The 115,343-nt window shown below is 38.7% G+C and carries 91 protein-coding genes and 1 tRNA gene (1 of these 92 running past the window's edge); 36 read left to right on the top strand and 56 right to left on the bottom strand.

All coding sequences use genetic code 11. The annotated features are described in order from the left end of the window. Window positions 1-3,031: the 5' portion of a SusC/RagA family TonB-linked outer membrane protein gene (locus tag GO621_RS15120; protein WP_157568518.1), read on the bottom strand. 92 nt of this gene lie to the left of the window's left edge; 3,031 of the gene's 3,123 nt are visible here — the first part of the coding sequence; its start codon is at window positions 3,029-3,031; the stop codon falls past the left edge of the window. 253 nt (window positions 3,032-3,284) lie between these two features. Between GO621_RS15120 and GO621_RS15115 the strand changes: the two genes are divergently transcribed. Further along, the gene (locus GO621_RS15115) at window positions 3,285-4,007 is read left to right on the top strand and encodes a DeoR/GlpR family DNA-binding transcription regulator (protein ID WP_232335669.1); all 723 of its coding nucleotides are present in this window, start codon (window positions 3,285-3,287) and stop codon (window positions 4,005-4,007) included. Between the two features lies 1 nt (window position 4,008). Here GO621_RS15115 and GO621_RS15110 read toward each other — a convergent pair whose 3' ends face one another. Next, window positions 4,009-5,193: an anhydro-N-acetylmuramic acid kinase gene (locus GO621_RS15110; RefSeq protein ID WP_157568514.1), complete on the bottom strand. Its 1,185-nt coding sequence runs from the start codon at window positions 5,191-5,193 to the stop codon at window positions 4,009-4,011. A 109-nt stretch (window positions 5,194-5,302) separates the two neighbouring features. Here GO621_RS15110 and GO621_RS15105 point away from each other — a divergent pair, with 109 nt between their 5' ends. Both GO621_RS15105 and GO621_RS15100 read left to right on the top strand, forming a co-directional pair. Further along, window positions 5,303-6,439 carry an acyltransferase family protein gene (locus tag GO621_RS15105; RefSeq protein WP_157568512.1) on the top strand — a complete coding sequence of 379 codons (1,137 nt, stop codon included), beginning with the start codon at window positions 5,303-5,305 and terminating at the stop codon, window positions 6,437-6,439. 15 nt (window positions 6,440-6,454) lie between these two features. Continuing rightward, on the top strand, window positions 6,455-6,937 hold the full coding sequence (locus tag GO621_RS15100) for a DUF2059 domain-containing protein (protein ID WP_157568510.1): 483 nt from the start codon (window positions 6,455-6,457) through the stop codon (window positions 6,935-6,937). 363 nt (window positions 6,938-7,300) lie between these two features. On the opposite strand, the gene GO621_RS15095 is transcribed toward GO621_RS15100, so the two are convergent. The 3 genes from GO621_RS15095 to GO621_RS15085 are packed head-to-tail and all read right to left on the bottom strand — an operon-like array spanning window position 7,301 to window position 8,562. Beyond that, window positions 7,301-7,513, bottom strand: coding sequence for a hypothetical protein (locus GO621_RS15095; protein WP_157568508.1), 213 nt, complete (start codon window positions 7,511-7,513; stop codon window positions 7,301-7,303). A gap of 1 nt (window position 7,514) precedes the next feature. Next, a complete protein-coding gene (locus GO621_RS15090) occupies window positions 7,515-8,099 on the bottom strand; it encodes a hypothetical protein (protein ID WP_157568506.1) in 585 nt (194 codons plus the stop codon). After that, complete coding sequence (locus tag GO621_RS15085) at window positions 8,083-8,562, bottom strand: RNA polymerase sigma factor (protein WP_157568504.1); 480 nt, start codon at window positions 8,560-8,562, stop codon at window positions 8,083-8,085. Before GO621_RS15085 ends, GO621_RS15090 begins: the two co-directional genes overlap by 17 nt. A gap of 161 nt (window positions 8,563-8,723) precedes the next feature. Here GO621_RS15085 and GO621_RS15080 point away from each other — a divergent pair, with 161 nt between their 5' ends. From GO621_RS15080 to GO621_RS15045, 8 genes are all read left to right on the top strand, one after another. After that, on the top strand, window positions 8,724-9,293 hold the full coding sequence (locus GO621_RS15080; RefSeq protein WP_157568502.1) for a BON domain-containing protein: 570 nt from the start codon (window positions 8,724-8,726) through the stop codon (window positions 9,291-9,293). Between the two features lie 61 nt (window positions 9,294-9,354). Continuing rightward, window positions 9,355-9,957 carry a hypothetical protein gene (locus GO621_RS15075; protein ID WP_198170269.1) on the top strand — a complete coding sequence of 201 codons (603 nt, stop codon included), beginning with the start codon at window positions 9,355-9,357 and terminating at the stop codon, window positions 9,955-9,957. Window positions 9,958-10,054: 97 nt separating this feature from the next. Next, entirely contained in the window at window positions 10,055-12,538 is a 2,484-nt protein-coding gene (locus tag GO621_RS15070) for a ligase-associated DNA damage response DEXH box helicase (protein ID WP_157568500.1), read from the top strand. Between the two features lie 89 nt (window positions 12,539-12,627). Further along, window positions 12,628-14,652 (top strand): M13 family metallopeptidase, encoded by a 2,025-nt coding sequence (locus GO621_RS15065; RefSeq protein ID WP_157568498.1) that lies wholly within the window; start codon window positions 12,628-12,630, stop codon window positions 14,650-14,652. A 401-nt stretch (window positions 14,653-15,053) separates the two neighbouring features. Beyond that, a complete protein-coding gene (locus tag GO621_RS15060; protein ID WP_157568497.1) occupies window positions 15,054-16,310 on the top strand; it encodes a cation:proton antiporter in 1,257 nt (418 codons plus the stop codon). Further along, entirely contained in the window at window positions 16,303-17,652 is a 1,350-nt protein-coding gene (locus tag GO621_RS15055) for a TIGR00341 family protein (RefSeq protein WP_157568495.1), read from the top strand. The genes GO621_RS15060 and GO621_RS15055 overlap by 8 nt, the downstream gene beginning before the upstream one ends. 241 nt (window positions 17,653-17,893) lie before the next feature. Then, complete coding sequence (locus GO621_RS15050; RefSeq protein WP_198170268.1) at window positions 17,894-18,313, top strand: hypothetical protein; 420 nt, start codon at window positions 17,894-17,896, stop codon at window positions 18,311-18,313. A 54-nt stretch (window positions 18,314-18,367) separates the two neighbouring features. Then, window positions 18,368-19,273, top strand: a complete 906-nt coding sequence (locus GO621_RS15045) for a mechanosensitive ion channel family protein (protein ID WP_157568493.1) — start codon at window positions 18,368-18,370, stop codon at window positions 19,271-19,273. A gap of 71 nt (window positions 19,274-19,344) precedes the next feature. Here the strand turns inward: GO621_RS15045 and GO621_RS15040 are convergent, their stop codons facing one another. Continuing rightward, the gene (locus GO621_RS15040; protein WP_157568491.1) at window positions 19,345-20,280 is read right to left on the bottom strand and encodes an SPFH domain-containing protein; all 936 of its coding nucleotides are present in this window, start codon (window positions 20,278-20,280) and stop codon (window positions 19,345-19,347) included. A 104-nt stretch (window positions 20,281-20,384) separates the two neighbouring features. Here GO621_RS15040 and GO621_RS18915 point away from each other — a divergent pair, with 104 nt between their 5' ends. Continuing rightward, window positions 20,385-20,561, top strand: a complete 177-nt coding sequence (locus GO621_RS18915) for a hypothetical protein (RefSeq protein ID WP_198170267.1) — start codon at window positions 20,385-20,387, stop codon at window positions 20,559-20,561. Between the two features lie 37 nt (window positions 20,562-20,598). Here the strand turns inward: GO621_RS18915 and GO621_RS15035 are convergent, their stop codons facing one another. After that, a complete protein-coding gene (locus GO621_RS15035; RefSeq protein WP_157568489.1) occupies window positions 20,599-21,159 on the bottom strand; it encodes a C40 family peptidase in 561 nt (186 codons plus the stop codon). A 223-nt stretch (window positions 21,160-21,382) separates the two neighbouring features. Between GO621_RS15035 and pdhA the strand changes: the two genes are divergently transcribed. Together pdhA and GO621_RS15025 are read left to right on the top strand one after the other, a co-directional pair. Next, a complete protein-coding gene (pdhA, locus tag GO621_RS15030; RefSeq protein WP_157568487.1) occupies window positions 21,383-22,378 on the top strand; it encodes a pyruvate dehydrogenase (acetyl-transferring) E1 component subunit alpha in 996 nt (331 codons plus the stop codon). 59 nt (window positions 22,379-22,437) lie between these two features. Beyond that, entirely contained in the window at window positions 22,438-24,111 is a 1,674-nt protein-coding gene (locus tag GO621_RS15025) for a dihydrolipoamide acetyltransferase family protein (RefSeq protein ID WP_157568485.1), read from the top strand. A gap of 154 nt (window positions 24,112-24,265) precedes the next feature. Here GO621_RS15025 and GO621_RS15020 read toward each other — a convergent pair whose 3' ends face one another. From GO621_RS15020 to GO621_RS14985, 8 genes are all read right to left on the bottom strand, one after another. Then, window positions 24,266-25,027, bottom strand: a complete 762-nt coding sequence (locus tag GO621_RS15020; protein WP_157568483.1) for a DUF4197 domain-containing protein — start codon at window positions 25,025-25,027, stop codon at window positions 24,266-24,268. 140 nt (window positions 25,028-25,167) lie between these two features. Then, window positions 25,168-26,175, bottom strand: a complete 1,008-nt coding sequence (locus GO621_RS15015) for an inorganic phosphate transporter (RefSeq protein WP_157568481.1) — start codon at window positions 26,173-26,175, stop codon at window positions 25,168-25,170. Between the two features lie 3 nt (window positions 26,176-26,178). Then, window positions 26,179-26,829: a DUF47 domain-containing protein gene (locus GO621_RS15010; protein ID WP_157568479.1), complete on the bottom strand. Its 651-nt coding sequence runs from the start codon at window positions 26,827-26,829 to the stop codon at window positions 26,179-26,181. Between the two features lie 46 nt (window positions 26,830-26,875). Continuing rightward, window positions 26,876-27,934, bottom strand: coding sequence for a sensor histidine kinase (locus GO621_RS15005; RefSeq protein ID WP_157568477.1), 1,059 nt, complete (start codon window positions 27,932-27,934; stop codon window positions 26,876-26,878). A gap of 9 nt (window positions 27,935-27,943) precedes the next feature. Then, the gene (locus GO621_RS15000) at window positions 27,944-28,639 is read right to left on the bottom strand and encodes a methyltransferase domain-containing protein (RefSeq protein ID WP_157568475.1); all 696 of its coding nucleotides are present in this window, start codon (window positions 28,637-28,639) and stop codon (window positions 27,944-27,946) included. A gap of 162 nt (window positions 28,640-28,801) precedes the next feature. Then, complete coding sequence (locus GO621_RS14995) at window positions 28,802-29,926, bottom strand: NAD(P)/FAD-dependent oxidoreductase (RefSeq protein ID WP_157568473.1); 1,125 nt, start codon at window positions 29,924-29,926, stop codon at window positions 28,802-28,804. Next, complete coding sequence (locus GO621_RS14990; protein ID WP_157568471.1) at window positions 29,923-31,038, bottom strand: type III polyketide synthase; 1,116 nt, start codon at window positions 31,036-31,038, stop codon at window positions 29,923-29,925. The genes GO621_RS14995 and GO621_RS14990 overlap by 4 nt, the downstream gene beginning before the upstream one ends. A 23-nt stretch (window positions 31,039-31,061) precedes the next feature. After that, window positions 31,062-31,592 (bottom strand): YceI family protein, encoded by a 531-nt coding sequence (locus GO621_RS14985; RefSeq protein WP_157568469.1) that lies wholly within the window; start codon window positions 31,590-31,592, stop codon window positions 31,062-31,064. 73 nt (window positions 31,593-31,665) lie between these two features. On the opposite strand from GO621_RS14985, the gene GO621_RS14980 reads away from it, so the two are divergent. Continuing rightward, window positions 31,666-32,535 carry a UbiA family prenyltransferase gene (locus tag GO621_RS14980; RefSeq protein WP_157568467.1) on the top strand — a complete coding sequence of 290 codons (870 nt, stop codon included), beginning with the start codon at window positions 31,666-31,668 and terminating at the stop codon, window positions 32,533-32,535. Here the strand turns inward: GO621_RS14980 and GO621_RS14975 are convergent. Together GO621_RS14975 and GO621_RS14970 are read right to left on the bottom strand one after the other, a co-directional pair. After that, entirely contained in the window at window positions 32,532-33,845 is a 1,314-nt protein-coding gene (locus tag GO621_RS14975) for a carbohydrate porin (RefSeq protein WP_157568465.1), read from the bottom strand. The genes GO621_RS14980 and GO621_RS14975 overlap by 4 nt on opposite strands. Window positions 33,846-33,881: 36 nt before the next feature. Next, on the bottom strand, window positions 33,882-34,559 hold the full coding sequence (locus tag GO621_RS14970; protein ID WP_157568463.1) for an HD domain-containing protein: 678 nt from the start codon (window positions 34,557-34,559) through the stop codon (window positions 33,882-33,884). 52 nt (window positions 34,560-34,611) lie between these two features. Here GO621_RS14970 and GO621_RS14965 point away from each other — a divergent pair, with 52 nt between their 5' ends. Further along, entirely contained in the window at window positions 34,612-34,860 is a 249-nt protein-coding gene (locus tag GO621_RS14965; RefSeq protein WP_157568461.1) for an AbrB/MazE/SpoVT family DNA-binding domain-containing protein, read from the top strand. 265 nt (window positions 34,861-35,125) lie between these two features. Here the strand turns inward: GO621_RS14965 and GO621_RS14960 are convergent, their stop codons facing one another. Both GO621_RS14960 and GO621_RS14955 read right to left on the bottom strand, forming a co-directional pair. After that, window positions 35,126-35,761: an Abi-alpha family protein gene (locus GO621_RS14960; RefSeq protein ID WP_157568459.1), complete on the bottom strand. Its 636-nt coding sequence runs from the start codon at window positions 35,759-35,761 to the stop codon at window positions 35,126-35,128. A 143-nt stretch (window positions 35,762-35,904) separates the two neighbouring features. Beyond that, window positions 35,905-37,095 (bottom strand): THUMP domain-containing class I SAM-dependent RNA methyltransferase, encoded by a 1,191-nt coding sequence (locus GO621_RS14955; protein ID WP_157568457.1) that lies wholly within the window; start codon window positions 37,093-37,095, stop codon window positions 35,905-35,907. A gap of 76 nt (window positions 37,096-37,171) precedes the next feature. On the opposite strand from GO621_RS14955, the gene GO621_RS14950 reads away from it, so the two are divergent. The 5 genes from GO621_RS14950 to GO621_RS14930 all read left to right on the top strand — a co-directional run bounded on the left by GO621_RS14950 (window position 37,172) and on the right by GO621_RS14930 (window position 41,345). Further along, window positions 37,172-37,546: a DUF3127 domain-containing protein gene (locus GO621_RS14950; RefSeq protein ID WP_157568455.1), complete on the top strand. Its 375-nt coding sequence runs from the start codon at window positions 37,172-37,174 to the stop codon at window positions 37,544-37,546. Window positions 37,547-37,908: 362 nt separating this feature from the next. Beyond that, window positions 37,909-39,747 (top strand): sensor histidine kinase, encoded by a 1,839-nt coding sequence (locus tag GO621_RS14945; protein WP_157568453.1) that lies wholly within the window; start codon window positions 37,909-37,911, stop codon window positions 39,745-39,747. Window positions 39,748-39,824: 77 nt separating this feature from the next. After that, window positions 39,825-40,520 carry a response regulator transcription factor gene (locus GO621_RS14940; protein ID WP_157568451.1) on the top strand — a complete coding sequence of 232 codons (696 nt, stop codon included), beginning with the start codon at window positions 39,825-39,827 and terminating at the stop codon, window positions 40,518-40,520. Window positions 40,521-40,534: 14 nt separating this feature from the next. Next, window positions 40,535-40,942: a ribosomal maturation YjgA family protein gene (locus tag GO621_RS14935; protein ID WP_157568449.1), complete on the top strand. Its 408-nt coding sequence runs from the start codon at window positions 40,535-40,537 to the stop codon at window positions 40,940-40,942. Between the two features lie 166 nt (window positions 40,943-41,108). Beyond that, entirely contained in the window at window positions 41,109-41,345 is a 237-nt protein-coding gene (locus GO621_RS14930) for a hypothetical protein (protein ID WP_157568447.1), read from the top strand. A 72-nt stretch (window positions 41,346-41,417) separates the two neighbouring features. On the opposite strand, the gene GO621_RS14925 is transcribed toward GO621_RS14930, so the two are convergent. The 4 genes from GO621_RS14925 to GO621_RS14910 all read right to left on the bottom strand — a co-directional run bounded on the left by GO621_RS14925 (window position 41,418) and on the right by GO621_RS14910 (window position 47,806). Then, on the bottom strand, window positions 41,418-42,401 hold the full coding sequence (locus GO621_RS14925; RefSeq protein WP_157568445.1) for a pyruvate dehydrogenase complex E1 component subunit beta: 984 nt from the start codon (window positions 42,399-42,401) through the stop codon (window positions 41,418-41,420). A 130-nt stretch (window positions 42,402-42,531) separates the two neighbouring features. Then, window positions 42,532-44,253 carry a glycoside hydrolase family 3 protein gene (locus tag GO621_RS14920; RefSeq protein ID WP_157568444.1) on the bottom strand — a complete coding sequence of 574 codons (1,722 nt, stop codon included), beginning with the start codon at window positions 44,251-44,253 and terminating at the stop codon, window positions 42,532-42,534. Continuing rightward, entirely contained in the window at window positions 44,246-44,458 is a 213-nt protein-coding gene (locus tag GO621_RS14915) for a type II toxin-antitoxin system HicB family antitoxin (protein ID WP_157568442.1), read from the bottom strand. Before GO621_RS14915 ends, GO621_RS14920 begins: the two co-directional genes overlap by 8 nt. A 477-nt stretch (window positions 44,459-44,935) precedes the next feature. After that, complete coding sequence (locus GO621_RS14910; RefSeq protein ID WP_157568440.1) at window positions 44,936-47,806, bottom strand: PD-(D/E)XK nuclease family protein; 2,871 nt, start codon at window positions 47,804-47,806, stop codon at window positions 44,936-44,938. Between the two features lie 42 nt (window positions 47,807-47,848). On the opposite strand from GO621_RS14910, the gene GO621_RS19235 reads away from it, so the two are divergent. Further along, on the top strand, window positions 47,849-47,977 hold the full coding sequence (locus tag GO621_RS19235) for a hypothetical protein (RefSeq protein WP_262884996.1): 129 nt from the start codon (window positions 47,849-47,851) through the stop codon (window positions 47,975-47,977). Window positions 47,978-48,134: 157 nt separating this feature from the next. Further along, a complete protein-coding gene (locus GO621_RS14905; RefSeq protein ID WP_157568438.1) occupies window positions 48,135-48,398 on the top strand; it encodes a hypothetical protein in 264 nt (87 codons plus the stop codon). 9 nt (window positions 48,399-48,407) lie between these two features. On the opposite strand, the gene GO621_RS19320 is transcribed toward GO621_RS14905, so the two are convergent. Further along, window positions 48,408-51,710, bottom strand: a complete 3,303-nt coding sequence (locus GO621_RS19320; protein WP_317163455.1) for a UvrD-helicase domain-containing protein — start codon at window positions 51,708-51,710, stop codon at window positions 48,408-48,410. A gap of 162 nt (window positions 51,711-51,872) precedes the next feature. On the opposite strand from GO621_RS19320, the gene GO621_RS14895 reads away from it, so the two are divergent. The 3 genes from GO621_RS14895 (at window position 51,873) to GO621_RS14885 (ending at window position 54,217) form a co-directional block, all read left to right on the top strand. Beyond that, window positions 51,873-52,106, top strand: a complete 234-nt coding sequence (locus tag GO621_RS14895; RefSeq protein ID WP_157568436.1) for a hypothetical protein — start codon at window positions 51,873-51,875, stop codon at window positions 52,104-52,106. 10 nt (window positions 52,107-52,116) lie between these two features. Next, window positions 52,117-53,271, top strand: a complete 1,155-nt coding sequence (locus GO621_RS14890) for a baeRF7 domain-containing protein (protein ID WP_157568434.1) — start codon at window positions 52,117-52,119, stop codon at window positions 53,269-53,271. A gap of 118 nt (window positions 53,272-53,389) precedes the next feature. Beyond that, window positions 53,390-54,217, top strand: coding sequence for a 5'-nucleotidase, lipoprotein e(P4) family (locus tag GO621_RS14885; RefSeq protein ID WP_157568432.1), 828 nt, complete (start codon window positions 53,390-53,392; stop codon window positions 54,215-54,217). Window position 54,218: 1 nt separating this feature from the next. On the opposite strand, the gene GO621_RS14880 is transcribed toward GO621_RS14885, so the two are convergent. The 3 genes from GO621_RS14880 to GO621_RS14870 all read right to left on the bottom strand — a co-directional run bounded on the left by GO621_RS14880 (window position 54,219) and on the right by GO621_RS14870 (window position 61,081). Further along, window positions 54,219-55,325 (bottom strand): Gfo/Idh/MocA family oxidoreductase, encoded by a 1,107-nt coding sequence (locus GO621_RS14880; RefSeq protein ID WP_157568430.1) that lies wholly within the window; start codon window positions 55,323-55,325, stop codon window positions 54,219-54,221. A 719-nt stretch (window positions 55,326-56,044) separates the two neighbouring features. Then, window positions 56,045-58,444 carry a glycoside hydrolase family 3 C-terminal domain-containing protein gene (locus GO621_RS14875; RefSeq protein WP_157568428.1) on the bottom strand — a complete coding sequence of 800 codons (2,400 nt, stop codon included), beginning with the start codon at window positions 58,442-58,444 and terminating at the stop codon, window positions 56,045-56,047. Window positions 58,445-58,666: 222 nt separating this feature from the next. Continuing rightward, window positions 58,667-61,081 (bottom strand): glycoside hydrolase family 3 N-terminal domain-containing protein, encoded by a 2,415-nt coding sequence (locus tag GO621_RS14870; protein ID WP_157568426.1) that lies wholly within the window; start codon window positions 61,079-61,081, stop codon window positions 58,667-58,669. 634 nt (window positions 61,082-61,715) lie between these two features. Between GO621_RS14870 and GO621_RS14865 the strand changes: the two genes are divergently transcribed. Next, window positions 61,716-63,638: a 7TM diverse intracellular signaling domain-containing protein gene (locus GO621_RS14865; RefSeq protein ID WP_157568424.1), complete on the top strand. Its 1,923-nt coding sequence runs from the start codon at window positions 61,716-61,718 to the stop codon at window positions 63,636-63,638. 51 nt (window positions 63,639-63,689) lie between these two features. Here GO621_RS14865 and GO621_RS14860 read toward each other — a convergent pair whose 3' ends face one another. From GO621_RS14860 to GO621_RS14760, 21 genes are all read right to left on the bottom strand, one after another. Further along, window positions 63,690-65,447 carry a cellulase family glycosylhydrolase gene (locus GO621_RS14860; RefSeq protein WP_232335668.1) on the bottom strand — a complete coding sequence of 586 codons (1,758 nt, stop codon included), beginning with the start codon at window positions 65,445-65,447 and terminating at the stop codon, window positions 63,690-63,692. Between the two features lie 215 nt (window positions 65,448-65,662). Further along, entirely contained in the window at window positions 65,663-67,063 is a 1,401-nt protein-coding gene (locus GO621_RS14855; RefSeq protein ID WP_157568422.1) for a glycoside hydrolase family 30 protein, read from the bottom strand. Between the two features lie 6 nt (window positions 67,064-67,069). Beyond that, window positions 67,070-68,515, bottom strand: a complete 1,446-nt coding sequence (locus GO621_RS14850) for a glycoside hydrolase family 30 protein (protein ID WP_157568420.1) — start codon at window positions 68,513-68,515, stop codon at window positions 67,070-67,072. 7 nt (window positions 68,516-68,522) lie between these two features. Then, complete coding sequence (locus tag GO621_RS14845; RefSeq protein WP_157568418.1) at window positions 68,523-69,989, bottom strand: glycoside hydrolase family 30 protein; 1,467 nt, start codon at window positions 69,987-69,989, stop codon at window positions 68,523-68,525. A 4-nt stretch (window positions 69,990-69,993) separates the two neighbouring features. After that, complete coding sequence (locus GO621_RS14840) at window positions 69,994-71,178, bottom strand: multiheme c-type cytochrome (protein ID WP_157568417.1); 1,185 nt, start codon at window positions 71,176-71,178, stop codon at window positions 69,994-69,996. 432 nt (window positions 71,179-71,610) lie between these two features. Further along, window positions 71,611-73,152: a RagB/SusD family nutrient uptake outer membrane protein gene (locus GO621_RS14835; RefSeq protein WP_157568415.1), complete on the bottom strand. Its 1,542-nt coding sequence runs from the start codon at window positions 73,150-73,152 to the stop codon at window positions 71,611-71,613. 15 nt (window positions 73,153-73,167) lie between these two features. Then, window positions 73,168-76,224: a SusC/RagA family TonB-linked outer membrane protein gene (locus GO621_RS14830; RefSeq protein ID WP_198170266.1), complete on the bottom strand. Its 3,057-nt coding sequence runs from the start codon at window positions 76,222-76,224 to the stop codon at window positions 73,168-73,170. A 686-nt stretch (window positions 76,225-76,910) separates the two neighbouring features. Next, window positions 76,911-77,885: an L-histidine N(alpha)-methyltransferase gene (locus GO621_RS14825; protein WP_157568411.1), complete on the bottom strand. Its 975-nt coding sequence runs from the start codon at window positions 77,883-77,885 to the stop codon at window positions 76,911-76,913. Between the two features lie 31 nt (window positions 77,886-77,916). Beyond that, window positions 77,917-79,065, bottom strand: coding sequence for an ergothioneine biosynthesis protein EgtB (egtB, locus tag GO621_RS14820; RefSeq protein ID WP_157568409.1), 1,149 nt, complete (start codon window positions 79,063-79,065; stop codon window positions 77,917-77,919). A gap of 2 nt (window positions 79,066-79,067) precedes the next feature. After that, window positions 79,068-80,636: an ABC transporter permease/substrate-binding protein gene (locus tag GO621_RS14815; protein ID WP_157568407.1), complete on the bottom strand. Its 1,569-nt coding sequence runs from the start codon at window positions 80,634-80,636 to the stop codon at window positions 79,068-79,070. Then, window positions 80,633-81,589 carry an ABC transporter ATP-binding protein gene (locus GO621_RS14810; RefSeq protein WP_157568405.1) on the bottom strand — a complete coding sequence of 319 codons (957 nt, stop codon included), beginning with the start codon at window positions 81,587-81,589 and terminating at the stop codon, window positions 80,633-80,635. Before GO621_RS14810 ends, GO621_RS14815 begins: the two co-directional genes overlap by 4 nt. A 9-nt stretch (window positions 81,590-81,598) precedes the next feature. After that, window positions 81,599-82,984, bottom strand: coding sequence for a mercuric reductase (locus GO621_RS14805; RefSeq protein ID WP_157568403.1), 1,386 nt, complete (start codon window positions 82,982-82,984; stop codon window positions 81,599-81,601). A 12-nt stretch (window positions 82,985-82,996) separates the two neighbouring features. Then, window positions 82,997-83,278, bottom strand: coding sequence for a DUF427 domain-containing protein (locus GO621_RS14800; RefSeq protein WP_157568401.1), 282 nt, complete (start codon window positions 83,276-83,278; stop codon window positions 82,997-82,999). Window positions 83,279-83,441: 163 nt separating this feature from the next. Then, entirely contained in the window at window positions 83,442-86,390 is a 2,949-nt protein-coding gene (locus tag GO621_RS14795; RefSeq protein ID WP_198170265.1) for a TonB-dependent receptor, read from the bottom strand. A gap of 470 nt (window positions 86,391-86,860) precedes the next feature. Next, the gene (locus tag GO621_RS14790; protein WP_157568397.1) at window positions 86,861-87,214 is read right to left on the bottom strand and encodes a YtxH domain-containing protein; all 354 of its coding nucleotides are present in this window, start codon (window positions 87,212-87,214) and stop codon (window positions 86,861-86,863) included. Window positions 87,215-87,331: 117 nt separating this feature from the next. Continuing rightward, window positions 87,332-89,032, bottom strand: a complete 1,701-nt coding sequence (locus GO621_RS14785) for a protein-disulfide reductase DsbD family protein (RefSeq protein ID WP_157568395.1) — start codon at window positions 89,030-89,032, stop codon at window positions 87,332-87,334. Window positions 89,033-89,231: 199 nt separating this feature from the next. Beyond that, window positions 89,232-90,008, bottom strand: a complete 777-nt coding sequence (locus GO621_RS14780) for a succinate dehydrogenase/fumarate reductase iron-sulfur subunit (RefSeq protein ID WP_157568393.1) — start codon at window positions 90,006-90,008, stop codon at window positions 89,232-89,234. Between the two features lie 142 nt (window positions 90,009-90,150). Then, a complete protein-coding gene (locus GO621_RS14775) occupies window positions 90,151-92,088 on the bottom strand; it encodes a fumarate reductase/succinate dehydrogenase flavoprotein subunit (protein ID WP_157568391.1) in 1,938 nt (645 codons plus the stop codon). A 58-nt stretch (window positions 92,089-92,146) separates the two neighbouring features. Continuing rightward, window positions 92,147-92,953 (bottom strand): succinate dehydrogenase cytochrome b subunit, encoded by an 807-nt coding sequence (locus GO621_RS14770; RefSeq protein ID WP_157568389.1) that lies wholly within the window; start codon window positions 92,951-92,953, stop codon window positions 92,147-92,149. Between the two features lie 143 nt (window positions 92,954-93,096). Next, entirely contained in the window at window positions 93,097-93,774 is a 678-nt protein-coding gene (pdeM, locus tag GO621_RS14765) for a ligase-associated DNA damage response endonuclease PdeM (RefSeq protein ID WP_232335667.1), read from the bottom strand. Between the two features lie 61 nt (window positions 93,775-93,835). Beyond that, the gene (locus GO621_RS14760) at window positions 93,836-95,395 is read right to left on the bottom strand and encodes a trypsin-like peptidase domain-containing protein (protein WP_157568387.1); all 1,560 of its coding nucleotides are present in this window, start codon (window positions 95,393-95,395) and stop codon (window positions 93,836-93,838) included. A 196-nt stretch (window positions 95,396-95,591) separates the two neighbouring features. On the opposite strand from GO621_RS14760, the gene dapF reads away from it, so the two are divergent. After that, the gene (gene dapF / locus GO621_RS14755; protein ID WP_317163454.1) at window positions 95,592-96,377 is read left to right on the top strand and encodes a diaminopimelate epimerase; all 786 of its coding nucleotides are present in this window, start codon (window positions 95,592-95,594) and stop codon (window positions 96,375-96,377) included. A gap of 169 nt (window positions 96,378-96,546) precedes the next feature. Further along, complete coding sequence (locus GO621_RS14750; RefSeq protein ID WP_157568381.1) at window positions 96,547-99,438, top strand: DEAD/DEAH box helicase; 2,892 nt, start codon at window positions 96,547-96,549, stop codon at window positions 99,436-99,438. A gap of 14 nt (window positions 99,439-99,452) precedes the next feature. On the opposite strand, the gene GO621_RS14745 is transcribed toward GO621_RS14750, so the two are convergent. The 3 genes from GO621_RS14745 to GO621_RS14735 are packed head-to-tail and all read right to left on the bottom strand — an operon-like array spanning window position 99,453 to window position 101,758. Further along, window positions 99,453-100,193: an MlaD family protein gene (locus GO621_RS14745; RefSeq protein WP_157568378.1), complete on the bottom strand. Its 741-nt coding sequence runs from the start codon at window positions 100,191-100,193 to the stop codon at window positions 99,453-99,455. Window positions 100,194-100,199: 6 nt separating this feature from the next. Then, window positions 100,200-100,982, bottom strand: coding sequence for an ABC transporter ATP-binding protein (locus tag GO621_RS14740; protein ID WP_157568376.1), 783 nt, complete (start codon window positions 100,980-100,982; stop codon window positions 100,200-100,202). Further along, on the bottom strand, window positions 100,982-101,758 hold the full coding sequence (locus tag GO621_RS14735) for an MlaE family ABC transporter permease (RefSeq protein WP_157568374.1): 777 nt from the start codon (window positions 101,756-101,758) through the stop codon (window positions 100,982-100,984). The genes GO621_RS14740 and GO621_RS14735 overlap by 1 nt, the downstream gene beginning before the upstream one ends. 177 nt (window positions 101,759-101,935) lie before the next feature. On the opposite strand from GO621_RS14735, the gene GO621_RS14730 reads away from it, so the two are divergent. The 4 genes from GO621_RS14730 (at window position 101,936) to GO621_RS14715 (ending at window position 108,121) form a co-directional block, all read left to right on the top strand. Beyond that, on the top strand, window positions 101,936-102,592 hold the full coding sequence (locus tag GO621_RS14730) for an NAD(P)H-binding protein (protein ID WP_157568372.1): 657 nt from the start codon (window positions 101,936-101,938) through the stop codon (window positions 102,590-102,592). Then, the gene (locus GO621_RS14725; protein ID WP_317163452.1) at window positions 102,589-104,451 is read left to right on the top strand and encodes an ABC-F family ATP-binding cassette domain-containing protein; all 1,863 of its coding nucleotides are present in this window, start codon (window positions 102,589-102,591) and stop codon (window positions 104,449-104,451) included. The genes GO621_RS14730 and GO621_RS14725 overlap by 4 nt, the downstream gene beginning before the upstream one ends. Window positions 104,452-104,494: 43 nt before the next feature. Continuing rightward, the gene (mnmG, locus tag GO621_RS14720) at window positions 104,495-106,357 is read left to right on the top strand and encodes a tRNA uridine-5-carboxymethylaminomethyl(34) synthesis enzyme MnmG (RefSeq protein ID WP_157568370.1); all 1,863 of its coding nucleotides are present in this window, start codon (window positions 104,495-104,497) and stop codon (window positions 106,355-106,357) included. Between the two features lie 141 nt (window positions 106,358-106,498). Continuing rightward, window positions 106,499-108,121 carry an Ig-like domain-containing protein gene (locus GO621_RS14715; protein WP_198170263.1) on the top strand — a complete coding sequence of 541 codons (1,623 nt, stop codon included), beginning with the start codon at window positions 106,499-106,501 and terminating at the stop codon, window positions 108,119-108,121. On the opposite strand, the gene GO621_RS14710 is transcribed toward GO621_RS14715, so the two are convergent. Next, entirely contained in the window at window positions 108,108-108,626 is a 519-nt protein-coding gene (locus tag GO621_RS14710) for a gamma carbonic anhydrase family protein (protein ID WP_157568366.1), read from the bottom strand. The two genes, GO621_RS14715 and GO621_RS14710, sit on opposite strands and share 14 nt — an antisense overlap. 32 nt (window positions 108,627-108,658) lie before the next feature. Here GO621_RS14710 and GO621_RS14705 point away from each other — a divergent pair. Then, a tRNA-Gly gene (locus GO621_RS14705) sits at window positions 108,659-108,734 on the top strand. Between the two features lie 13 nt (window positions 108,735-108,747). Here the strand turns inward: GO621_RS14705 and GO621_RS14700 are convergent. Next, window positions 108,748-109,074: a hypothetical protein gene (locus GO621_RS14700; RefSeq protein ID WP_157568364.1), complete on the bottom strand. Its 327-nt coding sequence runs from the start codon at window positions 109,072-109,074 to the stop codon at window positions 108,748-108,750. 73 nt (window positions 109,075-109,147) lie between these two features. Beyond that, window positions 109,148-110,740 (bottom strand): L-aspartate oxidase, encoded by a 1,593-nt coding sequence (nadB, locus tag GO621_RS14695; RefSeq protein WP_157568362.1) that lies wholly within the window; start codon window positions 110,738-110,740, stop codon window positions 109,148-109,150. A gap of 407 nt (window positions 110,741-111,147) precedes the next feature. Between nadB and nadA the strand changes: the two genes are divergently transcribed. Together nadA and thiL are read left to right on the top strand one after the other, a co-directional pair. Continuing rightward, window positions 111,148-112,140 carry a quinolinate synthase NadA gene (gene nadA / locus GO621_RS14690; protein ID WP_157568360.1) on the top strand — a complete coding sequence of 331 codons (993 nt, stop codon included), beginning with the start codon at window positions 111,148-111,150 and terminating at the stop codon, window positions 112,138-112,140. A gap of 196 nt (window positions 112,141-112,336) precedes the next feature. Continuing rightward, complete coding sequence (thiL, locus tag GO621_RS14685) at window positions 112,337-113,377, top strand: thiamine-phosphate kinase (RefSeq protein WP_157568358.1); 1,041 nt, start codon at window positions 112,337-112,339, stop codon at window positions 113,375-113,377. 39 nt (window positions 113,378-113,416) lie between these two features. Here the strand turns inward: thiL and rmuC are convergent, their stop codons facing one another. Continuing rightward, entirely contained in the window at window positions 113,417-114,796 is a 1,380-nt protein-coding gene (rmuC, locus tag GO621_RS14680; RefSeq protein WP_157568356.1) for a DNA recombination protein RmuC, read from the bottom strand. 172 nt (window positions 114,797-114,968) lie between these two features. Then, the coding region (locus tag GO621_RS18910) for a hypothetical protein (RefSeq protein WP_198170262.1) at window positions 114,969-115,343 on the bottom strand (375 nt) is incomplete at its 5' end.

Below are 115,343 nucleotides of genomic sequence, written 5' to 3'. Positions count from 1 at the left end.
AGTTAGTACCATTAACTTCCGGATCTGCGCCTGTATAATTTGTAATCATGAAAAGGTCTGTAGCTGTTACATATACACCTAATGATTTAAACACTTTTTGACGGGCCAATATTGATTGCGGTAAGGTATAACTTAGTGTAATATCTCTTAAACGTACGGTGTAAATGTTGTGTTCAATAAAATCAGACTCTATAGCATTGCTGTAATAGGTACTTTGATAATATGGTGTAATTTTTATAGTGTTAACTGTTGGGTTTGCAGAGTTTTCATTTCCGTCTTTCAACACACCGGGCACAACTATCGGCGTTAACCTGTCAACCGTACGTGCACTTAAGCCGTAACGGGTAAGAAATAATTCGTTACCATTAAATACATCCCCGCCGTAACGGTAGTCCACCAGGAAGGTTAACGCAAATGCTTTATAAGTGAAGGTATTGCCCATACTTACGTTAAATTTGGGTTGGCGATCTCCTGTTGTAACAAAAGTACCATTTGAAATAGGCAAGCCACTGGTTGGATCAACCAAAATTTGACCCTTATTATTACGCAAATAGGTATATGAAGCAATGTTTGATAAACTGCTGCCTGGGAAAATACTGGCACGGGCATTTGCATATAACCAAGTATCAGAGTTATAGTATTCAGGCAAATTACCAAGGTTAATTACTTTACCCCTGTTCATAAAGAAGTTTACAAAAGGCTTCCAGCTAAAATTTTTGTTTGAATAAACAGTTCCGTTTAACGATACTTCAATACCTTTATTTTGTATTTCACCTCCGTTAACTAACTCCAATATATAACCTGATCCGTAGCTGATACGAGGATCAAAAATCTGGTTGGTTGCGCGGTATTTATAAAGGTTAATTTCTGCCCCTAAACGGCCTTTAAAGAATTGAAGCTCTGTACCCAGTTCCATCTGGTAATCTTTTTCAGGTTTTAGCAAAGGGTTATTTCCGGTAACGTCATAAGCATAGCCTCCGCCTGTAGTGGATTGCTGTATCACACTCGATTTAATCCTGTAGGGTTGATAAGGATCTTTACCAACTCCTGCATAGGAAAACCTAAGCTTACCAAATGATAATACGTCGCTACCTTTTAGCCCTGGCAGTTCACTAAAGTTAAAGCCAACGCCACCTGAAGGATAAAAGTAGGAGTCTTTAGTTGTACCTGCTAAACGGGAAGAATAATCATTACGGCCGGTAGCATTTAAAGTAAGCAATTCTTTCCAAACAATACTTAAACGGGCAATTTCACCAATACGGCGTGTTTCAAAATAATTAACTGTAGCACGCTGTGTGGTTGGGGTAGTGTTGTTAATGGTATTAAAATCAGGCTGTAAAAATCTTTCGCCGTATTGTCCGTTAATGATATCCTTACTGTCATAAACTTCTGCACCTAAGGCAAGTGTAGTTCTGAAATCGCCAAAATTATGTTTTAAAGTAGCGAAAAAAGAGCCGTTTAACAGCAGGTTGTTATCATCATAGTTATCGATAATACCACCAGACGAAATACCATTTGTTGACGCAAGCGTGTTTGATATAGCATTTTGATAGGATGAACTGTACTGGCTTAACAAGTTATTGCCTTGTGTAGTATAATAATCTATTCCTATCAGGCCTCTTAAATTTAACCATTTTAAAGGATCGTAAGATAGATCCACATTTCCTACTACACGGTTTGTTTGATCACGGCTGATATTATGATGGGCATCCCAAAAAGGGTTGTCAAAGTCGATAGCTGCATCTGTAACAATGTTTTTTAAACTTGCGGGCAACAAAGTTCTGCGGCTGCCATCAGGATTTTCATAAACCCTTACGTCATCATTTGTTGGCCAGGATAAGGCATCAATATAAGTACCTGAGTTACCTTTATTTAATTTGCGGTTATCAATATTAAAATAATTAAAGCTTGCACTGCTGGTTAATTTTGGCGTAAGCTTAGCTTGTCCTGCAAACCTTAAAGAAAATTTATCATTGTAAGCAACAGGTAAAACACCGCCAGTATGACGATATTCCGTAGATACACGATAACTGGCGTCTTCATTTCCTCCTGCTAATGAAAAATCATGCAATTGTGTATAACCTGTTTGAAAAGTATTTTTAAGATTATTATAGGTTGGGGTTCCAGGAGCATAAGCAGGACCGAAAGCATTTCTTACGGTTGGATCCAGGTAACCATTAGTGCCGGGGCCAAACGTTGTTTGAATTTTTGGAAAACGATATTCGTTAGCAAAACTAAAGTTGTTATTGTAAGTTATGGCAGCATTTCCACTCTTGCCTTTTTTAGTGGTAATTACGATAGCACCGCCTGCGGCATCAGAACCGTAAACGGCAGAAGCATCTGCACCTTTCAATACGGTAACGCTTTCTATATCGTCAGGATTGATATCTGCAATACGGTTCGTAAAGTCTTCGCGCCGGTTATCTCCGTTTGATGCCAATGCACTCTGACTGGTTGCATCATTATTTACCCTGATACCATCAACTACATAAAGCGGCGAATTGTTACCGCCTATAGAAGTAATTCCTCTTAACACAACGGTAGCGGATGCTCCTGGCAAACCGCTGGTGCTGGTAACTGTAGCGCCGGCAATACGGCCTTGCAATGCGTTTACGAAATTTTCGCGCTGGGTTTGTTCAATTTCTCCACCAGATATGGTTTGTGTAGAAGAGGTTAAATCCCGCTTTTCCTGTCTAACGCCGAAACCAGTAACTACCACTTCATTTAGTGTTTTGGTATCCTGGCTCAATTGCACATTAATTGAAGGGGCAGCGCCTACTACCCTTTCCTGCGTGGTAGTACCTATAAAAGAAAATACGAGCGTTTGCCCGGTATTAGCTCTTATCGAGTATGTACCTTGTTGATCTGTTTGTGTGCCGGTTGAAGTCCCCTTGATTTTTACAGAAACTCCCGGTAGCGACAACCCATCTTCTGCAGCTACAACTTTTCCTGTAATGGTCCTTAATTGCGCCATAGCTTGCCAGGAGCAACAAAAAAACACCAGAAAAATAAATAGTAATTTTCTTTTCATATATGATTAATTAATTGTTGTGCAACATGCAATAAGGGTCAATATGGCTATCAAACCTGCTTAAACAGGCATCATAATAATACATACAGAAAGATCTTAAACCCTTGAGCTAAAGGTATTGAAAAAATATTTTAATATATGCAAAAATTTGTAGGTTTAATTTTTATTTCGTGCATAAAAACGCATTTCTGATACTTTAACCCTTAATATGCAACCGGATACGCAGCAGCTCTTAAAAAAAGAACGGCATAAAATGATCTTGAAACAGATCAACCTGCACAATAAAGTGCTTTCTTCGGATTTAGCAACGTTGCTTACTGTTTCTGAAGATACCATCCGCCGCGATTTGAACGAACTTGCCAAATCCGGCATAATTTTAAAAGTGCATGGCGGCGCTTTGTCCAAATCTTTTCATTCGCCTTTTCAGCAAAATGAGGTTTATGCAATCGATGCCAAAAAAGAGGTGGCAAAAAAAGCATTAAAGCTGTTAAAAAATGATATGGTTATTTTAACCGGCGGCGGCACAACCATGCTCGAACTTGCCCGAATGGTCCCTGAAAAACTTCAGGCAACCGTTTTTACAGTAAGCCCGCTGGTTGCTTTACAATTGGCAGACCATCCGTTTATCGATGTTTTTTTAATAGGCGGCCAGCTTTCCAAAGGTTCGCAAATCAGCATTGGCGCAACGGTTATCAGCTATCTTTCCGAGATTAAGTTTGATCTGTGTTTATTAGGAACAAACGGAATTGCGCCGCAGGAAGGCATTACAGATTCTGACTGGGAAATTGTGCAGGTAAAAAAAGCAATGGTCCGTTCCTCAAAAAGCCTGGCTGTTTTGTGTATTGCCGAAAAACTAAACTCTGTTCAGCGAATGAAAATTTGCGAACTGAACCAGATCACTCATTTAATTACCGAGCTTGATCCGGCAGATGAAAAACTAAAACCATATCAACAGCAAAACTTATTGTTGTATTGATTTAACGCGGAAAAGAAAACTTTCCCATTAAAACAGCCGGATTTTGATTAATTACGATAGGTTCTCCGGCAACCGCTTCATTGGCCAGCAAAGCAAAAAGTACCGCTTCTTTGGCATCGGCAGATAAACCAAGCGCAGCAGAATTTTGAATGCTGCTTTTAGGCAGTAATTTTTGAAGCAGTTGTATTAACAATGGGTTTCGGGCGCCGCCGCCGCTTACAAATACTTTTAAGTTATTTACAGGAAAGTTTTGAAGGATACCATCTGCAATAATTTGTGCGGTAAAAACAGTAAGCGTAGCAACTAAATCAGCCGGATTAATTTGATTTGTGCTTGTTTTTTGCAGAGCCTTTTCCACAAATTCCAGATTAAATAATTCCGGTCCGGTTGATTTTGGCAAAGCTGCCCCAAAAAACGGATGTGCTTTTAAAGCTGATAATAATTCTTCATTCACTTCCCCTGAAAGCGCAATTTTTGCATCTTCATCAAAAGGCAAATCAAAATATTGGCGGCAAGCAGCATCAATTAAGGTATTTCCGGGGCCAACATCTGTAGAAATTATCCTGCTAAAAGAAGCATCGGCAGGCAAAAAAGTAAAGTTGGCAATGCCGCCCAAATTTAACAAAAGCCGGTTCTCGCCTTTTTTACTTCCTAAAATCACATCGCCATACAAAGCTAAGGGCGCGCCTTCCCCTCCGGCTGCTATATGTTTTTGCCGAAAATCACTCAACGTAATTATTCCGGTTTTTACAGCGACATGATCGCCGTCGCCAATTTGCAAAGTTGCATTCGAATATTCGTTTTGCTGATGCTGATGTTTGGGCGCGTGATAAATGGTTTGCCCGTGGCTGGCAACCAGATCAACCGATGCTGTTTTTACCTGCCATTTTTTTAGGCATTGCAAAACCAGTTCGCCATGAAGGTTGCCGATGTAAGCATTAAGCAAAATTAGTTTTTCCAGGTCAACTGTTTTTTTTGAAAAAACCTGCCGGATCTCTTCCTTAAAAAAATCATTGTACGCAATCGTTTCAAATTGCAACAGCTTAAACCGGGTTTGCATTCCGCTTCCAAAAAATCGGCACAAAGCCACATCCAGCCCGTCCAGCGAAGTGCCCGACATCAAACCCAAAATCATTTTCTCTTTCTTTTGGGCAATTGCAAAAAGTTGCTGTAAATTGCTGTTCAATTTTAGCTGATTTAAGTTTAGGGAACAGGTGATTTGCTGATTGCTAAAGTAATTTATCCGGCTGTAAATTTATTCTCCATTCCAATTTTTTATCGATAAAAGAAGCATTATGCAAAATCCTGCAATAAAAACACCCAAACCCCGATTGCTTTCGCTCGATGTTTTCCGTGGAATAACCGTTGCCGCCATGACTTTGGTAAACAATCCGGGAAGTTGGGCGCACATTTATCCGCCGTTAGAACATGCTGACTGGAACGGCTGCACGCCAACCGATCTGGTTTTTCCGTTCTTTTTATTTATTGTTGGCGTTTCTATTGTTTACTCGATGGAAAGCCGGAAGCAAGATCAGGCGCAGCATAAAAAATTGCTGATAAATGTTATCCGGCGCGGCGTAATTTTATTTGTGCTGGGCTTGATCCTCAATCTTTTTCCAACATTCCAATTTCAAACTGTTCGTGTTCCGGGCGTACTGCAACGCATCGCAATTGTTTATTTAATTACCGGATTGCTTTATCTCCATCAAAATAAAAAAAGGTTGTTGATTATTTTCTGGCTGATTTTGATCGTTTATTTTCTGGTCATGACTTTTGTTCCCGTTCCCGGCGTGGGTTATGCAAACCTCAATCCCGAAACCAATCTCGGTGCCTGGATTGACCGCAGCATTTTAACAGAAGCACATTTATGGAAATCATCCAAAACATGGGACCCGGAAGGAATTTTAACCGATATTCCTGCTGTGGCAACCTGTATTTTTGGTGTTTTGATCGGCACATTTTTAAGGCGAAAAGATCAAAACAACGCACAAAAAGTTTCCTGGCTTTTTTCGGTTGGCGTTCTGGCAACCATCGCCGGTTTAATTGTTGATCTTTTTTTCCCGATAAACAAAGCATTGTGGACCAGCTCTTACGTTTTATATTGCGGCGGACTGGCAACAATTGGTTTAACGTTATTGTACTGGCTAACTGATGTGCAAGGCTACCGTCGTTTTACCAAGTTTTTTGTTGTTTTTGGTGTGAACCCAATCACCGTTTTTTTCCTGTCGGGAATTATACCGCGGATCATGAGCCGCATAATAGTAATGCTGCACGGAAAACCAGTAGATTCTAAAACTTATTTAATGGAAACTTTTTATACACCTTACTTTACACCTATCAATGCTTCTCTTGCCGGAGCTTTAACTTATGTATTAATTTGGTTTGTGGTTTTGTGGCTGATGTACCGGAAAAACATTATTATTAAGGTTTAATTTAAAGCATTCAATATGAACCACTTTTACTCCAAATTTTGTTTTTCTTTAACTGCTTTTTGTTTTCTGATCAGCTTCAATTTAAAAGCACAAGATACTACTTATACGCCTGCACGGCTGAAAGCAGCACAGGAAATGCTAAATGCAACAGACCAAAAATCAAGGTTCCAAACCTCAATGAACACTTCAATTAAATTGCAAGAGTTAAAACTTCCGGAAGATAAAAGAGCTGGTTTTGAAGAAGTGATGCACCAGTTTTTAAATAAGTATTTAACATGGGATATAATTAGTGAGAAAATGTGTAAATTATATGCAGCAGAATTTACAACAGAAGAATTACAGCAATTAGCCGCTTTTTATAAAACACCGGTTGGTAAAAAGTTTGGTTCAAAACAGACCGAAATATTTTTTAAAGCCGAGCAAATTGGGCAACAAATAGCTTTGGCACATAAAGACGAATTAAAAACAATGTTCGAGGCTGCTTATAGTAAAAAATAATTTCAGAAAAACTGTAATAAAACAACAGTTTTTGGCTGGGGCAGATTTCCAAAAGTTATCAATACCGGCAAGATCCGGAAGATGTGTTAAATCACGTTAAAAACCTCAATCAAATTAATGTTCAAAGCATAAAAACAACAGCTAACCCATATTTAAGCGGTAATAATTTGATCCGGTTTATTTTGCTGCCGGAGAAGAAATAAGATTTTATAGCAAATGGTTGATGGTTTATTGCCCATAGTTTATCCATCAAAAAGAATGAGTATGTGTAATGCTTCTTTTATCACCTAAAAAAAACAGTGATAAAAGAAGCATTTTATTTTAAGTCAGTGTTTACCGCAAAATTCCGACAGGAAAAGCAGGTTAATCATTAGATGCTAAACACTTCATATTTTTCTTGCTTTGCTGTATTTTAATGATCGCAAAAGTTTCAACAGCTAAACCTAAACCATTTAGAAATCCTTTTAAAAAATCCGGCAGCAGGAAGTAACGGCCGATTAATGGCGTAAGGGCAGTCATTAACAAACCGATAATTAAGCATACAAGAGCCGATTTTGGAATAGTGTTACGTTTCATATTATTTAAGTTGATTGGAAATTTTTTCTAACCGCTGCCGGGTGGCATTTAATTTTTCTGTGCCTTTTTTAAAAGAGCGCGGACGGACAATAAACCACATAATAAGCAGATAAACCAGGATTGCGGCATAAGTGCTAATGAACCAAAAGAGATGCTGATAGGTAAGCTCATAAAGGTACAATAGCAAGCCAACCGAACAAAGCAACATGATGATAACCATTGTTTTTTTATAATAAAAAATCTGGTTCTGGCGGGTCTGCTCTATAAAAGCCAGGAAGTCCAGGTTACTGTAGTCATCAAGCTGATAAAAGCGTTTAAGAGATTTGATATTGGTAGCGGCCAGTAAAACACTGGAGGTAGCTATTAATCCTCCGCCAAGATAGGTAACAAGCAATTTGAATGGAACAATAAACAATACCACAATCATCAGTACGGAAATAAGACAGGATACCACAATAGTTAGCCATTTATTTCGCAGCTTTTGGTTGCGAAATTTTTTGATTATCTGTTCCATCTCCACAGAAGTTGGCAAACTATCCGTTTTCGCACTATGCCAAATGGCTTTCAAATCATTTAAATTGTCCATTTGCTTTAAATTTTTGAGCCAGTTTTTCCTTTATCCTGTAAATCTTCACCCGTACATTTCCATTGCTCAATCCTACAACTTCGGCAATTTCAGCTTGTGGCAAACCTTCCAGTTCCAATGAAATAATAACGCGCTCCGTTTCCTCCAGTTCGGCAATACACTTATATAAAAAGCTTAGCTTTTCTTCCGGCGATTCATCAAATGTATCAGCCAAATTAGATGGCAGCTCGGCAGCAGGCATACGTTTGGCAACCTTTACTGCACGCAAACAATTATTTGTTGCTATCCTGAAAATCCATGTGCTGATATGCGATTGGTTGCGAAAGCCGGACAAGTTTTTCCAAACCGATACAAAAGTATCCTGCACCAGATCCTTGGCTTGATCAGCATCATTTGTATAGCCTAAACACACACGAAAAATTTGCGGCGCATAACGGTTATAGATATCCTCAAAATCTGTCATATTGACAAGGCTGGTTCAAGCTGTTATTTTATTTGTACCGGGTTAGATACAGCACTTCATTAAATGTTACATTGATTGAATTAGTTCAACCCAGTTCTTGATAAAATTCTTAAACAACATCTCCTTGTTTTTGCTTCTAACTAAAGTACATCAGTAATAATATGAAACACAAAGTTTATTTACTTAGCCATAAAAATTCTTCTGAAAAAGTTTGTTTAACATCAACCCAAAATAACTTTTTCAGGATTGGAAAACAGAAAGCCACTTTAAACTACCTTACCATTTTTCTTTTGCTGCTGATCATTCTGTGCAGCAGTTGCAGCAAAGCACATCGGGATAAAGAAATTAAAGCAGATTTAACTACAAAAGCTAAAAACGAATTGAATTTTGCAGGTGTAAATTATATGGTTGAGGACGGCGTTGTAACGTTAACCGGAAAGTGTAGTTCCGAAAAATCAAAAAATGAAGTAGAACAAGACGTAAAAGGAATTAATATTGTAAAAGGGATCATCAATAAAATTGTGGTTGCACCTGTTACGCTTACTTCAGATTTTCCACTTAAACAAGCTGCAGACAGTGTATTAAAAAACTATCCGGGCGCAGAAGCAGATGTAAGCGGAAACACAATTGTACTGGAAGGCAAAGCAGCACAAAAGGATGTGGATAAAATCCTTCCGGCGCTAAACAAATTACATCCAAATAAAATTGATAACCGGCTGAAGTTAGAATAAACTTGTAATTATCCTTAAAACATTATTGCTAAATTAGAATATTTTAGGCAAAAGCTTCATCATGAATACAGAACTCTTACCTGTTTACCAGCGAAATCTATACAGGTTTTTTTCTTTAATGCTTTTATCTTCAAAGCTTAGAAAAGCAAATCCAATGCTAAAAGAAGCAAATAAAAATATGGATATTTCGGGTGATGACGTTCAAAATTTATTAAAAAGCTTCGCAAATTATAATCTTAAATATCTGTTAATTGGCGGAATGGCAGGTGCTTTTTATGGCCATACCAGAACTACCGTGGATATGGATATCTGGATTAAAAATACGCCAGAAAACAGAGAAGCCTTAATCCAATCGCTTAAAGAAAACTTAGTTGAAGGTGCACAATATTTACTAAATACACAATTTGTTTTTGGTTATACCAGCGTTCCTTTTGGCAATAATGGTTTTTTGTTGGATTTAGGCGAGCAGACAAAAGCCTTTTCTCAACATGATTTTGATACTTGCTATACAAATGCAATTACTGGCAACCTGGATGGTATTCCTGTTAAAGTGCTTTTTTTAGCAGATTTAATCCGGGAGAAAAAAGCAACTGCAAGGCCAAAAGATTTAGGAGATTTAGTTGAACTGGAAAAAATTCAGCAGGAATTATTTCCAAATCAATAAGCATGCTTCTTTTAACACACATTTTTTCAGCCTCAATCTTTAATAAAGCTGCTTTTTGCATTCCAACCAAAGCCTTTTAACTTTGTTAACTATTTAGATGTTAACAAAAGGGCAGCAGGTAATCCGCGCATGGTACAAAACAAAAAAATGGAAGCAGTTTCAATTTCAGCAGGAAATGGAAGCGGCTTATCTGGCTGGCCATTCCGGTTTGCTAAACGCACCAACAGGCAGCGGTAAAACTTTTGCTTTATTTCTTCCTTTTTTGGCTGATTACATCAACGCCAATGCAAAAGATTATCAAACCCAAAAAAACAACGGACTTTTATTGTTGTGGATTACACCGCTTAGAGCATTAACTAATGACATTCGAAAAGCGATGCAAGCGGTTTGTGATGATTTAGGTTTGCCCTGGACAATTGGCACACGGACTGGAGATACATCAACAGCAGAACGAAATGCATTGCGTAAAAAACTGCCTGAAGTTTTACTAACCACGCCAGAAAGTTTGCATTTAATGCTGGCGCAAAAAGAATATCCCAAAACACTGCAACATTTACAAGTAGTTGTGGTGGATGAATGGCACGAATTGTTAGGCACTAAAAGAGGCGTTCAGGTAGAATTGGGATTATCAAGATTAAAAGGTTTGAAACAGTTGCCAGTTTTGGAAACCGAAAATAATCGACTTAAAATCTGGGGAATCTCTGCAACTATCGGTAACTTGGAACAAGCAGCAGAAGTTTTGCTTGGAGTAGATTTCCCGAAGGAAAACGTTCGTCTTATTCGTTCTGATATTGAGAAAAAGATTTCAATTGAATCTGTCATTCCGCCTCAAATAGAAAAATATTCCTGGAGCGGACATCTTGGCGTAAAACTGCTGCCTCAGGTAATTGAAATTGTTGAAAAAAGCAATACGACTTTGCTGTTTTGCAACACCCGCGCACATGCAGAAATCTGGTATCATGCTATTTTAGATAAGTATCCGGAATACGCAGGAATTATGGCAATGCATCATGGTTCACTTGATAACGATCTGCGGAAATGGGTAGAACAGGCCTTGCACGATGAAATGCTGAAGCTGGTTGTTTGTACTTCGAGTTTGGATTTAGGTGTTGATTTTCGTCCCGTTGATACCGTTATTCAAATTGGCAGCCCAAAAGGTGTAGCCCGTTTTATGCAACGCGCCGGACGAAGCGGCCATCATCCCGGCGCTGTTTCTAAAGCTTATTTCGTTCCAACGCATTCACTTGAGTTGATGGAAAGTGCGGCTTTAAAAGAAGCCATGCTGGCGGGAATTTACGAGAGCCGTGACCCGGTTTTATTGGCTTTCGATGTGCTGATGCAATATTTAGTTACGCTTGCTGTTTCTGATGGTTTCCATGCCGATGAAGTTTTTAGGCAGGTAAAAACAGCATACGCTTATGCAGATTTAAGCAGGGAAGAATTTGGAAGTTTGTTAGATTTTATTGTTTACGGAGGAAAAACGCTTTCGCAGTACGATGAATTTTTAAAAGTCGAACTGGAAAACGGCTTGTACAAAGTAAACAACCGGCGCGTGGCCATGCGTCATCGGATGAGCATGGGAACGATCACGAGCGAAGTGAGTTTACGTGTAAAATGGTTAAGCGGAGGAAGTTTAGGTACGATTGAAGAAAACTTTATCTCCAAAATAAAGCCCGGCGATAACTTCTGGTTTGCAGGCAGAAGCCTGGAGCTGATTAAGGTGAAAGACATGACGGCTTTCGTTAAAAAATCTGCTGTACAAAAAGGAATTATCCCAAGCTGGATGGGTGCGCGGATGCAGCTTTCGACCCAATATTCGATGATGATCCGCAAAAAGCTGGATGAAGTAGCGCACGGCGTAGAAAAAGATGTAGAAATTAAAGCCCTAAAACCTTTATTTGATCTGCAAGCCAAAGATTCACTTTTGCCGCAAAGCCACCAGTTTTTGATTGAAGAACTGGAATCCAGAGAAGGCCACCATTTGTTTTTTTATCCTTTTGAAGGCCGGCAGGTGCATGAAGGGATGGCTTCGCTTCTCGCCTATCGGCTGGCTTTAATTAAAAGTGCAACCTTTTCCATCGCCATGAATGATTATGGTTTTGAATTGCTGACCGATGATTTTATACCGATAAAAGAAGCATTGGATGCCGATCTGTTTTCTCAAAAAAACTTATTGGATGACATTCAAAAAAGTTTAAATGCTACCGAAATGGCCAAACGCCGTTTCCGTGATATTGCGCATATTGGTGGTTTGGTTTTTACCGGTTATCCTGGCCAGCCGATTAAAAATAAACATTTGCAGGCTTCCACTTCGCTTTTGTTTGATGTTTTTAGCGAGTATGAACCCGATAATTTACTGTTGCAGCAAGCTTATAATGAAGCTTTGGCTTATCAGTTAGAAGAATTTAGGTTGAGGGCAGCACTGCAAAGAATCTCTACACAGGAAATCATCATCAAAAAAATCAAACGGCCAACGCCTTTTGCTTTCCCGATTTTGGTTGACCGTTTACGCGAGAAAATGACAATGGAATCTTTGGAAGAACGCGTGGCGAAGATGACGGTTATGTATGAAAAAGGGTAGGTAAAAGAAGCATCGTGCTTTTGTACCGCAACTATTAATTTTCTCGTTTTTCAGGTAATAATTGCTGATATTAGTTCAAAAATCTTAGCATGAACAAAACCGGAATTCTCTGCATTGCAGTCCTTGCTTTCTTCGCTTCCTGCAAACAAAAAGAACAAGATCAGCAATCTTTTCTCGATCCAAGTGCACGTGACACCAGCGTGCGGCCGCAGGACAATTTTTTTATGTATGCAAACGGAACTTGGTTTAAAAAAACGGTTATTCCGGCATCAGAATCTGGCTGGGGTTCTTTTTATACTTTGGGCGATGAAAATCAACAGAAATTAAAAAAACTATTGGAAAATGTATCTTCTAAAGAACATGAAAAAGGTTCGCTCGAACAAAAAGTAGGCGATTTATATGCCTCGGGAATGGACACCGTTGCAATAGAAAAAGCCGGTGCTGCACCAATACAGCCGATGCTGGCAAAGCTAAATGCTGTAAAAGATTATAAACAATTAATTGATTTTGTTACCACAGATTACCGAAACGGCGCAGGTTATTTATTTGATATGGGCGTTTACCCCGATGATAAAAACAGTAGTAAAAACATGCCTAATTTTTACCAGAGCGGAACCGGCTTGCCCGAAAAAGATTATTACTTCCGTACGGATTCGGCTTCCAAAAAAATCCGTGAAGCTTATGTAAGCTACATTCAAAAGATGCTGCAGCTCACCGGTTCCGATCCGGCTTCAGCACAGAAACAAGCTGGCCAGATTTTGGAACTGGAAACAACGATTGCAAAAGCACACCGCTCTCCTGTTGAACTTCGCGATCCTAACAAAAATTACAACAAGTACACGGTTAAGCAATTGCAAATGATGATGCCTGATTTGGGCTGGCCGACTATTTTGAACAATATGGAGCTTAAAACAGATACTGTTTTAATGAGCCAGCCCGGATATTATCAGGCTTTGGATAAACTGATTAAATCGCAACCGTTGGATGTTTGGAAAGAGAAAATCCGGTTTGCTATTGCAGATCATTATGGCCGTTATTTAAGCTCTCCTTTTCGCGATGCACGTTTTGATTTTTATGGAAAAGTATTAAGCGGAAGCAAAAAGCAGCAGCCTCGCTGGAAAATTGTTTCCCGACAAGTGGACAACGGTTTAGGAGAGTTATTAGGGCAACTTTTCGTGAAAGATTATTTTAAACCGAAAGACAAGGAACGGATGCAGGAACTGGTGAATAACTTGCAAACGGTATATCGCTCTCGGATTGAAAAATTAGATTGGATGAGCCCGGCAACTAAAGAAAAGGCTTTGGCTAAACTTACTGCTTTCACCAAAAAAATCGGTTATCCAGACCACTGGAAAAAGTATGATGATGTAACCATCGACCGTAATAATTTTTTTGCCAGTGCAGTTAGTACCGAAAAACATGCGTACAAGGAAGCAATTGATAAATTAGGCAAACCCGTCGACCGTACAATCTGGGGAATGACGCCGCCAACAGTAAATGCTTATTATAATCCTGGTTTTAACGAAATTGTGTTTCCGGCAGGAATTTTACAACCTCCTTTTTTCTTTCCTGATGCTGATGATGCCGTAAATTATGGTTCAATTGGTGCCGTCATTGGGCACGAAATGACACACGGTTTCGACGATCAGGGAAGGCAATACGATAATGTTGGCAACCTAAAGGACTGGTGGACGAAAGAAGATGCTGCGAAATTTAGCAAAAAAGTACAGGTGATGATCAACGAATACAATGGTTACACTGTACTGAATAACTTGCATGTAAACGGACAATTAACACAAGGAGAAAATTTGGCTGATATTGGCGGTTTAGCCATTGCTTATCAGGCATTTAAAAGAACGAAACAAGGACAAGACACGGTTAAAATTGATGGTTTAACACCAGATCAACGTTTCTTTTTAGCTTTTGCACAAGTTTGGAGACTTAAAGACCGGGATGAAATGATGCGTACCAGAATAACGACAGATCCACACTCGCCGGAAATGTATCGAACCAACGGCCCGCTTTCTAACATGCCTGCTTTTTATAAAGCTTTTAATGTGAAGCCAGGAGACAAAATGTACCGACCGGATAGTTTACGGGTTAAGGTTTGGTAAGATTTTTAGGTGATAAAAGAAGCATGGCTGCCGAAAATTCGGCAGCCATTTTTTATGTATTTGATTTTGTTCTACTGCAAATCTATATTTCACTTAAAACATCCGATAAAAGAAGCATCATGCTTTCTTCTGCTCCACATTTAACAAATTCATACTCATAAGTTCCCGCATCGTACATTTTTTGCCATCGGTAGAACATCTAAGAAAGTCATGCTGCTTTTAAGTTTGCGAGGGAGTGTTTGATGGATTCCCTTCAGATTATCATAAATATTGATTTTTGACAAATCACAATGCATAATGAAAAAGTATATGTAAAAGAAGCATCCTGCTTTTAAAATTTGATTCAGCAAAGGAATGAATCCCGCCAAAGTAAGTACCTTGCATACGTTTCGATCCAACGTATGAGTACAAGCAGTATATTAAGTATCACCATCATCCTGACAGCAATTTTTGCTTACATCAACCATCGTATAATTAAATGGCCGCCAACTATTGGAATTATGATCCTATCGCTGATCAGTTCTATCGTGCTGGTCGCACTTGGAAATTTGGGCTTTGTTTTTCATCAAAAAGCTGTAGAATTAGTTTCTGCCATCGATTTTCAGGATGTGCTGATGAACTTTATGCTCAGCTTCCTGCTTTTTGCAGGTGCCGTACATATAAATGCGCGGAAATTAAAAAAGGAACGTTTGCACGTTTTGGTACTTTCCACATTAGGTATCCTGATTTCTACTTCGCTGGTGGGCGGCTTGGTCTGGCTTCTGTTTGGTTTGTTTCATCTGGTTGTTCCTTTTATCTACTGTTTGATTTTTGGCGCATTAATTTCGCCAACAGATCCGATTGCGGTTTTAGCAATTTTAAAGGAAGCCAAAATTCCTTCTACACTGGAACTGAAAATCTCCGGCGAATCTTTATTTAATGACGGTGTAGCGGTGGTAATTTTTATGACGCTGGTTGATGTAGCACATTCCGGCACGGCTGATATATCCGTTATTTCTGTCGGAAAATTGTTTTTACAGGAAGCTGCCGGCGGAATGCTTTTTGGAGCGATATTGGGCTATTTGGGTTATTACGCGCTGCGCTCTATTAATGATTATAAGGTAGAAGTGCTGATTACACTCGCTATTTGTATGGGTGGTTATTTTGTAGCTGGCCATCTACATGTTTCTGGTCCGCTGGCGATGGTTGTAGCCGGGATAATTACCGGGAACAAAGTAAAAGATGAGGTTTTGTCGGATACAAGCCGTGATTATTTAGGAAAATTTTGGGAACTAATTGATGAAATCCTTAACGCTGTACTGTTTTTACTGATTGGTTTGGAAATGCTGGTGATCAAAATTAATCTTACACTCTGCATCATCGGTTTAATCTGTATTTTAATTGTGTTACTGGCCCGGTTGATTTCTGTTTATATTCCGGTAAGGCTACTTCGGCGTAAAATCATTTTTGAAAAACACACAGTGCTGATGTTGACCTGGGGAGGTTTACGCGGTGGATTATCGGTAGCCTTAGCCTTATCTTTAGGTACAAAGATGTATCGTGACGGTTTTGTGCTGATTACTTATATCATTGTATTGTTTTCTATTTTGGTACAAGGGTTAACCATTGGCCCGCTCGCAAAAAAGCTTCAAACTACTAATTTACCAGCCGATGAATAAAGTGTTACAATCCATAAAAGAATTTTTAGCCGATCATTTTAACCTCAAAGATGATCAAGCTGATGAATCTGTAATTATTGATTCCATCCGTAAAAATATCGAATTTAAAGGTGTTAATCTTTGGACTTTAATTTTTGCGATTTTTATTGCTTCCATCGGCTTAAATGTAAACTCCACTGCCGTTATTATCGGTGCAATGCTTATTTCGCCTATTATGGGGCCAATTATGGGTGTTGGTTTGGGCATCGGCATAAATGATTTGGAACTGGTAAAAAAAGGGGCCAGAAGCCTCCTGTTAGCTACTTTAATAGGCATTATTACTTCTGCTATTTATTTCAGCATTACGCCGCTACATGAAGCACAATCTGAATTGCTTGCCAGGACATCGCCTTCCGTATGGGATGTTTTTATCGCCTTGTTTGGCGGTTTGGCTGGCATGGTTGCTGCTTCCCGCAAAGAAAAAACAAACGTAATCCCTGGCGTAGCTATTGCAACTGCTTTGATTCCGCCTTTGTGTACCGCTGGTTATGGCCTGGCTATTGGTAACTGGTATTATGTTTTGGGCGCTTTGTATCTTTATTTTATTAACAGTGTATTTATTGCAATTGCAACTTACCTAATATCGAGGTATTTAAAGATTACCAAAAAGCAGTTTGAAGATATAAAAGTTGAAAAACGCGTAACTTATTACATGATTATTATTGTAATAATCACTTTTTTACCGAGTATTTTTTTGGCCTACAAAATTGTCAACAAAAACATTTTTGAAAGCAATGCGCAAAAATTTATTGAAGAACAATTTGTGTTTCCAAATACGCAAGTGGTAACCAAATCTTTTGTATATAATAATCCTGATAAATCAATTAATGTTTTATTATTTGGGGAACAACTTTCAAAAAATAAAATAGCTTCCTTAAACAAGGATCTAACAAAATACAATTTAAAAGATACAAAGCTAAGCATCGTCCAAGGATTAAATGCCAGAAAACAGATAGACCTGAACCAGATTAAAACCAGCATTTTGCAGGAAGTTTATGCTAAAGAAGCCAATGGAGATACAACGCACCAAATAAATAAAAAAGTGGCTGTTCCGCCTGCGTCCGAAAAAATCCTTTCGCCCGATTCTGCTGTTTTAAAAGAATTGAAAGTGCTTTATCCTAACATACAAAACTTCGGTGTAGGCAAAATGATTATTCATCATATAAACAAATCTGCTACCGATACGGTAGAAATGGCAATAGCCGGTTTCAAACCGAAGTTTAGCCCGAAAAAAACGCACAAATTACAATCGTTGCTAAGGGCTCGGTATCAATCTGATAACCTAAAATTGGTAGTGCAATAATTGAAAAGCTTTTCTGTATTTATTCCGGATGAAAATGTAGATGCTTCTTTTATCAGCCTAAATTACTTGCCATTAATGTTAATTTAAACTGAAGTTTTATAGCGATAAAAGAAGCATTGCGTTTTTTGAAAACAAGCGTTTTCCTTATCCAAAAACAAATTGTTTTTTGTGTGGTATTATAAATGATAAATTGTTAACTACAAATCATACTATTTAGCCGTTAACTTTAATTTTTTAAGAAATGAATTTCCTTTCCAACCGCGTAACCCGCTTATCGTTTACTATTTTAGCTGTTTTATTTTTATTTTCGGCCAGTTCTTGCTCTACCAAACTAAAATTTGCAACATCCAACGTAGTCCCGGCAGCACAAGGCTCTGTAAAAATTGGCAGGGATGACAATGGCAATTACGAGCTTGACCTTAATATATTGCACCTTACAGAACCTTCCCGGCTTTCTCCATCAAAAGAACTTTATGTAGTATGGATGGAAACTAAAAATAACGGAACCAAAAATATCGGCCAGTTAAAAAGCGCAAGTGGCTTCTTTTCAAGCACTTTAAAAGCTTCTTTTCATACGGTAACATCTTTTGAACCAAAAGGGTTTTTCTTACCGCAGAAAACAATGCCAACATCCAAAGTCCCGGATCTCAAGTGGTTTTGACTACCAATTCAAGATGATAGTGCAGATATATTTTTCGGAAAAAATTTTGCATTTATGGATTTAGATAAAGCCTATCAGCTCATATCGCACAAAATCATTACCTGGATTAACAATTTTGTGCGCTTGTTGCCAAACATCCTCGTATCAGCATTATTAATGGTTGTTGGTATTTACGCTGCTAAATTGATCAAAAAAATAGCATCGAGCCTGATCCAAAAAGTTTCTGATAACAGTGCGCTAAATAACCTTTTTACTGCTGTTATTTACATTTTTGTTATTGCCGTTACCATTTTTACGGTTCTTAGCATTTTAAAGCTTGATACTGCTGTTACTTCTATTTTAGCCGGTGCCGGAATTATTGGCCTGGCTTTGGCTTTTGCTTTTCAGGACATTGCCTCTAATTTTATTTCCGGGATATTTATTTCGTTTCGGCGGCCATTACGTGTTGGGCACATCGTGAAAGTGAAAGATTACATGGGAAAAGTTGAAGAAATTAATCTTCGTGATACCATTCTGCGTACTTTCCAGGGCCAACTGGTTATCATTCCGAATAAAGATGTGTTTCAAAATCCGATAGAAAATTTCTCCTTATTAGGAAAAAGAAGGCTTGATTTAATTATTGGTGTTTCTTACGGAGAAAACCTGGAGCAAGTAAAACAGGTAACATTAGAAACATTAAAAGGAATGGAACATTTATCTGCGGAAGACGAAATTACAATGTTTTATCAGGAATTTGGAGGAAGTACCATTAATTTTATGCTGAGGCTTTGGATAAATTCTCCCGAGCAAGCTACTTATCTAAATGTAGGAAGCGAAGCCATTATTAGGCTCAAAAAAGCATATGATAAAAACAGCATCATGCTGCCTTTCCCAACAACAACATTAGATTTTGGGGTGAAAGGTGGTGTACCGCTAACAGATATTCCCATTCATATAGCAGGTCAAGAATCAAAAATATAAAACGCTTTTGTAGTTATAACCGAACCTAAATTAAGAAAAACGATTATTAAAAATAGTTGCTAAAAGAAGCATCAAGCCTTCTTCTGATCCATATTCAGCAAATTCATACTCATCAGTTCTTGCATAGTCCGTTTCATGGAATCGGTAGAACCATCCAAAAAGATAACGTTTCCTTTGGAATATTCCGCGAAATTTTTGATAGCTTCCGTCCACATGGTAAACAAAATTACGGAAGTATCCATGTTTGCATCATTCATTTCCTTTGCAGCTACAGACATTCCTTTGGCTACTTCTTCCCGGAATAAAGCAATTCCCTGCCCGCGCAATTGTGCTGCCTGGCGTTCTGCTTCCGCAGCAATTTTTATGGCATTGCCTTCGGCTTCTGCGCCTTTTGTTTTTGTGATTAATAAAGCCTGGCCTTCGTTTTCGGCAGCGGCTTTCAGGTTGTTAGAAGCAACAACCTGGCTCATGGATTTCATAATTACATCATCAAAAGTAATATCATTTAACTGCAAATCTTGCAAATGATAACCCCAGCCTTCCAGGATCTGGTCCAACTGTTCTTTTACATGTTCTACAATATCACGTCTTAAAATTAGTACATCTGCCTGACGCTTGGTGGCTACAAAAGCACGGATAGAGCCTTCAACCGTACGGATTAAAGCTTGCATCAGGTTACGTTCGTCCACAAATTTAAAAGCTACGTTTTTGATGGTTTCTTCGCTCTGATCAAATACGGAATACAAAATCATGGCTTTAAAATAAACATTTGCCTGATCTACCGTTACTGCCTGAAATTCCAGTTCGACAGAGCGGTTTTGGATAGAAATGCGGGAATATATTTGCTCAACCAGCGGAAGTTTGAAATTTAAACCGGGAAATAAAATGCGCCGGTATTTGCCAAAAACAGTAACTACTGCAATAGTGCCCTGTTTAACAGTTACAAATGAACTGAAAACCACAATCAGAACGATAAATAAGAAAATCAGAGAGAAAATATTGGCCATTTTTGAGATTGTTTTAAACCGGAATAAATGTATAAAAACAGTAACAATAAATTTGGTTTATTTTTTGCTGATACAGAAACACTTAAACCTTTAAACAATAAAATATGAAAAGAACTTTTGGCGGACTTTTAACCGTGCTTGGCATTATCGGAATTATTTATGGCGCTTATGCCTTTATTCAGCATACTGGTGATACGCGGTCTGTATGGGTAGCCGTTATCGTTGGTATAATCTTCTTCTCGAGCGGCATCAGCTTAGTAAGAACAACAAAAGATGTGTAAAAATAAAAGCCCTGTACTTCTTTTACAGGGCTTTTATTTAATTACTTGCCGTAAGGTCCGAGAGCAAGCGGCCACCGTTAAAATAATACCTTGTCCAATACGGATCAGCCAAATTACTAATCATAACGCCTTTACTTGAAGATGCATGTGCAAACCGGCCATCGCCAATATAAACACCAACATGAGTGATCGAACGGCTGTGTATTTTAAAGAAAACTAAATCGCCTTCTTTTAATTCTTCTTTTCCAACCGGGTTTACCATACTGAAAATATTCCGGCTGTTGTTGCCAATAACGGTATTGAATACTTTATTGTACAGCTCGAAAGCAAATTTAGAACAATCAATCCCTTTTTTATTGTCGCCGCCCAAATGATAAGGCGTTCCGATCCAATCATATACAAATTGGAACAGTTTAACATTAGAAGTTGCAGATAAAGCAACGCCCATAATCTGAGAAAAGTACCCTTTACTCAAATTATCTTCGTTATCATCATCATTGTTTTTTTCGGTGGGTTGGTTTGGAACGACTTTTGCTACTTGAGCATTAACAGTTGCAGTTGTTACTATAAACAAAATAACGATTGCTAATTTCTTCATCAAATATTAATTAGTTAACTATTTATCCAGTTAATTTAATTTACCTGAAAGCATTCTTTTATCAGGATTTCAAAGCTATTGCCTTTTTTTCAATAAAAAAAACGAAATTAATAATTTTCGTCAATCTTTATTTCCTGTTTATAACGTAAACAAACTGTTTAGAGTTTCGCTTTTTTATCAGGATATAATTAGATTTGCTGTTCTTAAACAAAGAATATAGTTCATGAGCTCAGTTGCTATTACCAAAGACACGTATTTAATGTGGTACGAATCCATGTTATTGATGCGTAAGTTTGAAGAGAAGACAGGACAGTTGTACGGACAACAAAAAATCCGCGGGTTTTGTCATTTATATATCGGACAAGAAGCTGTTTTAGCTGGTGCCATGTCTGTTATTAAAAAAGGCGATAGTATGATTACTACCTATCGGGACCATGCACATGCTTTAGCTTTAGGCACTTCCCCAAATGCAATCATGGCCGAAATGTATGGTAAGGCAACTGGCTGTTCTAAAGGAAAAGGTGGTTCAATGCACCTTTTTGATAAAGAAAACTATTTTTATGGCGGACATGCTATTGTAGGCGGACAAATTCCGTTAGGCGCAGGTATTGCTTTTGCAAGTAAATATAAAGGAGAAGATTTTGTAAACCTTTGTTATATGGGCGATGGCGCTGTCCGCCAGGGGGCTTTAAACGAAACTTTCAACATGGCCATGCTTTGGAAACTCCCTGTTGTTTTTATCTGCGAAAATAATGGTTATGCCATGGGAACTTCTGTGGCCCGTACAACCAACATGACTGATATTTACAAAATGGGCCTGGCTTATGATATGCCTTCTGCACCGGTTGATGGTATGGACCCTGTTGCTGTACATAATGCCATGGACGAAGCGATAGAACGTGCACGCAAAGGCGAAGGGCCAACTTTCCTGGAAATGCGCACTTATCGTTATAAAGGGCACTCCATGTCTGATCCGCAAAAATACCGTACAAAAGACGAGGTAGAAAGTTATAAAGCGAAAGACCCGATCGAAGTAGTAAAACAGGCTATTTTAAAAGAAAAATATGCTGATGAAGCGTGGATAGAAAGTATTGATGCCAAAGTAAAAGGTATTGTAGATGAGGCTGTAAAATTTGCAGAAGAATCTCCGTACCCGGAAGCATCAGAGCTTTACACTGATGTTTATGTACAGAAGGATTATCCTTACATCATGGACTAATTTTAATACGATAAAAGAAGCATCACTCCTATCAATATAAAAAACTTCAAATCTAATATATGGCCGAAGTAGTAAAAATGCCAAAAATGAGCGATACCATGACTGAAGGGGTATTGGCTAAATGGCATAAAAAAGTTGGTGATAAAATAAAATCCGGTGACTTGTTAGCTGAAGTAGAAACTGACAAAGCTACAATGGACCTTGAATCTTACCAGGATGGTACGATTCTTTATATCGGTGCTGAAGAAGGTAAAGCAGTGGCAATTGATGCTGTAATTGCCGTAATTGGTAAAGAAGGCGAAGATTATAAAACAGCCTTGGGCGCAGGTGGTTCTGCCCCTCAGACCGAAACAAAAACAGAACAGCCAAAAGCAGAAGAAAAACCTGCTGCAACTCCTGCTCCTGCTGCCAAAGTTGATCTGTCCAGCATTCCGGCTACTGTAATCAGGATGCCGCTGTTAAGTGATACAATGACCGAAGGGACTATTGAAAAATGGAACTTTAAAGTTGGCGACAAAGTTAAAGCAGACGATTCCATTGCTGATGTAGCAACCGATAAAGCAACCATGGAAGTGGTTGGTTACGAAGAAGGAACCTTGCTTTATATTGGTGTAAAAGAAGGAGAAGCCGCACCTATTAATGGCATTATTGCCATTGTAGGTAAAGAAGGGACTGATATTACACCTTTATTGCAAGATACTGGCGCAGCACCAGAAGCAAAAACAGAAACAACTGAAGCTGCTGAACCAGCAAAAGCAGAAACACCAGCTGCAGCAACAACTGCTGATGACAGTCGCGTAAAAGCTTCTCCGTTAGCACGTAAAATTGCTAAAGATAAAGGCATCAACCTGACAGAAGTTAAAGGAAGTGCCGAAGGCGGACGCATTGTTAAAAAAGATGTAGAAGCCTTTACACCTGCTGCCAAAGCTGAAACTTCCGCCGAAAAACCATCCTTAAAAGAAGCACAGGAAGCTATTGCTACCAGCGCAACAGCTAAAGAAGGAATGGCCAAAGCACAAGGCACTATTGTTCTTCCGCAATATATTGGTGAAGAGAAATACTCAGAAAAACCGGTTACGCAAATGCGTAAAGTGATTGCGAAACGTTTAGCCGAAAGCCTGTTTACTGCACCACATTTCTTTGTTACCGTTTCTATTGATATGGATGCTGCTATGGTAGCCCGTACTAAGATGAACGAGGTATCACCTGTTAAAATATCATTTAACGATTTAGTAGTTAAAGCTTGTGCATCTGCTTTAAAACAGCATCCGGCTATTAATTCTTCCTGGTTAGGCGATAAGATCCGTACAAACGAACATGTAAATATTGGTATCGCGGTAGCAGTTGACGAAGGTTTATTGGTTCCGGTTGTACGTTTTGCAGATGGTAAATCATTGAGCCGTATCTCTGCAGAAGTAAAAGATTTTGCTAAAAAAGCAAAAGATAAAAAACTACAGCCGTCAGACTGGGAAGGTTCAACTTTTACCATCTCTAACTTAGGCATGTTTGGTGTAGATGATTTTACTGCAATTATCAATCCGCCGGATTCATGTATCCTCGCGGTAGCTGGTATCCAATCTGTGCCGGTGGTTAAAAACGGTGCTGTAGTTCCTGGAAACGTAATGAAAGTAACGTTAAGTGCCGATCATCGTGTGGTTGATGGTGCTACGGCGGCGGCTTTCCTAAATACCGTTAAATCATTCTTAGAAGAACCTGTACGGTTGTTAATCTAACAGATACTTCTTTTATCGATAAAAAATCCGGTATAGTTATTACACATGCCGGATTTTTTATTTTGAATTTTTCGCGCCAACCCAAAAATAACAGGCATAAAAGAAGCATCGGTTTTAAAACCGATGCTTCTTTTATCGGTTAAAAATTTAGTGCTTACTTTTTGGCCTGATCAGCGTAGCTAAAAACCTTTTGTAATAACGCAGTAGAACGTGAGGAAGGCAAATTCTGCCTGATCTGTAATTCCTGCTGCGCAATCTCTACAAACAGACCGCTGATAGCTTTTTGCGTTACATAATTTTCAATATCCGGATCAACCTTATTTCTATTGAAAGGAACTTTATTGTAAGAAGTTGCAGCCTGATTATAATATTGCGTTGCGCCAACTTTATTTAAACTATTATGAACTACCGGACGAAATTTTGCCGCAAGAGAATCTGTAGTTGTCCGCTTAAAGTATTGTGTTGCAGCATCGCTTGGGCCTAATAAAATATTGGCGGCATCTTTAACGCTCATTTGTTTTAATGCCGAAATAAAAATCGGTTTGGCTTCCTTCGCCGCATCTTCTGCTGCACGGTTTAAGGAGAGGATTACGTTATCGCAAAGTTTGTTTAAACCCAACTTCCGCAACGTGTTTTCTGCTTTTTGTGCTTCCGGAGGAAATAAAATCTTAACCGCTGCATTCCCAAAAAATCCGTTTACCGCCGATAACTGATCGCTGCTTTTAACAATTCCCTGCTGCAATGCTTCTTTTATGCCGGTAGAAATTTCCTGATCAGAAGGTGTTGCTGCAGTATTTGTTTTTGTTGCTTTTGATAAAAGCTTATTCAAAACCTGACTGTGTGCCTGATTTAAGTTGATGGTAAAAAAAAGGATGGTAAAAAGAGTAGCGGGTAAAATAGGGTTCTGCTTTTTCATTAAATTTTAATTTGGATGAAGCATTTATGTTAAATACAAGTTGTAGTTGCTTAACGCAAAAACAGCTTATAAAAGTTTCATCGTTATCAAATTTATGCTTCAATTGATACTGAAGCAGTTATTAATAAGACCAATGCTTGCTAAAAAAGTTTAATAATGGCAAAAACGCCGGCGGCAACCAATGCAGAAACCGGAATGGTAATAACCCAGGCCCAAATGAGGTTAATGGTTACGCCCCAGCGAACGGCAGATACACGTTTGGTTAAGCCAACACCAATAATAGACCCGGTGATGGTATGGGTGGTAGATACAGGGATACCAAAATGTTCGGTTACAAACAGGGTGATTGCACCTGCAGTTTCGGCACTTACACCTTCTAACGGCGTTACTTTAGTAATTTTGGTGCCCATTGTTTTTACAATTTTCCATCCGCCAGACATCGTTCCTGCTGCAATAGCAGAATAACAGGCAAAAGGTATCCATTCAGGCATTTTTGCATCGCTTGTAATTACTTTTGATGCAACCAGGGCAACATAAATAATACCCATTACTTTCTGGGCATCATTACCGCCATGCGCAAAACTTAAAGCACCGGATGATATTAACTGTAACCGTTTAAACCATACTTCGGCTACAGACGGGCGGGCATTTTTACAAATATTGATAATCAGGATATTAATGGCCATACCAATTAGCATCCCAATAATTGGTGCCAGAAAAATAAACAAAACAATATTTATAATTGGCCCATAATTAACTGCATGAAAAGGGTTTACACCCATAAAAGCAGCATTCGTCATTCCGGCGCCTGCAAACCCTCCAATTAATGTATGCGAAGAACTGGAAGGAATACCAAACCACCATGTTATTAAATTCCAGGTTATAGCTGCTAATAAACCTGCCATAATAACGTGCATAGTTATAAAGTTTTCGTAAACCGTTTTGGCAATAGTATTGGCTACTTTATGATCTTTAATTAAAAAGTAAGCCAGGAAATTAAACGATGCAGCCCATAAAACAGCTTGAAAAGGCGTTAAAACTTTGGTGGATACAATGGTAGCAATAGAGTTTGCCGCATCATGAAAACCGTTGATAAAATCAAATATGAGGGCTAAGATAACTACAACAACCAATAAGGTAGATATCATTACTTATGCGTTTTTTACAATGATAGATTCCATTACATTAGCCGCATCTTCACATCGGTCTGTTGCTGTTTCAAGCGCAGCCAAAATTTCTTTATATTTAATCAGCCTGATGGCATCTTTCTCATACAAAAACAAATCGGCCACAGCGCGGTCAAAAACATAATCTGCCTGGTTTTCTATACTGTTGATACGAATGCAGGATTCTGCGATATTGCGTACATTTTTCAGGTCTTTTAGTTCGCCAACCGCTTTTTGCAAATCAATACTTGCCTGTAAAATCAGATCTGATAATTTTTGTATAGGCTCTGTCATTTCACTGATCTGGTATAAACTCATCCGGTTGGCAGAACCCTGGATCAGATCTGCAACATCATCAATTGCGGTTGCTAAAGAGTGAATATCTTCCCGGTCAAAAGGTGTAATAAAGTTTTTGCCTAATTCCAGGTAAATCTGGTGCGTAATCTCATCGCCTACATTTTCCAGTTTATCAATCTGCTGATATAAGGTTTCCCTTTTGCTTACTTCTGCAGCATTCACTGCTTTTACCAATAAAGTGGCCATTTCAACTACGTTGACTGCTGCCTGCTCAAATAAAGGAAAAAATATTTTTTTATCCTTTGGTACAAAATATTGAAAAATGCTGTTTAATGACATGCTTTTAAATTACAGACAAAAGTAAAGGAATGATGTTAAGTTAATGTTAAATCGAGTACTGTAACCCGGGAAATGGCTGCTGCTTTGCCCTTTTTAAAGTAAAGCCAAATGTAGAACCGATGCCTAATGTACTTCTAACATTAATCGTTTGCTCATGTGCTTCTATAATATGTTTTACAATTGCCAAACCTAAACCAGAACCGGCAATTTGCCTGGACCGGCTGGCATCGGTACGGTAAAAGCGTTCAAACAAACGGGGCAGGTTTTTTTCGTCAATTCCGGCACCGTCATCCGTTACTTCAACCAAAACCTGGTCGTGCAGCGAAAACAAACTTACCGAAGTTGTTCCGTTGGTTTTGCCATATTTAAAAGCATTATCAATCAGGTTAACTAAAACCTGCCTGATCCTTTCGCGGTCGGCATTTACATAAATTGGTTCGTTGTATTTTTCCTTAAAAACAAGTTTGATCTGATATTTTGCCGATTGGTTTTCCATAGATTCGAATACTTCTTTTATCAGCTCATTTATTTTAAACTTGGTATATTGGATTGGAAATTCCCCTGATTCCAGTTTAGATATTTCATCCAGGTCCTTAACCAGGTAACCCATACGGTCAACATTTTTGGATGCCTTTTTTAAGAACTTCAATGCCTGTTCGGTATCCTCTAAACCATCCACCAACAGTATATCCAAATAACCCTGGATAGCAAAAAGAGGTGTTTTAAATTCGTGCGAAAGATTGGAAAGGAATTCGCGCCTGAACTGTTCCTGTTTTTTAAGAATATCGATTTCAGATTTTTTTTCTTTTGCCCATTCTTTTACCTCTTTTTCTACATCATGAATAGGGTCAGAACTCATGTTTTCGCCCAAAGCATCGCGCAAATCACGCCCAAGTTTAAGGTTATGGATGAGCTTATAAATAAGCTTGATCTTGGAATAAACATATTTTTCGATCAGGTAATAAAAAACAATAAAACTGGTAATCAGCGAGATAAAAAATATCTGCATTACATCAAACCAGTTATGGCTGAAATAGAAGTTAACGATAGACAGCGTAACCGCAACGGCCAAAGCATTGATAAAAACCAGGACATTGAGTTTCATATTTCAAAATTAGGTTTTATAGATGATTATCTGCCAACGAAAAGCCCACATCCATTTTATTTTATACTTTTTGATGCCAGCACCCTGAAGCAGGTTAACCAAATCCTGTTTGGTAAAGCTGCGTAAAACCGAAAGTGCGCCATCCTGGCGGATCATAGTTGTCCGGCTAAATAGCCTTGCTGTTGCTATAAAGCTGTAATAAGCCAGCGGATGGCGGTGCAAATCGTTAATAATTACTGCTTTTCTACAGGAAGCAAGCATTTTTTGAATGAGCACAACCCAGTTTCGATCATCAAAATGATGGGTAAAAAGGCTTGAAATTACGTAATCGTATTTTTCTGCCTGAACATCTTTTAAAACATCTGCCTGAATAAATTTAATGTTGCTAAAAGAAGCAGCACGAAGTTTTGCGAAACGGATAGTTGCAGGTGTTGCATCTAACCCGGTAAACCGGATAGAAAGATGCCGGCGTTTTGCCCAACGGGCAAGTTTCCTTAATCCGTCTCCTCCGCCGCAGCCCCAATCGCTAACCGTTTCGCTGCTTTTTAAATTTAACTGTTTAAAAGCATCGTAAAAAACCTGATAACCGCCAAGTACAGTATTAATACGTTCCAGCCCTTCTAATACAGGAAATAATTCTGTTTCAGGAAGCGTGAAATCGTCCATTATTTCTTCTTCGGTACTGCGTTTGCTAAAATCGGGCATGCTTATCAGAATTAATTAGGAGAGGCCGTTTTCAATTTCATTTCAAAAATTTTGAATGCTTCTTTTACCATCTTAAAAATAGCAAGAGTTCCATGCTTCTTTTATCGGCAAAAAAAACAAACCTAAAAATTACAGGCATAAAAGAAGCATTATAAAGTCCTGCTAAATAAAAGGTTGTCCGTGGGTTTTTTCAATTAATTTATCTGCAATAACAGGAAAACGGTCCAATAAACTTAAAGCAGTTTCTGTTAGATAAGTATGCCTGAAAAGTGGCTGTAATTGCCTGCCCGTCCATAGCCTGGTTGCAAAAATAGTGTCCCATTGTTTAATGTACGATTGTTCCAGCTTTTGCCGGCCCTGCTGGTTCAGGTCATTCTTCCGGTAAAACTGCCTGATGTTTTCTGTTAGGATTTTTGCGGAATGAATGGCCATGCTCATCCCGTTTCCGCATAAAGGAACAATCATTCCGGCTGTATCGCCACTCATCAGGATGTGCTGTTTCACCAAGCTTTTCTTCTCAAAAGAAATTTCGTTGATTACTTTGGGCTTGTTCCACAAAAAATCCGAGTTTTGAAAAAGCTGGTTTAAAGCAGGGTTTTTTCTCACAACCTGTTCCTCAAAAGCAGTGATATTACCCCATTGCTTCAGCTGTTTTTGATGCGCTAAATAACACAGGCAAAATTTGTTGTCTTCAACAGCAGTTACCCCACAATAACCTCCTTTAAAATTATTCAATTGGATAAGGTTGTTGGGGAAATCAGCTTTAATATGATATTTAACTGCAAAAAAAGGGCTTCGCTGGTAAAAAAAACTTCTTTTTAACTTTTGGTCGAGGTTGGAGCGTTTACCAAAAGAACCGATAACCAACGGAGATTTTAAAACTTCGCCTGAGGATAAATGAACTTCAAACCCTTCATTTATAAATTGTACATCATCTACTTTGGTATTCAGCATAAACTCAACACCTGCTGCTTTTGCTTTTCGGTACAAAAAATCATCAAAAGCATAACGACTGATGCCAAATCCGCCCAAGCCTAATTTTCGGCTAAATTTCTTGCCTGAGATTCCTGTTAATTCCAGTTCTGAGATTTTTGCTGCGCCAAGCTGTTCCGGATGGATGCCTAATTGTTGTAGAAAAGGGACAACCTCATTAGAAATATATTCGCCGCAAACGCGATGGAAAGGATAAGTTTTACGTTCAATCAGCGTAACTTCATAACCAGCTCTGTTTAATAAAATAGCATTAAACAAGCCAGCCAGCCCTCCGCCAATAACAATTACTTTCATTGGGTTTTTTTCAGGATCATAGATTCTACCGTAAGGCCAGGACCAAAAGCAAAGCCCATGATATTTCCATGTTCAATGGCATTTGGCGAATAAAGCTGTTTTTGCAATACAAAAAGTATGGTAGCGGATGACATATTGCCGTAATCCTTCAAAACCTCATACGAAAACTGGTTCGCTTCTTCCGGAAGTTCAAGCGCTTCTTCGGCTGCTTCCAGTATTTTCCGTCCGCCCGGATGGACCGCAAAAGCTGTTATTTCATTAAATTGAAGATTGGCTTTGTTTAACAAACGATCAGCAATGCGTTTAATATGTTCTTTAACTTGTTTAGGCACTTTGCCGGTCAGCTTCATTTCAAAACCTGTGTTACCAATAAACCAGGCCATTTCATTTCGGGCTTCATACATAAATTCCGAATAAAAGGCTTCGAGTTCCAGGCAAGTTCCTTTACCCGTACGGTTTGCTGTATTTTCAACAATTACAGCAGCAGCGCCATCAGCAAAAAGAGCATTGGCAACCCAATTATCCAAGCTATTGGTTTTTTGGAGATGCAGGGTACATAACTCTACAGAAACCACTAACACTTTTGACTGAGGATTGGATCGACAAATATAGTCTGCTGTTTTTAATGCGTTTACGGCACCATAACAGCCCATAAAATTAATGCAGGTACGTTCAACATTGCGGTTTAATTGTAGTTTTTCAACCAGGTCAATATCCAGTCCCGGTGCATACATGCCCGTACAACTTACCGTTATTAAATTTGTAATGCTTGCTTTAAAATTACTGTCGAAACTTTCCAGGCAATTGTTTACCGCATTTACGGCAATTGTAATCGCTTCCTTTTCGTATAATTTAAGCCGTTTTGCAGTATCGGGAAAGGGTTCAAGATCGGCCGAAGCACCAAAAAAAGTATTTTGGGCAAAATCATTTCCAGAAAAATCAGGAATAACAGAAAAGCGCCGTTCGATACCAGAGTTAGCATGGATACTTTCCAGTTTTGCGGCATGTTGCTCTTTCAGGCCAAAGGCTTTGCCCATAAACTGATAACTTTCTTTTTGTGAAATGCTATATTCAGGATTGGCAATTCCTATTGCGCTGATGCAACTCCTCATTAACCTCTTGTTTTATTATAACCTTATTTTGTTGTTTCTACCTCTATCAAAACAGTAGCCTCATTTGCCAGGACCATACTTTTTCCTCCTACGCCAAAATCAAGACGGTTAATATCAAAGCTGCCCTTAAAAATACTGCCGGTGTTGTTTTCTATATACGAAAAAGGAATTTTAACGGGTTTGGTTTTATCTTTTATGGTGAGGTTAAAAACGCCAATAAAATTTTCGTTGTTTTTACGGGTAAAAGAAACCGACTTCAGCTTAATTTCAGGATACTTTTCGACATCAAAATATTCTTCATCTTTTAAATGGTTATCGCGCATCGTATTATCAGAATTGATAGTTTTAGTATCAACAGAAGCTTCTATACTGCTGGTATTTAAATGATCTTTATCAAAATTAATGGTAGCCACGAGGCCTGAAAAACTTCCGCTGGTGGCAATGCCCAGATTTTTGATTTTAAACGTGATGCTTGAATTGGTTACCTGCCTGCTTTGGGCAAAGGAAAAAACGGTTGAAAAAAGACTAAAAAAAATAAAAACAAAGTATTTCATGTTTAAGGATTAAGTATATTCGTTAACCGGGATTTTTTAATATTATTACACTACAAATTAAACCTTAAAAATAATGTTTCCCAGCCGGTCAGCCCTGGTTCATCTGCGTTTAGGGTTTTCTATTTTGCTGCTGCCGGTTTATCTGTTTGCATTAAGCCAGGTTCCTACAGTACATTTTTGGCCGGCAATTGTTGCTTTTTTTACCTGGCATTTTTTAGTGTATCCGGCAAGCAATGCCTATAATAGTTATTTTGATAAAGACGAGGAAAGTATAGCCCTGCTGGCCAAACCGCCAAAAGTAGATATCAGCCTGTATTATTTTTCGTTGCTGATGGACTTTGTGGCTTTTTTATTAGCTTTTTTTGTGGGATGGCAGTTTGCACTTGCCGTTGTTGTTTATGGCATTTTGTCTAAGTTATACAGTCATCCGGCAACGCGTTTAAAAAAATATCCTGTTGTTTCTTTTCTGGTGGTTTTTATTTTTCAGGGCGCTTTTATTTACTGGACTACCTACGCTGCTGTTTCCGGTACAAGCATTTTTAATTTGTGGAATGGGCATTTTTTAGAGGCTGGAATTATTTGCTCCTGCCTGATTGGCGCTTCTTATCCGCTCACACAAATTTACCAGCACAATGAAGACAGCCGCCGCGGCGACCGCACGCTGAGTATCTTGCTTGGCTATCGTGGCTCTTTTGCTTTCGCCGGATGTTTATTTGTAATTGGAACCATTTTGTGCTTTTATTACTGGCATGCCGTAAACCAGCCCGTTAATTTTTATATTTTTTTAAGCTGTGCTCTGCCTGTTTTCATCTTTTTTTGCTACTGGCTTTTTTTGGTGATAAAAACAGTATCAAACGCTAACTTTAAAAATGCCATGCGCATGAGTTTTATCAGCGCTGGTTGTATGCTTGTTTATTTTGGCTATTTAGCTTTTATACGTTAAAACTCCACATGTGCCCGGATACCAAATACATTTACCGGACCGCGGTCTATGTTATAAGCCGGGTGCAAAATAAACTGGTAATCGGGCGTTAGAAAAACCATGTTTTTATAAGCGTTTACCTTGTAATATAACTCTCCGATCAGCTCCGGTGAATAGTTTAAGGCACCATCGCCAATAATAAAACCATAACCGCCGGCAGCCAGGTAATCGCGGTGGGCGGCAGAAATACCATTTCCAACAAAAGCTAAACCAACTTCATCTTTACTTCGCTTCCAGGAAGTTCCGGTTAAAACGCCCCCAAAACTTACCGTACGGTCAATTTCTGTAAAAGCCCAGGTTTCATTGCGCCCATCATTATAGCTTACTTTAGCAAAAACACCGAAATCTTTTGTTAGGAATTGATCAGCACTGATACCAAAACCTAATTTATTACGGCCGTAAGCACGCGTAGAAACGACATCAGGAGCAACAGGGTTTTCTGCAATTGCTTCGCGGTAATTTCCCATTTTAGCATTGTTATTAAAAGCCAGAATGCGAACAGTACCTTTTCTATCACCCGGAAGTCCGTAACGTTTTTCAAATTCTAAGGTTTGCGAATTTGCTTTACTAATTTTTTCATCCCAAATAGAACCATTTGCCGTATTGGTAATCATGGTAAGGGCAAAACGTAAATCCCAGGAAGGCTGGTGGTAATCCATATAAACACCATAAGTGTAACCGCGTGTATTGGCCGGATAATCCCATGCACCGTTGCTCATCAGCGACCAGTTCATAAATTGCCTTCGCGGATCATGACTAAAAGCATTGCCATCAAAAAAATCAGCCATGCCAAATTTACCGGCAAGGATTAAAAAATAATGCTGGCTGTGCAAACCAGCTAACTGGTTGTTGTTATCTTCTATCGTATCCTGCTCTTTGCCCCAGCTAAAACGTTGCTGTAAATAAGCGCGGGCAACATAAATTTTAGGTTCGGCAGAACCTACCCGAAAAGTTTCGCCATTTGGAAAACCGGCAACTCCCAAAGTTTGACTAAAACCGGCACCACCAGACATTTCAGGATTAAAATAAGCTTCGGCACCTTTCCATAAACGAGCGCCGCCGTAAAGCGTTGTTGTTAAAGAAGTGGCGGTTTCGTGAAAAGCAGATAAACTATTATCGCCAGAATATTTTGCACTAAAACCAGGATGGGTTTGGGTGATAACCGTTTGCTGGAAATGCAGGTTAAAGCGCTGCTGCTTCAGCGTATCTGTTTGTGCCCGGGCAGACAGAAAAAGTACCGATAAAAGAAGTAGGTAAAATATTTTATACATCAAGTCGCTTTAAGTGTTCAAAGCGCGAAAATACACTTATTTTATTCCGTTCCATTCAGCAGCAAACTGTTCGAGGTACAGTTCCATAAACTGATGCCTTTGTGAGGCAATTTTTGGGGCGGTTTTTGTATTCATACGATCTTTCAGCAGCAACAGTTTTTCGTAGAAATGGTTGATGGTCGGTGCAGTAGAATTTTTATATGCTTCTTTTGTGAGGTTAAAATTCGGCTCAATTTCCGGATTATACATTTCCCTGTTTTTAAATCCTCCATAAGTAAAAGCGCGTGCGATACCAATTGCGCCAATGGCATCCAACCGATCTGCATCTTGTACTACTTTCATTTCTTCAGAAGAAAACGTAGCTTCTCCAAAGCTGGATTTGAAAGACATGTTGCGGATGATTTGCTGTACATGCCCTATCACTTCTGCATCAACTTCAATACTTTTCAAAAAATCTCCTGCTGTTTTTGACCCGATTTCTTCATCTCCGTTATGGAATTTGCTGTCGGCTATATCATGAAGTAAGGCTGCTAATTCTACAACAAGCAAATCAACTTCCTCGGTTTGGGCGATTTGTTTAGCATTATTCCAAACGCGTAAGATGTGCCACCAGTCGTGTCCGCTTTCCGCGTTTTGCAAGGTTTGCTTTACGAAGGTTGCAGTTTTTTGTATGATAAAAGAAGTATGTTGATTTGTTATTTCTGTATGATTCATGACTTGATGCAAAAGTATTACTTTTAGGATTGAATAATGGATTTAAAAAAGGATGGAAACTTCTTTAATCTCAGCAAAAGGACAAGTTGTAATACCAGTTCGTTTAAGAAAAAAATATGGCTTTGAACCCGGAAAGAAAATTGCCTTTTTTGAAGAAAATGGTTGTATTGTACTTAGACTAATTGACGAATCTTTTTTTAGCCAATATGCAGGAATGCTGAAAGAAACTGCTCCAACAAAAGAAGAATATCAAGCTTGGAAAGAAGAGGAAATTGAAAAAGAGGAGCAAAAGCTAACTTAAAGAAATGTAAGGTATCACAGTTTGTGATACCTTACTGCTAATTCTTCCTATATAAAATCAGGAGTTTTTGAATTTGAAGGATGAAAAGGATTTTGAGGTGCAGTTTATAGATTAGATTTTTATGTGGTAAAAGAAGTATGGTTGTTTGTAGTCGAAAATTCCGACTACTTTGAATTGTTTTATTGTATAATAGGATTAAAAATCCATAGTTCAAAAGACCGATTTTTGTAAAAACATACTCAAGAATAGTTTTAACAAATCATTATTATCTGGTACAAGCGTGAAAAAAGTTCCAGCCAAAAGAAGTTAAATCATACCAAGTAGTATAGTTTTGATCCACTTTTCTACTTAAAGCACCGGCAGTCAAAAGTCCACTATTAGGCTCCGGTATTAATACAATAATTCCTAATCTAATTAAATTTGGTAATGCTTCAATATTTTTAACGAACTCTTCTGCAAATTTTTGTTCCGGAATCATAGTAAATTTTCCGTTATTGTTAGCCATAGCGTTAATGATTTTTATATTTTGCGTAGAGAGTTGTGATAAAATGTATGGATAAACTGTTTCGTTGAGGTTTTTAGAAGCATCAAGATAATTTACAAAAAGATTAGCCCACACCTCTTGCAAAGTTTCATCTTCTTCAAGTGATACATTTTCCAAATAAGGTATCAGCACCTTTAGGTTTACTTGTTTTGGATCAATATTATTACCCTCTAAAATTTTTTTAACTTTTGCCAGGTTTTTAATAGAATTGGCAATACGTCTCATCTTAAAGTTATCTGACCATGTTAATCCGACTTCCTCAAGAGATGGACCTACAAGCTTTCTTAAAAAACTATTGGCCATGTCTAAAGCTTTATCAGCTGTAGACGAATTAAAATTAATATCAATATCTACCATAATATAATTAAATTTAAACAGAACTTTTTACTTTTACCGCACTTCCAATATCGTTAGTTTGACTCGCAACATAATCTCATTAACTATAAATCTCCTATTATTTTAAACTATATAAGATCAACTAACTTTATTATCAACAATATTTAACCCTTCGCTAGCGACCGCCCCCCAGCCTCCCGTTTACTGCCATCATACAACTCATATTCCATCAACCTGCAATCCAATTTCCCATTAAAAAATTCAATTTTACGTGCTGCTTTTAGCCCTACTTTTTTAGCCAATTCCGGGTTTCCGGTAAAAACATAACCGCGGTAACCTTTACAGTTGGTTTTCAAAAAGTCGCCGACGCGTTTGTAGGTTGCTTCTAATTTGGTGTGTACACCTAACCGTTCGCCATATTCTGGGTTGAAGAAAACTACGCCTGGTTCTTCCGGCACTTCTGTTTCGGCAAAATCACAAACCTGGAACGTAATTAAATGATCAACACCAGCGGTTTTTGCATTATTTTCGGAGATAGAAACAGCATCTGCAGAAATATCGGAAGCAATAATTTTAAAGTCGATTTGCTTTTTGCCAAGGTCTTTTAACTTGCGGCGTTCGGTAAAAAACACTTGTTCATCGTAACCCAAAATGTGCATAAAGGCATAATTCATCCTGAAAAGTCCCGGCCGTTTATTAGTTGCCAGTAAAGCTGCTTCTATCGCTAACGTTCCAGAACCGCACATCGGGTTGATAAACGTACTTTTCTGGTCCCAGTTGCTGGCTAAAATGGTACTGGTTGCCAAAGCTTCCAGCATGGGCGCTTTGCCTGGAATTTTACGGTAACCATGTTTAGAAAGCGTTTCACCGGAAGTATCCAGGAAAATATCGGCCTGATTTTCCTGCCAGTATAAATACAAAACGGTTTTGTTCCACTCCGGCCCGGAGTTGGGGCGGATGCCTTTTTTATCCTTGATCCGGTCCACAACCGCATCTTTTACTTTTACGTTGGCAAAAAGCGGCGTGGTAATAAATTCGTTGTTTACGTTGGAAGTAACCGAAAAATAACCATCAAAAGCAATCAGGTTTTCCCATTCGATTTCCATTAAACGGTTATACAATTCGCCCGGATTTCTGGCCTCAAAAGAAGCAACTGAATACAAAACCTGACTGGCGCAACGCAGGTTTAAATTAAGCGGAATACAATCATTTACCGTTCCTTCCAGTTCTACGCCCGTACTAAAAAAGCGTTTAATGGTAAACCCTAAATCTTCTACTTCCTGCTTTAAATAAACAGAAAGGCGCTTGTTGCAGGTAATAATTATTTTGCTTTTTGTGTTGAAAACATCCGTCATAATCCTGCGAATTTAACGAATTCGACTGCCGTTTTTAACTGCTATCTCTTAACTTTACACTTTAAAATTATTAACCATGGAGATTAAAGGAAAAGTACATGAAGTTTCGCCTACCACGCAGGTAACCGATTCTTTAAAGAAAAGAGAACTGATTGTTGAATATGTGGAGAACCCACAATACCCGGAATATTTAAAATTTGAAGCGATACAGGACCGTTGTGCTTTGATGGACAATGTAAAAGTTGGAGATGATGTAGAAGTGTTTTTTAACCTGAAAGGCCGCAAGTGGACCGATAAAACCGGAAAGGTAGTTTATTTTAATACATTGCAATTATGGAAAGTTAATGTTTTATCCGGAGGAGCATCCAATAACGCCTCCACTCCGGAGTATGCAGCACCAACGGCCAACCTAAGTGCAGGTGCTGACGAAGATGATGACCTTCCTTTCTAAAAAAAAGAAAGCCCTCGTTCTAACCAACGAGGGCTTAACTCAATTATAATTATGATGTAAAGGGGCTGGGGGTAATTTTAGTAAAAGTAAAAATAATTACAGCCATTAACACCTTTTATTCTTTCCCCTATAAAAATTTTCGCTATTGGCGCAGGTTTTCTACTTCAGCACAGGCTTTTTAATTTATACTACAATTGCCCGCAATACTTTCTTTTTATTTAATAAGGGATGCTTCTTTTACCGGCAAAAAATTGCAGCTTAAATAAATATGCAACTGTTTTACTAAAGCGTTAAATACTGGTTAGCAGATGTTAAATTATGTTAAACCCTTAACCTACAACCCTTAACTTGGCTATTTTTGTATGATGAAAACAAAACGCATTAGCCTGATTATTGGTTTAATGGGGCTTGCCCTCATGGGCGTTATGGCCATGCAGTTTTATTTTCTTATCCAATCCTATCGCCTGCAATCCGAATTGTTTGACCGTTCTGTTTCTGAAGCACTTAGCAGCGTAGTAGGCAAAATCGAAAAAAAGGATGCCATTAATTTTATGGAACGGATGAAACCTTCTATAAAAAGAATCAGCTACCCGGATAAAAGCAAAAAACATAGCCATTATATTTATAACCGCTTGTCTGATAATTTTCAGGATTTTAATATAGAAAAACAAAAATTACAAAACCTTCACCCAGAGATTGAACGTAAACAACGCCGTATTGCAAGCTTAAAAGACAGTTTGAAAAACCTGTTTGAACAAAGCAACCCGGAAGATATTTTAAGCTACCAGCAGGTGCATGTAGAAGAATACATGGACGAAGCGGGCCAGATACACGGGCAAATAACGCAGATAAATTCCCCTAAATTAACTGCCCAGTTACGCAGGCAGTTACAGCCGCATCTCCAAAAATTTGATACGGCACGTTATGTTTATAATGACCCGCAAATTGGCCCTACTGTTGTTTCTGTACCTACAATTAACCCGCTGTGGCTAAAAGAACAGCAGCGTTTAAAAAAAGAACAGACTTTTAAGCACATCAAAAAACTGCTGGAAGATTCTGTCCATTTAATGAAAGCCAAGCTGTTAACGCCGCAGAAAATGAACGTGATCGAGCAGGTGGCCGAAGAATATCAGAAAGCCGACGAGCCTTTAGGTTCCAGGATCGATCAGCTTGAACTTGATTCGTTGTTGCGTTTCGAATTGCAGAACAAAGGTATTTTTTTACCTTTTAGTTATGAAATTACAACCGCTTCGCACGATTCGCTGATCTATTCAAACGCAGAAAATTTTAATGGCGAAAAACCAAAATTTATTCTGGCCAGCAGCTATCATACGCCTATTTTTACAAAAGAAGTGGTAAACGATCCGGGCATGCTCAATATTTCTTTTCCGGAAAAAAACCGGCTGATTTTAAACCGGATGACAGGTATTATGGGAATTTCGGGTGGTTTACTTCTGGTGTTAATATCCTGTTGTGCTTATACCATTTTACTGATTTTCCGCCAGAAAAAGATTTCTGAAATGAAAACCGAGTTCATCAACAACATGACCCACGAGTTTAAAACGCCGGTTTCTACCATCATGATTGCCAGCGAAGCTTTAAAAGACGAAGAAATTATGCAGGATAAATCGCGCGTTTCCCGTTTGGCCGGCATTATTTATGATGAAAATATTCGTTTAGGCAGCCATATAGAACGTGTTTTAAATATCGCCAGGATTGAGCAGGACGATTTTAAATTAGACATAAAAGAAATTGATGTAAACGAACAGATTATAGCTGTTGTTGATAGTATGGCGCTTAAAATACAAAAACATGCGGCAACTGTCCAACTTGATTTAAACGCTTCTCCGGCCATAATTCAAGCTGATGAACTGCATTTTACCAATGTTTTATATAACCTGATCGATAACGCAATTAAGTACAGCAATGAGCAGCCAGAAATCCGTATCTCAACCAAAAGCACAGATAACCAGTTGTTTATTTTTGTTGCAGATAAAGGAATTGGTATGAACCGCGATCAGCAAGCCAAAATTTTCGAACAGTTTTACCGGATCCCGACCGGGAACTTACACGATGTAAAAGGCTTTGGGCTGGGCCTGAGTTATGTAAACACCATTGTTAAACGATTGAATGGCAGCATCAGTGTGCGTTCTGAAAAAGATAAAGGATCGGTTTTTGAACTTAAATTTCCGCTGGCCTGATTTCGGAAATGATAACCGATGCTTCTTTTACCGAACAAAAATTGGTGTATTATCCATCCAAACATCACTTATAATACATGAACAAAAAACTTTTATTAGCTGAAGATGACCCAAACCTGGGCATGTTGCTGCAAGATTATTTACAGTTAAAGGGTAAGTTCGATGTGGTGCTAAGCAAAGATGGCGATGAAGGTTTGCGTGCTTTTACCAAAGAGCATTTCGACTTAGTGATCCTGGATGTGATGATGCCGAAAAAAGACGGCTTTACGCTGGGAAAAGAAATCAGGAAAATGGACCCTGATATACCGATTATTTTTGCAACCGCAAAAGGGATGATGGAAGATAAGGCTGCTGCTTTTAACCTCGGCGGCGATGATTACATTACAAAGCCCTTTCGCATCGAAGAATTGCTTCTACGCATTAATGCACTCTTAAAAAGAGTTGCCAACCAGGATAAAAAGGAAGAAGAAAAACCAACACGTTTTAAAATTGGGAAATACAATTTTGACTTTTCCATGCAGCTAATTGCTATTGGCGACCAGCAGCAAAAACTATCCACAAAAGAAGCAGAGCTCCTGCGTTTGCTTTGCCTCAAACAAAATTCGGTGCTTACGCGCGAAGAAGCTTTGTTAAACATCTGGCATGACGATAATTACTTCAACGGCCGCAGTATGGATGTTTTTTTAAGCAAAATCCGTAAGTATTTAAAAGATGACCCGAGCGTTGAGATTATTAATGTACATGGAAAAGGTTACAAGTTGCTGGTGAGTTAAGGCAATTGTATTAGATGAACAAAACCCTTTTTCAATTTCACAAAAAATATTTCTTTTTAGCGCTTCTGCTATTTGTAACCGAAGTATTGATTGCCGTTTATTTGCATGATGCTATTATCCGTCCTTATGGCGGAGATTTTTTAGTTGTGATCCTGATTTATTGCTTTGTTAAAAGCTTTTTAAATACGCCGGTAAAAGCTACGGCCTTAGCAGTTCTCCTGTTTTCCTATTTGATAGAAACGCTTCAGTATTTTCATATTGTTGATATTCTCGGCCTTGAAAAATCAACTATTGCCCGTATCGTTATTGGCACTTCCTTCTCATGGACAGATCTTTTGGCTTATACTTTAGGGATTCTGCTGGTTTTGATTATTGAATTTACATCTGCAAACGCAAATAACAAGCGCCAATATTTGCTTTAAAGCAACAGTTTTATACTGATAAAAGAAGCATCGTATAATTTTATAAAGCCGATTTAAAGGTTTAAAGCTGCTTTTCTTCCTTTCCTGCCAACAAAAATAAATCTTTTATTTTGCTAACTTTTTTAGCAAAATATGCGTAATATTGTAATGAAGAGAGGGCATTACAATGGAACATTCAATGATTATTGTGGGGATTATTATCGGATTGATTATTTTACTCATTGGTTATCTGGCAAATAACCCGGACACTAAAAGTATTGATATATCTTTTTATCAGTTTAAAGTGATGGTGAAGAAAAATGCGCGCAGGCAAAGTTCCGTGGCGAGGAAGATTGTCCGCAGAAGAAACCAGTTGAAACAAAAAGCAAGGGAAACAAAAGACGCATCAGCAAAATCAGCCTGATGCTTCTTTTACCGGCATAAAAAAAACCTGCAAATTTTAAGTTGAAGGCTTTTGTATCTCGCTACGGTTAACTTATTTTTTAACGTACATTACTTCTTTTACCGCCTTAATTACTTTTTCCGGGTTTGGCAGATATTCCTGGATTAAAGTTGGCGCGTAAGGCAAAGGAACGTCTCCGCCCATAATGCGTAAAATTGGCGCATCCAGATAATCGAAAGCATCTTTTTGCACTTTAAACGCAACTTCTGTAGCGATAGAACCTAAAGGCCAGCTTTCTTCAACAATTACCAAACGGTTTGTTTTTTTAACGGATTCTAAAATGCAAGGATAATCAATCGGACGAACGGTACGCAAATCGATTATTTCTGCATGGATACCTTCTTTTTCCAGTTCGGCAGCAGCAGCAATTACCACTTTCATGATCTTGCCGAAACCCACCAGCGTAACATCTGTACCTTCTTTTACAACTTTGGCTTTACCAATTTCAATATAATAGGTTTCTTCCGGGACCGGTCCTTTATCGCCATACATCAATTCTGATTCCATAAAAATAACCGGATCAGGATCTATGATTGCTGATTTTAACAAGCCTTTTGCATCGGCCGGGTTAGACGGAACTATAACTTTTAAACCCGGACAGTTTGCATACCAGTTTTCGAAACACTGGCTGTGCTGTGAGCTTAACATACCTGCATTTCCGGTTGGGCCACGAAAAACAACTGGCGAAGAAAATTGTCCCCCGCTCATCGACATTAATTTTGCTGCGCCATTAATAATCTGATCAATAGCTACCAGCGAAAAGTTAAACGTCATAAATTCTACGATCGGTTTCAAACCGTTCATGCCTGCCCCGATAGCAATACCAGCGAAGCCCAATTCAGAGATCGGCGTATCAATTATCCGCTTGGCGCCAAACTCGTCCAGCATTCCCTGGCTAACTTTGTAAGCACCATTGTATTCGGCAACTTCTTCACCCATTAATAAAATAGTGTCGTCTTTGCGCATTTCTTCGTTCATAGCTTCCCGAAGTGCTTCTCTGAACTGTATTTCTCTCATTCTTTGTAAAATCAAGTATTTTTCGGTGGCAAATATAAGCAGTAAAACCTGATTTGCAACCGTGGCCCTGTATGGAAAAAGGGTAATTTTTTATGCTGATAAAAAGAACATTTGTATAACCGATGAAAGCTTAACGGGCAACAATTCCCATCCCATAAATAAAACTGGCATTGATGTTTACCGGCAAAGTACCTGTTGGCTTAAGTTGCCTGCTAATTACTTTTACGGCCGATTGCTGCATTTCCGGACTGTTTTGATAACCCACAATTAAAGCCCGGGAATTATTTAACCCGTTTATGGTGGCAATGGTGTAAGGATTAGCAAAAACAGAAATTACGCTATTGTTTAAAGCGGCAACATTAGTTACAAACGCTTTTACATTGTTGTTGTAATCGAGTTTATTATATGGACGTGTGCGCGTATCAAAAACACCGGCAATTACCTGATCGTACGTTTTAAGCTGGGCCAATAACTGGTTTAACTCTTCTGCGGATGCTGTTTTTGAAGCGAAAAAAACATTGTTGTTGGCAAACCATCTTTGTAAACCAATTTGATAAGGTGTAATTTGAGTTGTACCAATAGCAAGCAAAGCTGTTTTTCTGATAAAGTTTAACCGGGAAATAGCAGTATCTCCTTTTAACAAAGTAACAGCCGCATCTGTTAATTGCTGATTTAGGTTTTTTGCCGGTTCTGAATTAAGATCGGTATATAAATTGGCTTCCGGAACTTCCTGAAAATGATTTAAGCCAACTGCATATTTGGCGGCCAATACTTTTTTTACCTTGATGAAAAATTCTTTTTTATCGATGGTCCCTTTGCGGATGGCTTTACGGATGGCAGCAACCGCCCGGACCGAGTTTTGAGTAAGTTCTAAAATATCGTTTCCGGCATTCAGCGCTAAAACATCAGCTTCAGAATTAGGGAAATATTTTACAACCCCTTTCATTTCCATCGCATCAGAAACAACCAAACCTTTAAAACCTAACTGCTCTTTTAAAATACCGGTTATAATTGGCCTGGAAAGCGTAGAAGGCAAATGCGCCGTAGTATCTAAAGCCGGGATATTCATGTGGGCAACCATTATTCCGGTAATTCCTGCTTTAGCCGCTTCTTTAAACGGATACATTTCCAACGAATCCAAGCGTTCCCGGCTAAACGGCAGCAAAGGCAAATCCATGTGAGAATCTACGTCTGTATCACCATGGCCGGGAAAATGTTTAGCGGTAGTCAAAATACCTCCGCTTTGCATACCTTGTAAATAAGCTATCCCTTTTTGAGCCACATTAATTTTGTTATCGCCAAAGGAACGAAAACCGATAACCGGGTTATTCGGATTGTTGTTCACGTCCATATCCGGTGCAAAATTCATCTGCATGCCCAGGCGTTTAAAATCGCGAGCTACAAATTGTCCCATTTTATAGATCAGGCCGTTATCCCGGATAGCACCTAAAGTCATTTGATAAGGATAAGAAATGGTAGAATCCAGGCGCATGCCCAAGCCCCATTCGCCATCCATAGCGATGAGCAGCGGAACGCGCGACAGCTTTTGATAACGATTGGTCAAGGCGGCTTGTCGGCCTGGCCCGCCCTGAAAGAACACCAGCCCGCCAACATGCTCTTTTTGGACCACCTTTGCTACCGAATCTTCATAAGCCTTGCCCAGATTGGTATGCGCGCGGACCATTAAAAGCTGTGCCACACGATCGTGGCGGTTCAGCTTCCTAAAAACAGAATCGACCCAATGGTTCTGCTGCGTTAACTGATCGACGGAAACTGAAGTTTGAGCAAAAACAGCCGCAGAAAAAGAAAGAAGCAAGCTGATAAAACACAATTTTTTAGTAAAATTAGGCATACATTAATTTCCCTTTTGGTTTAGGTACTTCCCTTCCTAATTCTATTACTGTATCAATCCATTCCTGAATTACAATTTCAATATTCTGAACAGCTTCAATATAGCTTTTGCCATCTGCCATGCAGCCTGCTAATTCCGGCGCTTCTGCCAAAAAAGCTTCATCTTCATCACTCCAATAAATGATGATTTCGTATTTACTTTTCATTAAGTGATAACTTATACTTTAAAATTAATGTTCTAACCTGTTTAATCTGATACACTTTTGCTTTCGAACCATTTGGTTATGTTGATGATCTCGGCAATATTTTCCTTTGTAAAGATTCTATGACTGCCTCCAGTAGTCCGCTCATTAAAACCTAAAGATAATAAAAGTGATCTTAGTTCATCAAATGCAATATTGTGATCAGAAGTACCTGAAAGTAATTTTAACAAAAGCTTATCTAATCTGCCCATTTATTACCCCAATTTATAAAAGTTGCTGCTGCTTCTTTTATCGCATAAAATAGAACCACGTGTGCACTTCGGATTATTCTTCCTGGTAGCTTTGATGGTATCGCATTTTGCGATAGCCGTTGTCCTGCTTTGTCACATTAATTTCAAATGCTTCTTTTATCACCTAAAAAATATTACGATTATTAACAGATTGATTTTTAGGTGATAAAAGAAGCATCAGCTTAAAACATCAACGCTCACAAATGTCTTTATACGGACAATACTGGCAGGTTTCCAAACGGGTAGTTTGCAGAAAAGGAATCGCCTGATCAAACATTCCATCCAAAGTGTTTTGCAAATATCCGGTAAAAGCCACTTTTGCATCTTCCAGATCAACCGACTGTAAAATGGTTTTGCCGGATTTAAAGCGCGTTCCTTCCTCCTTCATCTTCCGCACAGCGTATAAATTCGGCTCTACGTTATTTGTTCTTTTTACCTGCTCATAAATGTAGGTGTAGAAAAGTGTTTGCACTACGGCTTTATTCTGCGCTTTGCCATCGCGCTCAAACAGCTTTTCCAGCGAACTATATTTCAGCTCGTCGCTCCCGGTTTTATAATCCACAATGCGCGTTTGTCCGTCCTTTTCATCTACCCGGTCCAAAATTCCGTACAGTTGCAGGTACTTCTTTTGACCGTTAATTTGTATCGGGAAATGGTATTTATAATCTTTCTTGTTCTCCAGTTCCACAATTTGAAAAGGCGAAAGAGAGCGATCATGCTCCAAAATCGCTTTCATATATTCCCCAACAATCTGCAAAACAATTTGCTGCATACTATTTGGCTGTTTTAGTTGTGTGCGATTATTAAAAAGCACCATCGAAAGCGCGGCACGTGCATATTCCGGAACTTCTGTTAGTTTTTCGCTGATGCGTTCTGCAGTGATAATGGTATCGGTTTTGATCAAATTAGCATAAAACCATTCCAGCGCCTGGTGCAGAGCAGAACCGATCTGGTTAGCTTCCAGATTCTCCGCAACTTCTTCCGGCTCTTTAATCTGGGCAACATAACGAAAGAAAAATTGCAGTGTACAAGTTAGATAAGTGGTTAAAGCAGTAGCCGAAATATTATTGGTTTTAAAAGGATTTCCATTGTAAAAGAAGCCTTCCATCGCTTTCCATACTTTTTCTTTTTTGGTGATGATGATGACGTTGGAAGGTTCGATCTTAACCGGCTGCTCCTGCTGCAGATAGTTAAATTTCAGTTTACTTTCATAAGCCAGCTGGCGGATAAAGCGGCTTGGTTCGGCGGCTTCGGTTTCTCCGCCTAAACCATCATAAACCAGCGTTACTTTTTCTGAGCGCTGCAGCAAGCGGTAAAATAAATAAGCAGCAATAGCATCCTGATTTTCTAAAACCGGCAAACCATTGGCACGGCGCAAACTATCCGGAATAAAAGAAGGATTTACATTGCGTTTTGGCATCGTTCCTTCGTTCATGCCTAAAATAATTACATGCTCAAAATCCAGGCAACGGCTTTCCAGCATGCCCATCACCTGGATCCCTCTTAGCGGTTCGCCTTCCAGCGGTACAGCCAAACTTGCCAACGTTTTGCGGATCAATGCAAAAACAAGCGATAAACCTAATGAGGGCGCATATTGGTCGAGGTTATCATACAACAAATTCAGCTTTTTGCAGGCTTCCAAAATTAAGTTCGCTTCCAGTTCGTTTAATTGGTTTTGCCTTTGCCGCTGCTCCAAAACGGCCGTTAGCATTAAATACAAAGCATCAATAGTTTGCAAACCGTTATGGCGCGAAGTAAAAAAGTTGGGCGCCAGGGCAGAAATTAAATGCAGTTCTGTCAGCGGCACTTCCACCCATTGATTAGTTAACAATTTGTTTTGTAAAGCTTCCCGTTCGGCTGCTTTTACGCCCGAAAGCGGGTGCGATAAAAACGCCAGCGCATCGCGGTAATAAACGGTGTGTTTTTGCTGTTTGTTGATCTGCTCCTGGATTTTCAGCCACAATTCCGTCAGCCCGAAAAGCGGGGATTGCGTGAGCGGATAGCCCATCGTGATGTTTACCATTCCGGCTTCTGGCGGCAAGGTTTGCATTACCGGCACCAGTAAACTTTCATCGGACAGGATGATGGCTGTTTTTTCTGGATCATCTGCAAAATCTGCTAATGCTTCAAAATCTATTCTTTCGGTCAAAATTTTTGCCTGGGCAGCATGGCCCTGGGTTTTGATCACCTCGACCATGCTTCTTTTATCGCCTAAAAATGATCGCCCGGAAAAACTGTTGACCAAACCACTTTTAAAAATATTTCTGCGGAGAAAAAAGCCGGCTTCCTGCAATTCATCCTGCAAATAATAATCATCTGTATCAAAATAAAACAGCGCGCGGCCCTGCTCCTGCCATTGTTTAAACAGCTTTTCTTCACACTTATTTAAAGCGTTAAACCCAATAAAAATGAGCTTTTGATAAGGCGAAATAAAATCAGGAAAATCTGCCTTTCCTTCTGCCAAACAACGATAAGTTTGTGCCGAAGTAATTAACCCTTGACCTTGTAAAGCCTGATGAAAATTGCGGTACAAAGTAGGCATCCGTTTCCATAGTTCCAGGAATTTTTGCTGATGCGTGCGTTGTTTATCTGCCGAAAAAGACGACCAGAAACGCTCCAGGAATTGCTGCTGCTCTTCGGTAAAATGGCTGAACTGCTGCTGGATTTCGGCAATATCTTCCAGCTGTGTAAACAAAGCTTCGGCGTTTACCAAATCATAATCTACCTCAGCAAAATCACTTAAAATAATGTTGGCCATCGGGAAAAACTGATCTGGCGAAAGTGTAGGTTTTCCTTCGGCTATCAACAATTTGTTAAACTCCTGATGCAGAATAAAAAACTGTTTCAATTGATCCGCCACAACCAGGTTGGTAGAAACCGCAAAAAACGAGGAAATGGTAAAAAAAGCAGGGCTAAAAGAAGCATTGCCCTGCAACGCGCCCAGGTGCTTTTTTAAGAAAGCTTCGGGGCGTTTGTTATTAAAAATGATAGCTGTTTGCTTTAAACCCTCGCCTAAACGGGCAATTAAATCAGCAGCAACATCATGGAGAAAAGGGACCATTTTGGAATATAAATTTATTTTTGTGCTCTGTAAAACTAAGTTATGGCAACATTAATTGTAGAAGTGGACGACAGCAAGCTGGAAATGGTAAAAGGCGTATTAAAAGCCATCGCCGTTAGTGTACATAAAAAAAACATCGGGCAGAAAAAACTCCGAACCAAGCTACGGTAGCAGCGGTTAAAGATGCACGTGATGGCAAGGTTACCAAAGTAAAAAGCGTGGATGGGTTTTTAAAAAGCATTTAACTATTTTGTTTACGTTAAGAAAGGATATTGTACTCCTTGTTAATATTAATTTGTTAAATTTGTTATTAGTGAAATTTTAAATCATGACAGCATCACAATCACTTCGTTTGTATGAACTAACTTCAGAATTTATAACAGATAAGGACAAAGCAAAAGAATATGTAGCCAGAATTGAGGAAGTGGTTGATCAAAAATTTAAAGATAAAGAAACTGTATTAGCAACTAAAAGCGATATTGCAATTTTACGGAAAGAAATTGCCGAATCTAAACTTGATATCATTAAATGGTTTGTAGCTACCGGAATAGCTTTAACTGGTTTAGTGGCTGCACTTGTAAAGCTATTATAATTCCTCACTTTATACCGTCACCAACTCCTGCAAAAAACCATAATACAAATAGCCGTTTACTTGCTCATAACCCATATCTGTTAACAGTTTTTGGTATGCTTTTACCTGCGTAAAATGCTCCGGCCGCTGATCGGAAGTAAATTTGAAATCGATAATCAGTACTTCCTCATTTCCGATTAAAACTTTATCCGGGCGGTAACTTTCGCCTTTGCTGTCAATAATGGTTTGCTCGCTTAAATCCTGGTAAGGTTTACTGAGCAAAGCTTTAAGCGCTTTATTTTGCAATACGTTTAAGGCATTAATTTTTATTCCTTCTTTTTCTGCTTCGCGGATTAAGCCTTCCTGCTGCATTTCGTTAATTACTTTTTGCAGTTTGGCCACGTCCATCGTTCTGGCAAGCAGCTCGTGCAGGATAATGCCTTTGTGCTGTGCTGCATCGCCGCTTAACAAATCCAGCTTGCCCCAAACTTTTTTGCTGGCCAGCGCCTGACTTAAGCGCTGTGAAACCGGATATTTTTTAAGCTGGATTTTTCCTTCGGATGCTGTTTTTACCGGTGCTTTTTCTGTAAGCGGTTCATCCAGCACAAAGTTTTCCCCGATAAAAGAAGCATTCAAGCCGGCAACAGGTTTTTTTAACGCTTCCAGGATTAAATCGCCTACAATGCTTGTTTTACAATCATTTTTTCCTTGTCCGGGCGCGGTGATGTACAAATGGTTCCGGGTACGTGTTGTGGCAACATACAACATGTTTAAAGCATCCATCAAATTAAACAGCAATTCTTCAAAATAAGCTTTGGAAAAAGCAGATTTGCCTAACGCTTTTTTATAGTTTATGGGAACGGATTTAAGTTCTTCATACGGTGTATCTTTGGTATCGACCCAAAAAATACTGTTGGTCATACCGTCCAGGTCCCAACTGCAAAACGGCAGCATCACTACATCAAAAGCCAATCCTTTAGATTTATGGATCGTCATTACCTGCACGGCATCATTTTGGCTTCCTGATGGCAGCGCTTTCAATTGGCCTTCTTCATCCCACCACTCTAAAAAACGGGTAATGCCCAGCTCGCCTTGCTGCGTAAACCTGGCCAGCATATCCCGGAAGGCAAATAAATAAGGCAAATGCTGCTGCTGTTCGCCTAAACCGTAAACCGTTATTAATTGCTCGGCCAGTTCGTTTAGCGGCAACTGCTGCCAGGCGTAAAAATTGCGGCAAAGTTCGGCCGGAAGCAGGTTTTGCAGCTTAGTTACCGGCGTTTCTTTTAAGCTGGTCCAGGCAGAAGCAGGAACGCTTTTGCCCAATTGCTTAAAATACAGTTGCACGCACAAACCTTTATACAAAACCGATTGCCCGTTCTGCGTAACCATTAACTGCAGCGTGCTAACCAATAGTTTTACTGCCGAATTATTGTTGATGAGCAAAGCTTCGCCGGAAAGAACTTCATAAGCGCCAAAAGTTTCGCCCAAAGTTTCCTGTTTGATTTTTCGCATTTGCTGGTCGGCCATTAAATGCGCGATCACTTCCCTGGCTTCGCGGTTGCTTCGTACCAAAATACAGATTTGCCCAGCCTGGTACCTGCCCGAACCGGTCCAATCGTTCAGTTTTTCTGATAATTGTAACAGCGCCGCTTCCCGCACCTGCGTTGCGCGATAAACATTATTTTCTACCGGTAAAAACAGTACTTCAACAGAACCGCCGGGCAAAGTGCTTCCGGCTTTTTTCTGGAAACTTTGCCGGTAAGCATCCGGGATGATGTGTTCTAAACCAGCGGCTTTCCACCAGTTGTTGTACAAGTCTTCGCTGCCATCTTCCAGGATTTTATTGTTGATCAGGTTTTGCAGGAGATTAGGGATTTCCTGAAAAAGATGATTGTTAAAATCAATGATATTGGCAGCAGAACGGTAGTTTTCTTCCAGCGATTGGTCTATCACATTATGGTTGCCTATATCTGCTTTTGCTTTTTGGAGGAGAATCCGCCAATCGCCGTTGCGCCAGCGGTAAATGGACTGCTTAACATCGCCAACAATTAAATGATCGGTAAATTTTCCGGTTGCTTCTGCCAGGGCATTTTGCAGCAGCGGCAAAAAATTGTCCCATTGAAAAGCAGAAGTATCCTGGAATTCATCAAACAGGAAATTTTTGTACCGGCTGCCCATTTTTTCCCAGATAAAAGAAGGGTTATCCTGCTGATCGGCCGTGATCCCTTTCAGTAAATATTGGGCATCACTGATGAGCAACGTTTGGTTTTCTTCGCGGTAATCTTTTAACAAAGCGGCCATTTCCTGCATCAGCCTTAAATAATACAGGTTTGTATTGATGGCTTTTGCCATTTCGTACTGGCCGGTCTCCGCATTAAAAAAGTTTTGGATCGAAATTAAAACCGGGTTCAGCCGACTAAATAATGTTCCTACAGAAGCGGTTAAATTTCCTCCTTTCTGATATTCTTCCGGGCAGTCGATTACCTTTTTTAGGTCGGTAAAAACAGCATCGCCGCCGGCAGCAAGTTTAGGTAATTTAGAAAATGGATGCCTTGATTTTCCTTTCAGTTCATCCAATTGTACGCCCGATTTTTCCCAAACCTGCAATGCTTCGTTTGCAAGCACTTTCAACTTTTTTTCAAAATCTGCAATGCATCCCCGAGTGTCAACCATTAATTTCTGAAACAAGGTAGCTACGTCCAAAGCTTTCAGAGCGTTTTCAAATGGCTGGTAACGTTCTTTAAAAATCTCACTGGTTAAATCGAGCAGCTCGCGGCGGTAGTTCCAGCTTTTGTTCTCGCTTACGCGATCCAATGCCAGGTTGATGATCCATTGCAGCAATTCCGGTTTTTCGTCCAGCCGTTCGTTCAGTTTATCGGTCAAAGCCTTTTTTACTTTGTCCTGGTTCATTTCCAGTTTGTAACCGGCATCCAAACCCAGTTCAAACGTAAAACTGCGGATCACCTGCTGTACAAAACCATCAATGGTATTAATGGCAAAGCGGCTGTAATCGTGCAAAATGCGACGGTAAATCTGGTGCGCCCGCTCCTGCAAAGCTTTTGGATTGAGGAAAGGGTGAGCTTCCTGGATGATTTTCCGGAAAACCGCCACACTTTCCTCACCTAAAGCTAAAGAACACAGCACGCTTAAAATACGGCTTTTCATTTCTTCTGTAGCTTTGTTGGTGAAAGTTACGGCAAGCACTTCGCGGTATTTCAGCTCGTTATCAAACAAAAGCGTAAGGTAATGAGCAGTTAAACTGAAAGTTTTGCCGGAGCCAGCCGAAGCTTGTAATATTTTGAGCGGTTTTTGTAAAACGGGATTGAAATTCACTATGCTATATTAACGATTATTTTTAATTTTTCCTATAAATATTAGCAAATAACCCATGCTTCTTTTATCACCTAAAAAATGAGTGCTTTAAAACTTATTTAAAATTATCAAAACCCTTGACCTTTAAAGGCTGTTGCTTTTAACTACTAATTAGATAAGGTTATGGCAAAGGATAGAGAGGGGAAATTTACCCCACAAAAAGGAAAACCTTCGGGTTCCGACAAAAATACAGACGGTTTAAGAGATGCTTTTGCAGGAACAGACCCGGAAACAGATGAAACGTTAACCGAAAAATACATGGACGGGCCAGACACTCCTGCGGCCAATGTGCCGTTGCGGCATGTTAACCGTAATGTAAATAAAGGTGAAGATACAACTGATCGTGATAACACCTAAACTGTAAAGCATGGAATTATTATCAAAAGAAGAATTTGCAGAACTGGCAAATTATCAATCAGAACCTTGCGTTTCCATTTTTATCCCAACACATCGTTCTGGCGTAGAGGTAAATGAAAAACAGGATATTATCGTTTTAAAAAATCAGTTGCAGGAGGCGCAAAAACAGCTTCATCAAAAAGGTATGGCCAAAGATGAAGCCGCACAGTTTTTACGGCAAGGCTTTGATTTGTTAAACCACGAAACTTTCTGGAACAATCAGTTAGAAGGCCTTGCTTTGTTTATCGCTAAAGATTATGTTAAAACATTGACCCTGCCGCTAACCGTTAAACAGGAATTGTTTATCAACACTTCGTTTTATATCAGCCCGTTAATGCCTGTTTTAACCAGCAACGAGCAATTTTATATGCTGGTTTTCAGCAAACATGTTTCGCATTTTTATTTGGGCGATGCTTTTGGCATGCAGGAACTGGAAATAGCTGGTTTGCCGCAAGGGGTAGGTGATGTCATCCATTTTGAGGAAAAGGATAAAAACCAGTTGTTCCGGGCTGGCGGAACTGCGCCGGGACAAGCAGCAAGCTTACACGGACATGATTCGGGATTGGCAGATGATAAGGAATACCTTACGCAGTACATCAAAGAACTGGACCAGACTTTATGGACGGAAGTTTTAGCCAATGAACATAAACCATTAATACTTGCTGCGGTAGATAATCTGATAGGTTTATATCGACAAAACTCTCATTATAAACACATTGCAGAAGAAGCCGTTATTGGCAATTACGAGCGGGAAGACAAACTGGCTTTGTGGGAAAAAGCGAGAGAAAAACTTGCCCCGTACTTTAAGGCCGTTCATAACGGTGCACTTCAAAACTATTATAACCAGATAGCAACGCCGCTTACTTCCTCTATTCCGGAAACGGTAATACCAGCAAGCTATTACAGCCGAATTTCTGATCTGTTCGTTCAAAAAGATGTCCACATTTGGGGAACATTTAATGAAAAGGATAACAAATTAAACATCCACCAGGAAAAGCAGGAAGGCGATGAATGCCTCATCAATAAAGCGGTGGTAAAAACAGTATTAAACGGCGGAGCTGTACACATACTGGAAGCAGAAAAAATGCCTAAAGAAAGCGTTATTGCTGCTTTTATGCGCTTTTAATCCAGCTTCATTTTTTTATCTGGACGGAAGGGATGCAAGAAACTGCATCCCTTTTGTTGTTTAAAACCAAAGCTTATATCAGACAAAGCATTAATTTTGCTGATTAAGTTTAGGATTAATGAAACGATACTTTTTGCCAATACTGTTTTTAGCTGCATTTTATTCGTGTTCTGTTAAAAAACAAGCAGCTTCTTATAATGCCAGAACAATTGCTCCGGCAACAACTCCAATCGCAGTTAACGGAAAAGTAATGGCAAACATCTGGATGCAACGTTCCGCAGAATACAAAGCGTTGTGTTTTCAGGCTTATAATCTTGCTCATTTACGCTTAGATCAATCCTTGGCACAAACTTCAGCAAAACCAAAAGCAATTGTTACGGATATTGATGAAACGGTTTTAGATAACAGTCCGCATGATATGAGCGAAGCTTTAGAAGGAAAAGACTTCGACCTTAAAACCTGGAAAGAATGGACGGCAAAAGCAGCGGCAGACACCCTTGCAGGCGCAGCATCTTTTCTAAAATATGCAGCCTCTAAAGGCGTGGAAGTATTTTACATTACCAACCGCGAAGAAAGCGAACGGGCAGGAACGTTAAAAAACCTGCAGAAATTTAATTTACCTAATGCGGATAACGAACATTTGCTGTTAAAGCAAGCCACATCCAGCAAAGAAACACGCCGCAACCAGGTGCTGCAAACCCATGAAATTGTGATGCTTTTAGGGGATAACCTGGCTGACTTTTCGGCTTTATTTGAGCATAAAAATTATGAAGACCGTTTGCAAAACACGCAGCGGCAGGCAGCAGAATTTGGTAAAAAGTTTATTGTGTTGCCCAATCCGGCTTACGGCGACTGGGAAAGCGTGCTGTATCAATACAAATACCAGTTAAAAGCAGCACAAAAAGACTCGGTATTAAAAAAATGGGCGATAAAAGAAGCATATTGATTTAACCGATCTTTTCCTGTTTGCCAGAATCCAGGCTGCGGTAAATCGCATCAATCACTTTCATATCTTTCAACCCTTCTTCTCCCGGAACGCGGGTTGGTTTTTTGTTGATAACGCAACTGGCAAAATCATCCATTTGCAAGGCCTGCTGCCTAACGTTCGGAATGTTCATCGGCCCGCTGGATGTTTTGCCATCGATGCCGCCATAACCATAAGCAGGTTCCAGTTCAAAAAACCCGTTTGCTGTTTTTGCCTTCAAATAACCCCAGTTGTTGTTATAGCTTGATTTTCCATGTGCAATAAAATTCCCCCGAAATTCGAGTTCCCAGAAAATCGTTTCGTCAACCTCTTTAAATAGATCCGGTTTGGTTTTTTCCTGCCTTGCTTTTACGGCAATGGGCTCTTGTCCTAACGTATAACGCGAACCTTGTATGGCGTAAATGCCCATATCCATTAAAGCGCCGCCGCCTGAAAGCGATTTTTTTAACCGCCAGGCGTTCGGGTCACCACCGTAAACAAAACCGTTTGCTGTTTCCAGTTGCTTTACTTTCCCTAAAACCTGCTGCTGGCCTAAACGCATCACTTCTATATGGTGCGGCTCGAAATGCAAGCGGTAACCGATGGAAAGCATGCGGTTTGCTTGTTTACATGCATCGATCATTTCCCTGCAATCTGCTGCGTTTAACGCCATTGGTTTTTCGCAAATTACATGTTTGCCTGCTTTAGCTGCACGGATCGTATATTCTTTATGCATGGAAACCGGAAGCACCACGTAAACAATATCAATATCCGGGTTTTGGGCGATGGAATCGAAGTTCTGGTAGTTGTAAATGTTCTTCTGCGGAATGTTGTATTTGGCAGACCATGTTTTTGCTTTTTCTGGCGTTCCGGTTACAATTCCTGCCAGGTAACAGTTTTGGGTATGCTGCAGCGCCGGCGCCAATTGTCCGCCTGCGTAATTTCCTAACCCAACCAAAGCAATACCAAGTTTTTTATCTGCTAAAAGAAGCTCATCGAAAGAAGACAGCGAAGAACCTAAAGTCAGGGCGCCAGCGCCAATAGAAAGCTGACGGAGGAAATTGCGGCGGGAGGTAGCGGGGGTTTTCATAGCTTTTAGCTTTACTGATGTTAAACTTTAGTCAAAGCTCACTTGTTTTAACAAAAACTTGCTTATTAAAATTTCTTTGTTTCTTTGTTTGATAATGAAGTTGTTTAAACTTTTTTCTGGCCCTCTTTTTTGGGGCCGATGCTTCCTTTATCACCTAAAAATGCTGGCCATTAAATTTTGATTTTTTAGGTTGATGCTTCTTTTATCACCTAAAAAATGTTAACCATTGTTTTTTTGATCGATTAAATGTAAACACCAATTTTACTCGGTAAATCACTAAAGACCTATAAGGTTTTGAAAACCTTATAGGTCCAGTTAGTGATTAAATACAAACACCAATTTTACCCGGTAAAAGAAGCATGGGCACCAAACCTAGGCATCCCGAGAGGATCAAATTTAATTGGTACCAAAAAGTTTAAACAACCTCAATAAAAGGTGTTAAAAATACCAAAAGTCAAAAAATCATTATTACCATTTTAATTTAAAGTGAAAATAAAGAAAGTGCCTCGTTACACCAAGTTAAATTGCCCATTAAGCCTTTTTAGCATTATCACTATTAATGCCAGTAATAGTCGCTTCTTTATTTTTATGATAGGTTTGCCAAAGGTATTTACTTCCTTTTACAATTTTTTGAATATTGTCAATATTGAATTGGCATAATAAGTAGAAATAACCATCACCTTTACCCTTGAAGCCTATTCTATCAAACACAAGAAATATTATTTCCCCACCTTAAATTCTTCGATCCTTACTTCTGGTTGCAGTACTTTATGGACCTTTTCAACCCTAATGGTTTTTGGGATACTAAAAGAGGTTGTTTGTTTGATATCCCGGGATGATACGCCAGCTTTCAGCACATATTTTCCAGCATCGGTTATCCATTCAGAACTATCTGTATGGTAGGAAGCCAAATCCGCAGCATGAAGTGTGAATGTTAACGTCTGTGATTCGCCTGGTTGCAATAAACGGGTTTTGCCAAATGTTTTTAATTCCTGCATAGGTTTTTCTATGGTTTTTGTTGGTGCACTCACATAAATTTGAACTACTTCTTTTCCGGCAATTTTTCCAGTATTCTTTATATTTACCGTAGCTGTAATCATCCCGTTAAATAATGGTGAATTTATCTTTAAATTACTAATAGCAAAGTTTGTATAAGACAATCCGTAGCCAAATTCATACATTGGCTTAACATTAAAGCTGTCGTAATACCGATAGCCAACATAAATTCCCTCCTGATAAATTACCTGCTCAGGCTTATCAACTGGTGTACCTGGAAAGTTTTTTGCAGATGGCACATCTGCATATTTTACAGGGAAAGTGGTAGCCAACTTACCTGATGGGTTTACTTTGCCACTTAACACATCTGCTATTGCATTACCAGCTTCCTGGCCAGGCTGCCAGGACAATAAGATAGCATTGGCATAATCCTGCCACTCGTTCATGTCAATAACGCCACCTATGTTAAGCACGGCAATTACTTTTTTGCCTTTAGCATGGAAAACATCGGCAATTTTTTTAAATTGCTGTTTTTCTTCCGAAGTAAGGTTATAGTTTGTTTCTAACTTACGGTCTGAACCTTCTCCAGCATTTCTACCTATAGTTATAATGGCAAGATCTGCTTTTTTAGCAGTTTCATTGATCAGACTGTCGCTTACAGCCATTTCAGGTACCAGCCCTCCAAAGAACCTTCTTTGGGAATTTGGCTGTTGTGTTTGCTGCTGTTGCTGAAACTGTTGCATTTGGTGCGCCCTGGTATCCTGGAAGAATTTAGTATAGCTGTTTTTCAAGCTTTCGTTAGGCACATAACCTGCATTGGCAAGCCCTTGGTAAACAGAAATAGTATATGCTTTATTTACATCGCCGCTACCTGTACCGCCTGCGATAGTATTATATGAAGCATTGCCAAAAGCAGCCACTGTTTTTACTGATTTACTAATAGGCAGCGCACTGTCCTGGTTTTTTAGCAATATCATACCTTCGGTTGCCGCTTTGCGCGATACTTCGGCATGTGCTTTCAAGTCTGGTTTATTACTATAAGGATATTTTGAAAATGCAGGCGATTTTAAAATGATGTTAAGCATGTGCTCAACATTTTGATCCAACACTTTCACGTTTAATGAGTCGTGTTTAACTGCATTAACCAATGTTTCAATTTGATCCGGTCTTCCTGGCATAATCAAATCATTACCTGCATTCATTTCAGCAATCCAATCATACCCGCCGCCCCAGTCGGTCATAACAAAACCTTTAAAATTCCATTCATTGCGCAGAACTGTAGTTAATAGGTCATACCTTTGTGCCGTGTAAGTACCGTTCAGTTTATTGTAGGATGACATTACTGTCCAAGGATTAGATGATGCAATAGCAATCCGAAATACCTTCAGATACAACTCGCGTAATGCACGTTCACTTACTATAGAGTTTACGAAGTTACGGCTGGTTTCCTGATTGTTAGCTATAAAATGTTTAATAGAGGTACCAACGCCATTAGATTGTATACCATTGATTATAGCACCAGCCATAGTACCGGCTACTAACGGATCTTCAGAATAATATTCAAAATTACGGCCGTTTAATGGGTTACGATGAATATTTACACCTGGAGCTAATAGAATATCTACACCATATTCCTTCACTTCGTTACCGAAGGCTTTACCTACAGCATTTACGACCGCAGGATCCCAGGTTGATGCCAGTAAGGTACCAACCGGAAATGCAGTAGCATAATAAGTAACTGAGCTATCCCTGTTACGAATGGGAGATATTCTTACACCAGCAGGACCATCACTCAATACCATGGAAGGTATGCCTAAGCGTGGTATGGCTGCTGTATTTCCTGCTGCACCCGGTACTTTAACTTCGGTTTGGCCGATCATTGGCGGTGCAGGAACAAAACCATTGCTAACTCCAGGTTTTGCTCCCGGGGCAGGTTTTGGCCTTGGTGCACGGCCTGTTCCTACTAATAATGTCGCTTTTTCTTCCAGTGTCATAGCGGCAATAACTTCTTTAACCGTACTCTTGCCCAGTTGGGGCACGATGGCCGATTGTGCCTCAACATCTAAAGCACCGGTAATAAGTACAGCAAACAGAACAACGGCGTATCTTTTAAAGAAGCTCATAATAATATAGTCTATAATTTGGAAACTGAATGTAATCACAAATATCAGAGTAGAAAAAACACCATGCAAAATATCTCATTGTGTAAAATCATAGATTATTACTTCAATCGCAAAAGGTTCTCTTTACCCTTATATTCCCCTTTCTATTTTATGAAGGAAACGGTAACTTGGATTTAAAGCTGTTGAATAACCTTCGAATTTTGTCGATTTCGTTACACCTATTTAATCTTTCACTTCAAACTCTGCTTTTAATTTAATGTCTTCGGATGAACTGCCGATCATTACCAGGAATTTTCCCGGTTCAACAGTCCAGTTCATGTTCTTGTCTAACAAGGCGAGGTCATCCGGATGAAGTGTGAACTTAACCGTTTTCTTTTCTCCTGGCATAAGTGGCACACGTTCAAATCCTCTTAAATCAGAATCATAAGTGGTAACACTGCTTATTTCATCTTTTAAATACAATTGTACCACATCATCACCTTTTACTTTGCCGGTATTGGTAACATCAACGGTAACGGTAACATCTGCCTGACTACGAATAACAGGCTGACTAATAGTTAAATTGCTATATTCAAAAGTGGTATAACTCAATCCATAACCGAACGGGTACAAGGCACCGTTTACACTGGTTTTTCCGTAACCATTTGGACCGCTTGTAGGTTGGTTTGCCTGAGAAGCAGGCTTAAATGGGAAATTCAGCTCTATTTGTCCGGTTGTTTTTGGAAAGGTGATAGAAAGTTTTCCTCCAGGATTATTATCCCCAAACAAAGTTTCGGCAATAACTTTTCCTGACTCCGGTCCGGGAAACCAGGCTTCCAAAATTGCCGGCACATACCGGTTTTCCCAATTGATGGTTAGCGGTTGTCCGTTAATCATCACCATTACAACTGGTTTACCGGTTGCCTGCAATGCCTGTATCAATTTCAATTGCCGGCCTGGTAAATTTAATCCCGTTCTTGACAAGCTCTCACCAACACGTTTAACGTCTTCGCCTACTACGGCAATAATTACATCTACATTTTTGGCCTGGTTTACCGCGTTATTAATTTCTGCTTGTTCTTTATCTGTAAGCGGTGTTTCTATAATTTCGCTTTCCGGCCAGGTGGCATCAATAATATCGCAGCCCTTCGCGTAGGTTACCGAAGCACTGTTGCCTAAATAATCCTGGATCCCTTTCAGCACACTCGTTACCGGATTATGTGACGGGCCGTAACGGCTGGTTGCATAATTGGTTTCGGCAGCTAACGGACCAGTAACCAATACTCTTTTTATCTTGCTTTTATTGAGTGGAAGGAGATTGTTGTCATTTTTTAACAATACCATTGCTTCGCGGTTCATTTGTAAAGCCATTTCTGTAGATGTCTGATTATGCACCAATTTATTGGCAGCAGCGGGGTTTTGCACATAAGGATGGTCAAACAAACCCAATTTAAACTTCACACGCAGTACATCGGCAACACGCGAATCCAGCGTTTTCATGTTTACACTGCCTTCTTTAACCAGTTCCCTTAAAGGCATGATATAAGTTTGGGGCATGGTAAAATTGGTACGCACGTTCAGGCCTGCTTCAATGGCTTGCTTTACCGCACCTTTTATGTCAGCCGCTACGTGATGTTTGCTATAAAGATATTCAACAGCTTCACTATCAGATACCACATAACCTGTAAACCCAAATTTTTGGCGAAGCAGTTCGGTTAAAAAGAAATAGCTGCCCGTTATCGGCATGCCGTCCCAATCGTTATAACTGCTCATCACGCCCATCGGCTGTGCTTCTTTTATCACCTTTTTAAATGGATAGAGGTAAAGCTGGTACATTTCCCTCGGCGCTACATGTGGATCAGTACGGGCATTGCCATCCCGGCCGCCTTTTGGCACGCTATAAACAGCAAAATGTTTCAGGGTAGAAGCCACGCCTTCCTCCTGTATCCCTAGTGCCATTTGTGTTCCCAGTTCTCCAATCAGAAAAGGGTCTTCCCCGTAACATTCTACCACCCTTCCCCAGCGTTGGTCGCGCGCAGGGTCTAATATGGGCGCATAAATATTGGTATAACCTAATGCTTTTGCTTCAAGGCCAACCGTTTGGCCTGCCCTTCGGACCAGTGCTTTGTTCCAGGTACTGCCGATTGCAATTGGTGCAGGTAAAGAAGTTGCCCTGTCGTGGTTCAGCCCGTGTATCCCTTCATTTGTAAAATCAACCGGGATACCAAGGCGGGTTTGTTCTATAAACCATTTCTGTATGGTATTGATGGCAGACGCATGTTTGCTGTACGGATAGCTGTATTGCGTTGGGGCATCATCTGTTGTAGAAGCAAGGTTATTCAGCTCTTCATCAATATTGGCAATGCCGTCCTTCCAGACTTCATTTTTCCAGGACGGCGCTGGCATTTCCTCTTTTAAAACGCGTTTATAACCGTAAAGCGTTGCCGTCTGACAGGTTTTTTCTTCTAAGGTCATTTGCGATAACAAATCTGCCACACGTTTTTCTACTGGTTCTGCCGGGTCTTCAAATACATCTTTTTTACCGTTCTTGTTAAAATCTATCCAGCCCTTTTGATAGATGCTTTTGTTTTGTGCCGATGCGGCCTGGACAAAAGCACATAAACTAAAAGCTATCAATAACCTGTTTATTTTTATCATAATTTATATAAGCTCGTTAAAGCTACTAAGGAAATAGCTATGCTTTAACCTACTTCTTTTATCGCATTAATCTTTATATACTTTTATTATTGACATAAACACATAAATTACCATATTAAAAGAAGTATCATTATAGATGATACAACCTGTTGAGTAATGATAATAGTTTTTTAAATGGGTACTTGGTTTTTTAAATTTTAACCAGCATCAAGCGAAGCCAAAATTATTAAATTTCATTTCAATAAAACAAATTATTCTTATTTAAAACATTGACAATTAATACTTTGGTAATTATTTAATACGTTTAATGAAAACAGTAAAAAATGGATTAATATTGATAATTAAGGTTATAAAAAGATTTTTAATATATCAGCAAGGAACAAGCAATACGGTTAAATCCAGTAAAAAAGTTTCGTTTGAGATTTTTATCAGGAAGTTTGCATGTTCTGTTACCAAATATAATCTTGGTATTCATTCCTTTACTTTTATAGAGAGCGGTTTTAGTCAAAACTTATTAAAAACAGATTGCACTTTATATAATATTTAGGTAGTTATTACTATTTTTAGCCTTGCTTCTGCAAGGCGTTACCCTTGTAAACCAATTTAGCAGTTAACCTCATTTAAACCTTTGATAATGATTAAAAAGATCAGTACTGGTCTTATTTTCCTGTTATATGTACTGGTACAAAATGTACTGGCTCAAAAAGCGGTTTCAATAAACAGCCAGGTTAAACAACATTTTTTCACTGGACAGGAAATTGAATTTTTGGCTGACAACCAGAACAAGCTGTCCATAATTGATGTAAAAAGCAATTTGTATAGCAGCCGATTTAAATTATATACCGGCTACTATCCTAAACATCTTTCTAATACCACCTGTTGGTATAGGATAAAATTTAAATTTACTGAAGACATACCAGATCAGGCATCGATAATTGAGTTTTTTGATCAAACAACCAATAGTATCACTGCGTACCTGCCCGATTTCAATGGTCATTACATTGAAAGTAAAACAGGATCTAACTTTAATTTTGATAATAGGTTATATAAACACAAAAATTTTGAATTTCAGATCAGTAAACTACCTAAAGGAGAATATGCCTGTTATTTTAAGGTACAATCTAAAGATGCGGTTAACATCATTATGGTTTACAGACAAACGAAATACTTTGTTTACTATGCTTTAACAGAATATTTTACTTATGGCCTTTTTTATGGTATTATATTAATTTTCAGCTTCCATAATTTATTAATGTTTATAGCGGTTAAAAAACGCCAGTACCTTTATTATGTACTTTACATCCTAAGTGTTGGCCTTTACGAAATGAGCATTGATGGTATTGCTTTTCAATATGTTTGGCCAAACGCTCCTCATTGGAACCAATATGCTTATGGATTTGCCCTATATAGTGTTAGCCTTTTTGCTTTAGTATTTACTAAAGCATTATTACATGTTCGTGTTACAGCACCAAAGCTTTATAAGCTTATAAACTACATTATTATAATCAGATCAGTATATTTTATTTATTGCTTGGTATTTGACAATAGCTTGTTTTATTACAAGTTCATCGAATTTATTCCGCTTTCCATTGCTTTTATAACAGGTATTACTATTTGGGCCCACGGTTTTAAACCAGCCCGGTTTTTTGTATTAGGCTACACGTTTTTAACTATAGGTTTTGTTATTAAAGCACTCACTGTTTTGGGTTATGCACATGCTATAACGGGCATTATTACCAACTATAGTTTAAGCGGATGCTTTATTTTAGAAATGACCTTTTTATCCTTTTCAATAGGAGATCAAATTCGCCTGCTACGCAAAGAGAAGGAAGAAGCACATGATGAAACAATTAAATTAAAAGACTCTTTAAATAAAGAATTAGAGGTTAAGGTAAGGCTGCGTACCAAAGAGGTAACCGAGAAATCAGAGGAATTATTGAAACAGGCGGTTATTATCGAAACTCAAAATGAAGAGCTTATTGCTATTAACAAACAGCTAGAGTTACAAGCGGCTGATATATCCAGAATGAATATTTTGCTGGAGCACGATAACATTGAATTGAAAAGTAATATTGAAAAGGTTACTGATGCACGCATTCTATCGACCGAGCTTTCTTTCGAAGAATTTAGCGCTAAATATACCGATCAGGAAAAATGTAATAAATTTTTAGCTGAAATTAAGTGGAAGAATGGCTTTAGCTGTATAAAATGCGGCAGTTATATTTATAAAAATGGCCGAGCGCCATACAGCCGGAGATGTACCAGTTGCAATTATGAAGAATCAGTATTGTTTAACACCATTTTTCAAAACAGCCGGATCCCAATCAATAAAGCTTTTTATCTGGTTTACTTAATGTACACTACTAAAGGTACTATCTCATCCTACCAGCTTTCAGAAAGGTTAGATATACGGCAAAGCACCTGCTGGCAATACGCTATTCGAGTAAAAAGAATAATGGAAGAAAAGAAAACAAAAGGCAGGAAAAACAGCAATCAGGGTTGGAGTAAATTAATTCTTGAAATACCCGAAAACAAAAAACACCTTAACATTGATTAAGCCCTTCATTCTATAAATGCTACATTAACTATCCCTTGTTTAATAGTTAATCTAATTTTTAATAAAAGTAATAGCCTTTAGATTAAATCCGCCTTCATCAGCATAAACTCTTATTTTGTTGTTTCCTTTAGGCAGTTTAATATTTTTTAATTCGAATGTAGACCAATTTTTAGCGCCCCTGGAACCAGTTACAGCAACACTATCTGGCAATCGGTTATTGTTTAGGATTAAGGAAAATGTTCCTTTTCCGGCATCAGATGATACTATAAATCTAACAGTATAGGTTCCCTTGCTATTTACATTGATTGTGTATTGCAACCATTCGCCATCTTCTATACTAAAAACATAGTAATTATTATCATCAGCTTGAATATCAACCCCATCATTACGATAGGCATGTCCACGGTTTCCTATTGTTTTTACCCCAGGTGTGTACTGGTAGCTTGCAGTATCCTTATCAAAATAAGCTGATCGCTGGCCTCCTAAATCATAATCAATGGCGTTAATAGTAGTATTACCTCCAATTATATTTCTATTAAAAGGCAAAGTTGCTTGAGTATTAATTTGCCTGAACATCGCATCCGTAACATCCTTATGATAAATTGTATTTTCTAATTTGATATTGTCTAAAAATTCATCAAGAGCTGCAATCGCCTGATTTTTTGGTAGTTTTGAACTTTTTCCGTTCCAGTAATCCAATAATTTTTGATAAGATGGTGTCAATTTGATTTCAAGAGGATTATTAATGCCGATTTTTTTCAACTGCCACCAGCACCAACCAATGTTATTGCTTTCTGCTAAACGGATAGCTTCTGTAAACCAAGTATTAGAGTTTTCGCCAGATTCACCCATCCAAAGCGGTACTTGATATTGCTGGCTCAGATTCAAAAAATTCTGTATAGCACTTGGATTGTTAAAATTGCCATACTTATGAAAACTCAAAACCATGTTCTGGTCCCAAAGCGGGAAAATACCCCGATAATTATTACCAAAGCCATTACCTTCAATAATCACAATATGGTTTTTATCAACTTCACGGATAGCCTTAGTAATATCCATCATCAATTGTCTCAGAGGTTCATTCTTTGTTTCTTCAGTTCCTCTTTTATCCTCCGGTTTTTCAAATCCCCAGTTGGGCTCATTGATAATATCATAGCCAGCAATAGCGGGTTCATTCGCATAACGCTGAGCTAGTTTTTTCCACAAAGCAATCATTTTTTGCTGATTTGCTTTACTTTCCCAAAGAGAGGGTTTACTGGGGTCACGATCTGAAATAGGTAAATCATTTCCCTGACCTCCGGGAGCAGCATGTAAATCCAATATCAGATACATCTTATTTGCTTTGCACCATTTTAAAAGACTGTCTGTTAAGGTAAATCCTTTTTCGAGCCAGGTATTTTGGCCGGCAACAGGTTCCAGATCAACCGGAAGCGTAAATAACTGGTAATGCATAGGCAGCCTAATAGAATTAAAACCCCAAGCAGCCATAGAATCAACATCAATTTTACGAGTGTGGTTAGTTAGCCAGCTTTCATAAAATTTGCTTGCATATTCCGGGCCGGCAACTTCTTCTATACATGATTTTATTTTGTATTGCTGGCCCATGTTGGCCAAACGAAACATATAACCTTCCTGCAACATCCATCCACCCAAACCCATTCCTCTTAAAATAACTTTATTCCCTTTGCTATCTACAATTAGTCTGCCGTTTGCTTTTAAAAATCCCTGACTATAAGCAGGAACTGACAACAATAGGATTAAGGAAATTATGATATTTTTGCTATGAACAATAATTTGTTGATGCATCATTTAAGTAGATTTAGGAAGAATTATAATAGCTTGTTTAGTTTAATATTTGAAAATCCTTTCGCTGCCGATCTTTTTTAAATGCTTCTTTTATCACTACAAATTACCATTGACACAACTTCCGCATATAACTTTTATAACACTATTTTTATAGGATAAAAGAAGCACGTAAATTCATGAACATAATTTTAACATGCTTTTTATTTAATTTATCTTCTCTAATTATCCCAAACAAAAGTAGCAACAGAACCGCTGTTTAACTGAGTGTTAGCTTTACAACCTTTGTACCTGATATTAAATTTTTGAATACCAGGACTATTGTTAATTACGATAAGCACAATTTTATTGTCGGGGGTTTTAAAAGCCACATTATGAAGTGAGCCTACTAAGCTTGAACTTATACGAACAGAACCAGGCCTTACAAATTTAGCGGCATGGGCTACAACATAGTAAGCAGGATTACGAGTTATGCTATCCTGATCAATGGTAATACCTCCCATGCATCTGTTACATCCGCCCCTATCCGTATGAGGGTTATTGTTAGGATCAGCAGCCAGGTTCCATTCTATAACACTTCGGCTCCAATTTCGGGTAGCACCTATGGTTAATTTAGTAATGTGATCTGCAATATCTCTTTTAAAATTTCCAGGCGCACCCATCCACTGCTCTGTGAAGTACAGGTTTTTGTCAGGATGGGCCTCATGTACTTCAGATAAAGCTTCAATTTTACCTGCGTATAAGTGAAATGCTGAACCATCAATATATTTTTTAGCTTCAGCATCATTCAGGATGGAAATGGGATAATCGGGCCTGTCGGCATTATGATCGTAAATAATGATCTTAGTAGTGATATGGGCAGCCTTAAACGCAGGGCCTAAATTTGTCTTTACAAAATTAGCCTGGTCAGGGGCTATCATTAACATACTTGGGTTATTGCCAGGGTGCAATGGCTCGTTTTGTACTGTAATAGCATCAATGGTTATACCCTCAGCTTTCATGGCTTGAATGTATTTAACTAAATAACGGGCATAAACGTCAAAACACTCTGGTTTTAAACTCCCGCCGCGGGTATCATTATTGGTTTTCATCCAAGCCGGTGCAGACCAGGGTGAGGCAAGTATTTTAATCTTTGGATTAATAGCTAAAACTTCTTTTAGCACCGGAACCACATCTGTTTTGTCTTGTGATAAATTAAATTTAGATAAGCTCATATCTGTTTGCCCATCCGGCAAATCATCGTATGAGAAAACAAACTCATTTAAATCAGAAGCACCGACACTTATACGCAGGTAACTGATTCCTATATTTTTATCGTTAGTAGCAAACAGCTCCTTGATTAAAGCCGCCCTATTAGCTGATGTCATTTTCATCATTAATTGGGCGCTGCCACCGGTTAAAGCAAAGCCAAAACCATCAATAGACTGATAGGATTTTTGATCGTTCACCTCAATTACAGAATCTTGACTGGTGGCTTTTTTAAAAACCAGGGCTTGTTTTTGTTTTTCAAATAACGCAGACTGGTCAGCATTGGTTAACCAAACATCAGCAGTTCCTTTTTTTTGTCCAAAAGATACATTTACCATGATCAGCATTGCTGATGTTAAAAAAATTTGTTTCATCCCCGCTTAATCAATTATTAAAGTAGCTATAGAATGCGGAAGGCTGGTTGTGGCTGCTGCTTTACCCTTAATCCATAAAGAATAGGGTACGCTGGCATCCGTAGCATTCATAACCACTACCACAATTTTACCATCCGGATTAAGATATGCGGTAGTTAACAGTTTATCCCTGCTGGCAGAACTGATGATGCGTCTTGCCCCTGGCTTAATATATTTAGAGAAATGGCCGATGTAATAATACTCGTTGGTATAATGTAAACTTCCATCTCTGGTATTGGCATGTATTGGGGCAAAACAAAAATTACCAACGTGATTTGGCCCGCCTTTTTCGTCTAACAGTATGTTCCAGTCTGTCCAGGCAACCGTTCCGCTGTTAAAATCGTTGATCATAGATAAGCCATATCTTTCTCCAAGTGCCCAGTCGTTCAACCTTTCAAAATCAAATTTTTCTATACATCCTTCTGTAAAAACAAGGTTTTTTCCTGGAAATGCTTCGCTTACACGTTTAGTACTTTCAAATTGCATACCGCCGCCTGTCCAGGTTTCATACCAGTGAAAGCCAATCCCCCAAACAAATTGTGCAGCATCTGCATCTTCTAAAACTATACTTGCGCGTTGATATAGCAAATCGCGGTTGTGGTCCCATATAATGAGCTTTTTGCTGCCTAAACCTTCTTTACGTAAGGTTGGCCCTAAAAAATTCTTTACAAAATCACGCTCTTCTTCGGCTGTATAAATACATGATTCCCATTTTTGCGTAGCCATTGGTTCATTTTGCACCGAAAGCCCCCAAATAGGAATACCTTCTTTCTCATAAGTTTTGATAAATTTAACATAGAAGCTCGCCCAGCTTTGTCTGAATTCGGGTTTCAGCTTACCGCCATGCAAAACATCATTATTACTCTTCATCCATGCAGGCGGACTCCAGGGGGAAACAAAAAGGTTTAAGTTGCCTCCTGCTGCTTTTTGAGCTTCTTTTATAAAGGGAATTCTGTACTTTTTATCATGGCTGATGTCGAAAGTTTTTAATTCCGCGTCGTTATCGCCTACATAGCTGTATGTATCACTCGAAAAATCGCAGCTTTGGATATTGGTCCGGGCAAAAGTATAGCCAATACCTTTGTCTCTATCATAATAGGCAGTAAGCAGTTCCTTTTGCTTGCTTGCAGGCAATTTGTAAAAAGTTTCAGCTGCAGCATCTGTTAAAGCACCGCCTATTCCTACCATTGTCTGAAAAGTTTTAGATGGATCTACAAATATGGCTGTCTCTGTTTCAATAGGCTGTGGTTTATCCGTAAGTCTAAGGGTTGCTGTTGAGGAAAACCTTAAATCAGTATTTTGTGCTGTAACATAAACATTAACCTGGCCACCGGAGGCTTGGCCAGTTTTTTGTTGCGCAGCAGTTACAAACGAACAGCTAATTAATATCGATGATATGAAGTTTTTTCTCATGCTGTTTTTACCATATAAAAGTTGCAGCTGCTCCGTTATTTAAGCTAGCCGTAGTTATTTTCCCGTTGAATTTTATATTGAAAGTTTGAGCACTACTGCCGCTGTTTAATACAATCAGCACTTTTTTGCCATCAGGCGTTTTAAAAGCTACATTTTGAAGCTTATCAATGTTATTGGAACTTATCCGTACCGAACCTGGCCTTACAAATTTGGAGGCATGAGCAATAATATAATATGACACATTACGTGTTACAGAAGAGCCAGCAATGGTTAAAGCACCTAAACAGGTACTGCAGCCACCACTGGTATGTGGGCCATAATTTGGATCGGCTGCTAAATTCCATTCCAGCACATTACGACTCCAGTTTCGGGTAGCGCCAATAATCAGATTATTAATATGCCATTGCAAATCACCGTTAAAGTTGCTCGGCGCGCCTACCCATTGCTCTGTAAAATAAATATTTTTGTCTGGAAATGCATTATGTACCGTTGATAATGCACTAATATTTCCTGCATATAAATGAAAGGCCGAACCATCTACATAAGGTTTAGCAGCAGGGTCGCTTAGTACAGCTACAGGATAATCGGGCACATCTGCATTATGGTCATAAGCAATAATTTTTGTAGTGATATTAGCCGCTTTAAATTGAGGGCCTAAAAAGTTTTTTATAAATGCCGCCTGCTCTGATGCCTGCATCACCAAACTTGGGTTATTATTAGCATTTAATGGTTCGTTTTGTGGTGTTATGGCATCGATAGTTATGCCTTCTGCTTTCATTGCATTAATGTACTTTATGAAATAGCGGGCATAAGCATCATAATATTCCGATTTCAAGCTACCTCCTTTAAAGGCATTGTTGCTTTTCATCCAAATTGGTGCAGTCCATGGACAGGCCAATATTTTAATAGATGGATTTAATGCAATGATCTTTTTAAGGATAGGGATCATATCTGTTCGCTCCTGGTCAATACTAAAGCTCTGTAGGTTTATATCTGTAGTACCTAATACTTCATCATAAGTAAAGGGAGCAGCGCTCAAGTCGGAAGCGCCGAGGCTAATACGCAGGTAGCTGATACCAATTTTAGTATCATCTGTTAAAAAAAGTTCTTTTAGTAAATCGTCTTTTTGCACAATAGGTAAGTTATTTATTAACGTTGCACTACCGCCTGTAAGCGTAAAGCCAAATCCATCAATAGGCTGATAGGTTTGGGTAGTATCTACCTCAATAGTTGCATTTTGATTGGTGCTACTGGTAAACATTAAACTAATATTCTGCTTTTTTAAATAGGCAGCTTCATCTACCGATGTTAACCACATGGTAACATCGGTTTTAACAGATGTTACCGGCTGAACAGGTGGAGTTTCAATTGTGCCTAATCCTGGTTTTTCCTTCTTACAACTCATAACCCCTCCGCTTACAATTCCTGCACTTGCAAGTCCTATTATTATTATTGATTTAATTTTTGTAAGCATGTTTTTACTGAATTTTTTTTATCATTTGCAGTATCTCCTGCGTTTTTTGTGGATAAACTGCTATTTGATGCGTATGCAATTGGTAAGAGGAGGCTTTTGTGGCTCCAGCTATTTTATAAGAAATTATTTTGGATGAGATTGCAGGCATGTGGCAATCAATGCATTTAGTATTAATTGTATTACCTAATTGAGGGGCCATTTTACAAAAATTATGCGTTTCGATATTGTGGCATGTAAAACATTTTGCATTATATGCATTAAGATTATTGCTTTCTTTAGTATGGCTATTATGGCATGTGGTACAAGTCATCGTTACATTGCTTGCATAACATTTACTCCTTGCTAACAACTTTGCCTGGTTCCCATGAACATCTGGTTCATGTATTTCTCCTCCAAAATCAGGTTCAATAAATCTGGAAAGCGTATCACCAGGCTTATATAAAAAAGTTGATCTTTCTATCTTTTGGTCGTTGCCCGAATGGCATACAGCGCACATTTCCACCTTACCCTGTCGGGTTAATGATTGATAAGTTTTAATGAACCTTGCATGCTTATCCTCAGGATTATCAAGATGATAATTTACATGCTCTGCTGCCGGGCCATGACACCGCTGGCAATCTATACCATAAACTATTGAGTTTTTGTTAAATGCTTCACTTACCGTTAAAGCTGACTTGCCCTTTATATAATGACTTTCAGCAAATGATGCATGACATTCCAGGCACCTGGTTACAATTGCCCTGTTATAATAGACTAAGTTAGCCGGAAAGCCAGGACTGATGGCCCAGTTATGTATATCGCTAAAATAAGATAAAGGCAGTTCGTATAAACTCTCCCCTTTCCAATATCCGTAACTTTGCGCCCTTTCGGCAGAACCAAAAGCTATGTCAAACCGCTCTTGCCTCACTTTAAGCTTGTTTTTAAAATACGCTGTCTGATATAAACCCGTTTTTAGTTTCTCTATCCTGATCTGTAAGCTGTCATTATAGATAAATACATTAGTATCCGGGCGAATATCATTTTGTAACTTATTATCTGTAATAGGCGTTGATGTATGATAATGCCCGGTTTGCAGGTAAGACTGATAAATATCTTTATGGCATTTTGTACACGATTTTTGATCAGCATAAGCTTCACCTCTTATATCACCATAACCATGGTTATTAAATATACAATGTGATAAAAACATTGCAAATATGAAAACAAGGGCACTGGAAAAAATAAGAATTTTGCCGGTTTTACTTTTCATTAGTATGGGTAAAAGCGTAAAACAGAAATTGTTGTTATCACTTTCTGTTTTATAATGTGTTATTGAGTTTGTTTAAACTTTTCGTACCAATTTAAATTTAATCCTTCGGCATGCTCAGGTTTGGTATGCATGCTTCTTTTACCAGGTAAAAATGGTGTTTGTATTGACTACCTGACCTATAAGGTTTTGAAAACCTTATAGGTCAGGTAGTGATTTATCAAATAAAAATTGGTGTTTACACTTAATCGATAAAAAAAACAATGACCAGCATTTTTAGGTGATAAAAGAAGCATCGACCTTAAAAAAAGAGGGCCAGAAAAAAAGTTTAAACAACTTCATTTATACTAACAATTAACAAAGCAGGCTTTGATATTATTTACTACCACCCCACTCTTTGGTTTGTTCAATTTTAGTATTATAAGTTTCAGCAATCGGAATAGGAAATATTTCATTTTTACCTGTTACAAAGCCTTTACTTTTTAATGCAGTACCGGCAATGCCCCAGCGTACAAGATCTAACCAGCGTTGGCCTTCGCCTGCAAGTTCAAGGCGTCTTTCCTTCATGATATTATCCATGGTTACTGCAACCGGCTCCAATCCTACACGTGCCCTTACAGCATTTAAAAGCTGATATGCACGTGTGCCTGCACCTACGCCTGCTTGATTTTGTAATAATGCTTCTGCTTCAAGCAAATAAGTATCAGCTAATCTAATTTCGTAGATATCAAGCGGAAAATTAAGCTCCAATTGCCCATTTGCTGCTTTGGTAGAAACGCGTCCTGCAAATTTCTCGATAAAGTGCCCTGTGTTTTGATATGCATGTAAATAAGTAGCAATATTATTTTTTTCGAGGCTGTCCAAATCTGCCACAGTAGCATTTTTACGCGGATCATTATGTATCAGGTTAAAAAACTCGTCTGTATAAGGTTGGCCGCTCCATCCGGAAACATAATCAGGAGCATTAGCAGTTTTTGTAGTATAGCTCCTGGGCCCCACCAATATACATTCAATATTTCCCTCAGTCGAACCTATGCTATTCCAGCCACCCTGAGATGTAGAGTTAAAAACTACTTCAAACACAGATTCGCTGTTAAATTTGTTCTTAGGGCTCCACAAGTCTTTAAAGTTTTTCATTAATTGATAACCATATTTACTTGGCGAAACACCAGGTGCAGTACCATTAACCTCAGCAAGTTCTGTAGCAGCTTGAGCGTATTTTTTTTGCCACATATAAATCCTGCCCAGTAAAGCATGTGCGGTACCTTGGGTAACACGTCCGCCTTCTGTAGCTATCGGAACGGTAACCGGAAGGTTAGGAAGAGCTTCAGTCAGGTCTTTGAGGATTTGTGCATATACATTATCTGGATTAGCTTGAACAATATTATACATATCATCAGGGCTAGTAGGTGTTAACATCAATGGCACAGCCCTAAAGAAACGAACCAGATCAAAGTAAAAATAAGCTCGTAAGAATTTTGCTTCTGCAATATATCTGTTTTTGGTAGCGTCGTCCAAACCCGCTATGTTACCAATTTTTGCTAAAAACACATCGGCCCTGTAAACACCTGTAAAACCCTTATTCCATAGATGCCCGGCTGCTCCATTTTGAGATGAAGGAGTCATAGTGTACGTAGCCACTGATTGCAAATCGCCAAGGTCTGATGCTGATGCACCTCCCGCCCAATGGTCATCACTGGCTACGTTCATAATAGCAGTTTTAAGCATGTAACCGCTTGATTGATTACCAACTATATCATAAACAGAAACTAATGATTGATATGCCTGAGTAGGGGTTGCATAAAAGTCTGTTTCTAAAACCCGTTGTTGCGGATTTACATTCAAGTCTTTTTTACAAGCCCCAAGTAGCTGTATGCCAGTGGCTAACACAACTACAAAAGTAATTTTTCTTCTCATCTTTAATTTTTTTAATTAAAATCCAACATTTAAGCCCAACATAAACGAACGTGCCTGAGGGTACACCCCCCTGTCAATACCGAAAACATTACCTCCAGCTTCAGGATCATACCCGTCATATTTGGTTATTGTAGCTAAATTCTCACTTAATACAAATACACGTAAAGTGTTCAAACCTACTTTACCTGATATAGCTTTAGGGAAAGTATAACCTACCTGCAAAGTTTTCAGCCTGAAAAAGTTACCGCTTTCCAGGTATAATTTACTAAAGTTTAGATAATTCCTATTCGGGTCATTGTCATTAACCCTTGGCATTGTATTAGATGGATTGCTTGGTGTCCATCGATCTAAAATAGAAGTTGAATAATTTGCATTGGTTATATCTAAACGGTGTAATCCCTGGAAAATCTGGCTTCCTCCCTGTCCGTTACCAAAAGCAACCAAATCAAAGTTTTTGTACTTTAAACTAAATGTTAGACCATACGTTAATTTGGGGTATGGATTCCCTATGTTAGACCTGTCATCAGCTGTAATTTTACCATCTTTATTTAAGTCGGCAAATTTTACGTCACCCGGCTTTGCATTAGGTTGTATTTTGGTACCATTTAAAGTATAGCTATCAACTTCGGCTTGGGTTTGGAAAATTCCTAACATGGTATAACCGTAGAATGCATTATATGGGCCACCAACGGTTGACCGGGTGATATTTCCAAGATTTTGAAAAGTAGCTGCCTGGTTTTCAACGAAATTCTGACCGGGTGCAATGCTAAGCACAGTAGTTTTATTAAATGTTGCATTAGCATTGATGCCTAAATCAAACTCACCAATTTTCTTGTGATAGCCTAATTCATATTCCATACCCTTGTTTTCCATACTACCTAAGTTTCTATATGGAGCGGCAGCATATCCCAAATATCCGGGTATCGGGGGCTGGTATAAAATTCCATCTGTTTTCTTATGATAAAAATTAACAGTCAAGGTAAAATCATTAAGCAAAATGGCATCAAAACCTATATCTGTTGATTTAGTTTGTTCCCAATGTAGGCTAGGATTAGACGGTGCGTTAGGGCTCCAGCCAATAGTACTCGCGTCATTAGTCCCGAAGGTATAGTTACGACCACTGCCAACTGTAGAAACATATTGAAAATCACCAATGGCATCATTACCTACAACACCATAAGTTGCCCTTATTTTAAGGTTGTTGATAGCATTAGTTTTAGGAAAGAAAGCTTCACGTGTTGGCACCCAACCTATAGACAAACCAGGAAATGTACCATATTTATAATTGTCGCCAAACCTTGAAGAGCCATCTCGTCGTATATTTCCGGTTAGCAGGTATTTTTCATCATAGTTATAATCAAGGCGCGCAAATAAGGAATTCAACTTATGGAGAGTATTATCATATGCGCCGCCTACAATGTCACCGGCAACGGGCTTGTAGTTAAAGTTTTGCTGGTAAAAATCTTGGGCTATAACATTATAAAAATCTATTGTTGTACCTCTGGTGTTATTATCCAAATAACTACCCTCACCCAATAAAACACTTGCAGTATGTTTACCAAAGCTTCTGTTATAGCTTAAAGTGTTTTCAAAATTATGATTAAGTGTTTGGTTCATTTCCCGATGAGCGTTGGTTCTTGTACCAATATTAGAGGAATTGAGGTAGTAGAGCGGAGAATATGATTCTGTACCATAGAAAGCCATTTTGGTACTTAAATTCGAATTAAATTTTAAGTTTTTAATTGGCTCAATAGTTGCATATACGTTACCTACAATATTATGGTCCCAGTTATAATTACCAACTCTGTTTTGAATGTAGGCTAATGGGTTTACAATTTCCTGGCCCACCTGATTTGATATACCATAAGGTAAGCCGTCGCTGTTTTTGACAGCAGTAGGTTGAGTCGAATAAGGAGAAGCTGCAATTTTTGCAGGATCAGTTTCAACAGCAGGTGTAAGCGGGTCAAGGTTAATCGCATCAGAAAGCGGACCGCCAAATTCACTATTAGTATTACCAAGACTGCTGGATACAGAGTGACTATAACCTAAATTTTCTCCTATAGTAATAAATTTTGTGATGTTGTAGGTTGAATTTAAACGGATATTTGCACGGTTCCATTTAGAAATTGCAGAAGCAACAATACCATCCTGAGTAATGTAACCAAATGATGAGAAGAAGGTAGATCTATCACTTCCTCCACTAATGCTTACATTATGCTCCTGTCTGCGGGCATCATTATTAAAAATTAATGATTGCCAGTCGGTACCGTTACCATAAGCAGAAGGATTGGTAAATGGTGCTGCTTTACCTGCATTAATGGCAGATTCATTTCTAATCATTATATACTGTTGTGCATTCAACAAGTCTAATTTATGTGCCGGCGCAGATGTTCCGTAAAAGCCATTGTAATTTACTCTGATTGGGCCAGCCTTACCTTTTTTAGTGGTAACGAGGATAACACCGTTAGCAGCGCGAGTACCGTATATAGCCGTTGAAGCAGCATCTTTTAGTACTTCGATTGACTGAATGTCATTTTCATTTAAAAAACCAATACCACCGTTATCTACAATTGCACCGTCTATTACCCATAGAGGATCATTGCTACCTGTGTTTGAAAAAGTACTTACACCGCGGATACGTACAGTTGAAGCAGAACCGGGCTGGCCAGAATTTTGCTGGATCATTAAACCTGAAGTGCGGCCTTGCAAAGCCTGCTCTACACGGTTAATGGGTTGGTTTTCCAGATCTTGAGCAGTAACACTTGAAATAGAGCCTGTTACCAGGCTTTTCTTTTGGGTGCCATAACCTACTACCACTACTTCGTTTAGGTTATTAGGGCTTGTGGTAAGCGTTACGTTAATAATATCCTGACTGCCAACCGGTACGTTTTGTGTAGCAAAACCTACGTATGAAAAGGCTAAGGTAGCATTAGGGGGTACCTTGATGGTATAGTTACCATTTACATCGGTAACTGCTGTGTTCGTAGTTCCGTTTGCTTTTACAGTTACCCCCGGAAGTGTCTGCCCGGTATTGTCAGTAACTTTACCTTTGATGGTGTTTGTTTGTGCCATTGTCATTGAATAGCATACAAAAAGCAAAAGAATAAATAAAGTAAACTTTTTTCTCATAACATTAATTTTTTAAATACTTACATAGGTTTAAAGTTTGCAGTTGGTTTTCTGCTAATTAATACTGATAGATAAAAGCTACATTAGCCATAGGCTGTAGGATAGCAAATAGGTTTATACATGTTGTTTAAATTGGTTTTGCCTAATCTTATTTACCGGAGAGGCAACAATATTAAGTGTTGTCAAAATTATTAAAATAAGTATCAATAAAACAAAATAAAATTCACAATTATTTGAAAATAAGCACATTACAAAAATCTTAATACGCTTTATGAAAATATTAAAATTAAGTTTTACAGTGATAATTAAACCTCTATAGGGTTTTAGAGATCATTATTTCAAATACCTAATACGGTATAATCCTATTAAAATTGAACGATTATTATGCCTTCAGAATAAAAGACAAGCAGGAGAAGAAAGATATAATGTTCAACCCTATTGTTAAAAACCTATTATTAAAGAAACATAAGTTCGGGTTAAGCAGCTAAAAGTACTGGCATTAAGCATCAATGCAGAAATAGTTGACGGAGGAAATTGCGGCTGGAGGTAGCGTAGGTTTTCATACAAATCGCTTTGTTTTTAGTGAAAACGGTATAAACTGATGCTTGTTTTACCGGCAAAAAATTTGCTTATACAGCCTTCCAAACCACATCAACAAACCAGTTTTTACTGTCGAAAAAATGCTTTACCGGTTCAAATCCTGCATTTAGGGCCATATCGTCTGTTTGCTGTAACGTGTATTTCTGCGAGATTTCCATATCGATAAACTCGTTTTCTTCAAACTGAATTAATTCTGATTCTCCGATTTGAACTTCCTGTTTTACTAAACTGATCAGATAACTTTTACAGGAACCGCTTTCAGGATCATAAGTGGCGTAATGATCAAACTGATTTAATTTGAAGTTGACATTCAATTCATTATTGATCCTTTTTAATAAATTGAGGTTGAAATTTTTAGTGATTCCCGCCGCATCGTCATAAGCAGCTAAAATTGTTTTCGGATTTTTTTTCAGGTCGAAACCAATTAAAGCCAGGTCCCCGGGCGAAAGCTGTTGGCGTAAAGCTGCACAAAACATATAGGCTTCTTTTACCGGCATATTTCCGATGTTCGAACCCATAAGTAAAACCACTTTCGGCCTGTCAGACATTACGCGTGCTTCTTTTAGCATATCAAAATAATCACCATTCAAACCCTGCAGTTTTAAGCCGGGAAGTTTTGCCGGAAGCGTTTGTTCCAGTTCTTCAATCACATGCGATGAAATATCGATAGGGAGATAAGTAAAATCAGCCTTAATTTCGAGCAAATGCCTGAGCAGATGGGTGGATTTGGTTGCATCACCAGCGCCTAATTCGATCAGGTCAAATTCCCTAAACCCGTTTAAAACCACTTCTGCCAATCCTGCGGTTTGTTCAGAAAATATTTCCATTTCGCAGTTGGTGAGGTAATATTCCGGGCAGTTCATGATCTCCTGGAACAAAATATCTCCTGCCGCATCGTAAAAATACTTAGATTGAAGTTTTTTGGGAGAAGAGGTTAACCCAGCCAATACATCTTGTAAAAATGTACTGCTTTGATTGATTTCGGCCGTTAATTGAGTTGGCATAAGGTGGTAAGGGAATTGATGTTGATTGATTTTATCGGGCTAAACGGATGCCGGTATATTGCCAGCGCAAATGCGGGTGAAAAAAATTGCGGTAAGTGCAACGACTATGATTTGGAGAAGTAACATCAGAAGCACCGCGCAGTACCATCTGGTTCACCATGAATTTGCCGTTGTACTCGCCGATAGCGCCCGGAGCGGTAATAAAACCGGGATAAGGCAAATAAGCGCTGTTTGTCCACTCCCAGCGGCGGCCCCAGTTAAAGTTTTTAGCAGCAACCTCCCATTCAAACTCTGTTGGCAGGCGTAAACCTTTCCAGCTTGCAAAAGCAGCAGCTTCGTAAAAACTAACGTGGCAAACTGGTTCGGCTGCATCAACAAGCTTTAATCCGCCTAAAGTATAATTAAACCATTGGTTATGGATTTGATACCAGTAAAGCGGCGCTTTTATTTGGTTGTTTTTTACCCAATCCCAGGCTTCTGCATGCCAGAAACGAAAGTTTTGGTAACCGCCGTCCTCCATAAATTCTAAATATTCTGCATTGGTAACCGGTGAACTGCTGATCGCAAAATCATGCAGAAAAACAGTATGGCGGCCCAGTTCGTTATCAAAATAAAAACCTTCGCCTTCATGGCCAATATGGTACAATCCAGATTTTACAGGGATAAAAACAGTATCACCAGTAAGCTTTTCTCCTTGCGGAAAATGTTCTGCATAAGCCGGAAAAAGCGGGTTATGGCCAAGAATATACTTAATATCCGTCCACAATAATTCCTGATGCTGTTCTTCGTGATAAAAACCCAAGGTTAATAATTCCTGTAATTCTGCAGAAACAGGCCCTGAAAGCAAGCCTTCCATTGCTGTATCTACATAATCCCGGTACGCATAAACGTCCTGTACGGTTGGGCGGCTTAAATTGCCGCGATTGGTACGGATCACCCGTGCGCCAACCGCTTCGTAATAGCTGTTGAAAACGTAATTGTATTCTGGGTTAAACTCTTTGTAACCGATAATATTTGGTTTGAGAATAAAAGTTTCAAAAAACCAACTTGTATGGCCTAAATGCCATTTCGGCGGACTAACATCAGGAATAGGCTGAACAACATAATCTTCCGTTTGCAGGGGCTGGCAAATCTGTTCTGATCGTTGCCGAACGGCTTCATAAACTTGTAATAAATTCATTTTTACTCTTTTTCGAGATATGTTTTCAGATCGGAAATATTTTTTAAATGCAACGCTTTGGCCTGTTTACTTCTCATCATCAGCGCATAAGCGTTATTAAAACCGATAGGGTTTAGCCATTCTAATGCAAATTGCTGTTCAAACTTCTTTTTAACAAAATCATATACTTTGAGTTTGCTGCTGCCGATAGAATCTGTTACTTTTTGCGGGGCCTGCAAAATTACCAGCAAACCGGTCCCTGTGTATTCAGGATAAAAATCGATTTGGTTATTGGTAAGTGCATCAAAACATATTTTTGTGCCGCCTAAACCTGTTTTCGTAGAAACAGCATAATCCGTATAACCTTTTATCAAATCGGCATACATCGCTGCTAAAATGTACTGTTCTCCAAATATTTTGGAGCCGATACGGACAGTTCCGTTATTTCCGTTATTTGCCGGGCGGAAGAGCTTTTTCTGCACCAGAAAATCACGGGCTGTTTTTTCTGGCGATTGCTTGAGGTAATCCACTTTATAATTCAAATCCGTCATTACGGAATCGCTAATTGTTCCTGATAATAAATTTAAGGTTTTTTCCAGTTCCGGAAATTTTTGCAGCGCATCTTTCCGTACAACCGGCGCACAATAATAAGGCGGAAAAATATGTTTATCATCTTCTAAGATCGTTAAACCAAACGCTTTTAAACGCCCGTCGGTACTATAACCGCTGATGACATCCAAATGCTTCTCATAAACTGCTTTATACATTATTGCATCGCTAATCACCACCGTTTTAATTTTCAGTCCATAAACCTCCCGTAAACCTAAATCGCCATCTCTTCTGCCCATAAATTCCGGCGTAAAACCAGCTAATAATTTGCTTTTACCGGTTATCGGAACAAAATAAAAGGACGATAAAAGAAGCATGCCTGCCGGGACCAGCCACAGAAAAACCTTCATTTTTTTGATGCTGAGATGCTGTATCCGCGACAGCAAAAAATCTAAAATAATGGCTAACAAAGCTGCCGGAATTGCTCCGGCTAAAATCATGTTGGTATTGTTGAGAGAAATGCCGCCAAAGATAAATTCGCCTAAACCGCCGGCAGCAATAAAAGCAGCTAAAGTTGCCACGCCAACATTAATTACGGTTGCCGTACGGATCCCGGCCAATAAAACCGGCATCGCCAGGGGCAATTCTACCTTAAAAAGAACCTGCCAGTTACTCATGCCCATTCCGCGCGCTGCTTCTTTTACCGTTGCATTTACTTCGTTTATGCCGGTAAAAGTATTGCGGATAATGGGCAGCAAGGCATATAAAAACAAAGCAACAATGGCTGGTTTTGGCCCAATACCAAGCAGCGGGATCATGAAACCAAGTAATGCAATACTTGGAATAGTTTGTAAAACGCCGGCAAAACCCAATACGCTTCCTGCAAATTGCTTTTTCCTGGCAATCCAAATTCCGAGCGGCAAACCAATTACAATAGCGAGCAGCAAAGAAATAAATGTTAAACCGAGATGTTCCAGCGTTTGTGTCAGCAGCTTTTCGTGTTCCTGGCGCATAAAATCCCATAAACTCTGCTGATTGTTCATGATCCGAATTTTTTATGGGTAAAAAAAGCATGCATCAACTCTTCTGCGTTAACCAGTTTCCAGCTATTGGTTTTAGGTTGATGAATGCAAACCTGCTTTAAATTGTTTTTTTGAAGGAAGGAAACAGCTTCCCAAATGCTGCTTGCTGCAGAAATTTCCGGCACTGATTTTTCACCGGTAAAAGAAGCATCATCCCATAGATCATTTAAAGAAACAGTTTTCAGTTCGAGTTGCAACCGCTGGTCATCCAGAAAAGAAGCAACAAAAGCATCGGCAGGATTAAAAAGCAATTCGGCCGGCGTTCCAATTTGTTTAATTTTTCCGGCGTCCATTAAACAAATCCGGTCTGCCATTTCAAAAGCTTCCTGTACATCGTGCGTTACCATCACGATGGTTTTGCGTTTCAGCTCGTCCAGGTTTTTAAATTCTCTACGGATGGAAGCGCGTGTAATAGGGTCTAAAGCGCCAAAAGCTTCATCCATTAATAAAACCGGAGGATCGGCCATTAAAGCGCGCGCTAAACCGACACGTTGCTGCTGTCCGCCGCTTAATTCATTTGGATATAACGACAAATAGCTTTCTGGCAGATGTAGTTTTTCAAGTAAGATTTTGGTTCGCTCGTTGATTTTTGTCTGCCCCCATTTTAATAATTTTGGAACGATAGCCATAGTTTCGGCAACAGAATAGTGTGGAAACAGGCCGTTATTCTGCAAAACATAACCAATCCCTCTTCGCAACCGGTCCGGGTTTTGTGCTAAAACATCTTTGCCGTTTACACTGATCCTGCCACCAGAAGGTTCGGTTAGACGGTTGATCATCTTCAGCGTAGTAGTTTTGCCGCAGCCGCTGGTTCCTAAAAGCACCAGCGTTTCGCCTTCTTTTACTTCAAAAGAAATATCATCAACAGCAGCAGTTTTACCAAAATGTTTACTGAGGTGCTCGACTACAATCATGGAAGTAAGTTAAGCTTCTTCTATCGACATAAAAAGATTATTGATCGATTCTGATAGGGTTGGATGCGCAAAAATATTTTCACGGAGTTGGTGCGCCGTTATTTTGCCTTGCATGGCCATTTGTAAAACAGCCATTACTTCGCCGCCTTCGTAACCTAAAACCGTTGCACCCAAAATCTGATCTGTTTTAGCATCTACAACCGCTTTCATAAAGCCTTTTTTTTCGTTGATTTCGTTGGCTCGGGCTACGTGTTGCATCTGAAGTTTGGCAACTTTAATATCCAAACCCTGTTTACGTACTTCGTTTTCTGATAAACCAATTCGTCCTAACTGCGGATCAGTAAACATACAATATGGGACTGGGCGGCCTTTTATGGAAAGATCAGCATTTTCCAACAAGTTTTTAAGCACAATTAAATGATCGTTGTAAGCGATATGGGTAAAAGCAGGGCCGGGTTTAACATCGCCTAAAGCATAAATCCCTGCTGCTGTAGTTTCAAGTTTATCGTTTACTTTGATATAGCCTTTTTCATCCACTTCAACACCTGTTTGTTCTAAATTTAGCGCTTCGGTTTGAGGAGAACGGCCAGCTGCAATCAGCAAATGTGAAGCGGTAATCTGTTGTTGGTTATCCTCTTTTTTAATAGTTAAAGTAATTTTCCCATCTGCTGTTTTTTCAGCTTTGGTTGTTTCTGCGCCGCAAATAATGTTAATTCCTTCTTCCGTTAAAAATTGGGTTACGGCTTCACTTACATCTGCATCTTCCCTGGACATAATTGTTTTACCTTTTTCCAGTATGGTTATTTTGCTGCCGAAGCGGGAAAACATTTGCCCGAACTCTAATCCAATATAATTACCGCCGATGATGATCATACTTTCGGGGACTTCCTTTAAATCCAGAATTGTGGTTGAAGTGAGATAAGAAACCGTTTCCAGCCCTTCAATTTTGGGAATGCTTGTTTTTGCGCCGGTATCAATAAAGATCAATTCTGCAGAAAATTCTTCTTCTCCGCCCGCATTCAGCTTTACGGTTAACGTTTTTTTGCCGGTAAAAGAAGCATCGCCAAAAACCAGGTCCAGGTTTTCTGTTTCCTCCAAACCTTTCTGGCCGCCATCTCGGGATTTTTCTACAATATCATTTTTACGCTGCATGATAGCAGGAAAATCAACTTTATAAGCACTTACATCAATACCTAAATCCTTGCGCTTTGCCATAAAAGCTGCCCGTGCAGAAGCAACAAGGGTTTTAGTAGGTGTACAACCATCATTTACGCAGGTCCCACCTACAAACCGTTTCTCAATTAAAGCTGTTTTTTTGCCTGCTTTAGCTAGTTTTTTGGCCAGCGGTGTACCAGCCTGGCCGGAACCGATTACAATTGCATCATAAATTTTCATTTAGCAGCAAGGTTATTGAGTAATTTTTACACCTTTCCAAAAGGCAACATAATCTTTAATTTGTGCTGCTGCATCTTTTGGTTGTGGATAAAACCAGGCCGCGTCTGCATTTTGTTTACCATCTACATCTAAGGTATAATAGGAGGCGAGGCCTTTCCAGGGGCAGGTTGTATGCGTAGAAGATGGTTTTAAAAACTCGCGTTTAACTGTCTGTAAAGGAAAATAATGGTTGTTTTCCACAATGATTGTATCATTACTTTCGGCGATTACCTGGTTGTTCCATTCGGCTTTCATAACTGAGATTAATTGAGTAAGCGAAGCGTAACCCAGTTTAATAATTTGGCTACAGTTTACTTAACCTGTTTAAATTCATTTAGTTTTTGCTTGAAGAAAAAGCTTCTATATCAGCAAAAAGAGCACGAGAATTTTTCCGGTGCTCTTTTTATGACCTGTTTTTTTAGTCCCTTGGTGAACCGCCTCCCGGAGGGCCTCCGCCGCCTGGCCTTCCACCACCAAAACCACCGCCCTCTCTTCGGCCACCTCCTCTAAAATCATCTTGCTGCGAAGGTGCCTTACCAGCAAATTTTTGCAAACGTAAACTAAAGGAAAGCAAATAATAACGGCCTAACCGGTTAACGTTAGAAACAGTATAACCTTGTCCGCTTGGCGTATAAGTATAACCCGTGTTTTGGTTAAATAAATCATAAGCAGCTATACGTATTGTAGCAGCATTATTTTTTAAAAACCGGCGTTCTACATAAGCATTAAGCAGATTTGGGTTTTTTTGCGTTACACCCGTAAAACCACTATATATTAATTTGGTATAATCGTAGCTAACTGTATAATTCTTCCAAAGGTAGTTTTTACCACTTAAACCTAAGTTTAATGTTTTAGCTGCTGAGTTTTGAAAACTGGTTGATAAGATGGAGTTATTGATCGTGTTTATGCTATAACTGGTACGTAATTCTGCATCAATAACATCGGTAATATCAGTACGAAAACGAATACCTGGCGTAATTAACAGTGTTTTTGCAATATTTCTATCCGTGGTTGTTGTTTCAGTATTACTTACTGCATCATAAGCTACACTACTGCTGTAACCAATATTGTTAGTATATGTTGCGTTCGCATTAAACATCAGTGTGTACCTTCGTTGTGCCCAGGGCTTAGCATAAGTTGCATTTAGTGAAGAAGTGTAATAGCCATCAGTGTTTAAATAATTGGTGAGATATGTTCCTGCTAAAGTTGGATGTAAAGGATCAATCTTTGGATATTTTATGGAATTTGTTACAATCATATTATCCGTTTGATTGAATGTTAAATTTGTAAACAAAATATCGCCAGTTGCAAAACTGAATTTGTTATAACGAAGCGTAAAATTGTTACTGAATGTTGGTTTTAAGTTTGGATTTCCTTGTACCGGGTATAAAGCATTAGAAAAATCTATAACAGGTTGCAAATAATTAAAATTAGGCTGGTTGCTCGTTCCGTTATAGTTAAAATTTAGAGCCTGACTTCTAGAGAAGTTGTAAACAAAATGTGCTGCCGGAGAGAAATTAAACGTAGAAACATGTGTAGCTTGTCCGGTAGTTGGAGAGTAACCATCTAAAACGGCAGGTTGTACACCTAAACCTAAGGTATAATTATATTTTTTTTCTATAAAACGATAATTCAGTCCGAAACGATTGGTTGTAAAAGTATAGTTAAAGTTGTTGCTGTATCTTGGATAAAAAACGCGGTCCATGGTTGTTGTAAGCGTGTCTGTTTCTTTATCACTGGTAGTATAAGAATGATTTAAGGCGTAATTCAGTTCCAGGTAAGAAAGCTTTCCTATTGGTTCTAAATAAGAAACCGTAGTTCCTATAGAGCTTGTATGACTATTTGTATTGATTAACTGATATTTAGGTGCAGATGGAGCTCCTGCTGTATAAATTGTTGTTGGGTCATCAGACTCGTTAGTTGAAGCCGAACTCGCATTTACATAAATACTTAAATTACGGCGTGTGGCACGGAAGCGATGGTTAAATAAAACATTGATGCCATAAGTAGGCGACTTTGAATTATCAGTGGTTGTTTGATTATAAGTAGTTTGGTCTGATTGGCTCGTAATATTGTTGACATTACCAGCATAATTAGTATTTACACCAGCGTAAGAAAAAGTTGGGGTAATTTTTAGATAATTAACCGTATCTGGTTTATATTCCATATTCCAGGTTACCCGGTGGTTTATATTCTGGGTTTGTTGGGTACTGTTTTGAGTATTGGTGCTGCTGATGCCAGCATTGGTAGTTTGTTGAAACACATCACTAATGGTATGTGTGGTATTATCCGAAAAACTATAACTACCATAAACAGATAATTTTTTCCCCCACTGGTCTCTGTAATTAAATCCGATTGCATGGGCATCTGTAATACCATTTGCTGTTGATGTTGTACTTCCACTATTTGCACCTTGTAACGCATTTCCACGGCCGCCACCGCCGCCGCCAAAGCCACCTCCACCACCTCGGGCAACGCCTCCGCCACCATAGGTAAATGTATTGATGTTCGTATTGTTAATATTTCCGAGGATAGAAATCTGACGGTCACCTTTAAAATTGAAATAATTAACTGTTCCTAAATAACGGTTCTGATCATTATTATTGGTAATTGCCGAAGGGCTTGTTGGATCGGTACTACTGCTTACTTTAGGTAAAGCATCACGGCCATCACCAGCGGTTGCCTGCAAAGAATAGCCCGTATTCCTGTCCGGCCGGATATTAATGTTCATGATCTTATCTGGTTCTCCGGTTTTTACGCCGGTTAAATTAGCCTGATCTCCATAATCATCAATCATTTGAATGTTTTCAATTACGTCAGCCGGCAGGTTTTTAGTGATTGATTGTACATCTCCTCCCATAAAATCCTTTCCGTTGATCCTGATCTTAGTAACCTGTTTGCCTTGCGCCGTTACATTTCCGTTTGCATCAACATCAACACCAGGCAGCTTTTTAATCATATCTTCTGTGGGTGCATTAGCCCTCACTTTATAGGCGTTAGCATTAAACTCTACCGTATCTTCTTTTACCTTTACCGCATTAATACCAACAATAGTTACACCTTTTAACTGCGTAGCTGCTGTCCTCATTTTGATAATACCCACATTAATGGTGTTAGGGTTGTGTGGTTGTGGCAGAAACCGCCTGTTAATGGTTTGAAATCCGATCAAATCAATGGTTAACCTAAATTCTGCTGATTTCACCCTTGGAAAAACAAACGATCCGTTATCAGTCGCTGCGGTAGTCAGAGTATCCGAAGCTGAAACTAATTTTACAATGGTACCGGGTAAAGAGGCACCGCTTGTGTCCTGTATTATGCCACGCACTTCGTGTAAGGTTTGTGCGCGCAGAACGTGTGCTGTCAGCAAAAAAATTATAAAGCAGAGTAAGGTACGTTTCATATTTTAAGGTCGAAGTAATAAATCAGCTATTTTGTAGTTTGATTGCTATTGACAGCGCAAATTCGCGAAAGTTTCACAAGGTTTAATTCCTGTAGCTGTAACATTTGTGTGATTGAATAAAAGATGGCTTTTTAACAGTAGAAAGGCTTTTATTCTTCTTTTTTCAGGATGTAACAATTTGATTATTTACTGCTAACGCAGCCTTTTTCGGCTTTGCGTTTTACACTAACTTCCTCTATTTTACTCATTTTTTAATGAATTGTTCTGATATTATTGTACAGCATTTTTATGCCCATAGGAAATACTGTTTTTATCACCCTTTTTTTGCAAACTTCACTGGTTAAAATATAAATCTCATTAAAGCAAAAAAAACCTGAATACCAGAAGCAAATTGCCCCTCATATTCAGGATTTTAAAACAGAGAAAAATAAACCAGCTTATGCTTGCTGTATTTTATCGTTTAAACCTGCGGCTTCGTCCTTAACTTTTGATTTTGCCTGGTCAACTACCTGGTCTTTGTATCCTGTAGCCTGGTCTTTGTACTCTTTAACTTTTGATTTTGCCTGGTCAACTACCTGGTCTTTGTATTCTACTGCCTGGTCTTTATATTGATTCAGTTCATCTTCGCCAGTTTTTATTTTTTCTTTGATCGAATCCCAGCTATTGGTTGCAGTTTCAACCAATGTATTACGGGTTTCTTCTCCGGCTTCCGGTGCAAACAATATACCTAAAGCAGCACCAACCGCTGTTCCTAACAGAAATACGCCTAAGGTTTCAACAGAACTTTTCATAACTAATAATTTAATGTAAGTGATTTTGAAGCTAACACTGTTATAACTTAATAGTTTTCAATAATTTGTATTTTCAAAACAAATACTGTTTTTAGGTGCATAAAAGAAGCATCAGGATTATTTTACCGCTGTTTTGCCGAATGCCCTTAATCCGCTTTGCAAAAAGTTTTCGTAGCTCTTTGGATTGTAATCTGCCCCTTGCGGCGGAACCAATAAATTGCCTTCATCATCCAGCAAAACATAAAAAGGCTGAGAATTAGCTTTAAACCTGGACGCCTGGAACTCGCTCCATTTATTGCCTATCGTCCTGATTTTTTTACCTTGCGCTGTAACAAATTGCTCGTTTGGTCCCAAATCTGTTTTATCATCTACATACAATTGCAGCAGTACAAAATCATTGCTGATCGTGCTGTAAACGTTTTTATCAGTCCAAACACTTGCTTCCATTTTGCGGCAGTTAACACAAGCATGACCGGTAAAATCAATCATAACAGGCTTATGGTTTTTCTTTGCGTAAGCTAAAGCTTCATCATAATCAAAAAAAGCGTTTAAACCCAAAGGTGCTTTAAAAATGGAAGCATATTTATGTAGTGTTTCTTCGCTGTTTTGGGTTGAAGTATTTGCAGTACGATTACCTGCAGTGAGGCTTGGCGTATATAAATCAAAATCCTGCGTTTGCAGCGGAGGCAAAAATGCTGATATTGATTTTAACGGTGCACCCCACAACCCGGGAACCATATATATGGTAAAAGCAAGTACAATAATGGCGAGAAACAGCCGGGGAATAGAAATATAATCAACAGGAGAATCATGAGAAAATTTTAATTTTCCTAAAAGATATAGACCCATTAATCCAAAAATAACAATCCATAAAACCAGGAATATTTCGCGGTCAAACCATTCCCAATGGTAAGCCAGATCAACATTGGATAGAAATTTTAACGCTAAAGCCAATTCTAAAAAACCCAACACAACCTTTACACTATTTAACCAACCGCCAGATTTTGGCAACGATTTTAACCAGGAAGGAAATAAGGCAAACAAAGCAAAAGGAATAGCCAGTGCCAGGGAAAACCCAAACATACCAACTGCCGGCCCTAATAAAGCGCCCATTGTTGCTGCCTGAACCAGCAATGTTCCAATGATTGGGCCGGTACAAGAGAATGAAACCAAAGCCAGGGTTGCAGCCATAAAAAACAGGCCGATAAAACCGCCTTTGTCCGACTGCTCATCCATTTTGTTTGCCCAGGAAGAAGGCAAGGTCAGTTCAAAAGCACCGAAAAAGGAAATGGCAAATACAACCAGCAACAAAAAAAAGACGATGTTAAATATTCCGTTTGTTGCCAGATCATTTAAGGCATCCGCACCAAAGATCACTGTAATCAGCAATCCTAAAGCAACATAAATAACAATGATAGAAAGGCCATAGATAATTGCTTTTGTAATGGCACTTCCCCTTGATTGTGCTGTTTTGGTAAAATAACTTACCGTTAAAGGAAGCATCGGGAAAATACAAGGCATAAGCAGCGCAGCAAAGCCGCCCAATAAGCCAGCTAAAAATATTGCCCATAAGGATTGCTTCGTTTCCTTTGCTTCTATCGCCTTCGCTTTTTGTTTAACAACCTCCTTTTTAACCGGCACTGCTGTTGTTTTTACCGTTTCAGTATCAGTAGGTAAAGGCGAAAATTGCACATCGCTGGTAGAAATTGTATCGTTTCCGGTGCTTTGCATCGCTTCACTTTTACTATTGAAACCCAACAGAAAGCATAGCATGATTAGAAAGAAGAAGATTTTTTTTAGGTTGAACGCAGGCTGCATTTAGAATAAATTTTACTAATTTTTTGCAGGATAAAAGTAGTACATATCGGGAAGATACAAGTTTAGCATTTGTCATATTGCCTGCTTACCAGAAACTTTACTGAAATTTAGTCGATAAAAGAAGCATTGCCCCAATCACCATAAAGAAAGCCCTGCCAGAACCTGACAGGGCTTTCTTTTAAAACTTATACTTTTTCGGTTAAACGTGCGCTTCGTCTGATTTAAAGATTTTAGCCGTCAAAAAGTCACCGTTCATTCTGGCAATATTAGTTAACTTGATTTCTTTCGGGCATTCTGCTTCGCAGGCACCTGTATTGGTACAGTTACCAAAACCTTCTTCGTCCATTTGCGCAACCATATTTTGCACACGGCTGTAACGCTCCGGCTGGCCTTGCGGCAATAAAGCCAATTGCGAAATTTTTGCCGATACAAACAGCATAGCAGAAGCATTTTTACAAGCCGCTACACAAGCGCCGCATTGAATACAAGTTGCAGAGTTAAAAGCTTCATCAGCAATTGGTTTCGGGATCGGGATTTCATTCGCATCCGGCACACCGCCTGTATTTACAGAAACATAACCACCGGCATGCTGAATACGATCAAAAGCAGAACGGTCTGTAGCCAGATCTTTAACTACCGGAAAAGCTGCTGCCCTCCATGGTTCAATCGTAATCGTTTGTCCATCGTAAAAGCTGCGCATGTGCAACTGGCAGGAAGTGATTCCTTGTTTCGGGCCATGCGGGCGGCCATTAATATATAACGAACACATTCCGCAAATACCTTCGCGGCAATCATGGTCAAAATAAATCGGGTCTTCTCCTTTAAGGATCAACCCTTCATTCACAACATCCAGCATTTCCAGAAAGGACATGTCCGGAGAAATATCTTTTGCCTGGTAAGTTACAACTTTACCAGCTGTTTTTGCATCTTTCTGGCGCCATACCTTCAGCGTCAGGTTCATATTTCCATTACTCATATTGATCAGTTGTGAGTTGTAAGTTGACAGTTGTAAGTTGAAACCGGCAACCGAAAACTGTTGTTTATATTATTCGAACGTATGTTGCGGGTTGCCCGTTGTGAGTTGTAACTGGCAACCCGCAACCGAAAACCTACAACTGTTATTTATAGCTCCGTTGTGTTAATTTAACGTTTTCAAAAATCAAATCTTCCTTGTTCAGTTTTTCGGGTTGATTTTCGCCCTGATATTCCCAGGCAGCAACAAAAGAGAAATTTTCGTCATCCCGTTTTGCTTCGCCTTCTTCTGTCTGAGATTCTTCCCGAAAGTGCCCTCCGCATGATTCGCGGCGCATTAAAGCATCATCCACCATTAATTCTCCCAATTCGATAAAATCTGCAACCCTACCAGCACGTTCTAAAGAAAAATTAATTTCTTCATTTTCGCCAGCTACTATTGCATTTTCCCAGAAATCAGCTTTTAATGCCTGGATTAATCCTTTTGCCTTGATTAAACCTGCTTCGTTACGTGCCATTCCGCAATATTCCCACATAATATGGCCTAAATCCCGGTGATACTCGTTAACCGTTTTAGTTCCTTTTTTCATGGAAAGAAACTTAGCAACACGCGCTTCTACGTCTTTTTTAGTTTGAGCAAAAGCAGGATGATTTGGATCGATTGGTTTCGGGCCGATGGTAGCCAAGTAATCCCCTAAAGTGTAAGGAATTACAAAATAGCCATCTGCTAAACCTTGCATTAAAGCTGAAGCACCTAAACGATTTGCGCCGTGATCAGAAAAATTAGCTTCACCTAAAGCATAACAACCCGGAATGGTGGTCATCAGGTTATAATCAACCCATAAACCACCCATTGTATAGTGTACTGCCGGATAAATACGCATAGGTTGTTTGTATGGGTTTTCGTCTGTGATCTGATAATACATATCAAACAAGTTACCGTATTTGGCAGCAACAGTTTCTTCACCTAAACGGCTGATCGCTTCAGCAAAATCCAGGAAAACTGCTTTTCCGGAAGCACCTACACCACGGCCTTCATCGGCCATTTCTTTTGCGTTTCTGGAAGCTACATCCCGTGGAACGAGGTTACCAAAAGATGGATATTTACGCTCTAAAAAGTAATCGCGGTCTTCTTCTTTAATATCAGTTACCTTGATTTCACCTTTTTGCAGTTTTTGTGCTGTTTCAACCGTTTTTGGCGCCCAAACACGTCCGTCATTTCGTAAAGACTCAGACATCAAAGTCAGTTTAGACTGATGGTCCCCGGAAACAGGGATACATGTTGGGTGAATTTGAGTAAAACAAGGGTTTGCAAAATAAGCACCGCGCTTATGTGCACGCCATGCAGCGGTTACGTTAGAACCAATTGCATTGGTTGATAAGTAGAAAACATTGCTGTAACCACCTGTACAAAGTAAAACCGCATGTCCGGCATGGGTTTCAATAGCACCAGTCCTTAAATTACGGGTAACAATTCCCTGTGCTTTTCCATCAGCAACAACTACGTCAAGCATTTCTGTACGGGTGTACATTTTTACTTTTCCTAAATGAATCTGACGGTTTAAAGCAGAATATGCGCCTAAAAGAAGTTGTTGCCCGGTTTGTCCGCGGGCATAAAAAGTCCTGGAAACCTGGGCACCACCAAAAGAACGGTTATCTAATAAACCACCATATTCCCGGGCAAAAGGAACACCTTGTGCTACACATTGGTCGATAATATTTACGGAAACTTCTGCTAAACGGTAAACGTTTGCTTCACGTGCACGGTAATCGCCGCCTTTTATAGTATCATAAAACAAACGATAAACGCTATCGCCATCATTCTGATAATTTTTTGCAGCATTAATTCCACCTTGTGCAGCAATAGAATGTGCACGGCGTGGGCTATCCTGAAAGCAAAAGGCAGTAACATTATAACCTAATTCGGCCAGTGATGCAGCAGCAGAAGCGCCAGCCAATCCTGTACCTACAATAATGATATTATATTTCCGCTTGTTAGAAGGGTTAACCAGTTTCAGGTTAAACTTTTGCTTGTTCCACTTTTCGGCTAATGGACCTTCAGGCAGTTTGGCATTTAATTCCATTTTACAAATTTTTATCTTATAAAAGAAGCATCAGGCTTTTAAGCTTATTAATGCTGATTTATCTTTTGGTGAAATAATAAACAATTGGCATAATAGCAAACCCGATTGGGATAATTACAGCAAAAAGCCATATACCTATCTGGTTAACAATTGGTTTATATTTACGATGGTTCATGCCTAAAGTTTGCCAGCTACTTTGAAAGCCATGCAGCAAATGGAACGACAAGGCAGCCATTGCAATTACATAAAATACAACATATAACGGCGAACTGAAAGAGAAGATAACCTGCGCCTGCAGATCTTTTGCTACGGTTACTTCCTGCTGTTTGCTCACATCTACATATTTTGCGTACTCATATTCTCCCTGCGGCAACTGTTTTGCAGAAATCAATTTACCTGTTTTAAGGTCTGTCCGGTATTCTTTAAACGGCATTTTTGGCCCTTCGTGGTTTTTAAACCACTCATCTTTGTGGTAGCTGAACCAGAAGTTCCCCATGTGGATCACGATAAACAATAGCAGGAACGAACCCAGAATCCCCATATTTCGGGAAGACCAGATGCTGGGCGATTTAGGCTGAACAACATAATTAACCGGGCGTGCTTTACGGTTGTTTATGGTTAGGATTAAAGCATAAACAGAATGGATAATGATAGACAAATAAAGCAGGTAAGAAACTACTTTTATCGGCGGAAAATGTGTCATAAAATGAGAGTAATCATTAAAGGCAAGGCCTTCGTCATCTTTAAACAACTGAAAATTTCCGCTTAAATGCACGATCAGAAACAGGCATAAAAATAAACCTGTTAAAGACATGATCAGTTTTTTTCCTATTGAAGAAGAAAGAGTCTGTGTAGAACCACTCATCGATTATTTGATTTTAGGATTATTATTACTGCAAAAGTATTTATTAAACCTGAAAAGATAATAAAGCTGAGTACCAATATCAGTTCCATTATCTATTTAGAAACAATCTAAACTTTTAACCTGTTAAATTTTGTTCCTTTTGCTTAAAAAGCAACCACTTTATCATTCAAAATGCCAAAAACGCGGTCTGTTTCCTGGTGTTGAACAGCAATTCGGCCTGTAAATTTTCCAAATGAAGGTAAAATTGCCTGATTACGGCCAAAAGAAAAACAAGACAAAGTAACTGCATCACGCCCTTTTCCGCGTAAATGTACGCCAGGGTGAATATGGCCGCACAAACTATAAACTTCGAGCTTTTCTGCTTCTTCCATTTTTAAAGGATGATGTGCCATTCGAAAAGGACCTACCAGCATTTCTTCCTGAACTGAAATATCTAATTTGGTAAAATGTTCTTCTTCTATTATATCATGATTCCCTTTAATCAAAATCATGCTTCTTTTAGCATACTTTTTTCGCCATAAAGCAAAATGTCCCCAATCGCTGTTTTTATCGCTGTGAAATAAATCGCCCAAAAAAATCAGGGTTTCAGGCTGATGCCCATCAATCAGAGCAGAAAGTACTTCCAGGTCTTTTCTGGCAAGTTCCTGCGGGATAGCAATTCCGGATTTTCTAAAATGAGCTGTTTTGCCTAAGTGTACATCAGCAATAATCAGTGTTTTCCGGTCTTTCCAGTAAATCGCTTTTTGGGGCAGTAAAAGAAGTGTTTGCTGTTTAAAAAAAAATTCTATTCCATCACAAGTCATCTCTGCAAAAATAGCCATAAAACAAAAAAACCTGCAAATTTTACTTTGCAGGTTTCGATGCTTCTTTTAGCACTGTTTTTTATCTGTCCATTTTGTAACGGTTAGTAAATGAACTACCATCAGGGCTAACGCCGGTGATAATTAAGATACCATCTTTTACATTAGAAATTGCTTTATCAATTGCTTCAGGAGAGTTTACAGGCACTTTATTGATGCTTGTAATAACAGACCCTTCTTCAATTCCTAACTGATCGAACATTCTGCCCGGACGAACTTGTGTTACCAATACGCCGCTCTTCATATTGTATTTTTGTTTTTGGGCACTGCTTAGCGGAGCAAAACTTGCGCCCAAATTATTATAAATTTCTTCTGCAGATTTTGTTCTGCCACCACCAGCTAAAACATTGCTGTTATCGGCTTTTAACGTAACTGCAAATGTTTGCTCTTTTCCATCGCGTAAAACAGTTAAGTTAATTTTATCGCCAGGTTGTAAACGGGCAACTTTTTCCTGCAAATCTGATGATTCATAAACTGTATTGCCGTCAACTTTAGTAATGATATCACCTTTACGGATGCCAGCCTGTTGAGCGCCACCGCCTTGAACCAATTCGTTTACATACAATCCGTTTGTGGTTTTAACATTCAGCTCCTGTGCAGCATCAGGGTTTAATTCTCTGAACTGGACACCAACATAGCCGCGTTTTACTTTACCAAATTTCTCAATATCGTTCAACACTTTTTTAGCCAGGTTAATTGGAATTGCAAAACCGTAACCTTCGTAAGAACCGGTGTGAGATAAAATAGCAGAGTTAATACCAATCAATTCGCCTTTTGTGTTAACCAAGGCTCCGCCACTATTTCCCGGATTAATTACAGCATCAGTTTGAATAAAGGATTCTATTCCTCTGTTTAAAACGGGTGTTTGTGCTTGAGAACGGTCTAAATTAGGGCTGGAGAAAGGATTTGTGTCATCATCGTTATCCTGACTTCCGATAATACCTACAGAGCGGCCTTTTGCGCTAACAATACCAGCAGTTACGGTAGAAGTTAAGTTAAAAGGGTTACCAACGGCCAAAACCCATTCGCCTACTTTAGCTTCATCAGAATTACCAAACTTAACAATTGGCAGTCCTGCTGTACTTACTTTAATTAAAGCTAAATCTGTATTTGGGTCTGTGCCAATTACTTTAGCTAAAAAAGTACGTTTGTCGTTTGTGGTAACTTCAATTTTGTCTGCCTTTTCTACCACGTGATTATTGGTTACGATATAACCATCGGTTGATATTATTACACCAGAACCGGAAGCACGTTGCGGCGTATTAGACTGCTGCCTGCGGCGCATACCAAACATATCACCAAACATTTGCTCCATTTGGTCTTGTCCGCCTCCGCTTTGCGAAGAGGAATAAGTGGTACGGATGTAAACCACTGCCGGCGTTACTGCAGCCGCAGCTTGTGTAAAATCTACCGTTCCGGCAGATGATACCAGCGGTGCAATATGGTTGCTTGCGAAATAAACTTTTTGCCGGTCTTCAAACGTTCCAACTTCTGTTGTTTTAGTTTCAACCATTTTATAGGCACCTACGGCAATAGCGCCTCCTAAAATGGCCGTCATTAATGATAAACCTATCTTTTTCATATTTAATTTTTGTCCCTTGCTAATTTTGAAATTTATTATTCAAATTTAATGCCTTATTGACTTTATAATCAACCTAAAGTTACCTTAAACAGTGTTAAAAAGTGTTAAAGTGTAAAAATCAATAATAGCTGCTTATAATTGTTGTTAATAAAACTAATGTTAGCAAGATTTGTGCTAAATACTTGAATTGAAAAACGTGAAGCAGATTTTTTACAAATACCAGGGCGCAGGAAACGACTTTATACTGATTGACAACCGTTTACAGCAATTTAACCATCATCAACCCGAACTAATTGCCCGTTTATGCAACAGGAGGTTTGGGGTTGGAGGCGACGGTATCATGTTTTTGCAGGTAAAAGAAGCATTCGATTTTGAAATGATCTATTACAATGCCGATGGAAAACCAAGCAGTATGTGCGGTAATGGCGGACGTTGTATTGTAGCCTTTGCCAAATTTTTAGGATTGATTGAAAAGGAAACTAACTTTCTGGCAGTTGATGGGCCGCATTATGCCACAATTTCCGGTTCTGGTGATTGGGTTAGTTTACAAATGATTAATGTTGATACGATCAACCGTGATGGAAATGCTTATGTGCTGAACACCGGCTCGCCGCATTATGTAGAACTGGTGAAAGATCTGGAACACAAAAATGTGTACCAGAATGGTTATACCATCCGTAATAATGCTGTTTATCAGAAAGATGGCATCAACATTAATTTTGTTGAACCTTTAAATGATGGTTATTTCGTCCGCACTTTTGAACGCGGCGTTGAAGACGAAACGTATGCCTGCGGAACCGGCGTAACTGCGGTTGCCTTAGCTATGGCAAAACATAAAAACCAAACCGGTGCTGTTTTTACGCCTATAAAAGTTTTAGGCGGAGATTTAAGCGTAAAATTTAATTACGATGGTACTGTTTTTACCGATATATTTTTAGAAGGACCGGCAGTTCAGGTTTTTTCGGGAGAAATTGAAATCTAAATAAGTTTGTAATTTCCCCGCTCTTTGATCTTAACCCCTCGCTCTTCTCAGCCCATGCTTTTTTTATCACCTAAATTTCTATAAAAAGAATTTTTCTTTTAAGGTAATTCTGCCTACGTTTGAAACTTTGCCTGATCATAAAAGCCTTAAGGCAGCTATCCTACAAGCAATGTTAAGAGTTGACAGCAGCAAACCCTGTAAAATTATTTATGCTATCTGTAAGCATGAATATTTATCGTACCTAATCGAGCCGCACGTTGTTCAGCTTAATCCAAATGGCGAATACTCGCTCACGCACCAACGTTTATTTGTTAATACTGCCGAGGAATTTACTGCTTGTTTAGACGATACCGACCGAAAACTGATCCGGATTTTGCAGGAAACCGAGCAAAGCCACCTCATTTTAAAATACTATAAAAAGCCGATCAGGCCGCTGGAATTCTTTTCCAGAATTTATACAGAAGAAGCGTTTGAAAAACTTCGGCCTAAAATCGAAAAAAAACTGGCCGAAGCCTTAACCTTGCTTCCCGGAAAAGAATTATGCGTAATGAGCCGCGAAGGTTATCCGGCAGAGCGTATTGTACAATTTGCAACAGAACCGGCAACTGTTTTATTTCATTTCCGCAGAAACGAAAACGAAACACGCTATTATCCAACCATAAAATACAAAGGCCAACGGATTGAGTTTATGTTTAAAGGCGCAGAAATCATTTGCAACCAGCCGGCTTATTTATTGCTTGAAGACGTACTTTATTATTTTGAAAAAGGTATTGAAGGCAAAAAACTGCTTCCGTTTTTAGATAAACGTTACATCTCCATTCCTAAATCATCCGAAAAAACTTATTACGAAAAATTTGTTGCGCCATTGATTGAAAAATACCCGGTTTATGCACAAGGGTTTGAAATCATTAGCGAAAGATATAATGCAGGACCAATTTTAAAACCGGTTTATACAGAAGGCGGCATTTCTCAGATCCAGCTGTTTTTTCGTTATGGCGAAGCTGTTTTTCCTTATGGAGATGGACGGCAGGTTTCTGTAAGAATTGAAAACAAAGACGACCAATACTTCTTTTACCGCATTAAAAGAAGCATGGCCTGGGAGAAAAAGAAGTTTTTAGAACTGGAAAATTTAGGGCTAAAAACAGTATCTAATCTTTTTCAAAACCTGGAAGTTGCGCAAATGGAAGAAGATGAAGATACTTCTTTATCTGTTTTTAACTGGCTGAACGAGCACCACGATGAGTTAATAGAAAGCGGTTTTGAAATTGAACAACCTGAAGGCGAAAAACGATTTTTTTATGCCAGCCCTAAAATCAATTTGGAAATTAGGGAAGGAAATGATTGGTTTGATATTTATGCCATCGTTTACTTTGGCAGTTACGCCATTCCGTTTATTGAGCTAAAACAGCATATTTTAAATAAAAGGCGCGAATTTGTTTTGCCTTCCGGAGAGATTGCTGTCATTCCGGAAAAATGGTTTTCGCAATACAGTAACCTGCTTTATTTTAGTGATCATAGTGATAAACTTCAGCTTAAAAAACACCATATCGGTTTGGTAAACGAGTTGGCTACAAGCGATTATGCCGAAGTTACCATGAACCGGAAATTACAGCAACTCAACAATTTTGAAAGCCTGGAAGAAATCCCGCTGCCGCAACATTTTAACGGCGAATTGCGCGCTTATCAAAAAGCCGGTTATGACTGGTTTCACTTTTTAAAAAAATATCATTTTGGCGGTTGCCTGGCAGATGATATGGGTTTGGGCAAAACTATCCAAACACTTGCCTTGCTACAAAAAAACAAGGAAGATAACGCCGCAAACGGTAAAGTTACTTCGTTGATTATTATGCCAACCTCGCTTATTTATAATTGGGTAAACGAAGCAAAAAGGTTTGCGCCGGAAATACAAATCCTGGCACATACAGGCAGTTTACGTTCCCGGAATGCGGCAGTTTTCAGCAATTATGATTTGATAATTACTACTTATGGCATTACACGGATCGATATAAATTTGCTAAAAGATTTCTTTTTTGAATATATTATTTTGGATGAAAGCCAGAATATCAAAAATGCTGCTTCCAAATCTTTTCAGGCAGTAACCGAATTAAAATCGCGCTTTAAACTGATATTAAGCGGAACGCCAGTAGAAAATTCTGTTAATGATTTATGGACGCAAATGTCTTTTATCAATCCTGGTTTGTTGGGAAATCAGGCTTACTTTCAAAACAATTTTGTTATTCCTATCGAGAAGAAAAAAGACGAAGACAAAGCTCATCGTTTGCAGGTTTTGATCAAGCCTTTTATCCTGAGAAGAACTAAAGAACAGGTTGCTACAGAACTGCCATCAAAAACAGAAAAGTTATTTTATTCTGAGATGTGCGATGAACAGGCCGACGAGTACGAAAAAGTAAAATCCGAATACCGGAACGCTCTTTTAAAAAGCATTGAAGAAGGTACGTTTGCACAAGCAAAATTGCATGTTTTACAAGGTTTAATTAAGTTGCGGCAAATTGCAAACCATCCGCGTTTGATTGATGAAAGCTACGAAGGAAGTTCTGGCAAATTTGATGATGTGTGGGAAATGCTAATCAATGCGCTTGAAAGCGGGCATAAGGTTTTGGTTTTTTCGCAGTTCGTACGTCAGTTAACAATTTTCAGAAACCAGTTAGAAGATCAGGGTATTTCTTATACTTATTTGGACGGAAAAACTAAAAATCGCGAGGAGGAAATTAACAAGTTTCAGAATAATGAATTATTACGGATTTTCCTGATCTCTATTAAAGCTGGCGGTGTTGGTTTAAATTTAACTGAAGCTGATTACGTTTTTATTTTAGATCCGTGGTGGAACCCAGCAGTAGAACAACAGGCAATTGACCGTACGCACCGCATTGGGCAAACTAAAAAAGTAATTATCTATAAATTCATTACTAAAAACAGTATCGAAGAAAAGATACTTCTTTTACAGCAACAAAAAATGCACGTAGCTAATACGCTGATTACAACAGAAGGAAACTTTATAAAATCACTGACACCGGAAGATATCCGCGACTTGTTGATGTAACCAGCATTTTACTGTTATTGTACCGGATTTTTTGCGTTTTTGATAGAATCCTGTTTTCTTTTGGCTTCCTTTTTCTTTTTGTTAAAAAATCCGCGAAGCAAAAAATTATGCTTTGCTGCTTCCATGTTTTCGCTGAAACCTTCTGTACCTTTTTTAACGGTTTTTAAAGTACTTTTAGCTTGTTTAACTGTTCCTTCCAAATCATTTGCAAGCTTATCGCTTGATAATAATTTTCCAATGCTTCCTTTACCATGGTTAATTTTATAAACAATTTCAGAAAGGTTAGAAGTTAAAACCTCTGCATTGTCTGCCACTTTTGTTACCCTGCCAATTATCTTATCTACATCTATCGGATTTACAGTATTTACCTTGTCGCCATTATTTAGCTCTCCCGTAGCTTCCGTTCCCGGGTTAATTACAATCAGTTTATCGCCCATTAAACCATCGCTTCCAATAGCTGCCTTAACATCTTTTCGCAAAAACTTTTGCACGCTTTTATTTAATGTTAAATCAACCCGAACTGCCGTGTCTGATACAATCCTGATGTTTTGTATCACACCAATATTAATACCGGCAAAACGCACATTATTGCCTACCTGCAAACCATTTACGTTTTTAAATATACCATAAACATTAAAGGTAGTATTGAATAAGCTTTTAGATTTTCCAATGAAAAAAATTGCCATTACTAATATCAGTATTCCGATAAAAGTGAATAATCCTAATTTTAATTTTTGTCCGCTACTGGTTTTCATATTTTGTTATTTAAAAAAAGACTTTACCAATTCATTGTCCGAATTTTCAAGTTCCTCGTAATTTCCTTCAGCTATATATTCTCCGTCGTTCATTACCACAAGCCTGTCTGCCGTTATTTTAGCACAGGCCATATCATGCGTAATGATGATTGAAGAGGTTTGATACTTCTTTTGCATGGCTAAAATTAAGTCGCTGATTTCTTTTGAAGTGATCGGGTCCAAACCTGTTGTTGGTTCATCGTACAACATAATTTCCGGCTTCATAATTAATGTTCTGGCCAAGCCAATACGTTTACGCATCCCGCCGGAAAGATCGGAAGGCATTTTATCAATAGCATCCAGCAAACCAACGCCTTCTAAAACTTCCTCTACTCTTGAATTAATTTCTGCCTCATCTTTCAGCTTTAAAACTCTGGTTAAAGGAAATTCAAGGTTATCGCGAACAGTCATAGAATCATACAAAGCAGAGTTTTGGAAGAGGAAGCCAATCCTCGTTCTTAACTGCTTTAATTCATCATCGTTTAAATCTGCAACTTCTTCGTTAAAAACTTTTACAGATCCTTCGTCTTTTTTTAGCAGGCCAACAATACATTTGATGGTTACCGATTTACCTTGTCCGGATTTGCCTAAAACCACCAGGTTTTCTCCCCGCTTTAAATCCAGGTTGATATTTTTTAGCACTTCAAAACCATTGAATGCTTTTTTTAGCCCCCTAATTTGTACAACAAGCTCATCTTTTTCAAAAGAAGCTGTTGCCTGGTCTTGCTGGTTTTCTACAGTAGTTTCCATTAATGATAAGCTAATATGTTAGTAAGCTGAACTGCGATGGCATCGATTACAAAAATCCAGAGGGAAGATGTAACCACGGCAGAATTGGCTGCCAAGCCAACGCTTTCTGTTCCTTTGTTAGAATTGATGCCTTTATAACAACCAATAAAGCCAATAGCCAGGCCAAAAAATATGGTTTTGATGGTTGCCGGAAAAATATCGCTGAAACCCAAAACAGAAATTGATTTAGTAAAATACAGGTAAAAGCTTACTTTTCCGTCAATATTTACTGCTAAAAAGCCTCCAAATAAGGCGATGGCATCTGATATAAAAGTAAGGATAGGAATCATGATGGTGGTTGCCAGAATGCGTGTTACAACTAAATACTGCATCGGGTTTGCACCAGATACTTCCATTGCATCAACTTGTTCCGTTACGTTCATGCTGCCCAATTCAGCCCCAATACTCGAAGCTACCCTGCCTGCGCAGATAATGGCTGTAATTACCGGCCCGATTTCTCGTATTACAGATAGCGATACCATTCCCGGCAGCCAGCTTTCTGCCCCAAAATCTGCCAGCGTAGGCCTTGATTGTAAAGTAAGGACCAGGCCCATGATAAAACCAGTAAGCCCAACAAGGGTTAAGGATTTATAACCAATTTCGTAACACTGACGGATGAATTCAGACCATTCAAATCCGGATTTAAATATATTCTTAAAAAAGGCCCCTAAAAACAGTATCTGCGATCCTGCTTCTTCAAAGGTTCTTTTCCATGCAGGTAACGCTTGTTCTGCCATATAATTGAAAAGATATTTTAATATGTTGTGATTGGAATAATTCCTTTAACGGTTTTTTTTTGTAAATGTTGACGCGCTTGTCAATTTTTTCTGAATTGTTTTGTGCCTGAATATATTACTTCTTGCTAACTACCAGAACAGGCTGATAATACGTACTTTTGCAATAAATAAGTTACCATGCAGTACAAGGCGGTTATTGCCGGTGCAAGCGGTTTAATTGGCGGTTTGCTGCTTAAACATTTGCTGGATCATCATGATTATGACGAGGTTGTTGTTTTAGTGCGAAAGGAATTAAACTTCCGTCATCAAAAATTAAAGCAATTAATTGTAGATTTTGATCGTTTAGAGCATTACGAACAGGATATTAACGGACATGCCTTATTTTGCTGCTTAGGTTCAACCAAAAGCAAAACGCCCGATTTAAGCATTTATAGAAAAATAGACCATGATTATCCTGTTCAATTAGCAAAAATAGGTGCTAAAAACAGTATGCAGCAGTTTCATTTAGTTTCTGCCCTTGGCGCAAATATTAACTCGACTACTTTTTATATTAAATTAAAAGGTGAAACAGAAGCGGATGTTAAACAGGTTAAGTTAAGGCGGATTTGTATTTCTCAGCCATCTCTATTAACTGGAAACAGGCAAGAAAAGCGGATTACAGAACAATTTGCAACAGTTATAATGAAAATTATTAATCCGTTTCTTATCGGAAAACTACAAAAATATCGAAGCATTCCTGCCAATACTGTTGCTTTGGCAATGCTCAATGAATCCTTAAAAAGCAATCCTGGTATCTTTACTTATACATCAGATCAAATAAAAAAATTAGCGTGAGTACTTTAATTTCGGCCGAGAACTTAGGCCACTCCTTTCATGATAACTGGCTGTTTAAACAGCAAACTTTCGGCATTAATTCCGGCCGGCGTATTGCGCTCGTGGGTGCGAATGGCGCCGGAAAATCTACCTTATTAAAAATACTTGCAGAAAAACTAAAGCCAACTGAAGGAAAAGTAGTTAAAAGTAAGTTTCTTTCTATGGGATATTTAGAACAAGACCCTTCTTTTAATCCGGAAGAAACGATCAATGATTTTATTTTTAAAGCCGATAACGAACAACAACAGTTAATTAAAGCCTACGAGTTGTTGCTGGAAAACGATCCTGAGAATTATGAGCAGATTGAAATCCTGACTAATAAAATTACAGAACTTGAAGCCTGGGAGTATGAATATAAAATTAAGAATATTTTAGACCGTTTGGATGTTCGTCATTTAGACCAACAGATAAAAACACTTTCTGGTGGACAAAAGAAGCGTTTGGCACTGGCAGAATTACTGATTAGCGACCCGGAATTATTTGTATTAGATGAGCCAACCAATCATTTAGATATAGAAACAATAGAATGGCTGGAAAGCTTTTTAACATCCGGTAACAAAACTATTCTATTGGTAACGCACGACCGTTACTTTTTAGATAATGTTTGTAATGAGATTTTGGAAATTGATCAGCAAAAGATATTTCCTTACAATGGCAATTATAGCTATTATTTAGAAAAAAGAGCGGAACGGGAAGCGGCCGATCAGGTTCGTTACCAGAAGAATTCTAACCTGTTAAAAAAGGAATTAGAATGGATGCGGAGAATGCCTCAGGCCAGAAGTACCAAATCTAAATCGCGTATTGATGCTTTTTATGACCTTCAAAGTAAAACCCAAAACAATGGGCATAAAGAGCAATTGGATTTAACTATCAAATCTGCCCGGCAAGGTAATAAGGTTTTAGAAATTAAACACCTTAGTAAATCCTTTAACAACATTACGATAATTAAAGACTTTAATTATGTGTTTAAAAAAGGCGACAGGATTGGTTTGGCAGGTAAAAATGGTAGCGGAAAATCGACTTTATTAAATATTTTAACAGGACAAACTCCGCCTGATTCTGGTGCTATTGACGTTGGCGAAACTACTACAATTGGTTACTATCGTCAATCCGGATTAAATTTTAATGAGGCAGAAAGGGTAATTGACGTAATAAAAAATGTTGCAGAATTTATTACCATGGCAGATGGCAAACTTCTTTCTGCCTCTCAACTGCTTACCCAATTTCTGTTTCCTCCTAAAAAGCAACACGGGTTCATCAGTAATTTAAGTGGTGGCGAAAAGAAAAGGTTGCAATTGCTTACCATTTTGATTAAAAACCCAAACTTTTTAATTCTGGATGAGCCAACAAATGATTTAGATACAGATACCTTAAATGTTTTAGAAGAATTTCTTACCAATTTTGGTGGCGTAATTATGCTTGTTTCTCACGATAGGTATTTAATTGATAAGCTTACAGAACAGTTGTTTATCTTTACTGGAGAAGGCCACTTACAAATTTATAATGGTAATTATACAGACTATCGGTTAGAGGAAACTGTTGTTAAACAAAAAACGAAAACACAAGATAAGCCTTTAAAAGCTTCTGTTCCTGAAATTAAAAAACCATCTAATTATAAACAGGAAAAAGAACTTCTGGAAGTTGAAATGGATATTGCTTCTGTTGAAAGTAAAATAGCTGAATTGAATTTAATCCTTAATAATCCTTCCTCTAAAACCGAAGATATTATTTTAGCCTCTAAAAACGTTCAAACTTATCAAATCGAATTAGATGCTTTTTTGAACAAATGGATGAATTTATCCGAATTAAAAGAAAGCTAATCATAACCTTATTAATGTTTCACGTGAAACTTTAGAAAAAACAATGTTTAAAAAATATGATGTAATTGTTGTAGGCGGCGGACATGCAGGATGCGAAGCAGCAGCAGCAGCAGGAAACTTAGGTTCATCGGTATTATTAGTTACCATGAATATGGCAACTATAGCCCAAATGAGTTGTAACCCAGCGATGGGCGGCGTAGCTAAAGGACAAATTGTACGAGAGATAGATGCAATGGGTGGTGGTTCCGGAATTATTACCGATAAAACAAGCATTCAGTTTAGAATGCTTAACCGTTCAAAAGGCCCGGCTATGTGGAGCCCGCGTGCACAAGTTGATCGGATGCGATTTGCAGAAGAATGGCGGTTAATGCTTGAAAGAATCGCTAATGTTGATTTTTGGCAGGATACTGTAAACAGTTTAATTATAAAAGGTGGAAAAGTTTGCGGTGTTATCACTTCGCTTGGAATAGAAATCGAAGCTGAAGCTGTTGTATTAACTAACGGAACTTTTTTAAACGGATTAATACATATAGGCGAGAAAAAGTTTGGCGGAGGAAGGACAGCAGAAAAAGCGGCCCATGGCATTACAGAGCAATTAGTAGGATTAGGCTTTGAAGCTGGCCGAATGAAAACAGGAACGCCACCAAGGGTTGACGGACGAAGCCTGGATTATACAAAAATGGAAGAGCAATGGGGAGATGATGAGCGGGGAGAGTTTTCGTATACAGAAGTACCAAAACCAACAGAACAACGCTGCTGCTGGATCACTTATACCAATACGCAAGTCCATGAAACTTTAAAAGAAGGGTTTGAAAAATCCCCAATGTTTACAGGAAGGATTAAAGGACTTGGCCCTCGTTACTGTCCTTCAATTGAAGATAAGATCAACAGGTTTGCAGAACGCGACCGCCATCAGATTTTTGTAGAGCCGGAAGGCTGGAATACAATAGAAATATATGTTAATGGTTTTTCGACTTCGTTGCCCGAAGATGTTCAATATAAAGCATTAAAACAAATCCAAGGATTTGAAAATGTAAAGATGTTTCGTCCGGGTTATGCAATTGAGTATGATTACTTTCCTCCTACCCAATTAAAATTAACCCTGGAAACAAAATTTATCGATAACCTATTTTTTGCAGGACAAATTAACGGAACAACAGGTTACGAAGAAGCTGCCTGCCAAGGCTTTATTGCTGGTATAAATGCACATAATAATGTGGCTGTAAAAGAGGCATTGATTATGAAACGATCCGAATCGTACATCGGTGTTTTGATAGATGACCTGGTAACAAAAGGAACAGAAGAACCCTATCGTATGTTTACCTCCAGGGCTGAACATCGTTTATTGCTACGCCAGGACAATGCTGATATTCGCCTTACACCTCTTGGTTACAAGCTTGGGTTAATTAAAGAAGAACGGATGCAAACTGTTAATAATAAAGTTAAAAACGCGGATGCTATTGTAAAGTTTGTAAAATCAGTTTCTATCAAACCGGAAGAAGTAAATGGTTTACTGGAAGAAGCTGGAACAAGTACCATCAGCCAGAATGTTAAGCTATCTGCAATTATTGGCCGCCCGCAAATCAATTTTAGTATGCTAAAAGAAGCAAGTGCTTCGCTAAAAGAATTTCTTTCTCCATACAATCAGGAAACAATTGAACAGGCCGAGATCAAAATAAAATATGAATCGTATTTTGAAAAAGAACTGGAGATTGTAAACAAGATGAAAAAAATGGAGGACAAAGAAATTTATCAGGACTTTAACTACAATGAAATAATTTCTCTGTCAAAAGAAGCACGGGAAAAACTAATCAAAATTAAACCACGAACATTAGGCCAGGCTTCCAGAATTTCAGGCGTTTCTCCTTCAGATGTTTCTGTATTAATGGTTCACATCAGCAGATAAATAAAAAATTTATAATAATTAGCATTCTTCACCCTAAAAAATAATTGTTTATAAAAGAAGATTTTATTTTTTTAATGTTAATCTTCATCAAAAATAAATATTCGATTATAACGCATCTAAATGGCCTTTAAAAAGACATCTATGTTTAACCTACGGCAAATAGCTGTTTTTGTAGGTATAGTTACTATATTTGGTTGTGCAAGCATTCAAAAACCACAAGGCGGGCCGAGAGACAAAACGCCACCTAAACTTTTAAGCGCAACGCCAGCAAATAAAACAAAAAGGTTTAACGCAAAACAAATTGTATTAACGTTCGACGAATATTTTAAACTAAACAACCAGTACCAGGAAATCAGCATCTCTCCTACCCAGGAAAAATTGCCCGAATATCACATCAAGCAAAAAAGCCTGGTAATTACTTTAAAAGATACGCTGCAAAAGAATACAACGTATGTAATTAACTTTGGAAAAGCAATTGGAGATGTTAACGAAAACAATATCCTGAAAAACTTTACTTATGCTTTTACAACCGGAAATGAAATTGATTCTTTAACAATTGCCGGAAAGGTCATTAATTCTGAAACGCAGGAAGCAGAAAAAGAAGCTACCGTTTTTATTTTCACAAGTAAACAGGATCCTGCTTTGTTTGGTAAAAAGAAACCTGCCTACTTTACCACAACTGATACTGCAGGTAATTTTAAGTTAAGTAACTTACATTCAGATAGTTACAGAATTTATGCCTTAAAAGAAGCATCGCCTAACAGGATTTACGATAACGATAATGAATCGATTGCTATATTGCCAAAAGACATCAACCTAAAAAAAGATACAGCAGGAATAAGATTAGAGTTGTTTAAACAAATCCCTCAAAAGTTTAGGGTTGTTGATAGAAGAATAGACCCGGATGGAAAACTGTTTTTTACTTTTAATAAAGGCATAAACCAGCCTGCTTTGCGCATTATACAAAACGATGATTTAAACAGTCAGAAAATTGTAGAGTTTAATAAAGAAGCGGATACTGCGAGGTTATACCTTCGTAAGATGGATTTTGATTCTGTTAAAGTAGCTGTTTTAGCTGCCAATAAAGCTTTAGATACGGTAACCTTGAGAAGAGGAAAAAAAGAAACGTATAAAAGAACCCTTAATATCAGCAATAATTTAAGCGGAGGAACTTTAAAACCCAAAACTACTTTACAGCTCATTTCTAATTTGCCGATAGAATCAACCAATGAAGCACAAATTATTATAAACGAAGATTCTGTTGCTAAATATGGTTTTAGCCTCGAAAAAGACACTTCAAGCTTAAGAAGATATACATTGAAATACGCGTGGAAAGCAGGAAAACATTACGACGTTTTACTGAATGAAGGTGCATTGATAGATATTTATGGTAACAAAAACAAGAAAACGACGATTTCGTTTCAGTTGAACAAAGAGGAAAATTATGGCAGCATGACTTTCAACGTTACTTTGCCAGACACTTCAAAATCTTACATTCTCGAACTCTTAAACGCAGATAAAAAGGTGATTAAAAGCGTACCTTTCCATCGGAACGGTAACCTGGTTTTTAGTGATTACTCTGTTGGAAAGTACCGGATCAGGATTATTTATGATATAAATAGAAACGGGAAATGGGACACCGGAAATGTAAAAAACAGAACGCTGCCCGAACCCATTTGGTATTATAATAAAGAGATTAGCTTACGGGCAAACTGGGATATGACTGAAAATATCAGTGTTCCAAGAACGCCTACAAGTCCGTAAACCAGCTCGAATACAAAATATAATTTAACGGAAGCTGTTTCAGTCGTTGCATTTGCACTTCTGAAACAGCTTTTACTTTTTTAGCAGGCGTTCCGGCATAAATAAAACCTGACTCACATTTTGTATTTTCCAATACAACAGCACCTGCTGCAATAATACAATAGTCTTCTACAATGGCATGGTCCATAATAATGGACCCCATTCCTACTAAAATATAATTATTAAGCGTACAGCCGTGGATAATAGCATTGTGGCCAACAGAAACATGATGGCCAATAACGGTTGCTGCTTTTTGGTATGTACAATGAACAATTACGCCATCCTGAATATTGGTTTGATTGCCAATTGTAATTGAATTTACATCGCCACGGATAACCGTATTAAACCAAACAGAACATTGGTTCCCGATGGTTACATCGCCAACAATAGTGGCATTTTCAGCAATAAAACAATCCTGACCGATAACCGGATACTTATTTTTTACCGGTAAAAGAAGTGGTGGCATATCAATAAATTTTATAATTTAGCTTTTAATAAGCGGAAATAGCTCAGCCGGTAGAGCATCAGTTTCCCAAACTGAAGGCCGCGGGTTCGAATCCCGTTTTCCGCTCCATCTCAACCTGATTTTATTCATTCAAAAACAAATACTCCGGAAATTTAAATCCAGCTTGTTCAAAGTTCTCCTGATACAATTCCTTTAATTCATCATATCTTTTTCTTCTGTTTTCAGGTTTTATTAAAGGATTAAGCAATGCGCTAAAAACAATTTTCAACAGCGCTTCATATTCTAACTCTCTGTTTCCTTTAGCTTTGCTAATCCAATATTCTACTTCAGCTTTTTCAGATTTAAAATCAAATAAATCAGTTCGGATATCGATTAAAACATCTTGAATTTTGCGTAAATAAAGAATGATTATAATTAATGCTATTACAGAAATAATGTGAAAAGACATGTCTATAAGTTTTTTGTTCGAATCTCGTTTTTCGGTCTTGTGTTTTATTTGATGCTTCTTTTATCACCTATTTTTACATAATTGTATTGTATAATTCTTTTGCATGGTTTGGATAATCCGTTGTGTAATGTAATCCTCTACTCTCTTTTCTTGCCATGGCAGATTTAACAACCAAATAGGCAACCTGAATTAGGTTTCGCAACTCACATAATTTAACCGATAATTTTGTCTTTTTGTAGAAATCTTCCGTTTCTTCATACAGCAAACGCAATCTTCGCAATGCCCTTTCCGACCGAAAATCTGATCGTACAATTCCTACATAATCGTTCATAATTTTCTGCATTTCGCGGATATTATGCGTTACCAGGATATCCTCGTTTTGCTGGGCAACACCAAACTCATTCCAGTCCGGGATATTTTGTGGCATAAAAGAAGCATCAGCTTTTGGTACGGCATCTTCAAAAATACGATGGGCAAAAACCAAGGCTTCTAAAAGCGAATTGGAAGCCAGCCGGTTAGCGCCATGTAAACCAGTAGAAGAACATTCGCCGCAGGCATATAAGTTTAAAATAGAAGATCGCCCGTGTGTATCAACCATAATCCCTCCACACATATAATGACTGGCTGGAGAAACAGGAATCATATCCTTTGTCATATCAATACCGATAGACAAACATTTGGCGTAAATATTTGGAAAATGGTTCAGTAAATCTTCTTTACTGCGGTGCCGGATATCCAGATAAACAAAATCATCTCCAGATTTTTTCATTTCTGCATCAATCGCACGTGCTACAATATCTCTCGGTGCCAAAGATTTCCGCGGGTCGTATTCCTGCATAAACTCCTCCCCGTTCCTTCGCTTTAGAATACCGCCAAAACCACGAACGGCTTCAGAAATTAAAAAAGAAGGATAATCGCCCGGATTGTACAAAGCTGTCGGATGGAACTGGATAAACTCCATATCACGCACTTTTCCTTTTGCACGATAAACCATTGCCACACCATCGCCGGTTGCAATAGTTGGATTGGTGGTAATTGAGTAAATATGGCCGGCACCTCCGGAAGCCATCACCGTTACTTTAGACAGGAATTTTTCAACTTTTTTCGTATTATTATTTAAAGCATAAATACCAAAACAGGTAATATCAGTGCTCGAACGATCTACAAATTCCCCTAAATGATGCTGCGTAATCAGGTCTATGGCAAAATAATGTGTTAAAATTTCAATGTTTTTATGCTGGTGGATCTGCTCCAGCAAAGCACGTTCAATTTCAAAACCGGTAATATCTTTATAATGCAGCACACGGCTTTCAGAGTGCCCGCCTTCTTTTGCCAGATCAAAAACGCCTTGCTGGGTTTTATCAAAGTTCGTTCCGTAATCAATAATTTCTTTAATTCTCGGCGGGCCTTCTTCTACCACAATCTTCACCACTTCTTCATTGCATAAACCATCGCCGGCAATCAGCGTATCTTCAATATGTTTTTCAAACGAATCTTCCTCTTTATCCACAACTACCGCAACACCTCCCTGGGCGTACTTCGTGTTCGATTCATCTTCATTCGACTTTGTAACAATCAGTACCTTACCATATTGCGCGGCCTTAAGGGCAAAACTAAGTCCGGCAATACCAGAACCGATAACCAGGTAATCAACAATTTTACTCATGCTTTTTTAGTGAAAAACCAACCTATTCAACACATTGTTTATAACACCAGTAAAGATGTTAATTTGGCGGTGATAAAAAAGTAGCAAATATATTTTAGTTCGAATTAGTGTGGATAACACTTTAAGCCGGTATTATTACTAAGCAATTACCAACATAATTTACTTACATTGTTAACAGTGCAAGGAAAGCAAATAATGCACAGTAAAACTTCTCGAATTTTCTTTGGCAGATAAAAGAAGCAGTAAATCAGCATAATAAAGTAAACATTTTGTTTAAAAGATGTTGATAACAATACATCAACTACTTTTGCAAATATTTTAATACCGATTTTTAAACGAAATTAACACACTAACAAATGATAGTTTTATTTTTTAAAGAATAAGTTGTTTTTATTGAACTGTTAAAAATGGATACTTTTGAAGAAATACAAGTTAAAGGATTTGCTGACGAATACATCGATCCGTCGCTCGATCTTTTTACGGAGATTGAAAAATTAAAAAAAGAAAAAAATGCCGTTTTATTAGCGCATTACTACCAGGAAAATGATATTCAGGATATTGCAGATTATATTGGAGACAGTTTGGGGCTTTCGCAGCAGGCAGCGAAAACAGATGCGGATATAATCGTTTTTGCAGGCGTACATTTTATGGCAGAAACAGCCAAAATTTTGTCGCCAAAGAAAAAAGTATTGCTTCCGGATTTAAAAGCAGGTTGTTCGCTGGCTGATAGTTGCCCGCCGCATTTGTTTAAGAAGTTTAAAGAGCAATATCCGGACCATTTAGTGATTACTTATGTGAACTGTACGGCTGAATTAAAAGCGATGAGCGATATTGTTTGTACATCGAGCAATGCGGTACAAATTGTAAAAAGTTTGCCGCCGGAACAAGAAATTATCTTTGGGCCAGATCGAAATCTGGGAAAATATGTAGCGAAAAAAACTGGACGTAATCTGGTTTTATGGAACGGTGCCTGTATGGTCCACGAAATTTTTTCGAGAGAAAAAATTACTAAGCTAAAAGAGCGTTACCCGGCTGCAAAATTTATTGCGCACCCGGAATGTGAAGACGCAATTTTGGAGATGGCCGATTACATCGGTTCAACAACCGGATTGCTGAATTATACGAGCAAAAATGCAGCAACCGAGTTTATCGTGGCTACAGAATCAGGAATTTTGCACCAGATGGAAAGGGCAAACCCGGGAAAAAAATTCATCCCGGCGCCGCCCAATAATACCTGTGCTTGTAACGATTGTCCGCACATGAGAAGAAATACATTGGAGAAGCTTTATTTATGTATGAAAAATGAGCAGCCGGAAATTTTTGTACCGGAAGATATTATTGTAAAAGCTGTAAAACCGATTGAAAGAATGCTGGAAATTTCGGCGCGTTTAGGGTTATAGGAGAAAGATTTCACAGATTAGAAAGGATTACACCGATTTTTACGTGATTACAATTGATTATGAAAAGATTTTAAAGAAGATTTTATAGATTTTTAGGTGATAAAAGAAGCATCAAAAATATAATTTAAAATCAGTACAATCTTATCCAAATCTGTGAAATCAACTCAAAAAATCGGTGTAATCAAATAAAAAAACAATGTTCGATAATAAAGAAAAAACAGAGATAGCGGCTTTGGGCGAATTTGGCTTGATCAGTCATCTTACCAAAAATTTTAAATTGCTGGATCATACTTCTGTAAAAGGAATTGGTGATGATGCTGCCGTAATGGATTTTGCCGGTAAAAAAACATTGATTTCTACAGATCTATTGCTGGAAGGCGTCCACTTCGATCTGGCTTATGTTCCGCTTAAACACTTAGGTTTCAAAGCAGTACAAGTAAATTTAAGCGATATTTATGCGATGAATGGCACGACCAGCCAGATCACTTTTTCTATCGGGATTTCCAGTAAATTTCCTTTAGAAGCAGTTGAAGAATTGTACCAGGGCGTGATGTTGGCCTGTCAGCAATACAAGGTAGATCTGGTTGGCGGCGATACTTCTGCTTCCAAGCAAGGTTTGGTAATTAGTGTAACGAGCATTGGTTATGCAGATGAAGCGGATGTTGTTTACCGTAACACAGCCGGAGAAGGCGATTTAATCTGTGTTTCCGGCGATCTGGGCGGCGCTTATGTTGGCTTGCAGCTGCTGGAACGGGAAAAACAGGTTTATCTCTCAAATCCAAATATTCAGCCTGACTTGGAAGGCAAAGATTACATTGTAGAACGCCAGTTAAAACCGGAAGCCCGTGGAGATATTATTGATATTTTAAAAGAATTGAAAATCAAGCCAACTTCCATGATCGATGTTTCTGATGGTCTGGCTTCCGAAATCCTGCACATATGCACGCAAAGTAACAAAGGATGCTCTCTTTACGAGGAAAAAATCCCGATCGATCCGATGACTTATGAAACGGCGCGCGAGTTCGGCCTCGATCCTACCGTTTGTGCTTTAAGTGGAGGAGAAGATTATGAACTCCTTTTTACCATTAAACAAGACGATTACGAGAAGATCAGGTACAATGCTGACATTAGTATCATCGGACATATTACAGAAGCTTCTGCAGGCTGTAATTTAGTTTCTAAATCCGGGAATGTGCATGAACTGAAAGCGCAGGGCTGGAACGCTTTTATGAAGTAAGGTTTATCTAAAAAGTACCCGTAAAAGAAGCATCAGCAATTATTCTTCATCAGATAATAATTTCTGGTCAAGTTGCTTGCTGTTTTTAGCGCCTAATTTTCGAAGTGTTTCTGCGCGGCTGGCCAGGTTTCCGCTGCCGGAAGTTAATTTGCTGTAGGCATCGTTATAAACCTCTTTGCTGCGGTCTATGTGCTGGCCAATCTTTTTCATATCTTCTGTAAAGCCAACAAATTTATCGTACAAAGCGCCGGCTTTGGTAGCAATATCTACTGCGTTTTTGGTTTGCTGTTCCTGTTTCCAAACCGAAGCGATGGTTTTTAAAGTAGCCAGCAGCGTAGAAGGCGTAACCAGCACCACACGCTTTTTCCAGGCAAAATCAAACAGTTCCAGGTCGTGCTGAATAGCGATGGAAAAAGAAGATTCTATCGGCACAAAAAGCAGAACAAATTCAGGAGAAGTTAGGCCGGCAAGGTTCTGGTAACTTTTTGAACTAAGTCCGGCAATATGATTTTTTACGGAATCGACATGTGATTTTAAATGCCTTAATTTTTCTTCTTCGGTGATGGAATTAACCAGCCGTTCATAAGCGATCAAAGATACTTTGGAATCGATGATCAGGTGTTTATTTTCCGGCAGATGAACGATCACATCCGGCTGGAAACGGTTTCCTGCTTCATCAAAAAGGTTCATGTTTTTGCCTTGTTTGGTATAACTTTCGCCTTGTTTCAAGCCGGAAGCTTCCAGCACGCGGTCTAAAATAACTTCGCCCCAGTTTCCCTGCATTTTGGTATCGCCTTTTAACGCTTTGGTAAGATTGGTGGCATCATCCTGAATGATCTTGGTTTGCTTGATCAACTCATCAATCGTGCCTTTTAATGTAAACCGTTCGTTAGATTCCTCTTTGTAAACTTTATCCACTTTTTCTTCAAAAGCTTTGATGTTTTCTTTCAGCGGATGAAGCAGCAAATCCATATTGCTGCGGTTGGATTCTGTAAATTTCTGTGTTTTTTCTTCGAGGATTTTATTGGCTACATTTTCAAATTCCCGCTGAAAATGCTGGCGTGTTTGCTCCACTTCTATTTTCTGCTGTTCCAATTGCTCTTTTTGGGCGGTAAAAAAAGCATTGCTTCGTTCTAAATGCTGTTTGGTTTCGTTGTGTAAATCGCGTTCCTCGGCCAGATCAGCAATTAAACGGTCCTGTTCTTCCCGTAATAAAATGCTGATGTTTTCTTTCTCCTGATGCAAATTTGCAGCACGTTCTTCTGCCTTTCCCAAACTGATTTTAAGCTGGATATTCTCCTCCTGCAAACGCTTCAAATCCTCCGCAGAAAAACCCATTTTGGGCGATGCTGTTTTTAGCAGGATAAAAACAGTAACGAGCAAAATAACGAGAACCGCAACGAGGAGAATGGTATTCATTTACTAAAAATTTTATCAAAAGTAATTTTAGTAAATGACAGATCAGAGGTTTTTTTGAATATTATTTTTAAGAGTAGAAATGATATGTTTTATTATTATAATTTCATCTTCTTGAGTTAAGCTTTCATGATATAGTTTACTAATCATAATGTTCGAACTGTGATTATTAATGCTATAGCCATATTCGTTGAATACTACACTTATTATTGTCTGATACACTAAATTTATTACTTAAATTTTTAAATTCCTTCAGATTAATATCTAAAGTTATAAACGAATATGTTCTTTCTTCTTGGGTAGGATCAAAATAATTAGCATAATATAAGTCATCTTCTTTAACTTTACTTATAAGTTTCCCAATATCTAAGTTGTTAAAACTTAACTCGTAGAGAGTTCCTTTTTTTATAATTATTTTAAGCTCCTTATGAAAAAATAAGTCTTCAAGTTGACTTATTTTTTTTAATATTTTATTAAATAGGCTGTTTAGTTCGACTGAAAGTATTAGCTCAATAATTTCATCGGACTTTTTATATTTTAATTCTATTTT

This window comes from Mucilaginibacter arboris, from assembly GCF_009754915.1.
Classification (GTDB): domain Bacteria; phylum Bacteroidota; class Bacteroidia; order Sphingobacteriales; family Sphingobacteriaceae; genus Mucilaginibacter_A; species Mucilaginibacter_A arboris.
The sequence above is the reverse complement of the archived record's forward strand: the minus strand, read 5'-3'. Positions and strand labels throughout refer to the sequence as shown.

Excerpts from the sequence above, each read along its gene's own strand:
- GO621_RS14940 (WP_157568451.1), top strand. The coding sequence starts at position 39,825 with ATGAACAAAAAACTTTTATTAGCTGAAGATGACCCAAACCTGGGCATG.
- pdhA (WP_157568487.1), top strand. The coding sequence starts at position 21,383 with ATGAGCTCAGTTGCTATTACCAAAGACACGTATTTAATGTGGTACGAA.
- GO621_RS14955 (WP_157568457.1), bottom strand. The coding sequence starts at position 37,095 with ATGACGGATGTTTTCAACACAAAAAGCAAAATAATTATTACCTGCAAC.
- GO621_RS14810 (WP_157568405.1), bottom strand. The coding sequence starts at position 81,589 with ATGATTGTAGTCGAGCACCTCAGTAAACATTTTGGTAAAACTGCTGCT.
- GO621_RS15025 (WP_157568485.1), top strand. The coding sequence starts at position 22,438 with ATGGCCGAAGTAGTAAAAATGCCAAAAATGAGCGATACCATGACTGAA.
- GO621_RS15035 (WP_157568489.1), bottom strand. The coding sequence starts at position 21,159 with ATGAAGAAATTAGCAATCGTTATTTTGTTTATAGTAACAACTGCAACT.
- GO621_RS14995 (WP_157568473.1), bottom strand. The coding sequence starts at position 29,926 with ATGAAAGTAATTGTTATTGGCGGAGGGCTGGCTGGCTTGTTTAATGCT.
- GO621_RS14740 (WP_157568376.1), bottom strand. The coding sequence starts at position 100,982 with ATGGAAACTACTGTAGAAAACCAGCAAGACCAGGCAACAGCTTCTTTT.
- mnmG (WP_157568370.1), top strand. The coding sequence starts at position 104,495 with ATGTTTAAAAAATATGATGTAATTGTTGTAGGCGGCGGACATGCAGGA.
- GO621_RS14915 (WP_157568442.1), bottom strand. The coding sequence starts at position 44,458 with ATGAAAAGTAAATACGAAATCATCATTTATTGGAGTGATGAAGATGAA.
- GO621_RS14905 (WP_157568438.1), top strand. The coding sequence starts at position 48,135 with ATGACAGCATCACAATCACTTCGTTTGTATGAACTAACTTCAGAATTT.
- GO621_RS14885 (WP_157568432.1), top strand. The coding sequence starts at position 53,390 with ATGAAACGATACTTTTTGCCAATACTGTTTTTAGCTGCATTTTATTCG.
- GO621_RS14895 (WP_157568436.1), top strand. The coding sequence starts at position 51,873 with ATGGCAAAGGATAGAGAGGGGAAATTTACCCCACAAAAAGGAAAACCT.
- GO621_RS14910 (WP_157568440.1), bottom strand. The coding sequence starts at position 47,806 with ATGGTCCCTTTTCTCCATGATGTTGCTGCTGATTTAATTGCCCGTTTA.
- GO621_RS15045 (WP_157568493.1), top strand. The coding sequence starts at position 18,368 with ATGGATTTAGATAAAGCCTATCAGCTCATATCGCACAAAATCATTACC.
- GO621_RS14785 (WP_157568395.1), bottom strand. The coding sequence starts at position 89,032 with ATGCAGCCTGCGTTCAACCTAAAAAAAATCTTCTTCTTTCTAATCATG.
- rmuC (WP_157568356.1), bottom strand. The coding sequence starts at position 114,796 with ATGAATACCATTCTCCTCGTTGCGGTTCTCGTTATTTTGCTCGTTACT.
- GO621_RS15095 (WP_157568508.1), bottom strand. The coding sequence starts at position 7,513 with ATGAAACGTAACACTATTCCAAAATCGGCTCTTGTATGCTTAATTATC.
- GO621_RS14710 (WP_157568366.1), bottom strand. The coding sequence starts at position 108,626 with ATGCCACCACTTCTTTTACCGGTAAAAAATAAGTATCCGGTTATCGGT.
- GO621_RS14970 (WP_157568463.1), bottom strand. The coding sequence starts at position 34,559 with ATGAATCATACAGAAATAACAAATCAACATACTTCTTTTATCATACAA.
- GO621_RS15100 (WP_157568510.1), top strand. The coding sequence starts at position 6,455 with ATGAACCACTTTTACTCCAAATTTTGTTTTTCTTTAACTGCTTTTTGT.
- GO621_RS14800 (WP_157568401.1), bottom strand. The coding sequence starts at position 83,278 with ATGAAAGCCGAATGGAACAACCAGGTAATCGCCGAAAGTAATGATACA.
- GO621_RS14735 (WP_157568374.1), bottom strand. The coding sequence starts at position 101,758 with ATGGCAGAACAAGCGTTACCTGCATGGAAAAGAACCTTTGAAGAAGCA.
- GO621_RS14835 (WP_157568415.1), bottom strand. The coding sequence starts at position 73,152 with ATGAGAAGAAAAATTACTTTTGTAGTTGTGTTAGCCACTGGCATACAG.
- GO621_RS15065 (WP_157568498.1), top strand. The coding sequence starts at position 12,628 with ATGAACAAAACCGGAATTCTCTGCATTGCAGTCCTTGCTTTCTTCGCT.
- GO621_RS14870 (WP_157568426.1), bottom strand. The coding sequence starts at position 61,081 with ATGATAAAAATAAACAGGTTATTGATAGCTTTTAGTTTATGTGCTTTT.
- GO621_RS14715 (WP_198170263.1), top strand. The coding sequence starts at position 106,499 with ATGTTTAACCTACGGCAAATAGCTGTTTTTGTAGGTATAGTTACTATA.
- GO621_RS14950 (WP_157568455.1), top strand. The coding sequence starts at position 37,172 with ATGGAGATTAAAGGAAAAGTACATGAAGTTTCGCCTACCACGCAGGTA.
- GO621_RS14815 (WP_157568407.1), bottom strand. The coding sequence starts at position 80,636 with ATGAACAATCAGCAGAGTTTATGGGATTTTATGCGCCAGGAACACGAA.
- GO621_RS14850 (WP_157568420.1), bottom strand. The coding sequence starts at position 68,515 with ATGAGAAAAAACTTCATATCATCGATATTAATTAGCTGTTCGTTTGTA.
- GO621_RS15010 (WP_157568479.1), bottom strand. The coding sequence starts at position 26,829 with ATGTCATTAAACAGCATTTTTCAATATTTTGTACCAAAGGATAAAAAA.
- GO621_RS14790 (WP_157568397.1), bottom strand. The coding sequence starts at position 87,214 with ATGAAAAGTTCTGTTGAAACCTTAGGCGTATTTCTGTTAGGAACAGCG.
- GO621_RS14780 (WP_157568393.1), bottom strand. The coding sequence starts at position 90,008 with ATGAGTAATGGAAATATGAACCTGACGCTGAAGGTATGGCGCCAGAAA.
- GO621_RS18915 (WP_198170267.1), top strand. The coding sequence starts at position 20,385 with ATGAAAAGAACTTTTGGCGGACTTTTAACCGTGCTTGGCATTATCGGA.
- GO621_RS14875 (WP_157568428.1), bottom strand. The coding sequence starts at position 58,444 with ATGAGCTTCTTTAAAAGATACGCCGTTGTTCTGTTTGCTGTACTTATT.
- GO621_RS14845 (WP_157568418.1), bottom strand. The coding sequence starts at position 69,989 with ATGCTTACAAAAATTAAATCAATAATAATAATAGGACTTGCAAGTGCA.
- GO621_RS14990 (WP_157568471.1), bottom strand. The coding sequence starts at position 31,038 with ATGAGGAGTTGCATCAGCGCAATAGGAATTGCCAATCCTGAATATAGC.
- GO621_RS14985 (WP_157568469.1), bottom strand. The coding sequence starts at position 31,592 with ATGAAATACTTTGTTTTTATTTTTTTTAGTCTTTTTTCAACCGTTTTT.
- GO621_RS14830 (WP_198170266.1), bottom strand. The coding sequence starts at position 76,224 with ATGGCACAAACAAACACCATCAAAGGTAAAGTTACTGACAATACCGGG.
- GO621_RS15090 (WP_157568506.1), bottom strand. The coding sequence starts at position 8,099 with ATGGACAATTTAAATGATTTGAAAGCCATTTGGCATAGTGCGAAAACG.
- GO621_RS15060 (WP_157568497.1), top strand. The coding sequence starts at position 15,054 with ATGAGTACAAGCAGTATATTAAGTATCACCATCATCCTGACAGCAATT.
- GO621_RS15080 (WP_157568502.1), top strand. The coding sequence starts at position 8,724 with ATGAAACACAAAGTTTATTTACTTAGCCATAAAAATTCTTCTGAAAAA.
- thiL (WP_157568358.1), top strand. The coding sequence starts at position 112,337 with ATGTTCGATAATAAAGAAAAAACAGAGATAGCGGCTTTGGGCGAATTT.
- GO621_RS14980 (WP_157568467.1), top strand. The coding sequence starts at position 31,666 with ATGTTTCCCAGCCGGTCAGCCCTGGTTCATCTGCGTTTAGGGTTTTCT.
- GO621_RS14775 (WP_157568391.1), bottom strand. The coding sequence starts at position 92,088 with ATGGAATTAAATGCCAAACTGCCTGAAGGTCCATTAGCCGAAAAGTGG.
- GO621_RS14965 (WP_157568461.1), top strand. The coding sequence starts at position 34,612 with ATGGAAACTTCTTTAATCTCAGCAAAAGGACAAGTTGTAATACCAGTT.
- GO621_RS14805 (WP_157568403.1), bottom strand. The coding sequence starts at position 82,984 with ATGAAAATTTATGATGCAATTGTAATCGGTTCCGGCCAGGCTGGTACA.
- GO621_RS15085 (WP_157568504.1), bottom strand. The coding sequence starts at position 8,562 with ATGACAGATTTTGAGGATATCTATAACCGTTATGCGCCGCAAATTTTT.
- GO621_RS14930 (WP_157568447.1), top strand. The coding sequence starts at position 41,109 with ATGGAACATTCAATGATTATTGTGGGGATTATTATCGGATTGATTATT.
- GO621_RS15105 (WP_157568512.1), top strand. The coding sequence starts at position 5,303 with ATGCAAAATCCTGCAATAAAAACACCCAAACCCCGATTGCTTTCGCTC.
- GO621_RS15075 (WP_198170269.1), top strand. The coding sequence starts at position 9,355 with ATGAATACAGAACTCTTACCTGTTTACCAGCGAAATCTATACAGGTTT.
- GO621_RS14840 (WP_157568417.1), bottom strand. The coding sequence starts at position 71,178 with ATGTTTTTATCACATTGTATATTTAATAACCATGGTTATGGTGATATA.
- pdeM (WP_232335667.1), bottom strand. The coding sequence starts at position 93,774 with ATGGCTATTTTTGCAGAGATGACTTGTGATGGAATAGAATTTTTTTTT.
- GO621_RS14945 (WP_157568453.1), top strand. The coding sequence starts at position 37,909 with ATGATGAAAACAAAACGCATTAGCCTGATTATTGGTTTAATGGGGCTT.
- GO621_RS14890 (WP_157568434.1), top strand. The coding sequence starts at position 52,117 with ATGGAATTATTATCAAAAGAAGAATTTGCAGAACTGGCAAATTATCAA.
- GO621_RS15070 (WP_157568500.1), top strand. The coding sequence starts at position 10,055 with ATGTTAACAAAAGGGCAGCAGGTAATCCGCGCATGGTACAAAACAAAA.
- GO621_RS15040 (WP_157568491.1), bottom strand. The coding sequence starts at position 20,280 with ATGGCCAATATTTTCTCTCTGATTTTCTTATTTATCGTTCTGATTGTG.
- GO621_RS14760 (WP_157568387.1), bottom strand. The coding sequence starts at position 95,395 with ATGAAAAAGATAGGTTTATCATTAATGACGGCCATTTTAGGAGGCGCT.
- GO621_RS14825 (WP_157568411.1), bottom strand. The coding sequence starts at position 77,885 with ATGCCAACTCAATTAACGGCCGAAATCAATCAAAGCAGTACATTTTTA.
- GO621_RS14745 (WP_157568378.1), bottom strand. The coding sequence starts at position 100,193 with ATGAAAACCAGTAGCGGACAAAAATTAAAATTAGGATTATTCACTTTT.
- GO621_RS14855 (WP_157568422.1), bottom strand. The coding sequence starts at position 67,063 with ATGAAACAAATTTTTTTAACATCAGCAATGCTGATCATGGTAAATGTA.
- GO621_RS14865 (WP_157568424.1), top strand. The coding sequence starts at position 61,716 with ATGATTAAAAAGATCAGTACTGGTCTTATTTTCCTGTTATATGTACTG.
- GO621_RS14920 (WP_157568444.1), bottom strand. The coding sequence starts at position 44,253 with ATGCCTAATTTTACTAAAAAATTGTGTTTTATCAGCTTGCTTCTTTCT.
- GO621_RS14975 (WP_157568465.1), bottom strand. The coding sequence starts at position 33,845 with ATGTATAAAATATTTTACCTACTTCTTTTATCGGTACTTTTTCTGTCT.
- GO621_RS19235 (WP_262884996.1), top strand. The coding sequence starts at position 47,849 with ATGGCAACATTAATTGTAGAAGTGGACGACAGCAAGCTGGAAATGGTA.
- GO621_RS14750 (WP_157568381.1), top strand. The coding sequence starts at position 96,547 with ATGTTAAGAGTTGACAGCAGCAAACCCTGTAAAATTATTTATGCTATC.
- GO621_RS14925 (WP_157568445.1), bottom strand. The coding sequence starts at position 42,401 with ATGAGAGAAATACAGTTCAGAGAAGCACTTCGGGAAGCTATGAACGAA.
- GO621_RS14880 (WP_157568430.1), bottom strand. The coding sequence starts at position 55,325 with ATGAAAACCCCCGCTACCTCCCGCCGCAATTTCCTCCGTCAGCTTTCT.
- GO621_RS14700 (WP_157568364.1), bottom strand. The coding sequence starts at position 109,074 with ATGTCTTTTCACATTATTTCTGTAATAGCATTAATTATAATCATTCTT.
- GO621_RS15015 (WP_157568481.1), bottom strand. The coding sequence starts at position 26,175 with ATGATATCTACCTTATTGGTTGTTGTAGTTATCTTAGCCCTCATATTT.
- egtB (WP_157568409.1), bottom strand. The coding sequence starts at position 79,065 with ATGAATTTATTACAAGTTTATGAAGCCGTTCGGCAACGATCAGAACAG.
- GO621_RS15000 (WP_157568475.1), bottom strand. The coding sequence starts at position 28,639 with ATGCCCGATTTTAGCAAACGCAGTACCGAAGAAGAAATAATGGACGAT.
- GO621_RS14860 (WP_232335668.1), bottom strand. The coding sequence starts at position 65,447 with ATGATGCATCAACAAATTATTGTTCATAGCAAAAATATCATAATTTCC.
- GO621_RS15050 (WP_198170268.1), top strand. The coding sequence starts at position 17,894 with ATGAATTTCCTTTCCAACCGCGTAACCCGCTTATCGTTTACTATTTTA.
- GO621_RS15115 (WP_232335669.1), top strand. The coding sequence starts at position 3,285 with ATGATCTTGAAACAGATCAACCTGCACAATAAAGTGCTTTCTTCGGAT.
- GO621_RS15005 (WP_157568477.1), bottom strand. The coding sequence starts at position 27,934 with ATGAAACTCAATGTCCTGGTTTTTATCAATGCTTTGGCCGTTGCGGTT.
- GO621_RS15020 (WP_157568483.1), bottom strand. The coding sequence starts at position 25,027 with ATGAAAAAGCAGAACCCTATTTTACCCGCTACTCTTTTTACCATCCTT.
- GO621_RS14935 (WP_157568449.1), top strand. The coding sequence starts at position 40,535 with ATGAACAAAACCCTTTTTCAATTTCACAAAAAATATTTCTTTTTAGCG.
- GO621_RS15055 (WP_157568495.1), top strand. The coding sequence starts at position 16,303 with ATGAATAAAGTGTTACAATCCATAAAAGAATTTTTAGCCGATCATTTT.
- GO621_RS14770 (WP_157568389.1), bottom strand. The coding sequence starts at position 92,953 with ATGAGTGGTTCTACACAGACTCTTTCTTCTTCAATAGGAAAAAAACTG.
- nadB (WP_157568362.1), bottom strand. The coding sequence starts at position 110,740 with ATGAGTAAAATTGTTGATTACCTGGTTATCGGTTCTGGTATTGCCGGA.
- nadA (WP_157568360.1), top strand. The coding sequence starts at position 111,148 with ATGGATACTTTTGAAGAAATACAAGTTAAAGGATTTGCTGACGAATAC.
- GO621_RS14730 (WP_157568372.1), top strand. The coding sequence starts at position 101,936 with ATGCAGTACAAGGCGGTTATTGCCGGTGCAAGCGGTTTAATTGGCGGT.
- GO621_RS14960 (WP_157568459.1), bottom strand. The coding sequence starts at position 35,761 with ATGGTAGATATTGATATTAATTTTAATTCGTCTACAGCTGATAAAGCT.